A 104413-nucleotide genomic window follows, 5' to 3' on the forward strand; every position below is an offset into this window, starting at 1 on the left:
GGCCGTCGTGAAGATGGTCGACAGTTTGAAGACCGATCAGACCGGCTGGCTCGATTCGATCAACAAGTACACCGCGCTCGATAAGACCGTGGCTGTCGAATCGTTGAAGAATTCCTACCCCGACTACCACATGTATCGCACGCAGACGGTAGCGATCGCGAAGATGATGAAGGACCTGCATTACGTGTCGACCGACGTCGCGCCTGCCATCGACAAGAACATGAACTACACGTTCCTGAGCGAAGCGACCGGCCAGCCGAAGAGCGCGCTGGGTTACTAAGGAGCGCATTCATGTCACAAGCATCCGCCACGCCCGAGCAAGCCGATCACGGCGACACTGCATCCGCCAGCCGGAGGTCCCCATTGGCCCGCGTGCTCGCGAAGTCCGGCGCGCAGGCGCGTGCGGGCTTCATCAGATTTTTCGTGCCGGTCGCGCTGCTCGTCTTCTGGGAAGTGTTCGCGCGCTCGGGGATCATTCCGGCCTCGTTGCTGCCGGCGCCTTCGCGAGTCATCGCAACGTGGGCCGACTGGCTCTTCGCGATCGACGGTTCGTCGCAGGCCGATAGCGGCCGCTGGATCGTCGACGCCGCCGCGAGTCTCGCGCGGGTGTTGTCGGGCTACGCGATCGCGGCGCTGTCCGGCATTCTGCTGGGCGTGGCGATCGGCTGGTGGCGCTGGGTCGAACAGGCGATCGAGCCCACGCTGCAGATGTTGCGGCCGATTCCGCCGGTCTCGTGGATCCCGCTCGCCATCATCTGGTTCGGCATCGCCAACAAGCCGGCGATCTTCCTCGTGTTTCTAGGCGCGTTCTTTCCGATTCTGATGAACACGATTCATGGCGTGAAGAACGCCGATCGCAACCTGATTCGCGCGGCCGCGATGATGGGATCGACCCAGTTGCAATTGCTGCGCTTCATCATTCTGCCGTCCGCGCTGCCGAGTATTTTCGCGGGCTTGCGCATCGCCATCGGCTCCGCGTGGATGTTGACCGTGACCGCGGAAATGGTCGCGGTAAAGAGCGGGCTGGGCTACGTGCTGTGGGACTCGTATTACTTCCTGCGCTACGACCTCGTGATCGCGGCAATGGTGAGCATCGGGTTGCTCGGCTATCTGTCCGATCTGGGCATGAGGCGCCTGATGGCCTCGGTGCTCCACTGGCAACGCCGCGGCGCCGCCGCCGGCCGTCACTGAACGAACGTAATCGAAGGAGCCCATCATGTCCTATGTCGAATTCGACAATATCACCAAGGTTTTCGCCGATGCGAAACGCGGCACGAAACTGGTGACACTCGATCACGTTTCATTGAGTCTCGAGAAACAGGAGTTGCTGTGCCTGCTCGGCCCGTCCGGCTGTGGCAAGTCGACCTTGCTCAACATGATCGCCGGCTTCGAGAAGCCGACGAGCGGTACGGTACGCGTCGGCGGGCGCGCGGTGGATGCGCCGGGTGCCGATCGCGGCATGGTGTTCCAGCAGGCCACGCTGATGCCATGGCTGCCGGTATGGGAAAACGTCGCGTTCTATCACAAGCTTCAAGGCCGTTCGAAGAAGGAGCGGCGCGCGCTCGCGCAGCCGTATATCGATCTGGTCGGTCTGACGGGTTTCGAGCATCACTATCCGGCGGAATTGTCGGGCGGGATGAGCCAGCGCGTCGGTATCGCGCGCGCGTTGCTGCTCAACCCCGGCGTGATCCTGATGGACGAGCCGTTTGCCGCGCTCGATGCGCAAACCAAAACGGAGATCCAGGAAGAACTCGTGACGATCTGGCAGAAGTCGCGCTCGACCATCGTGTTCGTCACGCACAGCGTCGACGAGGCCTTGCTGCTCGGCACCCAGGTCGCCGTGATGACGCATCGGCCCGGTCGCATCCGCGAACTGATTCCGGTTGATCTGCCGCGCCCGCGCGATATCACGTCGCCGCGCTTCAACGATCTCAAGCGTCATGTGCTTGCGCTGATTCGCGAAGAAGCCGCGGCGGCCAAACGGCTCGTTTCGGAGGCCGCATGAAAGACGACGTGTGCCTCGATCTGGTCGTGCGCAACGCGCGCATTGCGACTGGCGCGGACGTCTATGAGGCCGACATCGGCATCGTCGGCGGCGTGATCGTCATGCTCGGCGCAAATCTGCCCTGCGGCGCGAGCGAGATCGACGCGGCCGGGCGTTGGGTGCTGCCAGGCGGCGTGGATGCGCACTGCCACCTCGACCAACCCACCGGCGACGACTCCGTGATGGCCGACGACTTCGAAAGCGGCACCCGCTCGGCTGCATGCGGCGGCACGACGACGGTGATTCCGTTCGCCTGCCAGCAGCGCGGTGGCACCTTGCAGCAAGCCGTCGACGATTACCATAGCCGCGCGGAAGGCCGCGCGCTGGTCGACTACGCGTTCCATCTGATCGTCACCGATCCGACGCCGGATGTGCTCGAACGCGAACTGCCCGATCTGATTGCGCGTGGTTATACGTCGTTCAAGATCTACATGACGTATGACGCGCTCAAGCTGAACGACCGGCAGATTCTCGATCTGCTGGCCGTCGCGCGGCGCGAGCAGGCCATGACGATGATTCATGCCGAGAACGCCGACTGTATCGCGTGGCTGACCGAGCGGATGCTGGAGCGCGGCTTCACCGCGCCGTCGTATCACGCGCTCTCGCGCGTGCCGGTGGTCGAGCGGGAGGCGACGCATCGCGCCATTTCATTATCGGAGCTGCTCGATACGCCGGTGCTGATCGTGCACGTATCCGGCCGCGAGGCGATCGAGCAGATTCAGCAGGCGCAGTGGCGCGGCGCGCCGATTTACGCCGAGACCTGCCCGCAATATCTTTTTCTAACCGAAGACGATCTCGCGCTCGAGGGTTTCGAAGGCGCGAAATGCATTTGCAGTCCGCCGCCGCGCGATGCCGCGAATCAGGACGCCGTCTGGCGCGCGCTGGATCACGGCGTGTTCAGCGTGTTTTCATCGGATCATGCGCCGTTTCGCTTCGATGGTCCGGATGGCAAGAAGGTGCACGGCGAGCACGCGTCGTTCAACGAGGTTCCCAACGGCATTCCAGGTCTGGAGACGCGGCTCGCGCTGCTGTTTTCCGAGGGCGTGCTGGGTGGGCGAATCGATGTCAATCGCTTTGTCGAGATGACCTCGACGGGGCCGGCGAAGCTCTACGGCCTGTATCCGCAGAAGGGGACCATTGCCATCGGTTCGGACGCCGATCTGGTGATCTGGGACACGTTCGAGCCTCGTCCGATTCGCAATGCGGACCTGCATCACAACGTCGATTACACGCCGTATGAGGGGCGCACGGTGCGCGCCTGGCCGGGCATCACGATCTCGCGCGGCGAGGTGGTGTGGGAGCGGGCCAGCGGCGCCGTCGCCGATGCCGTGGGACGCGGACGATTCCTGCCGTGTGAGAGACCGGTGGCGCTGCACCGGTCGCGCCATCAGCGCAAGACGGCAGGAAAAGTATTTCCGTGGCTCGAGGCGTTGGGAATGTAGGCCGTCTGGTTATTCGAGAACGGGAGCTCGCCAGTCAGTCTGGATGGACTATCGCAACAGCGGGCAGGTCGTGGCCGAAGTGCTGAACGCTACGGCCGCTTCCCCGCCGCCACCTCCCGAATCAGATTCCCCACCACCTCGACATCCTCGACCCCCGTCAAATCGCTTTTCGCTTCGCCCGTCTCGGCAATCTCTCTCAATAGCCGCCGCACGGTTTTCCCCGCGCGTGTCTTGGGCAGCGCCTTGCAGACAAACACCTGCTCCAGGCGCGCGATACTCCCGATCGCCTCGCTCACCGCCACGCAAATCCGCTCGACAGTCGCTTCGACCGGTGCCCCAGCCATCAAGGTCACGAACGCCACGGGCACCGTGCCCTTGAGCGGGTCGTTCACGCCGACCACCGCCGCGTCCGCAATCCCGGGCTGCGACGCGACCACCGATTCGATCTCCATCGTACTCAGCCGATGCGCGGCAACGTTGATGACATCGTCGCCGCGTCCGAGCACCCACAACTGCCCGGTGCTATCGACCACGGCCTCATCGGACGTGTTGTACACGCCGGGATAACGGCCGAAGTACGTCGTCAGATAGCGCTCATGGTTATCCCACACCGTGCGGGCGAGCGTAGGGAAAGGCGCCGTCAGCACCAGCGCGCCTTTAGCACCGACCGGGGCAATCGATCCATCCTCGAGCAACACCCGATACGCGTGTCCCGGCACGGGCGTGCCGCATGAACCCGCTTTCAACGGCTCGACGCCGAAGACGGGATACGTCCAGGTCGAGCCGGTCTCGGTCTGCCCGTATGCGTTGACGATCGGCAACTGATCGCCGAGCGTGTTCGAGGTCCAGTGATACGTTTCCGGATCGAGCGGTTCCCCTTGCGTGGTAATCAGCCGCAAGCCATCGATCCGATTAGCCTTCGCCACCTCGTCGCCGAGCGCGCGCAGCATACGCAACGCGGTCGGGGCGATCAGAATCTTGGTGACGTGATGCTTGTTGGCGATCTGATAGAAGCGATCTTTGCCCGGCGTATCGAGTGCGCCTTCGTAGCACACCAGACTCGCGCCATGCGCGAGACCGCCGATCACGGCCTGAATCGGAAACGTCAACCAGCCGACATCGGCCGCGCACCAATAGATGTCGTCTTCTGCGGGCCCAACCTGCCATTGGACATTCGCCCACGTGCCAAGCAGAAATCCGGCGACGCTATGCACCACGCCCTTGGGCTTCGATTCGGTGCCGCTCGTAAAAATCAGAAATGCCGGTGCGTTGGCCTCGAGCGGTACGCACGGACAATCGTCGGACTGCGCGTCGACCAGCTCCCGATAACCGGTCTCGCCATCCTGCAACGCGGGCGCCGCCCCGGTGCGATCGATCACGACGATGCGCTCCAACGCCGGCGCCGTGCGTCGCGCCTTGCGGGCGTTTTCGAGCAAGGGCACCTGCTTGCCGCGCCGATAGCTGGCGTTTGCGGTGACCAGTACTTTAGCCCGCGACGTTTGCAGTCTTAGCGCGGCGGCATCGGCCGAAAAACCGGCGAACAGCACCGTATAAATCGCGCCAATCCGATTGCACGCCTGAATCGCGACAAACGACTCCAGCATGTTCGGCAGATAGATCGCCACGACGTCGCCCTGGGCGACGCCGAGCGAGCGCAGCCCGTTCGCAAAGCGCGCGGTGGCGGTACGCAGTTGCGCATAGCTGAGCGTGGCGCTGTCGCCCGGCTCGCCTTCCCACGTGATGGCCGGCCGCGCTGCGTAATGCGGATCTTCTGCGTAGCGATCGACGCAGTTGTCGCACACGTTGAGCATACCGCCGGGGAAGTATTTGAATTCGGGGAAGTTGCCGTCGCGCACGCTGTTCCATGGGCGCATCCAGCGGAATTTCTTCGCCACCCACTCCCAGTAGGCGTCGGGACCGCCGACACGTTCGATTTCGCGCGCTTGCGCGAGCAAGGCGGCCTGTTGCGGGACGCGCCATTGTTCAGGCCACGGGAGAAGCGGCTCGGCAAGCAACGTGCTCAGCGTATCGGTGGAGCTCATGCGGTGTCTCCTGCATCTTTTTTCTGATTGCACGATTGCCGTTTGGCGTGTGAAAATCTACCTAACGTTTGTTAGATAGTCAAGCATCGGAGGCACGTGTGGGCGCAGAGGATTTCCCTGATCAGCAGCAACGTTCGCCCTATTTCAGCGAAGAGCACAGCATGTTGCGCGACGCGATACGCCGCTTTATCGCCAAAGAGGTGCTGCCCTTCGCGGATCAGTGGGAGATCGACGGCTATGTGCCGCGCGAGCTGCTGCGCAAGATGGGCGAGCAGGGTTTTCTCGGTATCCGGCAGTCCGAGGCATTTGGCGGTGCGGCAATGAATGTGCTCGGCACCGTGGTGCTTGCCGAGGAATTGGGCCGCTCCACCTTTGGCGGTTTTGCGATCACGGTGCTGGTTCATACGGACATGGCGTCGCCGCATCTTCAGCATGCGGGCAATCCCGCGCAACTCGAACGGCTGATGCCCGATCTCGTCGCGGGCCGCAAGATCGCCGCCGTCGCCATGACGGAAGCAGGCGCAGGTTCCGATCTGGCGTCGATGCGCACCACGGCACGCCTTGAGGGCGACCATTACGTGCTGAACGGCGCGAAGATGTTCATCACCAACGGCGTGCACGGCGATGTCTATTTTGTCGCGGCCAAAACCGGCGGCCCGGGCCGCAGTCACGGCGGCATTTCAATGTTCATCGTCGAGAAGGGCATGCCCGGATTCTCGGTCGCGCGGCCGCTGAAAAAGCAGGGCTGGTTGTCGTCGGATACCGCCGAACTGGTGTTCGACGAATGCCGCGTGCCCGTGCAAAACCTGCTTGGCGAAGAGAACAAGGGCTTCTATTCACTGGTCAGGAATCTGCAGAACGAGCGCATCACGCTGGGCGCCCAGGCGTTGGGCGAAGCATCGAAAGCAATCGAAATCACGCTCGCTTACGTCACCCAGCGCACGGCCTTCGGTCAAACGCTATGGGAAAAACAGGCGATCCGTCAGAAGATGGCGATGCTGCTCTCGCAGGTGGAAGCGGCGCGGCAACTGCTTTACAACACGGCATGGCGCGATGCGCAGGGGCAAACGGTTGTCGCGGAAGTCTCGATGCTCAAGGCACTGTGCGGAGAACTCGTCAACGAAGTGATGTACGCATGCCAGCAGTTTCACGGCGGTTTCGGCTACATGCGTGAAGCGCCGATCGAGCGCATGGTGCGCGATGCGCGTGTGCAGTCGATCGGCGGCGGCGCGACCGAGGTGATGCTCGAAGAAGTTGCGAAGCGGATGGTATGACGTCCATGGTCAGCACACCTGTTTCCGCCATGTCAGCCACGGCGGCCGCTTCGGAAGATAGCGGCGGCAGCACGTCGGCGGCGCCCACAACCGCAGCCAATGATTCGCGCCGCACGATTCTCGATACCGCCGCACGCCTGTTTCGTAAAGAAGGTTACGCGGCCGTGTCGTTGCGTGACATCTCGGCGGCTTGCGGGATGAAGGCCGGCAGTCTGTATTACCACTTCGCGTCGAAAGACGAGATCGTGTCCGAGGTCTTGAGGATCGGCGTCGAGCGCGTATTCGCCGAGGTGCGCGCGTCGATTGACGCATTGGGCCAAGACGCGGCGCCCGAGCAGGTATTTCGCACGGCGGTCCGCGCGCATTTGCGCGCGTTGCTCGAATCGCACGACTACACGTCGGCCAACATCCGCATTTTTGGCCACGTGCCCGCGCCGATCCGGGCGGCGCAATTGCCGTTGCGAGACGAATACGAAGCGGTGTGGGCCGACATCATTGCGCGACTGGCGCCGCGGCGGAAAAAGCGGAGTGACGAATTGCGTTTCGTGCGGTTCTTTTTGCTCGGCGCGATGAATGGCACGCTCGACTGGTTTCACGCAGGCCACGCTTCGGTCGATGAAGTTGCGCAACGGTATGCGTCATTGGCGCTGTCGGGCCTGCTGGGTGCAAGCCCGGGCTGACGCGCAGGCATAGTGCGAGAACAGGGATACGTCAAGGGATATGTCAGCCACCGTCACGGCGCACGACCCGATCCAGAAACGCCAGCAGCGCGTCGCCGAACACGTCGTTGCGGTCGCCGGCCACCATATGCCCGGCGTCCATCACGTTCACATATTCGCTTTGCGGACATAGCGCGCGAAACTCCCGCGCGCCTTCTTCGCTCAGCACGTCGGACAAGGCGCCGCGTACCAGCAGCGTCGGACACGTCAGATGGCGTGCGCAATTTTCGAGTCGCTGCTGCCGTAACGCGAAGTCCCACTCATGAGGCTTGAAGCGCGGGTCCCAATGCCATCGATATGTGCCGTCAGCGGCAAGCCGCACGTTTTTTGCGAGGCCATCGAGATTTTTCCGTCGCGCGCGTTGCGGCTGATAACTGGCGATCGCGTCGGCCACTTCGTCGAGCGACGCAAAGCCCTCGGGTTTCTGCGTCATGAAGCTGTGCACCCGGTCCGCGCCGTCCATCTCGACACGCGGCGCGATATCGACCAAGATCAGCGCGCTGGCCTCGACGCGGCCTTCACCCGCCGCGATCAGACTGGTTCCGCCGCCGAGCGATGCGCCGATCAGCGCGGCCCGCGGCCTGCCGAGCGCTGCGATCACGCACCTCAAATCCTCGACCATCACGTCTTCGCCGTACGCGCCGTCGGGCGCCCAGTCGGAATCGCCGTGGCCGCGCGCGTCGAACGCGACGGCCCAATAGCCCTGTGCGCCGAGCTTTTCCGCGGCGCCTTTCCACGCGTGCCGGGTCTGGCCGCCACCATGCTGCAGCAGGACCAGCGGGCCGCCGGGGTCGCCCCACGCGTCGCCCGTAATCGCGATGCCGCCCGCGCCGCGCCACGTGAACATCGGCTCGGGGGTGCCAGGAAGTCTTGTGCCTGCTGTCACGCGATGACTCCTTCAGAGAGAGGCGGGCGCACTGGCCTCACCGCGAACGGTTCACCAGGAATCGAAGGTCGGTGCGCGCTTCTCGGAAAAGGCCTGCATGCCCTCTTTCCATTCGTCGCCACCCACCAGCATCGACAAGGCCTCGATACCAAAGCGCCGCGCCGTGCGCAGATCGGCGTCTTCGCTGACGTAGATGCTGCGCTTCGATTGCGCGACCGAGCGCGGTCCGAGCTTGCGGATCTCCAGCGCGATATCGAGCGCGGCTTGCAGCAGCATGTCGCCCGGCACCACGGCCGACACGAGCCCATAGCGGTCCGCGGTGGCCGCGTCGAGATGGGTGGCCCGCAGAATCCAGTCGAGCGCCCGGCTGCGGCCGACGTGGCGAATCAATTTCTGCACGCCGCCGGCGCCTGCCACCGCGCCAAGTCTGGTTTCGGGCAAACCGATTTTAGCGTGCGACGCAATTACACGGAAATCGCACGACAGCGCCAGCTCGCATCCGCCGCCGAGCGCAAAGCCATTGATCGCGGCGATGGTCGGAAAGTGCAGTTCCTCGAGCCGGTCGAACAGCACGGCGATATCGGCCAGATAATGGTCGCGCGCCTCGAACGGTTGATGGATCGATGCTTCGGGTCCCGCAAAATAGCGCAAATGCGCGCCGCAGCAAAACGCGCGCTCCTGCCCCGTGACGATCAGCGCACGGGTGCTTTCCTTGTCGACGAGATCCAGTGCGTGATCGAACTCGGAGAGCAGTTCGAGCGACAGCGTATTCATCTGCGCCGGGCGCGTCAGCGTAATCAATGCAATGGCGCGCTCGATCCATTCGAGCCGTACCGCGCTGCCTTCGAAGGTCGGTCCTTCAAATGTTCCACTCATAAGGTCTCCGGGTTTTGTGCGCACGGCCACGCTGACGGCGCAGTGCCGGGCGTGCCGATTCCTTTGGAAAGGGTAGGGGGACGGCGGGCAGTCTGTCAAGAAAATGAACTGACCGTTGGGTTAGTTTGGATGATATGACACGGTTGAGTCGCCGGATATACGGGTGATCCAGCAGCGAAAAATCGAAAACTAACCGTCGGGTTAGGAGATTGACCGCCAAGATTCAGCCCGCTATGATGGGATCTGGAGACAACGCGTAAGCACGCCTTGCAGCCTTCGCCTTCCGTGGCGGGAGCAGGGCGGCCGTCACGGGCGCGTGGCTCGGGGAACAGCCTGCCAAGGGCTGGCCTCATCCGCGAAACGGAAAATAAAGGTCCAATATGGATGTCTATGTGATGGGAGTGGCGATTCATCCCGCCGCGGAGGCGATCGGCGATCTGCGGCTGGAGGAAATGGCCTACCGCACCGCGCGTGCCGCGCTCGACCATGCGGGTATCGAACGCCGCGAGATCGATCATCTGACGCTCGCCGCAAGCGATGAAATCGACGCGCGCGGCATCAGCAGCATGCTGCTCGCGGCGCCCTCGGGCGGTTATCTGAAAGACGAAATGCGTGTCACCGATTCGGGCCTCACCGGCCTGCACCTCGGCGCGATGCGCGCGGCGGCGGGCCACTTGCAGCTTGGCCTCGTGGTCAGCTCGAACCAGAGTTCGGTCGTGCCGCTCGAAGACATCGCGCGGATGCGCGGCGAGCCTTTTTTTCTACGGCCGGTGGGCCTGAACTTCGCGATCGCCGATGGCCTGTTCGCCGGCGCGGTGGCCCATCGGTACGCAATTTCCGCCGCGGCCGCAACCGAACGCGTGCTTGAGCGCATGCGCTCAGCGGCTCGCAATAGTCGCGCCGTGGCGCGTGCGTTGCCGCGGCATGACGACATCGCGGGCTCACCGTGCCTCGCTTATCCGCTGCGCGCCGGGCATCGCGCGCCGGTCACCGACGGCGCGGTCGCCATGGTGCTCGCGTCCGGTGAATGGCTGCGCGCGCATCCCGAACACCGGGCGCTCGCGCGCATTGCCGGTATGGCGTGGGGTGTCGACCGTTATCAGCTCGATGGCGAGCGTTTGGCTGGACTCGATATTTTCCGGCGTGGCCTGCGGGACGTGCTGTCGCGCGCGGGCCTCGATGGCGTCGACGAACTCGAAGTGATTGAACTCGAAGCGCAAAACGCGTGGGCCGACGTGGCCTTCAGCCACGCGCTCGGCGCCTCGGCGCGCGTGAGCGTCAGCCCGTCGGGCGGCGCATGGGCGCAAAACCCGTTCTTCTGCACCGGCTTGCTGAACGCAGCCGAAGCGGCGCTGCAAGTTGCCGGTGAGGCGGGCGCCCATCAGGTCGACGGCGCGCAGCGCGCGCTCGCTCACGGCGTATCCGGCTTTGCACAACAGACTCATGGCTTCGTCGTCATGGAAGGAATCGCGGCATGAAGGCGCACAACGTAGCGGTGATCGGCGTTGGCCAGACGGAATTCCGGTCGCGCTCCGACAACCAGACCTACCCCGAACTCGCCCAGGACGCGGTCGCGCTCGCGCTGGCCGATGCCAATCTGCAACCCGAGCAAATCGACGCAGTGGTGTTTTCCATGGCGCCGACCACCTTCATGGGTGTCGCGGACGCGGACAAATGGGCGGTCGATTACACCTGGGCGCGCGGCAAGCCGTTCATGCGCGTGCACACCGGCGGCGCGACCGGCGGCTCGGCGTTGCAGGCGGCGCACGCGCATGTCGCGTCCGGGCAATACGGCACCGTGCTGGTGGTGGGCGCCGACCGGATCACCGAAACGCCGGACGCGCAGTTCGTGCTGAACCTGATCTGGGACGCCTTCTACGAGCAGGACTTCGCACTGAACACGGTGACGATGACGGCGCTCGCGACACAGCGCTACATGCATAAGTACGGCACGACGGAGCGACAATACGCGAACGTCGTGGTGCGCGCGCGCCGCAACGCGTTGAACAATCCGTCCGCGCACCTGAAGGGCGCGATCGATATCGAGGCAGTGCTCGCGTCGCCGCGCATTTCGTGGCCCTACAAGCTGTTCGATATCTGTCCGCGTTCGGCGGGCGCGGCGGCGGTCGTACTCACGTCCGAGACGCTCGCGCGCGAACGCTGCACACGCCCCGCATTCATCACCGGCACCGCGGGCGTGTCGAACACCATCTTCATGGGCGACCGCATGGGTCCGCACGCCGATACCGACTTCGCCGATTTCGCGGAATTGCGCCAGGCGGCGCGCGAGTGTTACCGGCAAGCGGGCATCACGGATCCGATGCGCGAGTTGCAAACGGTCGAAATCTACGACCCGTTCAGTTCATTCCAGTTTCCGCAGCTCGAATCGCTCGGCTTCTGCAAGCCCGGCACCGCGCAGCAACTGAGCGACGATGGCGCATTCGACATGGATGGCGCCATCGCCGTGAATCCGTCCGGCGGCACGCTGTGCACGAATCCAATCGGCGTAACCGGCCTCGTGCGCGCGGCGGAAGCGGCGCGCCAGGTGATGGGCCGGTCCGCCGCGATGCAGGTCAAGAACGTACACAACGCGCTCGCCACCGCGATTGGCGGATCGACGCAATTTTTCACGGTCACGATGCTGAGCGACGAGCCGCGCCGTGCCCCCGCGGCCTGACAGGAGACCCTCTATGAGCAAGAGTCCAGCAACGCCCGATGCACACACCTTTCCGGGCGAATGGCATGTGCGCTACAACTATCCGGTAGGCGACGTGGGCGCGCATTTCTTCGACGGACTGAAGGAGAAACGGATCATCGCGACGCGCTGCAGTGCGTCGGACATGACGTATCTGCCGCCGCGCGCGTACTGCGAGCGCAGCTTTGAAAAATGCGACGGCTACGTGGACGCCGGCATGGAAGGCACGATCGAGGCGGCGACCATTGTCAGCGCCGCATTCGACAACCTGCCCACACCGCCGTATGCGATCGCCTACGTGCGGCTCGACGGCGTCAGTACCGCGATGGTCAACTTCGTACGCGGCATGGACCTGTCGGACGTACCCGCGGCGGCGGCCAGACTGCAGCCCGGCACGCGTGTGCGTGTCGAGTTCATTGATGCGCCGCAAGGCCGCGTGACCGACTTCCACTACGTGCTGGCCACCGCGTGAGTACCATCCTCTCCCGCATCGATCGCCAGTCCGAGGCGTTCAGGGACAACGAGGCGCACTACGACTCGCTGCTTGCCGAACTGCGCGAGCGCCACGCGCATGTACTCGCGGGGGGCGGCGAACGGCTGGTCGAACGGCATCACGCGCGCAACAAAATGCTCGCGCGCGAGCGGATCGACCTGCTGCTCGATCCGCTCTCGCCCTTTCTCGAACTGTCGCCGCTCGCGGCCTGGGGCATGTACGGCAACGCGGTGCCGTCGGCCGGCGTGATTACCGGTGTCGGCCTGATCGCGGGCACGCCATGCATGCTGATCGCCAACGACGCGACCGTGAAGGGCGGCTCGTTCTTCGCCGAGACCGTCAAGAAACATGTGCGCGCGCAGGACATTGCCGAGCATCACCGCTTACCGGTGATTTATCTGGTCGATTGCGGCGGCGCGTATCTGCCCGAACAGGATCGCGTGTTTCCCGACAAAGACCACTTCGGCAATACGTTCTACCGGCAATGCCAGATGTCGGCCGCGGGCATTCCGCAGATCGCCGCCGTATTCGGCGGCTGCACGGCAGGCGGTGCCTATATACCGGCGCTCGCCGATGAAGTCGTGATGGTGCGCGGCCAGGCACGCATTCATTTGGGCGGTCCGCAAATCGTCAAGGCGGCGATCAACGAAATCGTCGACGGCGAGACGCTCGGCGGCGCCGAGATGCATACGCGCGTGTCGGGCGTCTCCGATTATCTGGCGGAAAACGAAGCGCAGGCACTCCAGCGCGTGCGTGACATCATCGCCAATCTGAACCGGCCGCGGCCGCTTTCAGGCGCGGTGCGCGAAGTCTTGCCGCCGCGCTACGACATTGGCGAATTGCGCGGCATCCTGCCGCCGGGCTTGAAGGAATCGTATGAAGTGCGCGAAGTGATCGCGCGGCTCGTCGACGATTCCGCGTTCCAGGAATTCAAGCCCGAGTTCGGCAGCACGCTCGTGTGCGGTACCGCATACTGGTGCGGCTATCCGGTCGGCATTCTCGCGAACAACGGCGTGCTGTTTTCGGAGTCGGCCGTGAAGGGCGCGCATTTCATCGAACTGTGCAATCAGCGCAATATTCCGCTGCTGTTTCTGCAGAACATCACCGGCTTCATGGTCGGCACCGAAGCTGAACGCGGCGGCATCGCGCGGCATAGCGCGAAGCTGGTCTACGCCATGGCGACCGCGCGCGTGCCGCGGCTCACGGTGATCATCGGCGGCTCATTCGGCGCGGGCAACTACGGCATGTGCGGACGCGGCTTCGATCCGCGCTTCCTGTTCGCGTGGCCGAACTCGCGCATCGCGACGATGAGCGCGGACGTCGCGTCGACGGTGCTGACCGACCTGCGGCGCAGCAGCCTGAAAGCCGCCGCCGACGAAGCCGAGATCGCCGAAATCGAGCGCGTCACGCGCGAGCAGTTCACCACTCAAAGCGATCCGTACTATGCGACCGCGCGCCTATGGGACGACGGGCTGATCGAGCCGTCGGAAACGCGCGAAGTCATCGGCCTGTGTCTCGCCCTTGCGGCGGCCGACACGCCGGCGACAGGTCCTTCACCCGTCTTCCGGATGTAAGGGCGACTATGTTCGAATCCATTCTTATCGCGAACCGTGGCGAAATCGCCTGCCGGATCGCACGCACCAGCCGCCGGCTGGGCATTCGCGTGATCGCCGTCTATTCCGATGCGGACCGCAATGCGCGTCATGTTCGCGAGGCCGATGTCGCGGTGCGGATTGGCCCGGCGGACGCCACGCGCAGTTATCTCGACGCGGACGCGATCATTCGCGCGGCGCTCGAAACCGGCGCGAGCGCGATCCACCCGGGCTACGGGTTTTTGTCGGAGAGCACGCAGCTCGTCAAGCGCTGCGCCGAGCACGGCATTGCGTGGATCGGTCCGCGCGGCGACGTGATCGAGCGGATGGGCTCGAAGATCGAATCGAAGCGCATCGCTGCCGACGCGGGCGTGCCATGCGTGCCGGGTTACCACGGCGATAACCAGAAGCCTGAGCATCTGCTCGAACAGGCGCGCGCCATCGGCGCGCCGCTGCTGATCAAGGCGAGCGCCGGCGGTGGCGGCAAGGGCATGCGGCGCGTCGACGACCTCGACGATTTCGCCGCGCAATTGAGCATGGCGAAGCAGGAAGCGTTGCGCGCATTCGGCGATGAGCGCGTGCTGATCGAAAAGCTGATCCTGCGGCCGCGTCATCTGGAAGTGCAGCTCGCGGGCGACCGTCACGGCAACCTCGTGCATCTGTTCGAGCGCGAATGTTCGATCCAGCGCAACTACCAGAAGGTGTTCGAAGAGGCGCCGGCGCCGCGTCTCGCGCCGGCCGTGCGCGAAAAGCTGTTCGACGCCGCCATGAAGCTCGGCAACGCGATCGGCTACGACTCGCTCGGCACCGTCGAGTTCGTGCTCGCCGAGGACGCCGACACGCCGTACTTCCTGGAAATGAATACGCGCTTGCAGGTCGAGCATCCGGTGACCGAGATGGTCACGGGCCTCGATCTGGTCGAATTGCAGATCCGCATTGCCGCCGGCGAGCCACTGCCGATGCAGCAGGACGCGATCGGCGTCACAGGCTGGGCCATCGAGGCGCGCATCAATTGCGAAGACCCGGCGCATGGACATCGTCCGGAGTTCGGTACGGTCGCGCGCTATAGCGAGCCGACGCTGGCTGGCGTGCGCGTCGATAGCGGCATTGAAAGCGGCTCGGAAATCGCGCCACATTATGATTCGATGATCGCCAAGGTAATTGGCTATGGCGCGACCCGCGCGCAGGCTGTCGAGCGTTTGCGCGCCGGTCTGGGTGCGTTCGAGGCGGCCGGCATCGGCACCAATCAGAGCCTGTTGTGCGCGATCGCCGATCACTCGCTGTTCCGTGCGGGCCGGTTGACCACCGGCTTTCTCGCGGAAGCATTTCCGCACGGCTGGCAGGACGACCCCGCGGACTTCCGCCATGCGATGTGCGCCGCCGTGCTGCATACACTCGCAGCTCGCGCGGCGCCAGGTCCCGATTACTGGCAACGGCAGAGCGGACACCGCTTCATGGCCGCAGCGGGGCGGCGAGCTGCCGCACGCATGCGGGTCGCATTCGACGGCGACGAACATTCGGTCAGTGTCGAACGCGATGGCGAGCGTTGGCTCGTGAAAACCAGCGGCGACGCCGCGCTCGATCTCCAGATGCGGGTGCTCGCCGACGATCAGCTGCTGTTGACGCCGCGCCATGGCGTGCCGCGCCGCTACACGCTCACCGCCGACGGCACGTACCTGTTCGTCAATTATGTCGGCACACGCTGGCGTGTACAGGTCATCAGCGAAGTCGAAGCGTTAGCGCGCGTGGCCGCGCAAGCGGGCGTGCAGGGTAGCGAAGTGGCCTCGGAAATGCCGGGCGCGGTGACCGAAATTCGTGTCGCTGCGGGCGACAAGGTGACGGCAGGCGATGTGCTGGTCGTGATGGAAGCGATGAAGCTGATCTTTCCGCTGGTCGCGCCGCGCGACGGCACAATCGCCGCAGTCCGCTGCGCGCTCAACGAAATCGTGCCGCGCGGCCAGGTGCTCGTGCAGCTGGAGCCGCTGGCCGCGCCAACTGACGTATCGGCAGCAGCGGCCGAGTCCATCGACAAATAAAGGGCGATACGGATATGCGTGGGCTTTACTTCGAGGAATTCACGGTCGGGATGCGGTTCGATCATGCGCTGACGCGCACGGTCACGGAATGGGACAACATGCAGTTTTCCAACATGACGATGAACCCGCAGCCGCTGCACGTCGACGCGCATTTCGCGGCCTCGACCGAGTTCGGCAAGCCAATCGTCAACAGCCTTTTCACGCTGGGGCTGATGATCGGCATCTCGGTGTCCGAGACCACGCTGCGTACTACCATCGCGAATCTCGGCATGACCGACGTCGCTTTCCCCGCGCCGGTTTTTCATGGCGACTCGCTGCACGTGACGACCGAAGTCCTGTCGCTGCGCGCGAGCAAGTCGCGGCCAGGAGCGGGCATCGTCGAGTTCAGACATACGGCGTTCAATCAGAACAATGTCGAAGTCGCGCGCTGCACGCGTACGGCGTTCATGCATCGGTCACCGGCATGAGCGCGGCGCAATCGTGGCTGTTCGTGCCGGGCGATAGCGCGCGCAAAATCGAACGCGCGCTGCAAGGCGACGCGCACGCGCTGATTTTCGATTGGGAAGATGCGGTTGCGCCCGCGGAAAAACCGGCGGCGCGGCAAATCACAATGGCTGCGCTGGCTGCGGCGGGTGCACCGGTTGAGCGCTGCTGGATTCGCGTCAATGCCTTGTCGACACCGTTTTTCGACGATGACATCGGCGCGCTGCCAGGCGCTGCGATTGCCGGCGTCGTGTTGCCGAAAGCCTGCGGCGTGCGCGATATCGAGCGGCTGAGTGCAGCGCTCGAACAGCTCGAGCGTACTAGCGGTCTTGCGGCCGGCGCATTGCGGATCGTCGCGATCGTGACCGAGACTGCCGCTTCGGTGCTGGCTCTGTCGGAATTCCGCGCGCCCATGCCGAGATTGCACGCCATGCTGTGGGGCGGCGAAGATCTCGCCGCCGATCTCGGCGTAGCGAACAATCGCGAGAACCGCACCGACGCTCACCCGGCCTATCGTGCGCCGTTCCAGTTCGCGCGCAATTTGACGCTGTTTGCCGCGGCTGCCACGGAGTGCCTGGCGATCGATGCGGTCTTCACCGACGTGCGCGCGCAGGACGCACTGCTCGCCGAAAGCGCGGCAGCACGCGCCGACGGCTTCGGCGCGAAGGCCGCGATCCATCCGGATCAGGTGGCCGTCATCAATCGCACGTTCGCACCGACGGCGGAAGAGCGGCGGTGGGCGCAACAGGTCATCGAGGCACTGGGCCAGCAGCAGGGCGGGGTTGCCGTGCTCGACGGCAAGATGCTCGACGCGCCGCATCTGCGGCTCGCCAAACGCATCCTCTCGCGCTAACAGATCTAGATTCGATACCGCACAGCACGTCGCCGCGTTGGAACTGGCGACGTGCTACTAACCTGTCAATCAGCGGCGTACTTCGATCCCCTCGCGCTCACGATCCCAAAGCTGCGCGCGGCGTGCATCGGCATCAAGTTTCAGCTTGTATTTCTCGAGCTTTTCGCTGGCGGTCTTGGGCAGCTTGTCGATGAACTCGACAAAGCGCGGCACCATGAAATAGCTCATGTGCTCGGCGCTGAAATGCACCACGTCCGCATGCGTCATCGACTCACCCGGCTTCAGCACGACATACACCATCACGTCGTCTTCGCTCAGTTCGGAGGCCACCGGAATCGCGGCCACTTCATGAATCGCCGGATGGCGGCACAGAATCAGTTCCACCTCATACGCGGAAATATTTTCGCCGCGCCGGCGGATCGCTTCCTTCTTGCGGTCCATGAAGAACAGATAGCCGTCTTCGTCCAGATACCCACGGTCACCCGTCTTGAACCAGCCGTTGTCGAATTCGCGTGCCGTTTCCTTCGGCATCTTGTAGTAGCCCTTCATCATGCTGCCGGGTTTGAGCGGCAGCATGTAGATTTCGCCGACCTCGCCGGCGGGCAGGACGGTGCCGTCGTCGGCGACGATGCGCAGTTCGCATTCGCCGCGCGGCTTGCCGGCCGAGCCGGCTTTCTCCGCCGGGTCGGAGGGCGTGAAGCGCGTCATCGCGAAGTTTTCGGTCATCGCGAACACCGAAGTCAGCACCACGCCGAAGCGTTCCTGAAACTCCGAGTAGATCTCTTTGGGTACCGGCACCGCCATGCACAGGCGCAGCTTCGTGGCGCGTTCATGGGGACCGGGCGGCAGCTTCCAGATGATGTTGGTCATCGCCCCGAGCGTGTTGAACTGCGTTGCGCCGGTGTTGCGAATGTCGTCCCAGAAGCGTGTCGCCGAAAAGCGCGGCGCAAGCGCGATGGCCGCATCGGCCCACAGTGCCGCATAACACGAGTAATACGCGGCGTTGCCGTGAAAGAGCGGCAGGCATGTGTACAGCACGTCGTCTTCCCGATAGCCGAAGTCGAGCGTCAGCGCGCGACCCACCGCATGACCTTGCGAATGCGGGCATTGCACGCCTTTCGACGGTCCGGTCGTGCCGGACGTGAACATGATGAGCTGCGTGTCGTCGTAGGCGACGCGGTCGAGCGGCGGCTGGCTTGCGTCATCCGATTCGAGTTCGGACAGCGCATGCACCGTGCTTTCCGCGTTGTCCGCGAGCTTGGGCACACGGCCGCCGCCGTGGAAGAAATATTGCTTGATCTGCGGCACCTCGCCTCTGATCGCGGCGACCCGATCGCTCCATTCTTCATCGACGACGAAACCCACCGAATCCGATTTTTCGAGGAAATAGCGCAGCAGCTCGCCTTTCGCGGCGGTATTGATCGGCACCGCCACCGCGCCGATCTTGCTCAAACCCCACACGACCCAGAAAAACTCCGGGCAATTGGGTAGCATCACGGCGATGTGATCGCCGTGACCGACGCCGTGCTCGATAAAGCCGTTCGCGTACCGGTTGGTGATCGATTCCAGGTCTGCGTAGGTGTATCGGCGCTCTTGCCAGATCAGGAAAGTCCTGTCCGGAATACGCTGCGCCTTGTCGGCCAGGATACGGCCCATGGTTCGGTCTTTTAATTCGTAATCCCGCATCGTCGTCTCGCTCCTTCTACTCGCCCAGATAGGCCTTGGTTAGTTCAGGATGGGTCGACATCGCTTGCGCGGTGCCCTGCATTTCGACGCGCCCGTGCTTGAGCACGTACACCTGGTCGGCCAGCTTCAGCACCAGATGCGCGTTCTGCTCGACCACGAGGATGGTCATGCCGAGCTCGCGCAGCGTCTGCAAATGCGCAAAAACCTGCTTGGTGATGACGGGTGCAAGGCCGAGACTGATTTCGTCCGCGAGCAATAGCCGGGGGCGCGACATCAACGCGCGCGCGAGCGCGAGCATCTGCTGCTCGCCGCCACTGAGCGTGGAGCTGTCCTGCTTCTCGCGCCGTGCAAGCGACGGAAACATCGTGAGCATGCGCGCATAGTCGTCGGCGATCTCGCTGCGCGCGTGGCGCGTATGCGCGCCGGCCAGCAGGTTTTCGCGCACCGTGAGGTCGGGAAACATGCCGCGTCCTTCCGGCACATGCGCGATGCCGAGCCGCACGATGTGTTCGGGTTTGGTCCGGCCGATGTCGGCGCCGTCGAAACGGATCGTGCCGCTGCCCGCGCGCACCAGGCCGCTGATGGTGCGCAGCAGGCTCGTCTTGCCCGCGCCGTTCGCGCCGAGAATGCCGACGAGTTGCCCCGCGCCGACTTTCAGCGAGACGTTGCGCAACGCGTGGATCGCACCGTAACTGACACACAGGTCGTTGATTTCAAGCATCGGCCGGCACCTCGCCGAGATAGGCCAGCAGCACACGCGGGTCACGCAGCACCTCGTCTGCCGTGCCCTCGGCGATCACGCGGCCGGCGTCGAGTACCACGACGTGATTGCACAGCCGGCGCACGAGCCCCATGTTGTGCTCGACCAGTAGCACCGACAGTCCCTGTTCGCGCTGCAGTTCGAGCACGACATGGCCGAGATGTTCGATCTCGGCGTCGTTGAGGCCGGCGATCGGTTCGTCCAGCAGCAAATGGCGCGCGCCCATCAGGATCACGCGCGCCAGTTCGAGCAGCTTGCGATGCCCATAGGGCAGGCTGCCGGTCAGCATGCCGAGGCTTGGGCTCAGGCCCACGCGCGCGGCGACCTGCATGGCGGCGTGGCGTGCCTCGGCCTCCGCGCGCCGCACGCTGGGCAGGCCGATCATTTCGGCGAGCACCGAATAGCGGAGCGTGCGATGGTTGGCGACCATCAGATTGTCGAGCACACTGAGTTCGGGAATCAGCTGCGGATGCTGGAACACGCGGCCGAGCCCGAGGCCCGCGATCTGATCGGGACGGCGGCCGATCAGATTCGTCTCCCCAAGCCGGATGGCGCCCGCACCGGGCCGTGAGATGCCGGAGATGCAGTTGAGCAGCGTGCTCTTGCCGGCGCCGTTCGGGCCGATCAGGCCGACGATGCTGCCGGGTTTCAGCGTCAACGACACGTCCTGCAGCGCATGCACGCCACCGAAACTGACACTGATCGAATCGATCGATAACGTGGCGGACGGATTCATGATTGCGCCCGGCGCCTGGCGCGCAGCAGACTGGTGAGGCCGCCGGGCAGCAGGATCACCACCAGCATCAGCGAGATACCGAAGATCAGACCCGGTGCGTCCTTGAAACCGCGAAATGCTTCGGGCACTGCGACATAGAACGCCGCGCCGAGCAGGGCGCCGCGCACGCTGCCCATGCCGCCAATCACGATCATCGCGAGAAACATGATCGACATGTTGACGTCGAAGCTTTCGGGGTTCACATAGCGCACGACGTTCGCGTAGAGGCCGCCGCCTACCGCGGTATAGAACGCGCTCAACGCAAACGCGATGACCTTGTAGCGCGCGACACGAATGCCGATGCACGCGGCCGCCGTTTCGCTTTCTCGCAGCATCGACAGCGCGCGGCCGGTGCGGCTCGACGCGAGCCGGAAAGCGGCCCACGTGCCGGCCGCGAGCGTCGCGGCGATCACCCACGCCATGCGGCTGCCGTCCGCGACCGAGAGGCCGAACAGCGAGGGCAGCGGCACCTGCATGCCGCCACCGCCGCCGGTTACCGTGCGCCATTCGAAAATCACTTTCTGCGTGACGATGCCGAAACCGAGCGTGGCGATGGCCAGGTACAGGTCTTTCAGCCGCAGCGCCGGCAACGCGATCAGCGCGCCGATCACGGTCGCGACCGCGCCGGCGAGCGGGATCGCGAGCCAGAACGGCACGCCCCAGCGTTGCGCGAAAATGGCCGACGCGTACGCGCCGATGGCGAAGAATCCCGCATGGCCCAGGCTCGTCTGGCCGGAGAAGCCGGTGAGGATCGTCAGACCGATCGCGACCAGCGCGAAAATGCCGATCAGGTTCAGCAGGTAGACGAAATAGCCGCCGCTAAAGAGCGCGATGAGCGCATACAGGACGACGAAGCCGCCGAGAAACCACTGGTCGCGGTTGCGCTTTGCGCGTACGGGTAGCGCGGTCGTGGTGGTGTGGTTCAGCGTCGGCATGGTCAGACCTTGGTCGATTTGACGCGGCCGAAAATGCCGGCCGGCGCGACAATCAGGACGACGATGATCAGGATGAACGACAGCGCTTCGTTGAAGGTTCCCGACACATACGCGCCCAGCAGGTTCTCGACCACGCCCAGCAGCAGGCCGCCGACAAACACGCCCGGCAGGCTAGACAGGCCGCCGAGCACCGCACCCGCAAAACCCTTGATGAGCAGCGGCGCCATCAGGTTGACGTCGAGAAACAGGATCGGCGCGACGAGAATGCCCGCCACCAGCCCCGCGACGCTGCCCATCGCCCAGGCGAGCGCGAACGAGCGGCTCACCGAGATGCCCATCAGCTTCGCGACCGCCTGGTCCTGGCTCGCCGCGCGCAACGCGATACCGGCGCGCGTGTGACGCAGGATGAGCGTAAAGATGATGATCATCGCAACCGAAACCAGAATGGTCAGCGCACTGTCGGGCGACACGTTCACGCCGAACATTCTGAGCATCGGAAGGTCGGCGACGGGGCTCGTGAAGACGTTGGTCAGGTTGCCCCAGATCATCCCGGCGATGCTGTGCAGCGCCATGTTCAGCCCGAGCGTCGCGATCACCGCGTTGATGGTCGGCGAGCCCAGCAGCGGCCGGATGATCAGCTGCTGCACGACGATTCCCTGCAGCGCGGCGAACACGATCGCGGCCGGCAGCGCGATCCACCAGCTCAGCGAATAGGTGGTGAGCATCGTGTACGCGACGAAGGTCGAGAACATCGCCATTTCGCCCTGGGCGAAATTCGGCACGTCGGTCGCTTGCAGTACCAGCACGACGGCGATGCCGATCAGCGCATACAGGCTGCCCGATGCGAGACCTCCAATGATGAGTTCAGCGATCATGGGGCGGCGTCCTTTGCATGCGTCGCGTTCGGGATCGATGCGGCGGGCGTGGCGCCACCGGCGAGCGCTCTCAGACGCGTTTTGCGCGCCTTGCCGCTCAGCATTTCGAGGAACCGCAGTCCGCGCGGATCGACGAGCGTGTCGAGCAGGTGCAATTCGGCGGCGGCAGGGGGCGCCGATACGGCGACTTGCGCGTGCCAGTCGAGTTCGAAGCCGGTATTGCGCTGCACGTCGTCGCGCGTCACGCCGGGATGCAGATGCGTGACCTGCAGCCGCCCGGCCGGTCCGCTGGACATCACGCACAGGTTCGTCACGACGACGATCGTCATGTCCACGCCGTTGTCCTTGCCCGGATGTCCCGCGCCGCTGCAGAAATCAAGCGACGGTACGAACACCTGGCGCGTATGGCGCGGCGCATAGTAGTAGAAACGGCGTGCCGCGGTGGACGCGTCGGGAATGCCCGCCGAGCCGGGCAGCCGCAGCGTCGGCTGCGCGTGCGGGCCGATGCAGACATTGTTGGTCGCGCCCATCGGATCGATCTGCGCGGGGCGCATGAATTCGGTCCAGCGCAGTTTGCCGCCGAGAAAAATCGCCGGCATGTACAGCAGATTGATCTGCAGATAGTCGAGCCATACCGAGGCGCGCGGCACGGTGTCGAATTCGTCGTGGCCGAGCGTCAGCGCGCGCGTGCCTTCCATCAGCGTGTTGCCGTTCGGGCACAGGCTCGTGCAATTCGGCGCGTGCATGTGCTTGGCGAGCATGTAGGCGGAGGTCGACAGGAACGTGCCGATGCCTTCGGCCAGAAAGTCGCCGTCTTCGATCAGGCGGGCCATCGCTACGACCATCTGGTCGGTCTGCGCGCGTTGTTCGTCCGACAGCAAAAGATCGCCGGGCGCTGGGACGCGCGTTGTGTCGTCGTCGTTGCCGTTGCCGCTCGGGTTGGTCATGCTCGTCGTGCTCATGCCAGTGCTCCCGTTGCCGTTTCCAGCCACTGCTGCCAGGCGCCGCTATCGCCGGTACCGGCTGTGCTGGCGGCATCGGCATAATCGAGCACTGCCGCAATATCCAGCGGATGCCGCGGCAGACACGAAGTCGGCAGGCTGCCGCCCGGCACTTCGACGAGGTGCGTCACGAAAATCCCGGGCAATTGAACGCCGCCGTCCATCGCGCGGAGTTCGTCGGGCTCGACAATGGTTTCAGCGGTGACAATCGTGATATCGGCGATGGCCGGCAGATGGCGGTCGAGCGCGAGTTGGCCTTGCAAGTTGCAATTGCCGAAGCGGTCGGCGGCGCTCGCATGCAGAATCGCGACGTCCACGTGCAACGCCGGCACCGCGAACAACGTCACCCCGGTGAGTGGGCACGCAAACGCTTTCAGGTCGGGCCGCACCTTGATGAGATCGGTGCGGGCAATGTCGCCGCGCATCGGCAGGAACGGCACACGCATCGCGGCGGCCTGCACGCCGTAGCTCAGCGTATATTCGGTCTCTTCGATCAGTTCGAGCGTGCCGTCCTGTACGCCGCGTGTGAAATGCGGTGCGAAGCCGACTACCTCGAGGCCCGTATAACAACTGCGCAGACGCCGCACGCAGCCGGCGCCGATCAGCAGATCGGTTTCAATGCCACCCGTCAGCGTGACGATTTCCAGATTGCGCCGCCGTGCCGCGGCGAGCGCAAGCGCCGCGGCGACCGGCCGCCGGTACAGCGTCATGCCGCCGAGCGCGACCGTGTGGCCGTCGCGCACGGCGGACAGCGCGTCGTTGAGACCGGTCCGTTTGTCGGAATTCATTCGGCCTTCATCCAGTCGGTCTTGATGACCCACTTGCCGTCTTCAGCACGCATGAACGCGACAGCATTGCTGCCCGCGTGCTGGGTGGCGGTGAACGTGATCGGGCTCATCAGGCCAGTGTTGAAATTGTTCATTTGTTCGAGCGCAGCGACAATCTTGTCGCCGGTTGGCTCGCCCTGCACATGCTTCAACGCTTCGACGAAAATTTCCGCGGCGTTATAGCCATGCATGCTGTACGTGGTGGGCGGGCTCTTCGGCAGATACTTTTTCTGGCGCGCAATGAAGTCGAGCACCGCCGGCTTTTTCGAATCGAGCGGTTCCATCACCGCCACCGCGATTGCGCCGTTGACCAGCGCGGCGCCCGCCAGCGTAAACGTCTGCGGGTCGCCGAGCGCATTGTGGCCGCTGAATTGCGGCTTCCAACCCATCTTGTTCGCTTCGCGCATGATCAGCGCGCCGTCGCGCGGAATGCCGAAGAACACAACGTCTTCGGCGCCTGACTGGCGAGCTTGCGAGACCACGCCGCTGAAATTCGACGTGCCGCGATCGAACGGCAGCTTGGTGAACGGCACGTTGTCCGCTTTCATTCGTGCTTCAAAGCCCGCGACCGCGTCCTGGCCGAAATCGTCGTTCTGGTAGATGGCCGCGATTTTCGTGTGCTTGAGCGTCTTCACGAGATAGGTGGCCAGCACGTCGGCCTGCAGGCGCACCTCGGGAAGCGATGTGAATACGTAGCGTTGTGTCGGCGTGGTCAGTTTGTGGCTGAACGCATAGGGCGCGATGATCGGCAGCTTGCGTTCCTGCGCATAGGGCAGCATCGCGGTGACGCCCGGCGTGCCGGTGGGCGACACGATCGCGACCACGTTGTCCTGTTCGGCGAGCTTTTTCACGCCGGCGAGCGAGCGCATCGGCTCGTAACCGTCGTCTTCCGCAATCAGCTCGAGCTTGCGGCCGTTCACGCCGCCCTGGTCGTTGATGTAATCGACGTACACCTGAATGCCGTCGCGCACGCCCTGGCCGAGCAGCGACATGCCGCCGGAAGCAGGGCCCGTGAAGCCGATCTTGATCGGGTCGGCGGCAAACGCGGGCGCGGCGGCGCAAACGCATGCCGCGGTGGTGAACACGGCTAGCACAGCGCGAAATACCGACGAGCGAAATGCGGTCATTGCGGTCATGCGTGTCTCCTGATTCTGATTTTTGTCGGGCTTGGAACGAATCCTGCCTGGACAGCGGGTGCGCCGGCATGACACCGGTGCGGTCCGTTGAAACTCCGCTTGAGCACATGCCGCCCGCCAGCCCCGTGTTCCAATCCAGCTTAACGCCATGCTGACTATCATGTCAACCAACTAACCGAGCGGTCAGATAACTTACTTCAGGATATTTTTTGGCTTGGTCATCGTTCTGCAATAAGGGTTTCAAGCGGATATGCCGGATAGCGATGCGTGAGGGAGTGGCAGCTTGACTACAGGGAAACCCCAATCGCGAGATGCGACGAAATCTTCGGCGGCAACCCGTTGTACCTTCATCTGACCGATGGGTCGGTCTGATTGACACGTGGTATTCACACGGCTATCGTGGGTAGCGAATTCGGGCCGGTTGGCGGCTCCGGAAAGTGTCGGACCTCGTGGGAGAACCGGGCATGACCGAGCCATCCGTGGTTGCAGTGAGTCGCGCCGGCACCGTCGGCGTCATCGAGCTCGCGCGGCCTGAAAAATTCAATTGCCTGTCGCTTGCGGTGTTCGCGGCGATCGACGCGGCCGTGGACGCTTTCGAGAAGCCCGATTCGGGCGTCCGCTCCATCATGGTCTGCGCGCAAGGCAAGAACTTTTGCACGGGGGCGGATCTCGACGAAGTGCTTTCGTTGCGAAAGGATCTTGACGCAATGCGCCGCTTTATCAGCACTGCGCACCGAACCATGAAACGGCTGTCGATGAGTAGTCTGCCGGTTATTGCGGCATGCCAGGGTTTGTCGTTAGCTGGCGGCTTCGAATTGATGCTGGCCTGCGACATCGCGATCGCCGCACACGACGCGCGCTTCGGCGATCAGCACGCACAGTACGGCCTGCTGCCGGGCTTCGGCGCGAGTCAGCGGATTCCCCGGCTGATCGGATTGCGTCGCAGCATGGATCTGTTCTTCTCCGCGCGCTGGCTCGACGCGCAGACTGCGCGGGAATGGGGTCTCGTGAATCAGGTCGTCGAAGCGGGTGAATTGCGCCAGGCGGCGCTCGATTATTGTGACGTGCTGGCCACGCGTAGCCGCATCGGGCTTGAAACGATGAAGCGGCTGGCGCGCGAGGGGCTTGAAGGGTCGCTCGAGGCGGGGCTGAAGCTGGAGGAAGAGGTCGTGCCGGGCGGCTTGCTGGAAGACGACGTGACTGAAGGACTGGCGGCCTTCCAGGCGCGGCGTGCGCCGCAGTTCCGTTCTTAGGCCGCATGCCGCAACGCGCCACACCCCGCGCGGCCCGTTTTGATCAAACCGCCGAGATGCCACCCGTGATGCTGATGGCCTGACCGGTGATCTTCGCCGCGGCCGGAGACGCGAGAAACACGACCAGCCCTGCGAGTTCTTCTCTCGTGACCACGCCGAGTTTCGCCATTTTCTCCGCTTTGCCGAACAGTTTGCCCGCAAAAGGGTCCGCCATGATTTTGTCGTAATGGTCCGTGCCGCGCGTGATCGACGGCGTGACGACGTTGGCGCGCACGCCGGCGTGTTTGCCTTCGGTGGCGAGTCCGCGCGTGAACATGACAATGCCGGCCATCGCCGCGCCGATCACGCTTTCGCCGGGTGTCGGCAACTTGGCGGCATCTGACGCGATGTTGATGATCGAGCCGCGCCGCGCTTCGCGCATGTAACGCAATGCGGCGCGGCTGCAAAGAATCTGCGCAAACAGGCAGCGTTCGAGAATGCCGGGAATCTCCGCGACGGCGATTTCATGCAACAGCTTCGGGATGTCGTTGCCGCCGGTCGAATTGACCAGCACGTCGATGCGGCCGAGCAATGCCATGGCGTCCGCCATGATCTTTTCAGCAATCTGCGGCTGCGTGGCGTCGCCGATGGAAAGCGCAATGGTCGCGTTCGGAAAGCGCTTCTGCAACTCAGCTCGGGCGGTTTCGGCGCGCGCCGCATTGCGGCCGTTGATAAGCACACCTGGGGCGCCCGCATCGAGCAGCGCTTCGGCGCAGGCGCGGCCAAGACCGGCCGTGCCGCCGGTGATGACGGCAGTCGTCTGATTTAGCATGGAGTGGGTCTCGAGAAGAAATAAGAGGGGCGTCGCCCTAGTTTAACCACAAATTAACTGCAGGGGAAACAGACCGACCTATGAGTTAGAATGGCTTCCGATCGAATTTTTTAAATCAGATTTTTGAATCAATCACTGAAATGAAACAGAGAGACAGCTTGCTTCGCCTGGCGCGAGGCTTTTGCGGAGTGTGTGTATGAGCACCTGGAAGAATGCGGTATTGGGCGCGAGCGAGCAATTCGATCGCAAGCGCGAGGTGCTGTTGCGCGAGGCGGCGGCGTCGTTCAACCGCAGCGGCTATCACGGCACGTCGCTAGCGGAAATTGCGAAGAAGCTCGGCGTGACGAAAGCCGCGCTATATACGTATGTTCCGAGCAAGGAAGAGCTGCTTTATTTCTGTCACGATTCGGCGATGGACAGCGCCATGGAGATTCTCGTGCAGGCGCGCGCGGCAGCCGGAACCGGCCTGCAGAAACTCGCCGCTACGCTGCGCGGCTATCTGAACCTGATGCTCGGCGAAGACGGCAGCTATGTGGTGCTGCTCGAAGAGAATGCAATGAAGCCGGTGCACATGCGCGCGATCATCAAGCGGCGCGACAAGTTCGAACAGGGTTTGCGCGATCTGGTCGAGGAAGGCATCGCGGATGGCAGCATCGTGTCATGCAATCCAAAGCTCGCTATTTTCATGATCATGGGTGCGATGAACTGGAGCCGAAAGTGGTATCAGCCGAGCGGCAGCTGGTCGGGCGCGCAGATCGCGGTTGCGCTGACCGAGATCCTCGAACGTTCGCTAGCGGGTACGCCGGTCGCGGCGCTGATCGCAGACCCGGGGAGCATTGAAGTGGACGAACCGGCCGAAGAAGCGCCGGTTGCGAAGGCGCGGCGGCGGCCGGCGTAAAAGCGGGAGCGGGAAGCAGGAAGTCGGGCCGCTGCTCAGGCGCGCCCGCGTTATGTCAGGCTTTTAGTAGAAATCAACCGTACTGCCCTCTTTATCCGCGGAGCCCCCGGGTATATCCATCACGACGTGTGCCAGCGGCATTGCGCGTGTCATCAATCGCTGTCCATTCCACATCCGTTCTTTCCCGATAGAACAGCTTCTACGTCATTTGTTCCATTGACGCTACATTCTGGCGCTTCTATTGTCGGCGCCATGAACCTGATACGCCCCGGCGACATACCGCTTGACCGTTTCCGCATAAAACGCGAATAGCGTATGCATGCGATGACCGTATGCACACGCAGGGTCATCGGAAACGCTTCGGCTCAAGTCCCACTTTTCATTATCGAATTCCACTCAGGCTGATTTGCACTGGGTTGGAAACGTGCGCCCTGGCGCCGTGCGAGGCCATTTTTCGTCAACCACAAAAAAGCAACTGGACCTATGAAACCCAAGCTAAAAATCGGTTTGTGCGGTGGCCTCGTCGCCGCATGCGTGACACCTCATGTCTATGCACAGTCGAGTGTCACGTTATATGGACTTATCGAAAGCGCTCTCGTGTCCCAGAACCATGCCAGCCCTGGCGGCGGGCACGTGTACTCCCTGAATCAGGCTGGTGAGGGATTCCTGTCGGCGAGCCGGATCGGCTTTCTCGGCTCCGAGGAGCTCGGCGGCGGCATGAAAGCGCGCTTTGTGCTCGAAAACGGCTTCACGGTAAACAACGGCAAGTTCGATCAGCAAGGCCAATTGTTTGGCCGGCAAGCCTTTGTTGGGCTTGCGGGCAACTTCGGCGAGGTCGATTTCGGCCGTCAGTACAACGGCGCGGTCGTCGCGATCTCGATGGTCGATCCGCTTTTCATCGGCGCACCGCCGACCAATTCCTGGCTGGTGTTTCTGACCGGTCAGCGCGACGACAACACGATCAGCTATACGAAGAAATTCGGGCCGGTCGGCGTGAATTTCCATTACTCACCGGGTGGCATTGCCGGCTCATGGAATGCACGCTCGTCCACAGCGGGCGGCCTCTCGTATGAGGATCGCGGGATTGTCGCAACGGCCGAATTCCAGCAAACCCATGACTCGCAAAGCCGGAGCGCGAAAACCTGGTCGGTGGGCGGCAAGTATGATCTCGGCGCGGTGAAGCTTTACGGCGATTATCTGCAAAGCCAGCGCGATGCCGGTTTCGACGTGACGAACGGCGGCACCGATACGGGTTCGATCACCAACATGAGTACGGCGGCTACGCCGACCACCGTGGCTGCAATCGGCTCTGTCTTCAGTGCCGCGCGCCGGGACCAGTTCGCCACGCTTGGGGCAAGTTACAACTTCACGCCGGCCTTCCAGTTGTTGGGCGTGTTCATGTGGGACCTCACGTCGGCAAGCAATTTCAGCGGCTCACGCAAGACGGGCTACGCGGTCGCCGACTATTTGCTATCCAAACGCACCGACGTCTATTTCGCCGCCGCGTATGAGCGTGTAAACGGCGACTGGTCCGGCTTGTTCGGCACAACCACGACCAACTGGACAGGCGGCTCAGGCGTCAAATTGAACGGCGCGAGCAGCCAGACCAGTTACTACGTCGGCTTGCGGCATCGGTTCTAAAGACCTCGCGTGGGACGGTCTTGAGGTAGCGTCGCAGTCGGGCGTGTCTGCGTTTTCTTGCCGTATTCGAGAGGACATTTAGGTGTTTGCCATATAGAACAATTGATCGCGCATTTGTTCTATTGACCGGACATTATGACACTTCTACAGTGGTTACATGGAAACGACGCTACCACTGCCGAAGTACCACCAGATCTACCTGGTGCTACGCGAGCAATTGCAGGAAGGACGCTTCGACAATGAAGGCGTGCCTGGTGAGCATCTGCTTGCCGACCAGTTTGCGGTGGCACGCATCACGATTCGCAAGGCGATGGAAATGCTGGTCGCCGACGGGCTCGTGACACGCCGGCCCGGCGTGGGTACATGGCCGTTACGCGCGGAGGCGGGCAAGAAGCCGGGGGGCGCGAGTGGCAGGCCGGTGTCGCGCGAAAAGGCGCATCTCACCGGCCTGCTCGAAAACATCGTCAACATGGGCTTGCGCACCACCGTCGAGGTGATCGATAGCACGGTGGTGCTAGCGTCCGAGGCGGTTGCCGAGGCGTTGCACCTGGCGGTTGGCGACCCTGTCTACAAGAGCATTCGGGTGCGCAGCACGTCCACGGGACCGGTGTCCTTCATCACGACTCACGTGCCGCAAGCGGTTGCCGAAATCAATCGCAAGGACCTGAAGCGCAAACCGCTGTTGATGCTGCTCGAAGAGGCCGGGGTGGAGCTGGGCGGAGCCACGCAAACCATCTCTGCACGCCTCGCGGATGCGGTGGTGGCACGGCACCTCGACGTCGCGGTCGGCTCGGCGCTGCTGGCGGTCACGCGGCTCGTGCGCGATACCGGTGAGCGTCCTGTTCAGCTGTTGCAAGGCTTGTACCGGCCCGATCGCTACCAGTACCAACTGCAACTGTCCCGTATCGGCGATATCGACGCCAAGGTGTGGGTCAGCGAAGAGTTGTCAGCGTCATTCAATTGAAGCATTCCTACGGAGATCCCATGAGTTCGCGTCGCACCTTCCTGCGTCAGTCTACTGCTGCGGCCGCGCTGGTTGCGGCACCTTGGGCCGCTCGCGCGGCGAACGCCAGAACCATCAAGGTCGGCGTGCTGCATCCGGTGACCGGCGCGTTGGCGTATTCGGGGCAGCAATGCAGATTGGGCGCGCTGCTGGCGATCGAAGACATCAACAACGCCGGCGGCATCAAATCACAGGGCGGTGCGCTGATCGAAGCGGTGCTGGGTGACGCGCAGTCTCGTCCGGAAGCCGGCTCAGCTGAAATCGAACGCATGAATGAGGCCGGCGTTTCGGCGGTGGTGGGTGCGTTTGCTTCGGCGATCTGTCTCGCCACCACGCAAACCGCCGCGAAATACGGGCTGCCGCACGTGGTCGATGTCGGCGTGGCCGATCAGATCGTCGAGCGCGGTTTGACGAATACGTTCCGCTTTGGACCTGGCTACAAAATGTGCAGCGCACGCGCGGTCGAGAATCTCAACGCGCTGAACACCGCGGCTGGCAAGCCGGCCAAGACAGTGATGATCGTGCATGAAGAGTCGCTGTTCGGTACCGGCACTGCAACCTTGCTGGGCAATGAATTGCCGAAGTACGGCTTCGAGATCAAGGAAGTCATCAAGCATCCGAATCCGACGCGCGACTTCAACAACATCGTGCTGCGCATGCGCGCGGTGAATCCCGATATCGTGATTCCGGCCAACTACTACAACGAATACGCGCTGCTGCTGCGTGCGATGAAGCAGCAGAATATTCGCCCGAAAGCGATCTATTCGGTATTGGGCGGCGCGGCGTCGAGCTATAAATTTCTCAAGGAATTTCCGGACATCGCCGGCGGCATCATCGACTGCAACCATTGGTTCAATCCGAAAGACCCGCGTGTCGCGCCGTTGAAAAAACGTGTCGAAGCCAAGGGTGCGTATTTCTCGTACGAAGTGTTCATGACGTACACGGCAATGACGCTGCTCGCCGATGCGCTCGAACGTGCCCGATCGGCCGATCGCGCCGCGATCAACGCGGCACTTGCGGCAAGCACGTTCAAGGATCATCTGATGCCGTATGGCCCGACGCATTTCGTCAACGGCCAGAACACCGGGGCACAACCGCTGCTCACGCAAGTGGTGGACGGTGACATCAAGGTGGTGCTGCCGGAGGCCTACCGTCAGGTGGCGCCCGTGTTCCCGTTGAAAACCTGAGGCGCGGCATGTTCGATCCCGTCATCCTTTTATCGGCGTTGCTGAACGGCCTGACGACCGGCGCGGTCTATGCCCTCATCGCGCTCGGCCTGACATTGATCTACGGCGTGTTGCACATCATCAACTTCGCGCATGGCGCGGCGTTGATGGTGGCACTGTATGCGGTTTATCTGCTCAAGGAGCGTCTGGGCATCGACCCGTATCTGGCTTTGCCCATCGTCACGCTCGGCATGTTTGCGTTCGGCTATGCGCTGCAGCGTTTCGTGATCAATCGCGCGAGCCACGGCAAGGACGAGAACATTCTGCTAGTCACGCTCGGGATATCGATCGTGCTGGAGAACGTGGCATTGGTGTGGTTTCACTCCGACACGCGCAACATCGACACGACCTACGCGTTGTCGACGATCGGAATCGGTCCAGTGATGATCGCGCTGCCGAAAGTCATCGCTTTTTTCGGCGCCCTGGTCGTGGCGGCGTTGCTGTTCCTGATCATGCGTATGACGGATCTGGGCCGTGCGATTCGCGCGGTGTCCCGCGAGAAGCATGGCGCGAAGCTGATGGGCATCAATGTCGAGAAGGTCTACGCGCTGTCATTTGGCATCGGCATGGCGTGTGTGGGCGCCGCCGCCTGTTTCCTGCTCCCCACTTACTACGTCAATCCGCAGGTGGGCGGCGGCTTCGTGCTGGTGGCGTTCACCGTCGTCGTGCTGGGCGGCATGGGCAGTTTCGTGGGTGCGCTCGTCGGCGGTCTGCTGATCGGCGTGGTCGAGTCGCTCGGCGGTTTGTGGTTCGGCGATTCGCTGGGTCAGATGGGCATCTTCGCGATTTTCATCGTGGTGCTGCTGCTCCGCCCGCAAGGCCTCTTCGGCGCGAGGGTCTAGGCGATGCGTGATCTTCGTTCGATCCTGATCTTCGGCGTGCTGGTGGCCGCGGCCGCGACGCTGTTGCAGTCCGGCGTGCTGCTCACGTTCCTGATGATGTCGTTGTACGCAGCGCTGCTGGCGCAATCATGGAACATTCTGGGCGGCTACGGCGGGCAATTGTCGTTCGGGCATGCGCTGTTTTTTGGCGTCGGTGCTTACGCACAGGCCATCGCGCAATTGAGCTGGGGCTGGAATCCGTGGCTGGCTCTGCCGCTGGCGATTGTGTCCGGCGCCATCGTGGCGCTGGTCGTGGGAGCGTTGACTTTCCGCGGCGGCTTGAAAGGCTCTTACTTCGCGCTGGTGACGCTGGCCTTTGCGGAAGTGGCGCGCATTCTCGCGGTGTCCGTACCGTTCACCGGCGGTGGGGTGGGTTTGATGGTGCCGCTCCATGCGAGCGCCGCCAACCTCCAGTTCGGCTCGCGACGCGGCTATGTCTATTTGCTGCTGTTGTTCGTGATCGCCGCGCTGTGCGTGACCGCGTGGCTGCGTCATTCGCGTTTCGGCGCCTACCTGCAAGCCGTGCGCGATAACGAAAACGCGGCACGGGCGATCGGCGTCGATCCGGTGCGTGTGAAGCTGGGGGCGATCGCGATGTCCGCGGCAGTGATGAGCGCCGCAGGCGCCTGTTATGTGCAGATGTTCCAGTACATCGACCCAGGGATCGCATTCGGCTCGACGATTTCGATCGAAGCGCTGGTGGGCGTGATCGTGGGTGGCGCGGGCACGTTGTGGGGCCCGGTGCTAGGCGCCGTGTTGCTGTATGGCCTGGGCGAATTGACCCGCAACCTGTTCGGCGAATTGCCCGGTATCAGCATGGTTATCTATGGCGTCGTGCTGGTCGTGATCGTCATGTACCTGCCGCGCGGCATCACGGGTGCGGGCCTGTCGGCGCGGCGCATGATCGGCCGCTCGCCGGCGCAGCAGGACGCGCGCAAGCCGTCCGACGAGCGTAAGGAGGAAGCCCGTGTCTGAAGCGCTTTTGCAGGCCCGCGGCCTGTCCATCACGTTCGGTGGTCTGAAGGCCGTACAGGACGTCACGCTCGACGTCTTGCCGGATACGCTCACGGCGCTGGTCGGACCGAACGGCGCCGGCAAGACTACGTTATTCGCGTTGCTGTCGGGATTTCTGAAGCCGGGCGCGGGCCGGGTGCGTTATCTCGGCCGCGATATTACCGGCATGGCGCCTCACGAATCGGCAAGACTGGGTTTGACGCGCACGTTTCAGATCGTGCAGCCGTTCGGCGCGCAGACCGTGCGCGAGAACATCGCGGTGGGCGCGCATCTGCATGAGCCGAACCGGCGCGCAGCGCTGGCTGCGGCTGAGGACGTCGCGCTGCGCGTGAATCTGCAGGACAACCTCGACAGACCGGCGGCGGACCTGACCGTGGCCGGCCGCAAGCGCCTCGAACTCGCGCGTGCGCTCGCCGCCAAACCGCGTCTGCTGTTACTCGACGAAGTGCTCGCGGGTCTTAACCCGAGTGAGATCGACGAGATGATTCCTGTGATTCGCGGTCTCGTCGACGGCGGCGTCACCGTGTTGATGATCGAGCACGTGATGCGAGCCGTGATGAGCCTGGCTGAACACGTGTGGGTGCTCGCGCAGGGGCGCCTGATTGCGGGCGGCGCACCGCGCGAGGTGACAGCCGATCCGGCGGTGATCGAAGCGTATCTCGGTCACGGCACGGCCGAGCGGCTGGCGCGCGAAGCTGCGAGACAAAGCGCGAATCAAGGAGGCCGCCCGTGAGCGCATTGCTGGAAGTTGAAGCGCTGCGAACCGGCTATGGCCGCACCGAGGTGCTGCGCGGCGTGGACCTCGACGTCGGCGAAGGCGAGATCGTCGTGCTGCTGGGCAGCAACGGAGTGGGCAAATCCACGCTGAACAACACCGTATGCGGGATCAATCCGGTCTGGGCGGGCAGCGTGCGCTTCGACGGGCATGAACTGGCCGGTCGCCATTATCGGGACGTCGTGAAAGCGGGGTTGATTCAGGTACCCGAGGGCCGGCGGATTTTCCCGAACCTGAGCGTGCGCGAAAACCTTGAACTCGGCTCGTTCTCGCGAGGAACAGCGAATCGTCAACGCAATCTTGCTCGCATGCTGGACGTCTTTCCGCGCCTCGGCGAACGGATCGGCCAGGCGGCCGGCTCGATGTCCGGCGGCGAGCAACAGATGCTGGCGATCGGCCGCGGTTTGATGGCGGAGCCGCGTCTGCTGATTCTCGACGAACCGTCGTTGGGATTGTCGCCGCTGATGGTCGAGGAGATGTTTGCTCTGATCCGGCGCTTGCAGGGTGAGGGCCTTGCCATTCTGCTGGTCGAGCAGAACGTTGGGCAGTCGCTCGAAACCGGGCAGCGCGGTTACGTGCTGGAAAACGGGCAGATCCGCTACTCGGGCACGTGTGCGGAATTGATGGCGAGCGACGCATTGCGTCGCGCCTATCTGGGGATGTAGTTGATGGCAGTAACACAAACACAAACACAAACGCTTGCACAAAAACTGATTGCCGCGGCCTGCGGGCGGGCGGCAGTCGAAGTAGGTGAAATCGTCACCTGTCGCGTCGATCTGGCCATGTTTCACGATTCGAGCGGCCCGCGCCGTCTGCAACCGATGCTCGACGAGCTCGGTGCGTCTCTGTGGGACAAGTCGAAAGTCGTGCTGGTGATCGACCACTACGTTCCGGAAGGGGACGACGAATCGCGCCGCATCGTGCGCATCGCACGAGACTGGGCGAGCGCGCAGCGCTTGCCGAATGTCTACGACAGTGTCGGCATTTGCCACGTCGTGTTGCCCGAGCGCGGCCATCTGCGCCCCGGCATGTTCTGCGTGGGAGGCGATTCGCATTCGCCGACCGGCGGCGCGTTCGGCGCCTACATGTTCGGTATCGGCAGTACGGAGATGCTTGGCGTCTCCGTATCCGGGGAAATCTGGGTCAAGGTGCCGGAAACCGTGCGGATGAACTGGCGCCATCGCCTCGCGCACGGTGTCACCGCGAAGGACATGATGCTGCATATGATCGGCCGCTTCGGGATGAACGGCGGCCGTTATCAGGCAGTCGAATTTTGCGGCGAAGCGGTCACCGCGCTATCGATGCAGGAGCGCATGACCTTGTCGAACATGAGCGCGGAACTCGGCTCGCAAGTCGGGCTGGTCGCGCCGGACGCGGTCACGCTCGACTATCTGCGTGGCGTCGGCGTGCAGGACGAGATCGATGTGACGCGCTGGCAAGGCGATCCGGACGCGCAAGCCGAAACGCACGACTTCGACGCCGCATTACTCGCGCCTCAAGTGGCCGCGCCGCATAGCCCCGCGAATACGCGCGACGTGAGCGCGTTCAGCGATGTGCCTGTCGATGTCGCCTATATCGGCGCTTGCACCGGCGCCAAACTGGAGGACCTGCGGGCGGCGGCGAGCGTGCTGCGCGGCCAGCGCGTCGCCCGCGGCGTGCAACTCGTGGTTGCGCCCGCAAGCATGCGCGATCAGGCACAGGCCGCGAGCGAAGGCGTGATGGCCGTGCTGGAAGACGCGGGTGCTCAACTACTCGCCACCACCTGCGGCGCATGTGCCGGTTATGGCGGCTCGATCCCCGAGGGCAGCACGGTGATTTCGAGCACCGCGCGCAATTTCAAGGGGCGCATGGGCGCGGCGTCGGCGCAAGTGTACCTGGGGTCGCCTTATACCGTCGCGGCCTCGGCGCTGCGTGGGCGCATTACCGATCCCCGGGAGGTGCTGGCATGAGCGATAGCACCATGAGCCCGAAGCCGGCCACGGCTGAATTGCATCGTGTGTGGCGCGTCGGCGCGGACATCGATACGGATGCGCTGGCGCCCGGCGCCTATATGAAGTTCGGCATCGACGAGATCGCGCGGCACTGTCTGGAGAACCCGCGCCCGGATTTTGCGGCCGGTGTGCAAGCCGGCGACGTGCTGGTGGCGGGGCCGAACTTCGGGATCGGCTCGTCGCGCGAGCAGGCCGCTGCCGCGCTGGTGCACCTCGGCGTCCGGGCGGTGATCGCGCCGGCTTTTAACGGCCTGTATTTTCGCAATGCCTTCAACGTCGGTCTGTTGCTGCTGACATGCGCCGATGCTGAATCGATCGGCGAAGGCGAAACCATCGCGCTCCGTCCGCGTGACGGCCAGATTCTGGCGGCCGACGCTCGCGTGCTGCGCTGCGAGCCCGTACCGGCGTTTCTGCTCGATATGGTCGACGCCGGCGGTCTGCTCAATCTGCTCAAGCGGCGTTACCCCAAACCCAATGGAGTCACCTCATGCTAGATCCGGTCACACTGGCGGTCCTCAAAGGCCGGCTCGAACAGATCGCCGACGAAATGGACGCGACCCTGTACCGCAGTGCTTTCAATCCCATCATCGCCGAAGCGCACGACGCCTGTCACGGCATCTACGACGCCGTCTCGGGCGCGACCCTGGTGCAGGGCAAGTCGGGCCTGCCGGTGTTCGTCGGCGCGATGGCCTTCGCGGTGCAGGCGGCGATGCGGGTGGCCGCTGAACGCGGCGGCATGGTCGACGGTGACGTGTGGCTCTTCAACGATCCGTACGAAGGCGGCACGCACGCGAACGATTTCAAGCTGGTGCGCCCGGTGTTCCGCGACGGCAAGCTGTTCTGCTTTCTCGCCTCCGCCGCGCATTGGCACGACGTCGGCGGTGCGGTGCCGGGCAACTACAATCCCGCCGCCACCGAATGCTGGCAGGAAGCGGTGCAGATTCCGCCGGTGCGCATCATCCGGCGCGGCGAACTCGACCTGGACGTGCTCGCGATTCTCAAAGCCAATACGCGCCTGCCGGATAGCTTGTGGGGCGACCTCAACGGCCAGCTTGCGGCGCTCGAACTGGGTGCGCGCCGGCTGAACGATCTGCTCGACGACTATGGCGACGCCACCGTGCTCGAATCGCTTGCCTTGCTGCGTGAACGCGCGGTCAAGCTGATGCGCTCGCATGTGGCGTCGTTGCCCGACGGCGATTACCTCTTCGACGACATGCTGGACAACGACGGTGTGCGCGACGAGCCGTTGAAGATCGCGCTGCGCATGCGGGTAGCGGGTGACACATTGACGCTCGACTTCACCGGTACTTCGCCGGCCTGCGCGGGACCCGTGAACATCTCGCGCGCCACGGCGATTGCGGCGTGCTACGTCGCGCTCAAACACCTTTTCCCCGATGTGCCCGCCAATGCCGGAGTACTCGACGCCGTGTCGTTCGTCCTGCCGGACGGCCTGGTGATCACGGCCGACCGGCCGCGGCCCGTCGGCGGCTATACGGAAACGATCCTGCGGATGATCGACGTGATCTTCTGTGCGATGGCGCAGGCCGCGCCGCAGCTCGCCATGGCGCAGGCGTACGGCACGATCAACGCGCTCTCGATCGCCGGCCATCGCAGCGAGGGGGCGCGCAAAGGTCAACGCTGGGTGATGTTCAGTTTCTTCGGCGGTGGTCACGGCGGTCATTCACAAGGCGATGGTCTGAGTCACGGCAACGCACCGATTTCAACGGCGACCATTCCGCCTCTGGAGATTCTCGAAGCCGCCTATCCGGTGCGCTTCACGCAATGGGCGCTGCGCCCCGATTCCGGCGGCGACGGGAAGTATCGCGGTGGCCTTGGCGCGATCTATGAAATCGAATTGCTGGAAGACCAGGCCGAGGCGTTCATTTTCGGCGAGCGCGGGCGTTCGGCTCCGCAAGGGATCGCGGGCGGCGAGCCGTCCGTGCGCAATGTGTTCCGCTTTCAGCACGACGGTGAATGGCATACACCGCCGATGGCGTCGAAGATGCTCGGCATCACGCTCAAGCGCGGCGAACGGGTGCGGCTCGAAACGCCCGGCGGCGGCGGTTACGGCGCGCCGGCCGAGCGCGCGGACGCAGCGCGGCAACATGATCGCGCGATGGGTTATGTCACGGTAGGTCTGAAGGAGCAACAAGCATGAAGGCTGCTGCACACCGTTCACTCGTCGTCGGCGTCGACGTGGGTGGCACGTTTACCGATCTGTTCGTTCTCGACGAAATTGCCGGCACGGCGCGCGTCGTCAAGGTCCCTTCCACGCGCGGCGAGGAAGCGCGCGGCTTCATGAACGGCATCGAGCGGATCGGCGACGAAGGCCGGGATGGCGAGGAAGGCGAGGAAGGCGCAAGCGGCGGAGCCGGCGCGATTGCGACGATCGTACACGGCACGACCGTGGGGACGAATGCACTACTGGAGCGCAAGGTGGCGCGCACCGGCATCATTACCACGGCGGGCTTCCGTGATGTGCTCGAGATGCGCCGCCGCGACCGGCCGCGCACCTGGGGGCTGCGAGGCAGTTTCGAGCCGGTGGTGCCGCGCGATCTGCGCCTCGAAGTCAGCGAGCGGGTACTGGCCGACGGCACCTTGCATACGCCGGTGGATCTCGACCAGGTGAAGGCGGCGGCGCGCCGTCTGCTCGAACAAGGCTGCGAAGCGGTGTGCGTGTTCTTCGTCAATGCCTACGCGAATCCGCTCAACGAGGCGCAGGCCGTCGAGGCGGTACGCGCGATCTGGCCGAATTCACACGTGACGGCGGCGACCGAGGTGTTACCCGAGATTCGCGAATTCGAGCGCTGCTCCACGGCCACGCTGAACGCTGCCTTGCAGCCGGTGGTGGGGAGCTATCTGACGCGGCTGGAAAGCGATCTGAAGGCGCATGGCTTCGGCGGCGAACTGCTGGTGGTGCAGAGCAACGGCGGCATCATGTCGCGTCAGACTGCGTGCGACGTTCCGGTACGCACGGCGCTGTCGGGCCCGGCTGCGGGCGTGATCGCCTGTGCCGCGATCGGGCGTGCGGCGGGCTATCCGAACCTCGTGACGGGCGACATGGGCGGCACCTCGTTCGACGTGTCGCTGGTGGCCGATGGCGAAGCATCGTTGTCCGCGCAGACCTCGATCGACTTCGGCATGGTGGTGCGCGCGCCGATGATCCAGATCGAGACGATCGGTGCCGGCGGCGGTTCGATTGCCTCGGTCGACGCGGGTGGCTTGCTGCAAGTCGGTCCGGAATCGGCGGGCAGCGTGCCGGGGCCGGCCTGCTATGGACGCGGCAACACGCGTCCGACGGTGACCGACGCCAACGTGTTGCTTGGGCGGATCGCGGCGGATCGGCCGTTGGGCGGTGGCCTGCTGGCGCGCATGGATGCCGGCAAATCGCGCGAGGCGATCGACGTGCATGTCGCCGCGCCGCTCGGTCTCGATGCGTATGCGGCGGCTGAAGCCATCCTGACGGTGGCGAATGCGAAGATGGCCGGTGCGATCCGGCTGGTGTCGATCGAACGCGGGCATGATCCGCGCGAGTTTGCCTACATGCCGTTCGGCGGCGGCGGCGCGTTGCACGTGTGCGCGATGATGCGTGAAGTCGGGACCACGACCGGTATCGTGCCGCGTTTTCCCGGCGTGACGTCGGCGATCGGCTGTGTGATCGCCGACATGCGTCACGACGCGGTTCAAACGCTCAATCGCGCGCTGGCCGATCTCGACGTCGAAGACCTGCGTGCCCGCGTCGCGAGCATGGCCGCGGCATGCCAGCAGCGGCTGGACTCCGCCGGTGTGCTCTTCGAAGCGGTGCGCGAAAGTGTCGAGCTGGACATGCTGTACGTCGGACAGAGCCATACGGTGCGGGTGGAAGTAGCGCGCGAGGCGCTCGACCGTGAGTCGATCGGCAGCGCCTTCGAAGCGGCATACCGCGCGGCATTCGGGCGCGCGCTCGACGGCATCGCGGTGCGCATCATGAACCTGCGCTATGCGCGTATCGGCGTGCGGCCGAAGTTCGACCTCGCCGTGCTGGCGCCCAAAGCGGCGGCGATGCCGGAATCGCTCGGCACGCAAGCGGTCTTCCACGCCGGGAAATGGTGGGAAGCGGCGCGTTTCGCCCGTCTGGACTTACCGGTGGATGCAACGGTGGAGGGTCCGGCGATTCTCGAACAAGCGGATACCACGATCTGGCTCGAGCCGGGGTTCGGCGCTCGCGTGGATACGCTCGGCAATCTGCTGATCACGCGCCAGCCGGCCTAAGGAGGTGTCTGTGACGACCTCGGAAAAGTTACTCGACGCGAAGCACACCGCGCTCATCATGGTCGATCTGCAGAACGACTTTGTGAGCGACGGTGGCGCATACCATCGCGGCGGCGCGGCCTCGGATGCGGCGCGTGCGTTGCCGGCGCGCGTCGCGCCGGTGGCTCGCGCGCTGAAGCAGCGGGACGGCTTTGTCGCGGCGAGCCAGTTCACGTTGTGGCCGGATGCGCACGGCGAACCGATGATCTCGCCGCATCTGAAGCGACTGCGGCCATTTTTGCGGCGCGGGGATTTTGTCGCGGGCTCGCGCGGCCACGCGACCGTTCCCGCGCTCGAGTCTCTGGTCGACGTGTCGGTGTGGAAGGTCGCCTACTCGGCCTTCTTCAACACGCAGCTCGACTGGGTGTTACGCCGGGCGGGTATCGATACCGTGGCGGTCTGCGGCATCGTCACCAATGGCGGTGTCGCCAGCACGGCGCGCGATGCGCATATGCGCGACTATCGGGTGCTGGTGCTCGGTGACGGCTGCGCCGCGTCGACCGAAACGGCGCACGACGTAGCGCTTGCCGATCTGCGCACGGTAGGCGAGGTGATCACGTGCGACGATTTCGCGCGCCGTCTTGAAGAGGGGCAGGCATGAGCACGCCACTCGTCAGGACCGGAACGTTGCCCGTGAGTGATGCGCCCCATGTGCCGGTCGTCATTGTCGGTGCGGGCGCGTGCGGATTGACGGCTGCGCTGCGTCTCGCCGATGCCGGCATCGAGGTTGTCGTGCTCGAGCGCGATGCCGTGCCGAGCGGCTCGACGGCGTTGTCGTCCGGCTTCATTCCGGCGGCCGCGACAGCGGCTCAGTGTGCTGCTGGTATCGAAGACGACGTGGCGCGTTTTGCCGCCGACATCATGGACAAGACCGAAGGTACAGCGGCTGCGCATCTGGTCGACGCCTATGCCACAGCCTCGGGCGCGGCGATCGACAACCTCGCGCGCCACGGCCTCGAATTCGAAGTGCTCGATGGCTTCCTGTATCCAGGCCACAGCGTGCGCCGTATGCACAGTTTGCGTGAACGCACTGGCGCGGCGTTGGTGGCCGCGCTCGATCGCGCCGCTCAAAGCGCGGGCGCTTACCTGATGACTCACGCGCTCGTGCGCGAACTCTGGCTCGCGCCAGACGGCCGGATCGACGCGGTGGGTTTCGTTCGACCCGACGGCCAGACCGAATACTTGCGATGCGACGTCCTGCTGCTCGCGTGCAACGGCTTCGGCGGCAACCCGGCGATGCGTGCCGAGCTGTTACCGGAGATGGCGAGCGCGGTGTATGGCGGTCACGAAGGCAACGACGGCAGCGCGATCGCCTGGGGGCGCCAGCTTGGCGCACGACTCGCCGACCTCGGCGGCTACCAGGGGCATGGTTCCTGGGCCAGCCCACACGGCGTGCTGATTTCGTGGGCCGTGATGATGGACGGCGGCGTGCAGGTCAATCGCTCGGGGCAGCGCTTCCACGACGAAACGCATGGCTACTCCGAAGCGGCCGTGCACGTGCTGGCGCAGCCGGGCGGCATCGCCTGGAATGTGTTCGACGAGCCTACCTTGACGCTTGCGCGCGGCTTCCCCGATTTCCGCGAAGCCGAATCCGCCGGCGCGCTCAAGGCCTGCGCCGATGTGGCGGCACTCGCGGCGCTCATGGATTGCGACGCCGATGTGTTGCGCGCGACGCTCGAGAGCGTGAGTCCCGGCACGACGGACACCTTTGGCCGCACCTTCGCGCGCCGCCTGAGCGCGCCCTATTACGCCATCAAGGTCACGGGCGCGTTGTTTCATACGCAAGGCGGACTCGACATCGACGCGGACTGTCGCGTGCTGGACGGCGACGGCTCGCCCTTTCCCAACCTGTTGGCCGCGGGCGGCGCGGCACGCGGCGTATCCGGTAATGCGGTATGGGGCTACCTCTCGGGCAATGGGCTGCTGAGCGCGGTGGCGGGGGGACACATTGCCGCGCGAACAGCGGCTTTGCTGCTTGGCCGATCGCTGGACCGGCCTTCTGAATCGAAGGAATGAAATCCATGACAACCGAATCCAGACAACTGACAACATTGCTTGAAAAGGGTGCCGTGCTCGCGCCGGGCGTTTTCGATGCGCTGAGCGCGGTGGTCGCGGAGCAGGCTGGCTTCGAGGCGCTGTATTTGTCGGGCGCGTCGATTGCGTACACGCGGCTGGGACGATCGGACGTCGGTTTGACGACGTTCCCGGAAGTCGAGGATACGCTGGCGCGGATCACCGAACGTGTGGCTTTGCCCGTGATCGTGGACGCCGATACGGGTTTCGGCAACGCGTTGAACGTCAAGCGCACGGTGCGCGGCTTTGAGCGCGCGGGCGCCGCGATGATCCAGCTCGAGGATCAGACCTTCCCGAAACGCTGCGGGCATCTGAATGGCAAGTCCGTGATTGCCGCGGATGAAATGTGCGGCAAGCTGCGCGCAGCGCTCGACGCGCGGCGCAGCACCGATACGCTGCTGCTGGCGCGCACCGACGCAGCCGCGGTTGAAGGACTGGACGCCGCGTTCGAGCGCGCCGAGCGTTATCTGGAAACGGGCGTGGACGCGTTGTTCATCGAAGCGCTGCGCTCGCTCGAAGAGATGGACGTTGCGTGCAAGCGCTTTGCGGGACGCGTGCCGCTGCTTGCGAATATGGTCGAGGGCGGTAAGACTCCGGTGCAGAGTGCACAAACGCTCACGCAACTTGGTTTTCGTATCGTGATCTTCCCGGGCGGCACGGCGCGCGCCGTGACGCATACGCTGAAAGGGTATTACGGGAGCTTGCGCGCGCATGGGACAACGGCGCCCTGGCGGGATCGAATGCTCGATTTCGATGGAATCAATGAAGTGATCGGTACGGAGGCGCTGCTGGCGGAGGCCCAGTTGTACGAATAGAGGGTCCTATGCGTCACCCCTCGGCTTTCGATTCGTTCATTTCGCTCTTGCATAAGTTTCATCGCAATGCATTTTCGCGCTATGTCATCATAAGGAAACCTTGCTCGGCGCTATTCACTTATGGTACTTGACCGCAACTCCCACCCAGAGGCATCCGTCGTTGATGCGGTCATTCGCTCGCGCCGGGCGGTAAGGTGTTTCAGACCGGATCCTGTTCCGCGGCAAGTCATTGAAGAGATACTGGATGTCGCGAAGTTCGCACCCAGTAACTCGAATATTCAGCCCTGGCATGTTTACGTGCTGGCCGGCGAGGAGAAAGCCGCGCTTAGCGAGTTGCTGGGACGCGCCCACGTCGAGGACCGGCATCCTCCCTTGCGACACCTGCCGGACCCATTACCTGAAGCCATGCGGCTCAGGCAGGAGGCCTTCGGTGCGGTGTACTACGGAGCGCTCGGCGTGCCAAAGTGCGACGCTCAGCAGCGCGCGAAGGTCACGGGAAAGAACTTTGATTTCTTCGGTGCACCGGTCGGGCTGGTCTTCGCTATTGATCCCACGCTGACGAAGTTCAGTTGGCTCGACTACGGGCTGTTTCTCCAGACGGTCATGATCGCCGCGAGGGCCGTCGGTTTGGCTACGTGCCCGCAGGTATCTTTTGTGCGCTATCAGGACATCATCGCGGAGCACCTCCACTTTCCGCCGGGTTTTGAGGTGGTGTGTGGAATGAGCCTTGGATTGCCCGGCGAGGAGTCGATACTGAATCGCCTCGATATGACTCGGGAGCCGGTTGAGAATTTTTCCAGTTTCCTGGGTTTCGATTCCTGAACATGCATCTGAAGGTTGAGCTTCTGTGGCGCTTTAGTCCTCTCTTTCACGCCGGTCTTTTCGGAACGCTTGCTGTTGTCGGGCGCATGGTTTTCGCATACGGCGCGGGCCGGAACGCGTTGTCTTTCTCAAACTGCGGTGTCGCGTAATCCGATCTATCTCGGCATCAGCCTATCCTTATTCGGTCAGGTTCTGTTGGTTCAGACGTGGCCCGTTTTACTGTGTTTTATTGTGTGTGACATCCTCGCGCAACTTCAGGTTCGCTTCGAGGAGGCACACATGCGTGTTCTCGATCCCGCAGGTTATGCAGCTTATTGCGCGAGAGTTCGCCGCTGGCTTTGATTGAGCGCGAGTAAAATAAAGCCACCGCAATGCTGATCTATTAATAATATGAACCTCGGACGGATTGACCTTAATCTCCTGCGAGTATTCGACGCGGTGTTCGAGGATCGCAATCTGGTCCTCGCGGGAAAGCGGCTGAATCTTAGTCAGTCCGCCATTAGTCATGCGCTGGGGCGGCTGCGGGACGCACTTGAAGACGATCTGTTCGTGCGTACGGCGAAAGGAATGGAGCCAACTGCGCGGGCAGTCGCGATTGCAGCGCCGGTGCGCAACGCACTCCAACAGATTCAGGTGGCACTAGGCGACGAGCCGTTCCAGCCCCAGGTTGCCGAACGTGAGTTTGTCGTCGCGGCGAACGACTACATCACGATGCTGCTTCTCGGCCGTCTCAGTCAGCGGCTCGCCGCCGAAGCGCCCATGGTGAACCTTGTCATACGGCCTTCCACCCGGTTGGACCTGGCCGGGCAGATCGATATCGGCCGGATCGACATCGCCGTTGGAATTTTTGCGGAAGTGCCGCCGCGCTTTCAGTCGGTGATGATATGGCAACAGAGAGACGTGCTGGTGATGCGTCTGGATCATCCTATCGGCGACCGGGCCGTCACGCGCGACGATCTGCTGAATTACCCACTTGCTGCGGTCTCGCTCGGCGGTTCGGAAGAGGGCGCCGTTGGCGGCTTTATCGTTGAACGCGGTTTGGCGCGGCAATCGGAGATGTTCGATCGGCAAGCCCTGGAGGATGCCTTTGCAGACGAACCGGCGCGACCCCGGCTGCGCGTCGCTGTGGCCCATTCGCTGGCCATTCCCGCGCTGCTGCGTCACAGCGAAATGTTTGCCGTCGTGCCTTCTCCATTGGGGCGCGAGTTCGAGCGCTACGGCGAGTTGAAAACGCGGGCAACGCCGTATCCGTGTCCGGAGTCTTCGGTCAGAGCGGTGTGGCATGCGCGAAATGCGCACGATCCGGCGTTGCAGTGGTTGCGCTCGCAGATACTTGACGTCGGCCGGCAGGTTCGAAGCTAGGCAATCCTGTTTTCTTCAAGGTTGTCTTGAAGTCTTTTCACCGCGCGCGGTGTTCGGGCTGTGCCATCATGCAGACACTATGCAGATAGATATCCTTGAAGCCGCAGAGACCGGCCATCAAATGCATTCGGACGTTTACCTTATTGATTCGGTTATTCGATCCCGGAAAGCCGTTCGCGTTTTTCGTCCAGATGCAGTCTCCCAGAAAGACATCGCTGATATTCTCGATGTCGCTCGCACAGCCCCAAGCAACTCGAACATGCAGCCATGGCGGGTGCACGTCTTGAGCGGAACAACCAAGGAGTCGCTGAGTGAAGCGCTTGTGCGCGCTCATGAGGCGGATTTGCATCCGCCGCTCCAGCATATTCCCGATCCCATGCCGCAAGCGTATCGCCCCATGCAGGAGGCGTTCGGATCCCGATACTATGGTGCGCTCGGGATCGACAAGGCGGACCTCGCTGGCCGGGCTCTGGCCACTGGCCGCAACTTCGGTTTTTTTGGGGCACCGGTTGGCCTGATCTTCAGTGTCGACGCGAGACTGACGAAATACAGCTGGCTCGACTATGGCCTCTTTCTACAGACCGTCATGCTTGCCGCACGCGCGCGAGGTCTGGATACCTGCCCGCAGGTGTCGTTCGTACGTTATCAGGGAATCATCGCGGAGCATCTCTCACTCGACCCCGGCTTTGATGTGGTGTGCGGAATGTCGCTGGGTTATGCGGATCAAGCTTCGGTCGTCAACAAACTCGCTATTCCGCGCGAGAAGGTCGAAAGCTTTACGACGTTTGTCGGCTTCGATGCCATCTGAATACGCCACGCAGATCCGCTAGCGCGTGTTCAGTCAATTTGCCTCAACCCTTTCTTTGACCTGGTTACGTTCAGACTATGACTGTAAAAATCCTCGCCTTTTGTGGGAGTCCCCGCCGTGAATCCCTTAATCGAAAACTGCTGGAAATAGCCGCATCCGGCGCGACGGCGGATGGTGCGGAGGTGACGTTTATCGCCCTCGCAGACTATCCGCTGCCCATTTACGATGCGGATTTCGAACGCGAGAACGGCGTCCCTGAGCGGGTCCGTGCGCTCCAGGAATTGTTCGCCGCACATGACGCGCTGCTTGTCGCTTCGCCGGAGCATAACGGTGGCTACACGGCCGTGCTCAAGAACATGCTTGACTGGGTAAGTCGGCCGACCGCGGCTGGAAACCCGGGCTTAACACTTTTCGCGGGTAAGGTAGCAGCGGTTATTTCGGCGTCGCCGGGGCCAATGGGCGGAATTCGCGCAATGCTGGGCACGCGCGGGGTGCTTGAGAAGCTGGGTGCGATCCTGATCCCGCAGGTGTTCTCGCTGGGTTCTGCCCACCAGGCATTTGCAGGGAGTGGCAGGCTTGCCGACGAGAAAGCGGACGCGGAAGTTCGGCGCGTGGGTCTTGGTCTCGTCGGCGTGACGAAGCAACTGATCACTCGCTGATTGCGGTGCCCGGGCGCGATCCTATGCGCCCGGGGCATGCTGTTGATCAGTTTGCGTCGGGCGCTTTGATGTTGTACGCAATGCGCCCTGCGGGCAGAAAGAACAAAGCGATAATTGCACCGCCCTTGGTTTCCGGATAGTGATGACTGCCCGGCGCCGGCGCAGTCCAGCCGCCATAACACCAGCCGTTCGGGCCGGCGAGGGCCGCACCTTCGTTTAGCGCCACCACCATGTTGAATTCGCCGTAGGGATGGGCGTGGTAGTCACCCCGGAAGCTTCCCTCGGGGTTGTTCTGATCATTGCCGGTGCTATCCATATAGACAGCGGTAATGCTGAATCCAAAGGTGTCTTCAGAGGGGTCCACAAGACGTGCACGCCGGTACTTGCGTCCGGCTATCTCGACGTTGGCGGCCCAGCCTTCCTCTACCACACCAATCGTGATCAGGCGTTTCAGATCGCGATAGAACTCGCTCGACGGGCTGTATTTGTCGTTGAGCCATTGTTCGACCTCGTTACCGGTAGTCAGGTCTTTGACCTCTTCAAGAAAGGGCAGACATTTCGCTATCAGTTCGTCCTTACTGCCTGGAGTATTAGTTTGTGACATATCGTCCTCACTAGTCTTTTAAAGTTTGCCTGTGCGGCCCAGATTGACGGCGCCGCATCGGAGAGGGTCCGCACTGTCTGCCGACACACGACAATAAGGTGCTCACTTCCAGGATCACGATGCCACATCGTTGCTCAACGATGAAGGGACGAGTTTGCAATACCACATTGAATGGCATTCAAGTGCCAGCGCACAGGCTGTACACCGGTCGAGACGTCGTGGAGGCCACGCACGGGTTACTTTGTTCAATAGGGATATGAACACAATTCACTTCGACATTCGAGGTGGTAAGCGGTTCTCTCTCAAGGGTGAAGATTAAAAAAAGTCACTAATGATTGAGCGTAAAGCAGGAGAATTTTAGGCATTCTATGAATTCACTGGAATTTAATTTTTAAGGATTTGCTGACCAGACAGATGGAACTTCTGTCGCCCGGTGTTTCACCGTGTTGTTGCTTTTTATTTGCAACCCTAAGCTCAAAACCAATGATCCGTACCACATAAAGTATTTGGTACGCCGAAACGAATGAACATTCATTGGGAAGAATATGAAGCGTGGACTGGTTGCGGCGTTTGGTTTTGGAATGGTGAGTGCATCGGCTTTCGCACAAAGCAGCGTCACACTGTATGGTTTGATGGATACCGGTATCGAGTACGTGTCTCACGCAAACGCTGCGGGTGACCACGTCATCCGGATGCCGTCCATCAGCGGAGAACTCCCTTCCCGATGGGGGATTCGCGGCACCGAGGATCTTGGGGGCGGGTTGAAGGCCATCTTTACTCTGGAGAGTGGCTTCAATACGCGAGGCGGAGACTTGGGGCAAGGCGGGCGGCTTTTTGGGCGTCAGGCGTGGGTTGGCCTGGAGGGGCCGTGGGGCGCGCTGACTTTCGGGCGCCAGTACAACATGGTGTTCTGGGCGCTAGCTGACGCAGACATGCTTGGCCCCGACATTCATGGCATCGGCGCGCTGGATAACTATCTGCCCAATGCGCGAGCCGATAACAGCGTCGTCTACAAAGGAACCTATAAGGGGGTCACGCTCGGTGCCTCGTATTCGTTCGGGCGCGATTCGGCCGGTACCGGTAATTCGCCCGGGCAGGGTACATGCGCGGGTCAGGTTCCCGGCCAGTTCACCCAATGCCGGGAGTGGAGCGCAATGCTCAAGTACGACGGGCCCGGCTTTGGCGTGGCGACTGCATACGGCGAACAGCGAGGCGGTACCAATGCCGCCGCGAGCTTCTTTGACGGCGTCGGCACGTTTCCCATTGCTTCAGGCGCAGACAAGGACTCGCGTATCGAGGCCAACGGTTACGTGCATCTTGGCGGACTGAAACTCGGCGCGGGATGGCTGGGCAGGCACGTCGAGACAAACTCCACGGCGGCAACCGATGTACGGTCGAATCTGTACTACGTAGGCGCTCAGTATTTCGTCACGCCGACTTTTGTTATCGAGGGCGAAGGGTATCGGATGGTGGTGCGCGAACAGGATGCGCGGGCGACGATGACAACGGTTCGTGCGACTTATTTTCTGTCGAAAGCAACCGCTGTCTATGTGGACGGTACGTATTTGTGGAACAGCGCCAACGCGCATTTTTCCGCAAGCGCCGGTGGCGGAGGCACCACGCCGGCGGCAGGCATTGGCCAGCTTGCTGTGATGGCGGGCATCCGGCATTCGTTCTAGCGGGACATAGGGCGGAAGCGCGAGTTGACTGAATGAAGCGTCAAACCCCGCGCTCCGTCGATTCACACGGCAATGATTAACCACGGTACGTGGGCGGTGTTCCAGCGAACGCCCCACGTGCTTCATCACGGAGTTGGCATGAGCACAGCGGATATCGGCGAACAGAAAGTACTCAACGTCGAGCAGTTTGTCGACGAACGTAAATTCTCGCCTTACCAATGGCTGATCCTGTTTTTCTGCTTTTTGATCGTCGCGCTAGACGGATTCGATACCAGCGCAATCGGGTTCGTTGCGCCGGCGATCGCCAAAGAATGGGGTGTCACTAAAATCGCGCTTGGCCCCGTATTGAGCGCAGCGCTCATCGGTCTCGCGGTTGGCGCACTTCTCGCTGGCCCCCTTGCCGATCGGGTCGGGCGCCGTAAGGTTCTGATGGGATCGGTCTGCTTCTTCGGCGTATGGACGATCGCGTGCGTATTCGCCGGCGGTGTGTGGCAACTGTCGGTCTTTCGCTTCTTTACCGGCATTGGGCTGGGCGCCGCGCTCCCCAACTCGACGACGCTGTTGTCGGAGTATGTGCCTGCGAGATGTCGATCCTTGCTGCTGAACATCATGTTCTGCGGGTTCACTTTGGGCGCATCGGCAGGTGGTGTGGTGTCTGCCGCATTGATACCCGACTTCGGATGGCGCGCGATCTTCCTCGTGGGCGGGATTGCACCTGTGCTGCTTGCATGCGCTCTTGTTGCGCTGCCGGAGTCGGTGCGATTCATGGTGATCAAGGGTTGGCCGGATGAACAGATTCGCCGGGTGCTTCGAAGAATTGCACGTGGAGAGCCGGTGATTGCTTCAAGGTTCTCCGTGTCTGACCGGGTGGGCGAGAAGGATAGTGCACCGCTTGCTCTAATCCTTTCCACGCGCTACAGGTTCGGCACGTTGATGTTGTGGCTAGCGTACTTTATGGGCTTGCTGGTCTATTACATGCTGACGAGCTGGATGCCGACAATGATCCATGACGCGGGGTTCACACTGCGCCAGGCGTCGTTGGTGTCGGCGCTGTTTCCCGCAGGAGGCGTGATCGGTGCATTGGGTTGTGGCTGGTTGATGGACCGCTTTAATCCATGGCGGGTGGTCGCCCTCGCATTTCTGTTGCTGGGCGCTGCCGTCTGCGCGATGGGGCAAGGTGCTACTAATGTTCAATCGCTAGGGATCGCGACTTTTGTCGCAGGTGTCTGCATGACGGGCGCGCAGATGTCCATGCTGGCTCTCGCAGCGCTGTTCTATCCGACTCATGGTCGAGCATCCGGGGTTGCGTGGATGCTGGGCGTTGGGCGTTTGGGAGGGATTCTCGGGGCGCTCGGTGGTGGAGCGCTTTCGGCTGCGGGCTTTGGCATGCTCGCCATTTTGACGTCGATGGCCGCGCCCGCGGTTATCGCGGCCATGGCGTTGCTGGTCGCGGTATCGGTCGGTAACAGGCAGCGCAACGTGTTGGCATCAATTGCGGATTCGCGCCTGTGATGATTCGCGATTAATCAATCGTTCAGCGAGCCGCCCCCTGCGTGGCTCTTTCATTTCGTTCCGTCGAGCCCAGGTCTGTGATCGCGGTGAGAGCCTCAGCCGGAACATCCACCGCGCGTGCAAGCTTTTGTCCATGACGCCGCTCGACCCGCCGCTTCAGAAACAGCAGCGCGGCGCTCACCACGCCGTACATCATCGTGACAATGAACGCCGCCTGTAGCAGCGACTGCGGTGCGTAGCTCGACACATCTTGTGAACGATGCAGCAGTTCATCATAAGGAATCACATAGCCAAGCGACGTGTCCTGCACGATCGCGAGCACTGAACTGATCAACGCCGGCAACATGCTACGCAAGGCTTGCGGCAACACGACAAACAGCATTGCTTGATGCGGCCGCATGCCAAGCGCAAGCGCGGCTTCGTGCTGGCCGCGCGGCAGCGACAGAATCCCCGTGCGAATCACTTCAGCCGTCAGCGCGGAATGATGCAAGGCCATCGCGAAGACGAGAAACCCAAGCGCGGGCCAGTCGAAGCCGAGCGCGGGCAGCTCGATCACCATGAACAGAATCAGCAGCAACAACGGAATCGCGCGGAAGAACTCGATATAGGTGCTCGCTGCTTTGCGAATCCACGGCCGCATGGAGAGCCGGCCGAGCGCAAGCGGAAACGCCATTGCGAAAGCGACGATCGCTGAACAGGCCGCGGCTTCGAGCGTCGAAACGAGTCCGTCGAAAAGAAACTTCGCCGTGCCCCAGTGCAGGAAGATCGCCCACTTGTCGGCGTCGAACTGTCCACTGGCTTCGAGACGTATCGCGATCGCTGCCAGCAAGCCGCAGACGGCCAGTGCACTCACCACTGAAAATATGCGCTGCCGGAAGCGGCCGATCGGGCCAGGCGCTTCATAGAGGGTGCCCGGTCGACTCATCGCGTCACCGCCATTTTCTGTTCGAGCCGCCGCATTGCAAGACCCAGAGGAATCGTCAATACCATGTACGCGAACATGGCGCTCGCAAAAGTCGGCACGGCCTGCGCTGTTTCGAAGTTGATGCGTTGCGCGGTGTACGTGATGTCGAACACACCAATCGCGGCCGCGATCGACGAGGCCTTCAACTGGTTGACGAACAGGTTGCCAAGCGGCGGAATCACCGTCCGCATCGCCTGCGGAATGACGACGTTCGACAGCACCTGGCTAAACGTCATGCCCATGCTGCGGGCCGCCTCGACCTGACCCGCGGGCACGGCATTGACGCCGGCGCGCAGCACTTCGGCAATCCACGCGGCGGTGTAAAAGCCGAGCACCAGCACCGACGAAGTGACAAGCGAATACATGAACCCGAGCTTCGGCAAGCCGAACACGAACAGCAGCAGCAACGCGAGCAGCGGCGTCATGCGCATGATTTCGACGTAGACCGCGGCGAACCAGCGCAACGGTGCGAGCGGGCCGACGGCCATGACGGTCAGGGCAGTGCCGAGCACGAACGCCATCGCGAACGACAGCGCCGTGAGTTCGAGCGTGACGCCCATCCCTTCGATGAAGCGCCACGCAAACGGAAGCAGGGAGTTCATGGGGCCGTCGGGCTCAGCGTTCGATGGCGGGCACTTGCGGCTTGCCGAACGTGCCTTCCAGGTCCTTCGCGTAGAGCTTGTTCCAGGTGCCGTCCTTGATCGACTGTTCGAGCTGGGCGTTGATCCAGTCGCGGAATGCAGTGTCTTCCTTAGGCACGCCGATACCATAAGGCTCCTGGGTGAACGGCTTGCCGACAATACGGAATTTGTTCGGCTGACGCTGCGATTCGCCGGCGAGTGTCGCGCCGTCGTCGACATACGCGTCGAAACGGCCGTCGGCCACGCCTTCCACGCACGCCGCCGTATCGTTGAACGTGACGAATTTGGTCTGCGGCGCGAGTTTCTTCACATTGTCTTCAACGGTCGTGCCGTTCAGCACGCAGGCCGTCTTGCCGTTGAGATCGGTCACACCCTTGATCGACGTATCGGCGCGGCGCGTCAGGACGTCCTGACCCGCCACATAGTACGGGCCGGCAAAGCCGATCACCTTGCGACGCGCGTCGTTGATCGTCAGCGTGGCGATCACCACGTCGACGCGGCCGTTCTGCACGAACGGCAGGCGGTTCTCCGTGGTCGTCTTCACCCATTCGACGTTATCCGCCGAGCCGGTCAGCTTTTTGGCGAGCAGTCGTGCGAGGTCGCCTTCGAACCCTTCGGTTTGCCCCGTCATCGGATTACGTACCGAGAACATCAGCGTGTTGAGCGAGGTGCCCACCACCAGCTTGCCCTTCTTCTGGATTTTCGCCATCGTCGAATCGGCGGGGAAAGTGTCTGCGGCATAAGCCGGCGCCATCGCCGCGAAAAGCGTGCCGGCGACGCACGCCGTCATTACCGCAATCGATCTGAAACCCATGGTTTGCATCTCCTCTGTTATGAGACAGGTTCGTCCTGTCGAATGAATTCGAAACCCGAGAAATCAGTGCTCCAGAATTCTGGAGAGGAAATCGCGCGCGCGCTCCGAGCGCGGCGCTTTGAAAAACGACTGAGGGTCGGCGATCTCGACGATACGTCCGCCGTCCATGAAGACGATGCGGTCGGCGGCCTGGCGCGCAAAGCCCATCTCATGCGTCACGACCACCATCGTCATACCGCTGCGCGCGAGTTCGAGCATCACGGCGAGCACCTCGCTCACCATCTCGGGATCGAGCGCGGAGGTGGGTTCGTCGAACAGCATCACCTTCGGGTTCATCGCGAGCGCGCGGGCGAGAGCCACGCGTTGCTGCTGGCCGCCGGACAACTCGGCCGGCACGGCGTCGGCCTTGTGCGCGAGACCGACGCGGGCGAGCAGACGGCGTGCGGCAGCCTCGGCGTCCGCACGCGACTGACGCAACACCTTGCGCGGCCCCATCGCGACGTTCTGCAGCACCGTGCGGTGCGAAAACAGATTGAAGGACTGGAACACCATGCCGATTTGCGCGCGCATCGCGGCCAGTCCGCGGCCTTCTTCCGGCAGACGCTGACCGGCGAGCAGAATTTCGCCGGAGTCGATCGTTTCGAGCCGGTTGATGCAGCGGCATAGCGTGGATTTGCCGGAGCCCGACGGTCCGATCACCACGACGACTTCGCCGGGCGCGACGTCGAGATCGACATCGAACAGCACCTGCTGCGCACCGAACGACTTGTTGACCCCGCGCAGCGAGACGAGCGGCGCGGCGGCGCTCGCCGTGGCGACATGAGCGTGGTCGTTCACACCCATGTCAGTTGCACCGTCGCCTTGAGTTGACCGACGGCGGTGCCACGGACGTTGCGCAGCACCGGGTCGGCCCATTTCGCGAGCGGCGTGCCCTCGGTTTCGAGCGGCAGGCCAAGTTGTTTCAGCACGGCGAGGGTCGTCGCATAGACGGCACCAAAGTTGCCGTCGGCGATCCTGATCGCGACACCTACGCCGGTGCTTTTGATCCCGATAGTGTGCACGCCGTCGGCGCCGACCTTCGCGACCCAGTCCCCGCCCGATGCATTCGCCAGCGCGAGATCGCAGCGGCCGGTGCCGGACACCATCGCCGGATGCGCGGCCATCGCCGAAAAAATGCGCGCGAGCGCGGCGTCCGTTGCCGCGCTCTGACCCGATGTCCCGGTGGCAAGCCGCGCCCACATCAGCGCGAGGCGCGCTAGCGGCATGCCGAGGTTCGGCGCGCTGCAGCCATCGATGCCATACCAGAGTTCAGAGTCCGGCAAACCGGCCAGCGCCGCCACGCCGCGGGTGATTTCCTGCTGAAGTTCGTGATCGCGCTCCAGGTAGCCGGCGCGCGCATAGCCATGCATGCAGCAATAACCGAGGAAACCCGTGTGCTTGCCCGAACAGTTGTGATGCCGCTGGTCGAACACGCTGCCGCGCGGCGGCAGATTGTCCTCGCTGTAGTGATCCGGCATGTGCACGCCGCAGCGCAGGTCGGACTCCGCCATGCCGATCTTGGCGAGCATCTTCGTCACCGCGTCGACGTGCATATCCTCGCCGCCGTGGCTCGCGCAGGTGAGCGCCAGTTCGGCATCCGTAAAGCCGAAGTGATCCGGACCGCCGTCGCGCACGAACGGCAACGCCTGGAACGGCTTCAACGTGGAGCGGGAGAACATCCAGGCGTGCGGGTCGCCTGCATGCGCCAGCAATGCGCCGTCGGCGTCGACAACGGCCACTGAGCCCCAGTGAATCCGCTCCACGTGGCCGTGACGGGTCGTGACGACAAGCGGGACATGCGAAGGAAGTGTCATTGCGTGTTTTTCAGGATTGGACGATCAACGGCGAGTTTAATTATTGCAAAAAAGTGCGTTTACTCGTAATTTCGAAAACGGTTTTGCACTGGACGCAATGACAATATGACCCTGAAAAAAGCGAAGGACGTGAGCCTCGACCATCTGAGCGCGATGCGCGCACTCGTGCGGATCGTCGAACTCGGCAGTTTCTCGGCGGCGGCGCGTGAGCTGAAGATCGCCACCTCGACGATCGCGCGCAAGATTACCGCGCTGGAGGACATGCTCGGCGTGCCGCTGCTGCATCGCTCGACGCATCATGTGGCGCTGACCGAGGCGGGCGACCTGTACCACGGGCGCGCGGTCTCGATGATCGCCGACCTGGACGACACCTTGCGCGTCGTGGCCGAACTCGATTCGGCGCCGAGCGGACCATTGAAGTTGACGGCGCCGGTGGCATTCGGCCGCCGCTTTCTGGCCCCACTGGTCGCGCCGTTTCTTGAGCGCTATCCGGGCATCCAGCTCGATCTTCGCCTCACCGACAACCACAACGATATGGTGATGGGCGGTTTCGATCTCGACATTCACGAAGGCGAAAACTATCTCGACAACCTGATCGTGCAGCCGATTTCGCGCAACGACAGCATCCTGTGCGCGACGCCCGCCTATTTCGAGCGGCGGGGCCGCCCGCAAACCCCCGCCGACCTGGCGCAGCACAACTGCCTGCGTTACCTGCATCCGGAGGGCGATCCGCGCTGGCATCTGTCGAACGGCAAGACCGTGCAGTCGGTGCTGCCTGCGGGGAATTTGCAGTCGGATCATTCGGAGCTGCTGCTGGAAGCGACGTGCGCCGGTCTGGGCATCGCCGAGTTCGAAATCTGGCTGATCCGGGACCTGCTCGTGAGCGGTGCGCTGGAGATCGCGCTGCCGAAATACCGGCTCGAAAACGCGTTGACCGGGCGGCAGATTTACATGGCGTATTTGCCGAACCGGCGCTTTTCCACCAAGGTCCGCGTGTTGCGCGAGTTCATGGCGGAGCACCTGAAGGGGATCGGTGAATGGCCGGGCGAGGGCCAGCCGTCGGGCCTGGACGCACGGCCTATCCGTGCAGACCCCTAGCCCGGAAAAGCTTGACACCTAAATTATGTGGAAATATTCTGAATTCAGAATGTTGAATTTAGTTTGAGGCCAATGGCCGGTTTCCTCCTCGCGGACGATCCGGCCCAATCTGGAAAGGACCATCCGTGCCCGACACATTGCAGGCTGCGCGCATCGTGAAGCCGACGATCTCAGCGCTGGAAGATTCACCCATCATCGACGTGTGGCGCCTGGGCATCGGCCGCCCGGACGTGATCGGCCTGTGGGCCGGAGAGAGCGATCTGCCGACGCCGGCCTTCATCTGCGAAGCGGCGAGCGCCGCGCTCGCGCAAGGCAAGACGTTCTATTCGCAGAACCGTGGCATTCCGTCGTTGCGTCAGGCCATTCACGACTACTACGCGCGGTTGTGCGGCGTCGAAATCGACGACTGCCGCATTTCCGCGACGTCCTCCGGCATGAACGCGGTGATGCTCGTCGCTCAGGCGATCGTCGGCGCGGGCGACAACGTCGTCTGCGTGACGCCCTCGTGGCCGAATATCCTGCGGGCGATTTCGATTCTCGGTGGCGAGGTGCGCGAAGTGCCGCTCGGTCACGATGAAAACGGCTGGTCGCTCGATCTGGATGCGCTGTTCGCCGCCTGCGACGAGCACACGCGCGCGATCTATTTCGCGTCGCCGGGCAATCCCACCGGCTGGATGATGGAGCGCGACGAACAGCAGCGCCTGCTCGACTTTGCACGGGCGCGCGGGATTTCGCTGATCGCCGACGAGGTCTATCAGCGCATTGTCTACGACCGTGCCTACGCGCCTTCGATGGTCGAAATCGCACAAGCCGACGATCCCGTCTTTGTCGTCAACAGTTTTTCGAAAGCGTGGGCGATGACCGGCTGGCGCATGGGCTGGATGATTTTCCCTGAAAGCCTGACCGCCACCTTCGAAAAGCTGATCCAGTTCAATACGAGCGGCGGCCAGGCGTTTTCGCAGGAAGCCGCCGCGCTCGCGCTCGCTGAGGGCGAGCCATTCGTGCAGTCGTTCGTCGAGCGATGCAGGGGCGGACGCCAGATTGTTCTCGACCGTTTCGCTGCGATGCCCGGCGTGCGGGTCGTGCCGAACCTCGCGTCGTTTTACGTCATGTTCGAGATCGACGGTGTGACCGACACGCTCGAATTCTGCAAGCGCGCGGTGCTCGAAGCGGGCGTCGGTCTGGCGCCGGGCATCGCCTTCGGCGCCCAGTCCGCGCATCAGATCCGGCTTTGCTATGCCCGCAGCGACGCCAGCCTGAGCGAGGCGATGGACCGACTTGAACCGTTCATCGCGCGGATGGCACAGCCGGCAAGACAGCCAGTAAGACAAACCGGTTAGCGGCGCAGCCCGCTTTTCCCTCTGACGCACACCGATCGCAGGCGCCACGCGCGCCCGCGAGGGTGCAACACGCACGCAGTTTTACCGTACCGGGGTTTTCAGATGACACGCACTGCCGACGCCACACCGACACAAGCGACGATCGATTGCCTGAGCCAGTTGATCGGTTTCGACACGACCAGCCGCAATTCCAATCTCGCGCTGATCGAGTGGGCCGCCGACCGTCTGGCGTCCGCGGGTGCAACGCTGCGCTACGACTACAACGCGGAGCGCTCCAAAGCGAATCTGTTTGCGACATTCGGCGCGGGGCCTGGAGGCGTGGTGTTGTCGGGGCACACGGATGTGGTGCCGGTGGATGGCCAGGCATGGACCAGCGACCCGTTCACCGCGCAGATTCGCGATGGCCGTCTGTATGGCCGCGGCGCCTGCGACATGAAAGCGTTCATCGGCGTCGTGCTGGCTCACGCGGAGCGCTTCGGCGCCGCGAAACTGCGCGAGCCGCTGCACGTCGCGCTGAGCTATGACGAGGAAGTGGGCTGTCTCGGCGTGCCGGGGCTGATCGCCGACATGAAAGACGCGGGGCTCACGCCGTCGGGCTGCATTGTCGGCGAACCGACGGACATGCGCGTGATCGCCTCGCACAAGGGCGGGCGCATCTACCGCTGCAATGTGCGGGGCTGTGCCGCACATTCGTCGCTGACGCCGAAGGGGCTCAACGCGATCGAGTACGCGTCGCGGATCATTTCCCGCATCCAGGATCTGGCGGAAGAAGAAGAGGCGCATGGCGAGCGCATCGACGGATTCGACGTGCCGTTCTCGACCATCTCGACCAACACGATCGAAGGTGGCAACGGACGCAACATCATTCCCGCCGACTGCGAGTTTTACTTCGAATACCGCTTTTTGCCGGGCGTGTCGCCGGACCGTTTCATCGATGTGCTCAAGCAGTACGTGGACGGCACCGTGCTGCCGAAAATGCGCAAGCGCAACGCGCTGGCGGATGTGTCGTTTGAATGCGTGGGCAGTATTCCCGCGCTCGACGCCCAGGAGAGCGACGAGATTCACCGTCTCGCGATGGCCTTGCTCGGCGATGCGCATGGCCGCGGCGGCAAGGTGGCTTATGGCACCGAGGCGTCGTTTTTCCAGAACGCGGGCGTACCCGGCATCGTGTGCGGGCCCGGTTCGATCGATCAGGCGCATAAGGCCGACGAATACGTGTCGCTCGAACAGCTCTATCAGTGCGAGCGTTTTATTGGGCGCCTCGTCGAGCGTCTGAGCGTGTCCTGATTCGCGGACTGCTTGTCACTGCCTGCTGCGTCGATCCTCTCACCGTTCTCTCCAACGCCACGCGACACGAACCCATGCAAACCGCTCACGCTTCACAAGCCGCGCCTGACAGCAGCGAAACCGCGCAGGACGTCGCGCTGTTTCGCAAGGTGACCTGGCGGCTGATGCCGATCCTCTTCATCAGCTACATCGTTGCGTATATCGATCGCGTCAACATCGGCTTCGCCAAGCTGCAGATGCTCGACGATCTGCACTTTAGCGCCGCGGTATATGGCTTCGGTTCCGGGGTGTTCTTCGTCGGCTTTCTGCTGTTCGAGGTACCGAGCAATCTGATCCTGTATCGCGTCGGGGCGCGCAAGTGGATCGCGCGGATCATGCTCACATGGGGCCTGATTTCGATGCTGACGCTGTTCGTGAAGACGCCCATGGCGTTCTACACGATGCGTTTTCTGCTCGGCGCCGCCGAGGCGGGCTTTCTGCCGGGTGTCGTCTATTACCTGACGCAGTGGTATCCGAAACGCCGTCATGGCCGCGTGATTTCGCTGCTGATCACCGCGGCGGCAGCCGGCGGTGTCGTCGTCGGTCCGCTGTCGGGCTGGATGATGGAAGCGTTCACGAATGTCGGCTCGTTGCGCAACTGGCAATGGCTGTTTCTGCTGCAAGGCATTCCCGCGTTGATCGTCGGCGTGGTGGTTTTTGTCGGTCTCGCCGATTCGCCGCGCACGGCGAAGTGGCTGAACGAGGCGCAGCGGACCCGTCTGCTTGCGATTGTGGAAGCCGATCATAGCGGCACGCACCAGCGCGCACGGATTCGCGATGCATTCGGCGAGGGCAAGGTGTGGCTGCTCGGCGCGGTGCTCGTCGCGCTGAATCTCGGCATCTATGCGGTGGTGTTCTGGACCCCGACCATTATCAAGGCCGCCGGCTTCGCGGATTACCGCACCATTGGCCTGATTTCGGCGATTCCTTATCTCGCGTCCGGTGTGGCCATGCTGATGCTGGGGCGGAGTTCCGACCTGTTTGGCGAACGGCGCTGGCATATCGCCGGCGCATGTATCGCCGGGGCCGTCGGTCTCGTTCTGAGCGTGGTGTTCGCCGCGAAGCCGGTGCTCTCGATTGCGGGCGTCGTGCTCTCCACAGCGGCGTTCATCGGCGCCACGCCGCTCGTGTGGGCGCTTGCTTCCAACTTCATGAAAGACCGCGCCGCGGCAGCGGGGTTTGCGTTGATGAATGCGCTCGCCGCGTTGGGCGGTCTGTTCGGCCCTTATCTCATGGGCCTGGCGCAGGACCTCACCGGTAACACGGCGCTGTCGATGCTCGGTGTCGCCGGATGCGCGGTGGCCGGCAGCCTGATCGTGTTGCTGCTGCCTTCAGCTCAGCGCCTGGCACAAGCCGAAACGCAAGCCGAAACGCAAACCAACACGCAAACCAGCAAGCAAGCACATACGCAAGGGCCAACCCCCACTCTCAACACCGGCGCGAGCGGTTCGCGTCAGGTCCCGGATCACCGCACGACGCAGTAAGACGTTTCGTTTTGAAAAGCAACTGGCTTACCTGTCGACGCGCGGCACATTGCGCGTCCCCTTCAATTCGCCTTACGCATTCGTCTCATCCCAACCTGATCGCTATCGATGAAACCGACGCCTAAAAAAATCGCCGCTTCCACACTGCTCGCCGGTCTTTGCACCGGCACGTCGATGGCCGCGCACGCGCAAAGCACCCTCACGCTCTACGGCATTCTCGATGCCGGCATTACCTGGGCCAGTAATGAAGGAGGCCACTCCGCGACGTTTCTCGACACCGGGGTCATGCAAGGTAACCGGCTCGGCTTCAAAGGTGCCGAAGACCTGGGCGGCGGCACCAAGGCCGTCTTCGACCTCGAAAACGGCTATCAGCTGCAGAACGGCAAGCTGGGGCAGGGCGGCGCGCTGTTCGGCCGCCAGGCGTGGGTGGGTCTGTCGAGCAACCGCTGGGGCGTGCTGACCGCGGGGCATCAATACGACTTCATGTGCGACACGCTGGAGACGTACTACACGCCGACCTGGTCGGCGGGCGGCTATGCGAACAATCCGCTCGATAACGACCGGATGAGCGGCCAGCGGGTCGACAACTCGATCAAGTATGTGACGCCGACCTTCGCGGGTTTCAGCTTCGGCGCCATGTACGGCTTCTCGAATCTCGCCGGCGATCTGAACGGCAACGGCCGCACCTACAGCTTCACCGGCGTCTACTCGCGCGGCAATTTCAGCGCGGGCGCGGCCTACACTGAAATCAGCGGGACCTCGATCGATATTTCGCCACTGATAGGCTCTGCCACACCGGTGAATGCCGGCGGCAACAAGTTGAGAACGTGGGGCGCCGGCGCCGACTATCAGTTCACTAATGTGACCGTGTATGGCGTCTATTCGCAAGCACAATATGAAGCGGCCCAGGGCATGCCCTCCGCGATGTTCCGCAACTATCAGGGCGGCTTCTCCTACACGCACAACGCCGCGCAGGTCTACGGCATCGGCTACGGACTCACCACGCTCGGCGCGAACAAGTACCACCAGTTGAACCTGACCTACGACTACTTCCTGTCGAAGCGCACCGACGTCTACGTGCAGTCGATCATCATGCACGCGACCGGCGACTCGGCGACCGCCGCCGTGATCAGTATTCCGGCTTCATCGAGCGGCAATCAGGTGTTGTTGCGCGTCGGCATGCGCCACAAATTCTGAGCGCCGTATCCACAGTCAGTCCAAACGCGACGAATCACACACACGTACTCATGCAATCGAACACACCTCAAATACCCGGCAAGCACGACGGCTGGCTCATGTATCACTCGGTTGGGCTGTTCCCCGAACAGGAAGCGGCCGTGCGCGATGCGCTTGCCCAGTTCGCGTCGAGCTGGTGCGCGCCGGGCCTGAAGCGCTGGGATGAAGGACTCGCCGCGCGGCAGCGCGTACTCGACGACTGGGCGCGCCTCGTCAACGCGGACAGCCGCAATGTGTTCGCCGCCGAGAACGTCACCGAGGCGTTCGGCAAGTTCGTCGCGGCGCTCGGCCCGCGGCTCAAAGGCCGCAAGGTGCTGATCGCCGCCGACTGCTTTCCGAGCCTGCATTTCCTGCTGTCGGGTCTCGCCGGCACGTTCGGCTTCACGCTCGCGACGGTGCCGCTCGCAGCGGGCGCGTCATGGGTCACCGACGAGGCGTTCATCGACGCATGGCGCGACGACGTGGCGCTGGCGGTGATCACGTGGGTCACCTCGACCGCGTCCAAACGCGCCGATCTCGACCGCCTGGTCGCACACGGGCGCAAGCAGGGCAGCCTGATTGCAGTCGACGTCACGCAGGGCGCGGGCATTCTCGATTTCGACGTCACCGCCCCGGCGGTCGATTTCGTCGCGACGACCACGCTGAAATGGTTGTGCGGCGCGCCCGGCACAGGGCTTGGCTACGTGTGCCCGGCCTTGCTCGACAGCGATCTCGTGCCGCAGATGACTGGCTGGTTCAGTCAACCGGACCCGTTCAACTGGGACATCACGCGGTTTTCGCTGGCGGCCGAAGCGCGCCGTTTCGATACCGGCACGCCGTCGCTCCTGCCGTTCGTGGCGTCGGCGCCGGGCCTCGCATGGCGTCTGTCCGAGGCAGCCGTTGGCTTGCGCGACTACAACCTGCGTGTGTGCCGTGCATTGATCGAGACACTCGATGCCAAAGGTTATGCCCTGCATTCACCGCGCGCCGACGAAGCGCGAGGCGGCAGTGTGATGGCCACACTGCCCGCGCATGTGGACCCGAAAGCGCTGGAAGCGTCGCTCGTTGAAGCGGGTGTCGTGGTCGACACGCGTGGCCGCGTGATGCGTTTTTCGCCGGGCGTCCTGACCCACGATTCGATCGCGAGCCGGCTCGCCGCGCTCTTGCCCGATTGATCCGCGCGTCGTCATCGACACGTTCCGAACCTGTTCAAGGGAGTCTTCAGATGGAAGTCACACCCGCAACAAACCGCGAGGCCGGCCTCGAGAAAGCGCTGAGCCAGCGGCAGATCACGATGATCGGCATCGGCGGCGCGATCGGCACCGGCCTCTTCATGGGTAGCGGTATCGCCATTGGCTATGCCGGTCCCGCCGTGCTGATCAGTTACGCGATCGCGGCACTGGTCGCCGTGATCATGGTGTTCAGTCTCGCCGAGATGGCGGTCGCGCATCCGTCGGCGGGATCGTTCGGCACCTATGCCGAGATGTATCTGAACCCGTGGGCCGGGTTTGTCGTGCGCTACACCTACTGGGTCATCGAGGTGGTCGCCGTGGGCGGCGAAGCGATCGCGGTCGGCATCTACATGGGCTTCTGGTTTCCAGGCATACCGGTATGGTGGTGGTCGCTCGCATTCGGCGCCGTGCTCGTGTATGTGAACTGCCGTTCGGTGACGAACTTCGGTTCGTTCGAATACTGGTTCGCGCTGATCAAGGTCGTGGCGATCATCGCGTTCATTGTGTTCGGTCTTGCCGCGATCTTCGGCTTCGGCGGTCTCGGCATGTTCGGTGCCGGCGGCCATTCGGAGCCGGTGGGCATGCATAACCTGACCGGGTTGCCCGGCGGCTTCATGCCGCATGGTTTCAGCGGCGTCTGGATGGGCGTGCTGATGGCGATCTTCTCGTTCTACGGCGTCGAAGTGGTGGCGGTGACATCGGGCGAGGCACGCGATCCGCAGAAGGCGATTCCGCACGCATTGCGCTCGATGGTGCTGCGCCTCACGCTGTTTTATCTCCTCGCGCTCGGCATCATGATCACCTATTTGCCGTGGACCGAAGCCGGTGCAAAGATCGTGCAGCAAAGCCCGTTCGTCAGATTGTTCGAACATGCGGGTGTGCGTCACGCGGCAGGGCTGATGAACTTTGTGGTCGTCACGGCCGCGCTATCCAGCATGAACACGAATCTCTATCTGTCTTCGCGGATGATGTTCTCGCTGGCCCGCGGCGGCTTCGCGCCGCGCTGGCTGGGCAAGTTGACGGCACGTGGCACCCCGCTTGCCGCCACGCTGGTCTCCGGGCTTGGCGTACTGGTGGCCGCGCTCATCTCGTTCCTGAGTCCTTTGGCCTATAACTATCTGTTCGGTATCGCGTTATTTGGCGGGATCATGGTGTGGATGGTCATCCTCATTACGCACTTGCAGTTCCGCCGTGCATGGCGTGGGCGCGCGTTGCCGGTGCGTATGCCGTTCTTTCCCTATGCGCAGATTCTCGGCATTGGCCTACTCGCTGCGATCCTGATCACGATGGGCCTCGATACGAGCTTCTGGGACATTTCGTGGATCGTCGGCGTGCCGTGGCTCATCCTGGTATCGCTCGTGTACTTCCTGTTCCGCAAACGGCTTGCCGGACTTTCCGCGGTATCGCCCTGAGACGGTTGGTCTGAGACGAGGAGACAAATGTGAGTCCTGTTATCAATCCGATGCGCGGACCCAATGCCTTCAAGGTCGGCGTGTTCTCCGCGAACGCCGACGGCGGGCTGAGCTTCACCACCGTCCCGGAACGCTGGCGCGCGGGCTGGGACGAGGTGCAGCGCGCGGCGCAGATCGCTGACGAAGGCGGCCTCGACTTCTTCCTGCCGATTGCGCGCTGGCGAGGCTTCGGCGGCGCGACCGATGTGCGTCAGTGGTCGTTCGAAACCTTTACGTTTGCCGCCGCGCTCGCTGCCGTGACGAAACGGATCGCGCTGTTCACGACCGTTCACGTGCCGCTCGTGCATCCGTTGTACGCGGCGAAAGCGCTCGCCACCGTCGACCACATCAGCCACGGGCGCGCGGGCCTCAATATCGTCTGCGGCTGGAACCCCGACGAATTTGCGATGTTCGGCATGCAGCTGAATCCGGAAGGCTATGCGCAAGCCGCCGAATGGGCGGACATTCTGCAGCGGCTCTATACATCGGCGGAGCCGTTCGACTTCGACGGCCGTTTCTATCAATTGAAGGACGCCATTTCCCGGCCGGTGGCCGTGCAGACGCCGCGACCGGTCACGATGAACGCGGCCTTCGGACCCCCTGGACGTGACTTCGCCGCGCAGCATTGCGACTGCCTGTTTACGACGTTCTCGGAACTCGACGCGGGGCGCCAGCACATCGACGATATCCGCCAGCGCGCGCAGGCTGTGCAGCGCGACGTGCAGGTCTATACGGTAGGGCATGTGGTGTGCCGCGAAACCGAAGCGGAAGCGCGCGCCTATTACGACCATTACTCACGCGACCATGCGGACGAAGCCGCACTCGATTACCACATGCGCCAGAAGAAAGGCTTCAGCCAGAGCCACGACGCCGCCGCTTACCGGTTATACCGGCAGCGCTTTGCCGCCGGTACGGGTACCTTTCCGCTGGTCGGTACGCCGGAGCAGATCGTCGCAACCCTGACGCAAATGCATGAGGCCGGTTTTGCCGGCGCGGCGCTATCGTTCGTCAATTACGTCGATGAACTGCCGTTCTTCTGCGAGCGGGTAGTGCCGTTGATGCGCGAAGCGGGCCTGCGCGTCGCTTGATCGGACATCTACTGCTTGACTAACGTGTCCCTTCACCATAATCTGAATTCAGAATTCGTAAATCAGGAAAGGAATCATCTTGGCTCAGTCTGACGATAAGGTTGTCAAGCTTCCGCGGCGAACCGCACTCAAGGCGACTACGCTGAGCGAAAGCATTTATCAGGAAGTGCGGGGACGTCTGCAGCGGGGCGAGATCGGCGCGGAAGAACGTGTGCTCGACTACGAAATCGCCGAGGAATTCGACTGCACACGCATGCCGGTTCGTCAGGCATTGCTGCGGCTCGCCAACGAAGGCTATCTGGTCGGTACGACGCGCGGCTTCGTGGTGCCGACCATCACGAGCGACGACATTCACGAGATCTTCGAAGTGCGCCGGCTGCTGGAACCGGCGGCCGCAGCAAGTGCCGCGGCCGTGTTGACGGACAAGCAGGAAGCCGAACTCAAAAAGGCCTATCAGAAGGCGCGCCGCGCTTACGAAAAACAGGACGTCGACCAGATGATTTCCGCCAACGTCGAGTTTCGCGCGACGTGGCTGGAGGCCGTGCAGAACGCGCGCCTGCGTTCAACCATTCTGCGTTTCGTCGATCACGCGCAGCAGGTCCGTATCGGCACGCTCAACAACCGCGGGACGCAGAAGATCGTCATAGACGGCATGCGGGCGCTGCTGGAAGCGTTTGTCGAGCGTGACCCGAAGCTGATCAAGGTCGCGATGCTCGAATTCATGCTGAGCGCCGAACAACAGTATTTCGCCTTGCTGAATGCGAACGAAGCAGGCGAATGATCGCTGGCTCGGCAACGCTCGCGCCGCCAGCGCCGCAGGCCGTGCCGGGCTCGCATTTCCAGAACTAAAGCAGGAGACAGTGTGCACGACACCCCCATTCTTTCGATGCTGCATGACAAGCAACCGATCGACCTTATCTGGCTTTCACTGGGCAGTCCCGCGATAGCGGAAATCGCAGCACATACGCGGCCCGGCGCGATCGTCATCGACATGCAACACGGGCTGTGGGACAGGGCTTCGCTCGAAGCAGCAGTGGGGGTGGCGCGTCACAGCACGCGCGTCATCGTGCGATGCGCCGACGATTCGCCGACTTCAATCGCGCAGGCGCTCGATTCCGGCGCGCATTCGGTACTGATTCCGTTGATCGAGAGCGGCCGCGCGGCAACGGCTGCTGCATCCGCAAGCCGTTATCCGCCGCAAGGCACGCGCTCAGCGGGCGGTGTGCGTCCGCTGCTGCGTGGCGTCGAGACGTTGCTGGACGCCAATCGTGAAGTGGCGGTGGGCGTCATGATCGAGACGGTCGCGGGCGTCGAACAGGCCAGCGCGATTGCGCAGGCGAATGGGGTGGATTACGTATTCATCGGCACCGGTGATCTCGCGATGTCTCGTGGTGCGAGCCAGCCCGCCGACATCGAACGCGATTGCGAACAGGTTCGGCGTGCGGCGCTCGCAAGCGGCCTGCCTTGCGGCATTTTCACATCTAACGCGGCGGATGCGGCAAAGCGGCTGGAGGCCGGCTACGCGCTGGCAGTCGTTGCAAACGATATCGAACTGATCAGGCGTGGCGTGATCGATGCGCGGGCGATGCTGAACACGCGCCACGCTTAACAGAACAGGCCATAGCAGCAAGCTGGCGGCGACGCACCCCGCGTGCGCCGCGGCTTGAACACGTCAATACGATTTCAACCCGATTTAAAGCGCGGCGAAAAAGCTGGCATCGATCCGCGCTGCTCGCATTACGGCATTCGAACAGGAAAGCATCGACATGGCTGAACGATCGTTCAAGGCTGAAGTAGAGAAACTGCGCACGCCGGCAGGATCGGAGTTTCGCGGCGAAGGGATTCTTGGCGTCACCAAGGCGCTGCTGCAATCAGGCGTGTCATACGTCGCGGGCTATCAGGGCGCGCCGATTTCGCATCTGATGGATGTGCTCGCCGATGCAAACGACATTCTCGAAGAACTGGGCGTGCACTTCGAAAGCAGCGCCAGCGAGGCGACGGCCGCGGCAACCCTGGCCGCTTCCGTCAACTACCCGTTGCGCGGTGCGGTGACGTTCAAGGCGACAGTGGGCACGAACGTGGCTTCCGACGCGCTCGCCAATCTCGCGTCCGGTGGCGTGACCGGCGGCGCGTTGATCATTGTCGGCGAGGATTATGGCGAGGGCTCGAGCATCATGCAGGAGCGCTCGCATGCGTTCGCGATGAAGTCGCAAATCTGGCTGCTCGACCCGCGGCCGAATTTGCCTTCTATCGTCCATGCGGTCGAAAAGAGTTTCGAGCTTTCCGAAGCGAGCAATACGCCGGTCATGTTGCAGATGCGGATTCGCGCCTGTCACGTGCATGGCCGCTTCATCGCCAGGGAGAACGTCAGGCCGTCATTCACGCTCAAGGATGCGATCGAGCAACCCGTGCGCGACGTCAGCCGCATTGTGTTGCCGCCCGCGAGCTTTCTGCATGAAGAGGAAAAGATCCAGCGCCGTTGGCCGGCCGCGGTCGATTTCATCAAGCGTGAAAAGCTCAATGAATTCTTCGGCAGTGAAGAAGGCGATATCGGCATTGTGACTCAGGGGGGCATGTACAACACGCTGATGCGCGCGCTGCAACTGCTCGGGCTCGCGGATATTCACGGCAACACCGACGTGCCGCTCTATGTGATGAACGTCGCCTATCCGCTGATCGACGACGAAGTCCGCGGCTTCTGCGAGAACAAACGCGCGGTCCTGATGATCGAGGAAGGCCAGCCGGAGTTCGTCGAGCAATCCGTCAGTCTGATCCTGCGGCAGGCGGATTGTGCCGCGCGCCTGCACGGCAAGGACATGCTGCCGCGCGCCGGCGAGTACACGCCGGCTGTGGTGATGAAGGGGCTGCTCAAGTTCTTCGAACGTTACTGGCCCGATTGGGACGGCAGAGCCGGATTGTCCGACGGCGTGCTCGCGGCCATCGCGCCGCAGCGACCGGTGTTTGTGCCGGTTCGCGTGGCCGCGCCCGACAGTACACAACAGGAGGCACAGGTCGAAGAGACTGCTGCACAGGTTACCGAGACGCTCCCAGCGGTTCCTGAGTTGCATCCACGGCCACCGTCTTTCTGCACGGGTTGTCCCGAGCGCCCCATTTTCACCGCGATGAAACTGGTTGAGCGTGAACTCGGGCCGCATCATGTGAGTTGCGATATCGGCTGCCATCTGTTTTCGATCCTGCCGCCATTCAATCTCGGCGCCACCACGATGGGCTACGGCCTCGGCTGGGCCGGCTCGGCTGCGTTCAATACCCAGGAAACGCAACGCCGCACGATCAGCATGATGGGCGATGGCGGCTTCTGGCATAACGGCTTGACGAGCGGCGTCGGCAATGCGGTATTCAACAAGAACAATAACGTGCTGGTCATCGTCGATAACGGTTATTCGGCGGCCACGGGCGGCCAGGACATTCTGTCGTCGCGCGCGGCGAATTCGATTCGCGCGACCAACAACCCGATCGAAACAGCCGTGCGCGGCGTCGGCGTGAAATGGGTCAAGACGATTACGCACACGTATAACGTGGCGCAAATGCGTGACACGTTGCGCGATGCGCTCACCACGCGCGAGCTGGGGCCGAAGGTCATCATCGCGCAGTCCGAATGCATGTTGAACAAGCAGCGCCGCGTCAAACCGCTCGTGAGGAAGCTGGCCAGCGAGGGCAAGCGGGTCGTGCGCGAGCGCTTCGGTGTCGATTCCGATACCTGCACCGGCGATCATTCGTGTATCCGCCTGTCGGGTTGCCCGTCGTTGACGGTCGCCGACAACCCCGATCCGCTGAGGCGTGAGCCGGTTGCCGCGGTCCTGAACAGTTGCGTGGGCTGCGGCTTGTGTGGCGAGGTATCGCACGCGGCGGTGTTGTGCCCATCGTTCTATCGCGCGGAAGTCATTTCCAATCCGAACTGGTGGGACAGGTTGTCGACACGCGTGGCGAATGCCGTGATCGGTTGGCTGCAACGGCGGGTGGCCGCCCGGGAGGTCCGCTATGTCTGAGCGTCCTATCGGCATTGCGATTCTGGCGATGGGCGGCGAAGGCGGCGGCGTGCTCGCCGACTGGATCGTCGATCTGGCTGAACACGAAGGTTATCCGGCGCAGACCACATCGGTGCCCGGCGTCGCGCAGCGCACTGGCGCGACGATTTACTACGTTGAGTTCCATCCGCGCGCAGTGGATGTTTACGATCATGCGCACGAGCCGATTCTCTCGCTGGTGCCCACACCGGGTGACGTCGACATTGTGATTGCGTCCGAGTTGATGGAGATGGGCCGCGCAATCCAGCGCGGGTTGGTCACGCCGGACAGGACCGTCTTGCTCGCTTCCACTCATCGCGTGTATTCGATGACGGAGAAGACCTCGATGAGCGACGGCCGCGTCGATCCACGCCCGTTTATCACGCAAGCGGAGAAAGCGGCGAAGCATTTCGTTCACGCTGATTTTGCGCAGATCGCGGAGCAGAACGGCAGTGTCATCAGCGCGGCACTATTCGGTGCGCTGGCCGGCGCTGGTGCATTGCCGTTTTCGCGTGAGCAGTTCGAAGCGGCGATCCAACGCGCGGGCGTTGGTGTGCAAAGCAGCTTGAAAGCCTTTGCGGCCGGCTTCGAAACCGCGCTCGGGTCGTACAGGGAGACGCGGGACGCCTCCCACTCGAAAGACGAAAAAGCGCCGGAGGATGCGGCGAGCGCACGCGAGCATCGGCCGTTCGACATCGGAGCGACGCGCAATCCTGCCATTGCAGCGCTCGATCGACGCATCGAAAGCGAATTTCCCGCGCACGCCGCGGACATTCTGCATCGCGCGGTTCGTCGTCTGGCGGACTATCAGGACGTGAGCTATGCCCGCACGTATCTCGATCGACTGAAGCCGCTGTGTGCGATAGAGGATGCCGGCACGCGCGGCGCAGCATCGCTTCTCTGCGAAACGGCGCGGTATCTCGCGCTCTGGATGTCGTATGAAGACACCGTTCGGGTCGCCGAACTGAAGATCCGGGCCACGCGTTTCGCCCGTGTGCGCGACGAGGTCAAGGCAACGCCGGGGCAGCTTTTGCATATCAACGAATTTCTCCATCCGCGGGTGGACGAAATCGCCGATACGTTGCCGGCGGCGCTCGGCCGCTGGCTGCTGAAGCGGGGACCGCTGCGGTCGATGGTTGAACGCCTGACATCGCGCGGACGCATTGTGCGGACCACTTCCGTACGCGGCTTTCTGATGCTGTACGGCGTGGCGTCGCTGCGCGGCATACGGCGGCGTTCATTGCGCTTCCAGCGCGAGCACGCCGAAATCGATGCATGGCTTGCCACGACGCTTCGCCATGCCGCTTGCGATTACGCATTAGCGATCGAAGTTGCGCGCAGCCAGCGTCTCGTGAAGGGCTACGGCGATACGCACGCGCGCGGTATGCGCAACTACAAAAAGATCGAAGTGGTTTTGCCGCTCGTCGCTCGCCAGACGACGCCCGCTCATTGCCTGAACGCGCTCTGTGAAGCCGCATTGGCCGACGAAGAAGGCGCACGTCTGGACGCGATGCTCATTGATCTGACGCGCAATGGAGACTCGCACGGTACGCGCGCGAGTCATGACCGAATGGGCAATTTGTCCGCAGTAGCGAGCGCTGCGACGCATTGACTGACGGCATGTTGAGCGGAATGCGGATGCCATTGGCCAGGTCCGCGTCCGCCAGCATCGACCGGATTGAAATCGACACTCGACGGGATAAAGGAAACTTCTGATGCCAGGTATTCTGCAGCAACTCGCCACCGCACTCAAAGAAAGCGCTATTGAGGTGATCGATCTGAGCCAGGCGCTTCACCATCGCACGCCGATCATTTCACTGCCGCCGCAATACGGACAAAGCGCGCCGTTCCGCATGGAAGAGATATCGCGCTACGACGAGCGCGGGCCGGGCTGGTACTGGAATAACTTTTCCTGTGGCGAACATACCGGCACGCACTTCGACGCTCCGGTTCATTGGGTGACGGGCAAGGATTTTCCCGACAATACGACGGACGCCATTGCGGCAGGCAATTTCATCGCGCCGGCATGCGTGATCGACGTGTCTGCGCGTGTCGAGAAGGATAGCGACTATCTGCTGACAATCGCGGACGTCGAAGCATGGGAGGCCGAACATGGCCGCATTCCAGCGGGTTCGTGGGTGTTGATGCGAACCGACTGGTCGAAGCGCACGGACCCGGAGGCATTTTTGAATGCGCGCGAAGACGGCAGTCACACGCCAGGGCCTCATCCCGATCTACCGGAATTTCTGGCAAAGGAGCGCGACGTTCTGGGTTGGGGCGCCGAGGGCGTCGGAACCGATGCGGGTCAGGCTTATGCTTTCTCGAAGCCGTTCCCCTGTCACTCGACCATGCATGGCAACAATAAGTTTGGGCTTGCAAGCCTTGTCAACCTGGACAAGCTTCCGGCGAAAGGCGCGATGCTGATTACGCCGCCGCTCAAGATCGTAGGCGGCTCGGGAAGTCCTTGCCGGGTGCTTGCGCTGGTTGAGCGTTGAGCTGCCATTGAGTGATGCCCAGCCGCGCGCGGCTGGCGAGAATCGGCGCGAGGCGGCTGAGAGAACCGCGCTCGAAAAGCCGGCGCCAGGTCTTCACGACCGCGCCGTCGTCGCAATCGCGACACCCACGATCGCGACCGCCATGGCCCACCAGGCCGGCGCGGGCAATACTTCGCCGAGCATTGCGTACGACATCAACGCCGCGCCCGGCGGCACAAAGAAGAATAGCGACGCCACCTGCGAGACTTTGCCGGCGCGCGTCATCGCAAGAAGCAGCGTGATGGCAATCAGCGAGTTGCCGATCACCAGATACAGCAGCGCGGCGACGAACGTGCCGGTCCATTGAACATGCACCGTTTCGAACCAGACGGACAAAGGCGCGCACACCACGAAGCCAATCGCGTACTGAATCAGATTCGCGCTCAGCGGGTCCTGACGCGTACCGAAGCGCTTCTCATAGAGCATCGCTGCGGTCATGCCGCCGAGTGCGCCGACCGCCAACAGCAAGGCGCTCAGTGACTGCACTTCGACGCGGCCGCGCGCCACGATCACGCCCGCTGCGCCCAGCAGGCCGAGTATCAGCCCAACCCATTTACGGGCACTGACGCGTTCAGCAACCAGCGCGGGCGCGAGCACGCCGACAAGGATCGGCTGCAACGACACCACCAGTGCAAGAACGGTCGACGCGAGGCCCGCTGTCAACGACAGATAGCTCAGGCCGAAATACATCACCTGAACCAGAAAACCGGTCACGGCAAGATGCAACCAGGCTTGCGCGCCGCGCGGCCAGACGGGGCGCCGCCATACGCACAGCACGAGCAGTACGGCTACGCTCAACGCGAAGCGGATCGACAGGAGGGCGAGCGGCGTTGCATAACGAAGCCCGATTTTGGCGATCGGGAAACCGGCCGACCACAGGAGGAGAAAGAGTGCCGGCGCAGCGGCAATCAGCCAGCGGTGCTCCAACGGTGTGCGGACTGACGCCTGATCCATCGCGGTTGTTCTCCCGTAGTCATACGTACGATAAGCATGCTGCCCCTGATTGCAACTCAGGACAGCATGCATGACAAGCCTTGTTTGTCGTCATTTTCCTGGACGAATCAGGTTTACCCGCAAACCATGTGAACGTTCGCATGGCTGGGTTTACTTCCCTGCGCGGTTGCCTATATTGGATCATGTGAACGATCACATTGCGGGGAAAAATGAAATCTGACGAAACCCATCGCGCGCCGACGTTAAAGGATGTCGGCAAACAGGCTGGCGTGTCGTATCAGACTGTTTCCCGCGTGATGAACGGCTCGGAGCGAGTGAGTCCCGCGACGCGGGACCTCGTGGTCGCTGCGGCGCAACAACTCGGTTTCAGAATGAATCGGGTGGCGGGCAGCTTGCGCACGAATCGTTCACGCACGATCGGGCTCGTGATGTCCGATGTGGCGAACCTGTTCTTCGCGGAGGTCGTCGGCGGTGTCGAAGCCGAAGCGGCGCTGAACGATTACTCCGTGATTCTCGCGAACAGCGGCGAGGACCTCGAACGTGAGCGTACGGCCGTGATGGGGCTGATGGAGCGGCGCGTCGACGGCTTGATCGTTGCGCCGGCCGAGGGCGATCACGGCTATATGGAGCGCGATCTGCCGGAGCGGCTGCCGCTGGTCGCGATCAACCGCATGATCGAGGAATTCGTCTGCGGCGCGGTGCTGAGTGACAACGAGGGCGGAGCGCGCCTTGCGGTGCAATATCTGCTCGAACGCGGCCATACGCGAATCGGTGCGCTGTCCGGGTCCCGCGGACTCATGACGTCGCGTGAACGGGTTGCCGGCTTCAAGGCGGCGCTGAAGAGCGCGCATATTCCCGTGCGGCGCGACTGGATACGGTTCGGCGGCTTGCAGGCCAGTTCGGCCTACATCGCGGCGCTGGCCTTGCTCGACACTGAAGACCGGCCGAGCGCCTTGTTCGCCACCAGCAACACGATCGCCGAAGGCGCATTGCTGGCGATGCGCGAGCTGGGTCTGCAACGCAATCGCGATGTCGAGGTGATCTGTTTCGACGACGTGCCCTGGGCACGGCTCGTCGATCCGCCGATGCCCGTCATCGCGCAGGACACGCATCAGATCGGCCGGATCGCGGTGCGCATGCTGCTGGGACTGATCGGCCACGACGGCTCGCAGGCGGAAATCGTCAGATTGCCCACCCGCCTGATGACCAACGAGATCGTCTTGCCGGCGCGCGCCTCGAAACCGCCTGCCGCGCCGCGGCCCGTTGCAGGCGCAGCGCCGCTCAAACGTGAGAGAAAAGCGTCGGGCGCCAATCCGAAAATACGCAGCACCGGAGAAGTCTCATGAGTCACGCGACCTTGCGCTCGGGCCTGGCACTGAGTCCTGTGACCTTGGCGCCCTGTGCGTTCGAACAGGCCTTCGAGCACACCGCACGGGCGGGCTTCACGGGCATCGGCTTGCGTTACGACCAGTTCGAGCGCTATCTGGCGCAAGGCGGAACCGTCGACGAAGTACTCGGCTGGTTGAGCGCCTACGGTCTGCAGGTTGCCGAGGCTGCGTTTCTCGCGGAATGGCAATACCACGGCGGCGTGCCGCTCGTCAGCCGCCGCCAACGCAGCGGTGGCGTGGACGAAACGCGCGAACATTTGTTGGGCCGCTTGCATACGTTCCTGCAGCATTGCGAGCAGTTCGAATGCGCGAACGTGACGGCCGTTCCCGCGTTGCGCGAAACGGGCGAGCTCGCGCTCGCCGCCGAGGAATTCGCGTCGTTATGTGATCTCGCACGGCCCTATGGCGTGCGCCTGTGCCTCGAATTCATGGGGACGTCCCCGCAGATTTCGACGCTGGCGAGCGCCACGGAGCTGGTGAATCTGGCCAACCGCGCGAATGGCGGCGTGTTGATCGACACCTTCCTGTTCCACCAGGGTGGCTCGCTCGTCAGCGATATCGCGCGGATTCCGCTAGAGCGGATCTTCAACGTGCAACTCGCCGACGCCAAAGACAAGCCGCTCGCGCAACTGGACATGCTGGCCGACCGTCTCTTTCCGGGCGAGGGCGTGGCCCCGGTCCAGACGATCGTGGATGCACTTGTCGCGCATGGCTACGACGGCTGGTGGACTGTCGAGCTGTTCAATCCCGACTTTGCCCGCCTCGATCCCGCCTCGCTCGCGTCGCGCGCGGCAGCGTCGGCAGCGGCTTTATTCGAGCGCCCGCTTACCGACAGAAAAATCGCAGGAGCCAGCGCATGAATTTCGATCTGCAAGGCGTCATGGTGACAGGCAGTGCGGGCGGCCTTGGCCGCGCGGTTGCACTCGGCCTCGCCGCGCGCGGTGTGAGCACCATTTGCGTGGATGCGAATCAGGACGGTCTCGCGCAGACCGCGAGCGAAGTCGAAGCGCTGGGCGTGCGCTGCCTGCCGGTCGTTGCCGATCTGGCGTCGGAAGCGTCGATCGCCGGCGTGTTCCAGCAGGCCGGCGACAGCGGCATCGCGCTGGACGGCATCGTCACGTGCGCCGGCATCACGAGCAAGACACGCGTGCTCGATCTCACGGTGGCTGAATGGGACCGCGTGATGAACATCAATCTGCGCGGCACCTTCCTGTGCGTGCAGCAGGCGCTTCGCACGATGGTGCCACGCAAGCGCGGACGCATCGTGACGGTCGCCTCGGACACGGCCAAACGCGGCGCGGGCCGCCTCTCCACGGCAGCCTATGGCGCATCGAAAGGCGGCGTGGTCACGCTGACGCGCTCGCTCGCCCGCGAGCTCGCCGTTCATCGCGGCGCGATCCGCGTGAACTGCTTATGTCCCGGTCCGATCTGGACCGACATGCATCTTGGCATGACCGCGGAAGAGCGCCAGACCGTCGAGAACTCGGTACTGATGGGCCGCTTCGCCAGGCCCGAGGAAATTGCCGCGGGCGTGCTGTTCCTGCTATCCGACGAAGCGTCGTTCGTCTACGGCGAGACGTTGACGGTGGATGGCGGCGTGGTACTCGATTAATTGTCGCGCGTCAGGTCGACGGGCGTCAGCCTGGGCGCGCAGCCCTAACTGATCGTCAAGGAGAAGCAGCAGATGGACACGTTCAAAGGAAAAGTCGCCGTGGTCACAGGTGCGGGGCGGGGCATCGGCACCGTGATCGCCGGCTATCTGATCGCCGAGGGCGCCACCGTGTATGTCCCCGATCTGGACGGCGAACGCTCACGCCAGGCGGCGGAGCGGCTCGGCGAATCGGCGCGGCCGGCGACGCTGGACGTGACATCCGCCGATCAGGTGAAGACCTTCTTTCGCCACGTGGATAAAGAGGCGGGCGGCGTCGATCTACTGGTGAATTGCGCGGGCGGTTACGCGCCGCTCGTGCCGACGTTGAACATCACCGAGGCCGAGTACGACCTCGTGATGGATTCGAATCTGAAAGGCACCTTCCTCTGCTGTCAGGCGGCGATTGCTTCGATGATCAAACGCGGCGGCGGCGCGATCCTCAACTTCAGTTCACTCGCGGGCAGACAGACGAGTCCCGCGCTCGGCTCGCCCTACACGGCAGCGAAAGCGGGCGTGCTCGGACTCACGCGTCATCTGGCGAAAGAGTTCGGCGCGAACGGCGTGCGTGTCAATGCAGTCGCGCCCGGCACGACGGAAGGCGAGCGCGTCGCGGGATTGCTCACGCAGGACGACCGCGAGCGTCAATTGGCCGGCATTCCGCTCGGCCGCTTCACCACCGCGGAAGATCTCGCGGACGTCGCGGTCTTTCTGCTCTCGGAGCGTGCCCGCTACATCACGGGCGCGACCATCGACGTCAATGGCGGCGTGCTGACCATCTAGGCCGCTTCAACGAGACCGATTGCAGCGATTACGCGGGAGACATCATGCGCACGGTGTACGTTGCCGGAACCTGTGACACGAAGGGCGCCGAACTCGGCTTCGTACGGGAACGGCTGCTGTCGGCCGGCGTGCCCGCGCTGCTGGTGGACGTCGGTACGCTTGCTGGGCCGCGTGACCATGTACGGCCGGATATCGATGCCGGCACGGTCGCCGCATGCCATCCGGACGGCGCGGTGGCGATCAGCCACGCGGCCGATCGCGGCGCGGCCATCACGGCGATGGGTTGCGCGCTGGCACGGTTCCTCGCGGGCCGTCACGACGTCGGCGGCATGATCGGCCTGGGCGGTTCGGGCAATACCGCGCTCGTCACCGAGGCGATGCGTGCGCAGCCGGTGGGTCTGCCGAAGGTCATGGTGTCGACGGTGGCCTCGGGCAACGTGGCGCCGTATGTCGGCACGAGCGATCTCATGCTGATGTATTCCGTGGTCGATATCGCGGGGCTGAACCGCATCAGCCGCGTGATTCTCTCGAACGCGGCGTGTGCGATGGCCGGCATGATGAAGGCGGACGCGGCGCTAGAAAACACTGCGTGGGCCGCGCACGTCAAGCCGACGGTCGGCATTACGATGTTCGGCGTGACGACGCGTGGCGTCGATCTGTTGCGCGAGCGGCTGGACGAAGAATACGAGTGTCTGGTGTTTCATGCGACCGGCACCGGCGGCCAGGCGCTCGAAAAACTGATCGACAGCGGCATGATCGAAGGCGCAATCGATCTCACCACGACCGAAGTGGCGGACTTTCTCGCGGGCGGTGTGTTTCCCTGCCTCGCCGATCGCTTCGGCGCGATTGCGCGCACCAAAGTGCCGTATGTCGCTTCGTGCGGCGCGCTCGATATGGTCAATTTCGGCGCGCCGGATACGGTGCCCGCGCGCTATGCGGACCGGCTGTTCTATCACCACAATCCGCAAGTCACGTTGATGCGCACGTCGGTCGACGAGTGCCGCCGTATCGGCGAATGGATCGCGCAGCGCCTCAATCGTTGCGACGGGCCCGTGCGGTTCCTGATTCCCGAGCGTGGCGTGTCGGCCATCGACACCGAAGGTCTGCCCTTCCATGACCCCGACGCCGATCACGCGTTGTTCGATGCGATTGAAGCGACGTTCCAGCCGAGCTCGATGCGGCGTATCGAGCGCCTGCCGTTCCATATCAATGACGCCGCGTTCGCGGACGCGGTCGTGGCGGCGTATCGCGCGCTCGCTGACGGACAGTCCCAAGCCAACGTTATGACGAGGTGAGCACACCATGCCACGTTTCGAAAGAACCGCTCTGCTTGCACGCTATCGGGAGATGATCGCGCGGCGTGAGCCGATTGTCGGCGGCGGCGCGGGAACGGGTCTGTCGGCCAAATGCGAGGAAGCGGGTGGCATCGACCTGATCGTCATCTACAACTCGGGGCGCTACCGGATGGCGGGGCGCGGCTCGTTGGCGGGGCTGCTCGCGTATGGCAACGCGAACGACATCGTCAAGGACATGGCGCGCGAGGTCTTGCCGGTGGTCAAACATACGCCGGTGCTCGCCGGCGTGAACGGCACCGATCCGTTCGCCGATATGGACAGGTTGCTCGACGAACTCGGTCAGATGGGGTTTTCCGGCGTGCAGAATTTCCCGACCGTGGGTCTGATCGACGGCACGTTCCGGCAGAACCTCGAAGAAACCGGCATGAGTTACGCGCTCGAAGTGGAGATGATTCGCATGGCGCGGCGCAAGGATCTGCTGACCACGCCCTACGTGTTCAATGCGAACGAGGCCGCGGCCATGACCGAAGCCGGCGCCGACATCATCGTCGCGCATATGGGGCTCACGAGCGGCGGCGCGATCGGCGCGAAAACCGGCGTGGCGCTGGAGGAGTGTCCGGTCCTGATCGAGGCGTGGGCATGGGCCGCGAGGCAGGTGCGCAGCGACATCATCGTGCTGTGTCATGGCGGCCCGATCTCGACACCCGAGGATGCGGCGTACGTGTTGCGATCCTGCCCGTCGTGCCACGGCTTTTATGGGGCGAGTTCGATGGAGCGCTTGCCGACGGAGATTGCGTTGACGCAGCGCACGAAGGAGTTCAAGGCGATTTCGCGCGATGGGTCGGAAGGTGAGTGATTGACGAGGAGGGCCGTATGAGCGGTTTGCCAGGAATTGCGGTGGTTGGTTGCGGGCGCATTTCGCGTTCGCATCTCGCCGCGGTGTCGTCGCAGCCGGAGCTGGCGACGTTGATTGCAACGGTCGACAGCGACATCCGCCTCGCGCAGGAAGCTGCGGCACGCTACGGCGCTCAGGTCGCCCTCGATAGCGTGGAGGCGGCGCTCGCACGCAGCGATATCGACGCGGTCGTGGTGTGCCTGCCCAATCATCTGCACGGGCCGGTGGCGATCCAGGCCGCGCGCGCCGGCAAGCACATCCTGGTTGAAAAGCCGATGGCCGACACCGCGGAGGATGCCCGCGCGATGGCCGAAGCCGCGCGCGAGCATCGCGTGGTCCTTGCCGTTGCGCAATGCCGGCGTCATTTCCGGGCGATCCGCTATCTGGCAGAGCATCAGACGCAGTTCGGCGAACTCATTTCCGCGCAGGTCAGCCTCGGCGTGTATTGGCCCGACGCGCAGGCCGCATGGTGGCGTGAAGCCGATAAGGCGAGCGGCCTCGTGGTTGCGTTAAACGGCCCACATGTGCTCGATTTCGTGCAAATGGTGATGCGTGACGATCCGCTGCGCGTGCATGCCGAAGCCGTGCGCCGCAACGATTTCTGGGCTGGCGAAGACGAAGCGATGATGCTGCTCGCCTATCCGGGCAAGCGTCTCGCATCGCTGCATCTGTCGTTCAACCAGCGGCCCGTCGAGAATCGCAAAGTGCTTGTGTTCGAACGCGGCACGGCCGTAATCGAGAACGACACCCAACTGACTTTCAACGGCGATCTGCTGGTCGCGCAAGGCGATGACGAGAAGCGTCACTACCTCGACGAAGCGGTCGAATTCGAGCGGCAGTTCCGCGAATTCGCGCTCGCCATGACCGGGCAGCCGAACCACTCGGTGAGCGCGGCTGAAGGCATCCGGCTGATGCGCACGCTCGACGCGGTGCATCAGGCATTTCGCAGCGGACAGACCGTGGAGCTGCCGGGCGCGGTTGAAGATGCGCAACCGATGGACGCGGTACCGTAGCGTCGAGCCAGTCGCATCGGCGGAAAAGAACGGAGACATGCAGTACCAGCCGGACATGCCGGCGCAAGCATTCAAAGAGCAGTCAAAGAGCAGCTACAGAGCAGCTACAGAGCAGCTACAGAGCAGGTAAAGGGAGGGTGCGGATCATGAACAAGCCAGTTCGTCGTCTCGTATTGAAAAGCGGCGTTGCGCTGCTTGCCGCGCCGCTGGTGGCGCGCTTTGCGCACGCGGCCGAGTACCGGATCAAGATCGGCAGCGACACGCCGCCGGCCTACGCGATGAATGTGCGGGTCAAGGAGGCCTGCGAACGGATCAAGACGCGGACGAACGGGCGCGTTGAAATGAACCTGTTTCCGAATAGCCAGTTGGGCAGCGACATGCTCAATCAGGTGCACAGCGGCTCGCTGGATTTTTTCCTGTCGTCGTCGCAACTGGCGGTGCCGCTCGTGCCTGCCTGCGCATTGCCGGGGCTGGCTTATGGCCTCAAGGACACGCCCGACGCCTTCAAGGCGCTCGACGGCGACGTGGGTGCCTATCTGCGCGGCCAGATGGAAAAGGTCGGCCTGTTCGCCATTCCGGCGATGATGCAAGGCGGCTGGCGGCAGATCATCAGCAACAAGCCCATCAAGTCGCCGGACGACCTGCAAGGCTTCAAGATTCGCGTGCCGATCAGCCCGATGTGGGTATCGCAATTCAAGGCGCTGGGCGCGAGCCCGACGCCCATCAGCATCAACGAGCTCTACACGGCTTTGCAGACGAAGGTGGTGGATGGCGCGGAAAACTACCCCTCGTTGCTCTACGCGATGAAGCTGTACGAGATCCAGAAATACCTGAGCATGACCAACCACATGTGGGACGGTTATTGGATTCTCGGCAATCAGCGCATGTGGGCGGCCATGCCGAAAGATCTGCAGGGCATCGTCACCGAGGAATTCACGCGCTCGGTGCTCGCGCAACGCGACGACATGGTGAAAGTGGACGCGGTCATCCCGGACCAGATGACGAAGGCGGGCATCACGATTATCAATCCCGATCGTCAGCTGTTTCGCAACAAGCTCAAACAGGCGGGCTACTACACGGAATGGCGCGAGAAATTCGGCCCGCAAGCCTGGGCGTTGCTCGAAAAATATAGCGGTCCGCTGGGGTGAACCATGCGTATTGTTCTGACTGAGAACCGGCTCAAGCTGCAGCATCTGTTCGGCTCGCTGGAGCGCGGCCTCGTGCTGTTCACCGAAGGCACCGCGGGCTTGCTGGTGGCCGCGGAAATCGTGCTGCTTCTGATCGGCGTGGTGTCGCGCTACGTGTTTCGTCATTCTCTCGTGTGGTCCGATTCGCTCGCGTCGCTGCTGTTCCTCTGGCTGGCGATGATGGGCGCGGTGATCGCGTTCCAGCGCAACGAACATATGCGCATGGCCGCGTTCGTTCGCGCGGCGCCGCCGGCCTGGCAGGCTTTCTGGCGCGCCCTGGCGTTGATCGCGCCGCTGGCGTTCCTCGTCCTTGTCTGCGGAGCGGCGCTCGACTATGCGATCGACGAAGCCAATCTGACCGACCCGGCGCTCAACATTTCGAATGCCTGGCGAGCGGCGGCGATGCCCACGGGCATCTGCCTGATGATCGCGAGTTCATTGTTTCAGCTCGCCCGGCTGGAGCATTGGCGGCCGGTGCTAGCCGCTATCGCGCTGAGCGGCGCGGTCGGGCTGGGTCTTTATCTGCTGCAACCGGTGCTGCTCGGCATCGGCAGCTGGAATCTGGTGGTTTTCTTCGTCGGCGTGGTGGGGCTGTGCGTGTTTTCGGGCGTGCCGATTGCGTTCTCGTTCAGCCTTGCGTCGTTCGGCTATCTGGCGATTGCCACGCATCTGCCCTTGCTGGTGATGGCGAGCCGGATGGACCAGGGCATGTCGCAAATCGTGCTGCTCGCGGTGCCGCTCTTCGTGATCCTCGGCATGTTGATGGAAATGACCGGCATGGCGAAAGCGCTGGTGGCTTTTCTTGCCAACTTGCTGGGGCATATACCGGGCGGTCTCTCGTACGTGCTCGTCGGCGCGATGTATCTGGTGTCGGGTATCTCCGGCTCGAAGTCGGCGGACATGGCGGCGTTGGCGCCGGTGCTGTACCCGGAGATGAAGGCGCGCGGCACGCAACCCGGTGAATTCGTCGCGTTGCTCTCGGCGACCGCCGCGCAAACCGAAACGATTCCACCGAGCCTCGTGCTGATCATTCTCGGTTCGGTCACCAGCGTGTCGATCGGCGCGCTGTTCACGGGCGGTTTGCTGCCGGGCCTCGTGGTCGGCTTGATGCTGTGCGCGCTGGTGTGGTGGCGGCATCGTCACGTGACGCATGAAGCGGGGCAGGGCGGCGTGCGGCCCACGCCGCGCCAATTGTTGCGCAGTTTCTGGATCGCGCTGCCGGCGCTTGCATTGCCCTTCGTGATTCGCCTCGCCGTGGTCGAAGGCGTGGCGACCGCGACGGAAGTATCGACGATCGGCATTGTCTATACCGTGCTGGCGGGTCTGCTGATTTATCGCCGCTTCGACGTGCGGCGCGTCTGGCCGATCCTGGTGGGAACGGCCGCGCTGTCCGGCGCGATTCTGCTGATCATCGGCGCGGCGACCAGCATGGCGTGGTGCCTGACGCAGTCCGGCTTCTCCGACGATCTCGCCAGTCTCTTCGCGCAATTGCCAGGCGGCAAGGTGACCTTCGTGATTGCGTCGATGGCGCTGTTCATCGTGCTGGGCAGTTTGCTCGAAGGCATTCCCGCGATCGTGCTGTTCGGTCCGCTGTTGTTTCCGATCGCCGAAACGGTCGGCGTGCATCCCGTGCATTACGCGATGATCGCCATTCTCGCGATGGGCATGGGGCTCTTCGCGCCGCCGTTCGGCGTGGGGTATTACACGGCTTGCGCGATCAATCGCATCAATCCGGAAGAGGGGATGAAGCCGATGGTGGCTTATATGCTGGTACTGGGACTGGGCTTGGTTATCGTGGCGGCGGTACCGTGGATTTCGATTGGATTTCTTTAGTATTTCTTGGATGCTCAGCGCGCTAGCGGAATTCTCTGGCCACGCTCTGCAATTTCTCGAAGGCACGATATCGCGCCTCGTGCAGCGCTGCCATGTTGCCGGTGGCCGGCTCGTAGGTTTTGCTGATCCGCGACATGCTGGCCATCGCCGAACGAACGTCGTCGAAACTTCCGCCCGCTACGCCGCCTAGCATCGCGGCACCCAGCAACACAGGCTCTTCCGCCTGCGTGGCGAGCACCGGCTTGCCCGTCGCATCGGCGAGCAGTTGCCGAACAAGATCGAGTTGCCCCGCGCCGCCGCTGATCACCACCCGCTCGATCGGTGCACCGGCCGTCGCCTGCGCTTCGATGATCTGGCGCAGGCCGTAACCGATGCTGCAGATGCCGGCAATGTAGAGGGCGACCAGGCTGTTCAGGTCGTCCTCCATACCGAGACCCGCAATCACGGCTCTTGCGTGAGGGTCGGCGAAGGGGGCGCGGTTTCCCAGGAACTCCGGGACGACATGGAGGCCGTTGGCTAGTGTTGCCGCCGCCGATAGGCTGGCTGTTGGTTGTGCTGCCGGTGCAGGCTGAGTCGCGTGAGCCGCTTGACCCACTTGCACCCCCTGCGCCGCCTGCACAGCGAGGCCCGCGAGCATCACCGGCAGGGACTGGCCTTCGTGCCCGGCGCGGCGCCGGGCGTCGGGCGTGGCCGGGTGCATCGAAAGCAGTCGTTCGATCGCCGCACCCGCTACCGATTGGCCGCCCTCGATGAGCCATGCATCCGGCACCATCGCCGAAAAGTACGGCCCCCACACCCCCGGCACGAAGACCGGGCTGCGGGTCGTGGTCATCGTGCACGATGAGGTGCCGAAGACATAGGCGAGGCAGGACTCGGGTTCGTCGTTGGCGCCCACGGTGCCGATCCCACCGGCATGGGCATCGATCACGCCGGTTGCGACCGGCGTTCCGGCTCGCAGACCGAGCTCCGCCGCGGCGGTGGCCGTCAGTCCGCTTCCTGACGGCGTTCCTGGGTCGACCACGGTCTGGCCGATGCGCGCGAAGGCCTCGTCCGCCAGCACGCCGAGGCCGATGCTCCGGAAGTAACTCTCGTCCCAGCGCCGTTCATGCGCCAGGTAGGTCCATTTGCAGGTGACCGTGCAGGTGGATCGGGACAGATCGCCGGTCGCGCGCCAGGTCAGAAAGTCGGTCAGATCGAAGAACTGCCATGCCGCCGCGAAGACGTTCGGCCTGTTTTCGAGGAGCCACAGCAGCTTCGGCGTTTCCATTTCCGGCGAGATCTTGCCGCCGACAAACTTCAGCACCTCGTGGCCCGCGGCGTTGATGCGTTCCGCCTGCTCCACGGCGCGGTGGTCCATCCACACGATGATGTCGCGCTCCGCTTGCTCGGAGGGCCCCACGGGCAACGGCTGACCCCCTTCGCCCAGCACGACGAGCGAGCAGGTTGCATCGAAGCCGATGCCGTCGATCTGATCGGGCGACACCGTGGCCTGCGACAGCGCGTCTTGCACGGCATGGCAGACGGCGCTCCAGATCTCAGCGCTCGACTGCTCGACGATGGAGCCGCTCGCGTGGAACAGCGTGATGTCATGTTTCGCCGAGGCCACCATGCGGCCGGCAAGGTCGAAAATGCCGGCCCGGGCGCTGCCCGTGCCGACGTCCACGCCGATGACATAGCGCAGATCGCGCGTGCTGGGTGTTGCGCCGGAGGTCGGGTTTGCTGAGGTCATAGATCGACGTTGTTTGGAAGAATCACGAGATCGCGGATGGTCACGTTGCGCGGCCGCGTCAGCATGAAGAGCACTGCATCGGCGACTTCCTGGGCTTGCATCAGGCTGCCCGAGGCGAGTGCTTCGTCCATCTTCGCCTTCGGCCAGTCGTCGAGGAGCGCAGTGACGACCGGGCCCGGACACACCGCGCCGACCCGCACGCCATGCTTGGCGAGCTGGCGCCGTGTCGTGTGGACGAAAGCTTGCACTGCGAACTTGGAAGCGGTGTAGATCGGCTCCCACACGACCGGGACGATGCCCGCGATGGAACTCGTAAAGATGATGTCGCCCGATTGTTGCGCGACCATGTGTGGCAGCACCGTGTGGACCGAACGGAACGCGGCATTGACGTTCAGGTTGAGGACGCGGTCCCAGTCGTCCGGATTGCCGTCCACCACCTCGCCGCCGACGTAGGCGCCGGCATTGGCATGGAAGATGTCGAGGCCGCCGGCAACGCCGAGGATGCGTGGCAGCATCGCGGATACCTCTGTCGGCTGCAACAGGTCCACGACTAGCGGCAGCGCGTTCGGTCCTAGTTCTGCGCACAGTTGCTCGAGCTTGTCCTGCGCGCGATCGATCAGAACGACTTTTGCGCCTTCCTCGATCAGCGTGCGTGCGCACGCGAGGCCGATACCCGATGCCGCCCCTGTGATGGCGGCAACTTTTCCCTTGATGGATTCACTCATTGACTGCTCTCCTGTCGACCAGAGTTAGCGCTTCAGCGCTTACTCGGGTCCCATGCAACGCGGTCGACCAGAGTTAGCGCTTCAGCGCTTACTCGGGTCCCATGCAACGCGGTCGACCAGAGTTAGCGCTTCAGCGCTTACTTGGTCCCATGCAATTTTCTGCGGTCGACCAGAGTCAGCGCTTCAGCGCCGACTCCGATCTCACGTAATCTGCTTGCCGTCCTGATCCAACTACGCCCGACCATGCGAAACACGCGACTGCCGGGCGAGCGAGTCGACGATCACCGCGATCGCCAGCACCGCCCCAGTGATCATGAACCGCAGCGACGACGACAAGTTCAGCAGCGTCAGCCCACTAGCAATCGACTGAATCACGATGATGCCCAGCACCGCCGAATACGCGCTGCCGCGCCCCCCGAACAGACTGGTGCCCCCAATCACGGCCGCGGCAATCGCATTCAGGTTCACGTCGCCGGTACCGGCCTGCTGACTGGCCGAGGCGAGCCGCGCTGCGGTCAGCACGCCGCCGAGCGCGGCGAGGCTGGCGCACAACACGAACGCGCTGGTGTAGATCGCGCTCACATTGATCCCGGCCCGCCGCGCCGCCTCGTGATTGCCGCCGACCGCGTGCATCGACCGGCCCCAGCGCGTTCTCTTGAGTGCGTAGTCCATTGCAACCGCGAGGCCGAGGAAGATGCCGAACATCAGCGGCACGCCGCGTCCCCGATTAAGGTAAGCCACCACCACTTCCAACAGGATGGTGATGGCCAGTGCCCGCACGACAAGACTGCCCACCGAGGGCGCCGAGAGATTCGACGCGCGGCGGCGTTCACGCGTGCGCAACCCGATCACCAGCATCACGACACCCGGTACCAGCGCGAGGAGATACGCGACGACGGCGGGGATGATGATGAGTTGTCCGAGGTTCACCATCGCCGAGTCGTACGGCAGATTGATCGACCCGGTCGCGCCGAGCACATACAGCTGCATCCCGAGGATCGCGAGCAACCCGGCCAGTGTGGCGACGAAGCTCGGCATGCCGAGCCGGTTGAGCAGAAACGCGTAGATAGCACCGACCACCGCGCCGACGACGAGCGCCGTGACGATCGCCAGCAACACCGGCCAGCCGTGATTGACCCACAGCATGCCCAGCAGCGCGGAAGCAAAGCCGCTCATCGAACCCACCGACAGATCGATCTGCCCCACCATCAGCACGCAGACGATACCCAGCGAGATCACGCCGACCGTCGAACAGTCGAACAGCAGATTCACCAGATTGTCTGCCGAGAGGAACACCGGATTGAGACTGGTGAACACGGTCCAGATGATGACGAGGCCCGCGACGACCGGCAGCGATCCCAGATCGCCCGAGCGCACCCGTTCGACGAAGGCGGCCACGGTGCCGCTCACTCCAGTGGCGTGCTTGACGCGGCTATCGCTGCGGTCGAGCAGTGTGGACGGCTGCGGCGCGCCTTGCGCTTCAGGCTGCGGGGCACCTTGAATGTCGTTGCTCATGATGGTTCCCTGGTCGAGGTGCCCTGTTCGGCCTGTTCCGCCTGGCGTCGGCCGGCGCGGCGCGACACGGCGTTTTCGGTGGCGCCGGTGATCGCGGCCACCAGTTCCTGATTCGAGGAGTCCGGATAGAAGACGCCGTTGTTGCGGCCCAGGCGCAGCACCACGATCCGGTCCGCCACGGCGCGAACGTCCTCCATGTTGTGGCTGATCATGATCACCGCGTGACCGCGATCGCGTACCCGCTCGATCAGGTTCAGCACCTCGGCGGTCTGGGCCACGCCGAGGGCCGCGGTCGGCTCGTCGAGCATGATCAGCTTCGGGTCCAGCAGCAGCGAGCGCGCGATCGCCACGGTCTGGCGTTGTCCGCCCGATAGCGAGGCGACCACGTCGCGCACACTCGGAATGCGGGCGGACAATTCGTTCAGCAGCGTCCAGGCCTTCACTTCCATCGCGACCTCGTCGAGGCGCGCCGGATTCAGCTCACGCCCGAGGTAGATGTTCGCGACGACGTCGAGGTTTTCGCACAGCGCGAGGTCCTGGAACACCGTGGCGATGCCGAGATCGAGCGCTGCGCCCGGATTGGACAGCGTGACTTCCTTACCGCCGAAGGTGATGGTGCCGGCGCTGGGTTGGTGGACGCCGGCGAGAACCTTCACCAGGGTCGATTTGCCGGCGCCGTTGTCGCCCACGAGCGCGACGACCTCGCCGGCGTGCACGTCGAGCTCGATGTCGGTCAGGGCCGACACGGCCCCGAAGTGCTTCGAGACGCCGCGCAGGCTCAGTACCAGTTCGCCACGTCTGGACCGTGTTGTGGAGTTGTCAGTCATGGGACGGATACCTCATCGAGAGTAGAGAGACCCGGCATGCGCCGGGTCCGTCCGGGATTTCGCGGCGCGCTCGCACCGCATTGCGTCACATTTGGGCCGGCTTAGTACGTGATGCCCAGCTTCTTGCATCCTTCGGCATAGCGATCGGTACACAGCTCCTTGCCGCTCGCGAAGCCCTTGTCGACAACCTCGGCCTTGAGGTTCTTCGCCGTGATGACCGCCGGTTTGAAGAGTTGCGCCGGCGTGTTGAAGAGCGTTGTTTCACCCTTCGGGGTCTGGCCGGACAGGAAGCCGACGGCCACCTTCGCCGCTGCGGCGGCGACGATCTCGCTCGGCTTCAGAATCGTGTTGTACTCGTCACCGGCGATGATCAGCTGCAAGCCCGCGGTCGTCGCGTCGTTGCCGGTCACGGGCGGCACCGGATTGACGCCGGCTGCCTTGAACGCCGCGACGGCGCCGCCGCCCGTGCCGTCGTTAGCGGCCACAACACCGACAATCTGCGAGCCGAAGCGCGTGATCTGCCCGCTGACCCACTGCTGCGCCTTCGGCGGCGCCCAGTCGGGGGTGTCGTACTCGGCCAGCGTCTTGTAGCCGCTGCCCTGCAGTCCGGCGTGGATACCCTTCTTGATCAGTCCCGCTGCCGCGTCGGTCGGCGAACCATTCACTTCGAGCACGCCGCCCTTGCTGGTCGGCACGTTGGTTTCTTTCAGGTGCTGAACGAGCGATTGCGCGATTGCCTTGCCGATGCCTTCGTTGTCGAACGACACGTAGTAGTTGGCCGGCGTGGAGGGTACGGGCCGGTCATACGCGATCACCTTGATGCCCTGGTTCTGCGCCATGTGGACCAGCGACGCGGCGGCCGTCGAATCGACCGGGTCGAGGACGATCACCTTGGCGCCTTGCGCGATCACCGAATTGAACTGCTGCTGCTGCGTCGAGACGTCGGCATTGGCGTTCTGGTAGAGCACCTTGCAGTCGGGACAGAGCTTGCCCATTTCGGCTTTGAAGCCGGGGAAGTCGTGCTGTTCGTAGCGAGTCGACGCCTGGTCAGGCATCAGAAAAGCGACCGTGCCGCTGGGCGCGGCCCATGCCGCGGTGCTGATCAACAGGCTCAGCGCGCTGGCGCCCATGAGGTGGTTCGAACGTCTGGTCATCGAATGTCTCCATTTTTAGAAAAATTCCGGCGCGAGTGCTGCCGAGGTTGAGCCGCTGGTGAGGCTTCTTGTTGAAATTCGTGAGTGGTTCGTTGTTTGACGCGTAGTGTCCGGATCACGCTTTGCGGCATTCCTCGACGCCCTGCGCTAGCCCGACGCTTCCGGAGCACGCGCGGCGTCAGGCGGTTCAGTGGCGCTCGCCGCATTGAGCTGTTGATAGGCGCGCCATCGCGAAGGCGACATGTCCTTCAAGGCAAGGAACTGGCGATTAAAATTCGAGAGGTTATTAAAGCCGACCCGATAGCAGATATCGGTGATGTTCAATTCACCCGACATCAGCAATTGACACGCGAGATTGATGCGCAGCCGGTTCACGTACTGCACGAACGGCACGCCGGTGTGCCGGCGGAAATATCGCGAGAAGGCACTCACGCTTTGTCCCACGAGTTCGGCCAACTCCGTTTCGCGCAACTCCTGCGACAGGTTCTTGCCAATATAAGCCAGCACGTGATTGATGCGCGTCTCGGCATAGCGCGCCGGGTCCGCGCAATACGCGGCGCTGGCCAGCTTCACCGGCGCGACGCTTTGCACCAGCAAATCGAGCAACGCAAGAAACAACGTGATACGCCGCATGCCTTTCGCGCCCAGCATCTCGCGCATGATCGGTTCGGCGGCCACACCCGTTTCGGATGCGAACAGCACACCCCAGCGCGATGCATCGAGTAACGACTCGACGCGCCTGAACTCCGGGAAAACCTTGATCGCGTGCGTGACGAATGCGGCATCGAATTGCACAATCAGACAGCGTTCATCCACATGCTCACCATGCGGCACATTGCTGACCCAGTTGTGCGGCAGATTCGAGCCCACCATCACGAGATTGCCAGGCGTGAAATTGCCGATGTAATCGCCGACGAAGTATTTGCCCGTCGTCGACGTAATCAGCTGAATTTCGTATTCGGGATGGAAGTGCCAGCGCACCGTGCGATAGGGATACCCGTGCGACCAGACCTTGAAGGACTCGTCGCGCGGCACGGCGACCAGTTCCAGATCCGGCTGGGCGATGTTGGCGTGGCGCGCATCGATACGCGCCGTGGCAGCCAGCGTCGTGGGCATCTGTCTTCCTCCTGAGCCTGTTCGGCTTTCTGGCGGTTCGCAGCGTCCATATTGCGCCTCGCCATGGGAGAAAGTTAGTCTTGTCGCGGCTACCCCGCCACTGAAAATAAGACCGCGAACTAATACTTTATTGCATTCGGGTAAGTCCGTAGGGTATCAGGAGTCAATTTTTGTGCAGTGCGGGGGCTGGGCTTCGCGAGCGGAATGGATGCGTGACGAGAAGCGCCGCGGCGCTTCTCGAACTCACCTCGCACTCACCATGGCAGCGAGTAAGTCTTCGTATTGGTAAAGCTCTTCATGGCCTCCTGCACACCTTCCTTGTAGCCGAGTCCCGAGTCCTTCACGCCGCCGAACGGCGTGAGTTCGAGCCGGTACCCCGGCACTTCGCGCACATTCACGCTGCCCACTTCCAGTTCGGTGATGAACCGCGTGATGTAATCGAAGCGGTTCGTGCAGACCGACGACGACAATGCATAGTCCGTGCAGTTAGACATGCGGATCGCTTCGTCGATGTTCGCAAAGCGCATGATCGGCGACACCGGTCCGAACGTTTCGTACTTGACGAGCGGCATGTCGGGCGTGACACGGTCGACAACCGTCGGCGAGTAAAGCGCGCCGTCGCGAACGTTGCCCACCAGCAGACGGGCGCCGCGCGACAACGCGTCGTCGACCTGGCGTTCGCAGAACTGCGCGGCCGCTTCGTCGATGAGGGTTCCCATGTCGACTGAACTGTCCGCCGGATTGCCGTATTTCCATGCGCGTGTTTTCTCGACGACGAGTTCGGTGAAGCGGTCGGCGACCGCTTCGTGCACCAGCATGCGCTTGATGGCTGTGCAACGCTGGCCCGAATTCTTGTACGAGCCCGACACGGCGAGTGAACTGGCTTCGTCGAGATCGGCATCTTCCATCACGATGATCGGATCGTTGCCGCCGAGTTCGAGCACGGCGCGCCGATAGCCCATTCGCGAAGCGATCGATTTACCGATCGAGACGCCGCCGGTAAATGTGATGAGATCGATGGCAGGGTTCGTGATCAACTCGTCGGCAATTACACGCGGGTCGCCCGTCAACACTTGCAGCATCTGCACCGGCAAGCCCGCCTCATAGAGAATGTCGGCCAGCAGATAGCATGACAACGGCACCTTCTCCGACGGCTTCACGACGATGCGATTGTTCGTTGCAATCGACGGCACGATCTTGTGCGCGACCTGATTCATCGGATGGTTGAACGGCGTAATCGCGGAGATCACGCCCAGCAGCGGATCGCGTTGCGTATAGACGCGCCGTTTCTTGCCGTGAGGTGTGAGGTCACACGAGAAAATCTGGCCATCGTCTTTCAGAACCTCGCCGGCGCCGAACACCAGCACATCCGCGACGCGGCCGGCTTCATAGATCGAATCCTTCTTGCACAGACCGGCTTCGGCCGTGATGAGGGCGGCGATCTCTTCCGTGCGTGCTCGCACGGCATCGGCGGCGCGCCGCAGAATCGCAGCGCGCTCATAACGGGTCAGCGCCGGACGATACGCGCGCGCGAATTCGAACGCGCGGCGCACGTCCTCGAGTGTCGCTTTCGGCACCGTGCCGACGAGCGAGCCATCATAAGGGTTGCGGACTTCGATTACTTCATCGCGAAAGATTTTTTCACCGCCAATGCGCAGCGCTTCGTGACGCACCTGCCATTGAGCCTTCAATTCAGCCACAGCGTTCATTTCCGTTTCCCCGATCATTGAAGGTGGTTGAGTGCGATATCGATGATGTCGAAGTTGCGCAGCCGTGCCCGCTCGCCGACCGACTTCGCGACCGGCTGGTTGAACAGGAGCGGCACGATTTGCTCGGCAAGGCCGCCGTGCGAGCGCAACGGCACGTCGAGGCCGGACAGATCGTGTCTGATGCGCCGCGTGCCGAGCACCACATCGCGCGTTGAGATCACGATCAGGTCGCCCATGCGCGCGGGCGGCAGTTCGAAGCGCGCACAGCCTTCCGCGCCCGTCAGCACCAGTTCGATGCCGGGCTCCGCCGCGAGCCGTCGGCGCATGGCTTCGAGGTCGGCCGAAGCGGGTAGGTAGACCGTCGCGAACGAGCCCAGCGCGCCGTGATGCACGACATAGGGATCGGTGATCGGCAGGATCACGCGGGCAGCGCCCTCGCCGAGCCACTCGTCGAACCGCTCCTGCAGATAGATCACGTTGGGCTCGCCGTCTTCGTTGTGCTTCGCATTCATCCCGTGATCGGCGGTGACCGCGACGATCGCGCCCAACTCGTCGAGCCGCTGCAGATAGCCGTCCATCATTTGATAAAACGCGTTGGCGCCGGCGGTGCCGGGGGCGCACTTGTGCTGCACGTAGTCGGTCGTCGAGAGGTACATCAGGTCGATGTCGCGGGTTTCGAGCAGCCGCACGCCGGCCGCGAACACGAACTCCGACAGCTCCGCGCTATAGACGCTCGGCACCGGTTTGCCGACCAGTTCGAGCAGATTGTCGATGCCGTTCTCCTCGAGCGTCGCTTCGTCGGCTTTTTCCGCCGAAAAGCACACGCCTTTCAGACCTTTGCCGAGTAGCCGGCGCAGTTTGTCCTTGGCCGTGACCACCGCGACGTTCGCACCCTGTTCGGCGAAACCGGCGAGCACAGTGGGGGCGACCAGGTACTTCGGGTCGTTCATCAGCACCTCGGCGCCGCTGTCGCGATCGAAGAAATAGTTGCCGCTAATGCCATGCACAGCAGGCGGCACGCCCGTCACGATCGACAGGTTGTTCGGGTTCGTGAAGCTCGGCACCACGCATTCGCCCTTGAGCGACGTACCGGGACGCAGCAGCTTGCCCAGAAAGGGCGCGACCCCCGCCGCCGCCGCCATCTCCAGATATTCATACGCGCAGCCGTCCACGCAGACCACGACCACGGGTCTGCGCATCCAGTTGTAGCTGCGACCGTTCACTTCGATGGAAACCGGTGTTTCGCTCATGACATGTCCTCTGGGCTAGGGGTAAGTCGGGGTTGAGGGTGAGGCGTTATGTGGCAAAGTGTGGCAATACTTGACATTAAAATTGATGCTTTGTAGATTGTCAACAACAGACAACAAGATCAAATCGTCAAACACAGGTCGTCAGGAGGGTTGCAACACGCTGTGGTCCCGTAGCACCGGTCGTTTTCGTCGCTGGCCGCGACGCCACTTTCTCAAGGGGTCTGGAAATGAAGGAAAAGCAGGGGTTAAAAGCTGGCAGAGGTCGTCTGAACGTGGCGCTGCGTTGTCTGGTGGCTGCCGCCGTCACGCTCGGCGCCGTCCAGTTCGCGCACGCGAAAACGCAGTTGCTCGTCTATACGGCGCTCGAAGACGAAGCGATGAAGCCGTATAAAGACGCGTTCGAAAAGGCCAATCCGGACATTGAAATCCGCTGGGTGCGGGATTCGACGGGCGCGGTCACTGCCAAGCTGCTCGCCGAAAAGAACAATCCGCGGGCCGACGTGGTGCTCGGGCTCGCGGCATCCAGCCTGACGCTGCTCGATCTGCAGGGCATGCTGATGCCCTACGCGCCGAAGGGCTTCGACAGCCTGACGCGCAAGTACAGCGACGCGAACACGCCGCCGCACTGGGTCGGCATGGACGTGTGGGGCGCGACGGTTTGCTACAACCGCGTCGAAGCAGAGAAGCGCCACCTGCCTAAGCCGACGTCATGGGAAGACCTGACCAAGCCTGTCTATAAAGGCATGATCGTGATGCCGAGTCCGGTCTCGTCTGGCACGGGCTATCTGGATGTGACCTCGTGGTTGCAAACGTTCGGCCGCGACAAGGGGTGGACGTATATGGACGCGCTCGACCAGAACGTCGCGCAATACGTGCATTCGGGTTCCAAGCCCTGCACGCTGGCGGGCACCGGCGAATTTCCGATTGGTATTTCGTTCGAATTCCGTGGACACGAGTTGCAGGCGCAAGGCGCCCCCATCGACCTGATCTTCCCGAAGGAAGGGTTGGGCTGGGACATGGAAGCGACCGGCATCATGAAGACGACCAGGCAGCCGGAGGCGGCCAAAAAGCTCGCGGACTTCATGGCTAGCAAACAGGCCAATGAAATCACCGCGCAATGGTGGGCGATCGTTGCGTACCCCGGTGTCGCGAAGAAACTGTCGGGCATCCCCGATAACTATCCGGAACTGCTCGTGAAGAACGATTTCACATGGTCCGCAAAGAACCGCGAGACGATTCTCGACGACTGGCAAAAGCGCTACGGCAACAAGGAGCAGAAGTAAGAGCGGCTTCGGCCAGATCTTGACGAGCGCGGGGGCGCGCGCTGCGTGGCCCCCAACGGTGCGGTGACGCAGCGGCGGTGCGTCGCTGCCATGCGGGCAAGGAAGCGGAGGAGCAGATGACAGCGTATTTGAGCGTGCAGCGGGTCTATAAGCGGTTCAACGACACGCCGGTTCTGGAGGACATCAATCTTGGCGTGAAGAAAGGCGAGATGCTTTGCTTTCTCGGGCCGTCGGGATGTGGCAAGACCACTTTGTTGCGCATCATTGCCGGGCTGGAAACACAGAGCGCCGGCCAGATCACGCAGGATGGCCGCGATATTTCGCGGCTGCCGCCTCAGCTTCGCGATTACGGCATCGTGTTTCAGTCGTACGCGCTGTTTCCGAATCTGACCATCTTCGACAACGTGGCCTACGGTCTCGTGAATCGCAAGATGAAGCGCGCGGCGATTGCCGACCGCGTGAATGAACTGCTCGCCCTGGTAGGCTTGCCGGACGCGCAGCGCAAGCATCCGAACCAGTTGTCGGGTGGCCAGCAGCAACGTATCGCGCTGGCCCGTGCGCTTGCCACTTCGCCGGGGCTGCTTCTGCTCGACGAGCCGCTCTCGGCGCTGGATGCGCGTGTGCGTGTGCGGCTGCGCCAGGAAATCCGCCAGTTGCAGCAGCGGCTCGGCGTGACCACGATCATGGTGACGCACGACCAGGAAGAAGCGCTTTCGATGGCCGATCGGATCGTGGTGATGAATCAAGGCGTGATCGAACAGATCGGCACGCCGCACGAAATCTATCGCGAGCCGGCGTCGCCGTTCGTTGCCGATTTCATCGGCAAGGTCAATCTGATTCCGGCGGAGGTGACGCACGACGGCAATCTCAAGGCGGGCTCCATCGCATTGCGCTACGGGTGTGGCGCGGAGCACGCGGCCCTGGGCTCGAAAGTGTCGGCGTTCGTGCGCCCGGAAGATATTCACCTCAGCGCGCCGGGCAGCGAGGCGGACAACCTGTTGCCCGCTTCCGTCGAGAAACTGGAATTCCTCGGTGCGTTCTGCCGGGTCAGCTTCAAGGTGGATGGGCTCGGCGAGCAGGAGGTCGTCGCCGATCTGTCGTTTCATGAAATGCATCGCACCCGCCTTGAGCCGGGGTCGCGCTTCAATCTGGCCATCAACCGCGAAAACGTGTGCGTCTTTTCAGCCGCAAAGGAGCGTCTGCAATGAGCGCCGTTCTGATCGAGCGCCGTAGCGGCGAGGAAGCTCACGCCGAGGTGCGCCAGAAGAGCCATTGGCATGACCGGATCGCGCAGTTGGCGCTCGTGCTGATGTCCGCGTTTCTCGGCGTGTTTTTGCTGTTGCCACTTGCTTTGGTGATCGGCAAATGTTTCGTGGATGCGGATGGTCACTTCGTCGGGCTTGCCAACTTCACGGGCTATCTGGTGGATTCAGGCGTGTGGACCTCGACCCTGCATTCGGTCACGGTTGCCTGTCTCGTGACGGCGATCGTGATTCCGATGGCTTTTACGTTCGCGTACGCGTTGACCCGTTCATGTATGCCGATGAAAAACGCCGTGCGCACCGTCGCGCTGCTGCCGCTGCTCGCGCCGACGCTGCTGTCCGCGGTGTCGTTCATCTACTGGTTCGGCAACTCCGGTATTCTGAAACCCTGGCTTCACGGGCATTCGATCTATGGGCTGCCCGGCATTGTATGCAGTCTCGTCTACGCCGCATTTCCGCATGTGCTGATGATTCTCGTGACGGCGCTGTCGCTCTCCGATGGACGCTTATACGAAGCGGCAGAAGCGATGGGCACACGCCGCGCGCGCAAGTTTTTCACGATCACCCTGCCGGGCGCGAAGTACGGTCTGATCAGCGCGACGATGGTGTCGTTTACGATCTGCATCAACGACTTCGGTGTGCCGGTGGTGATCGGCGGACCTTATTCGGTGCTCTCCACCGATATTTATAAGCTGATCATCGGCTTGCAGGACTTCAACCGGAGTGCGGTGGTCAGCTTGCTGCTGCTCTGTCCGGCGCTGGTTGCATTCGCCGTCGACTTTTTTATTCGGCGCAAGCAGCAATCGCAACTCGGCGCGCGTTCGACGCCTTATCAACCGAAGCCCGCGCGTGGCTTCGACATGGCGATGCTCGGGTACTGCGCAATGGTCTGCCTGTTGCTGCTGGCTGTTGTCGGCATCTCGGTGTTCGCTTCGTTCGTGAAGTTCTGGCCGTATCAGATGAGTCTCGGCTTACAGCACTACAAGATGGGACTGATCGGCGCCGGGATTTTCGACGCGTACAAGAACAGTCTGAAAATGGCCGCGTGCGTGGCGATCGGCGGCACCGTCATCGTGTTCGGCGGTGCGTATCTCGTCGAAAAGACGCGTGGGCCGCGCTGGTTGCGCGGCTTTATCAATCTGTGCGCAATCCTGCCGATGGGTGTGCCGGGTCTCGTGCTCGGCATCAGCTATATCTTTCTGTTCAACTCGCCCGCCAACCCTTTGAACGGCCTTTACGGCACGCTCGCGCTGCTCGCGATCGTCACGGTGGTGCACTACTACTCGTCAAGCCATCTCACCGCGGTTACCGCCCTTCGTCAGATCGACAACGAATTCGAAGCGGTCTCGGCTTCGCTGAAAGTGCCTTTCTACAAGACGTTTTTGCGCGTCACGGTGCCTGTGTGCCTGCCCTCGATCCTGCAGATCGCGCGCTATCTGTTCGTCAACGGCATGACGACGGTGTCGGCGGTCGCGTTTCTCTATTCACCCGATACGCAGCCGGCCTCCGTCGCCATTCTCAATCTCGACGACGCGGGACAGATTGGACCGGCCGCGGCGATGGCCACCCTCGTGCTCGTCACGGCGGCGTTCGCCTGCGTGCTGTTTGCCTGCGTGTCCCATGGCGTATTGCGCAAAACCCAGGCATGGCGCACGTCGCGCCGTGGCTGAATCAAGTTCTTCGTCAAGATCTATAAGGAGCTACTGTGAACCTGCCCTCCCAGCCCATTCTGCTCACACCCGGTCCGCTCACGACCTCCGAGCGCACGCGTCAGGCGATGCTGCGCGACTGGGGATCGTGGGACGGCGACTTCAATCAGATCACCGCCCGTGTCCGCCAGCAGACGCTGCGCATCGTGCATGGCGAAGGCACGCATGAGTGCGTGCCGTTGCAGGGCAGCGGCACGTTTTCGGTCGAAGCTGCGCTCGGCACGCTCGTGCCCCGCGATGGACATGTACTCGTGCCGAATAACGGCGCGTATTGCCAGCGGATCGCGAAGATTTGCAGGGCGCTCGGCCGTCGTCATCAGACGCTCGACTATCCGGAAGACAGGCAGGTCAAAGCGGCCGACGTCGAGCGCGTGCTGGCCGCCGATCCGAGCATCACGCACGTCGCGCTCGTGCATTGCGAAACCGGTGCCGGGGTGCTCAATCCGCTGCATGAAATTGCCACGGTTGTCGCGAAGCATGGACGCAGTCTGATCATCGACGCGATGAGTTCATTCGGCGCAATCGATATCGACGCCCGCGAAACGCCATTCGACGCCGTCGTGGCCGCCTCCGGGAAATGCCTTGAAGGCGTGCCGGGCATGGGCTTCGTGATCATCCGCCGCAGCACGCTGGAACAGTGCGAGGGCAACAGCCCTTCGCTTGCGATGGATCTGTACGATCAGTGGGTCTACATGAACCGCACGACGCAGTGGCGCTTCACGCCGCCCACGCACGTCGTCGCGGCACTCGATCAGGCGATCGCGCAATACGTGGAAGAGGGCGGTCTCGAAGCGCGCGGCGCACGCTATGAAAGCAATTGCCGGGCACTGATCGAAGGCATGGCCGCCCTCGGTTTTCGAACCTTTCTCGACCCGGCGATCCAGGCGCCGATCATCGTCACGTTCCATGCCCCCGAGGACCCCAACTACGACTTCAAGACGTTCTATCAGGAAGTCAAAAAGCGTGGCTACATCCTGTATCCAGGCAAGCTGACCCAACTGGAAACGTTCCGTGTCGGCTGTATGGGCCACTTCGGCGAATCCGGCATTCCCGGCGCGCTCGCCGCGATTGCCGACACGTTGAAGGCAATGAGGATCACGCGGGTATCGGCGGGAGCATTGGCCTGAGTTGGACTGATCCTGTTCACGCGCGAAGGCTTCTTTCCGTTGGAGCGGGGAGAGGTCTTTCCTGTTTGCCGTGTTGAGTTAAACCGTTCTATTAGTGAGGGCCATTCATGCGTCCGTTCTGGATTGAACAAGCACTCTTTGCCGATGGTTCACTGGCACCCGCACTGCAAGGCGCGGCGACGGCCGATGTCTGCATTGTCGGTGGCGGTTTCACCGGATTGTGGACCGCCATTCAGGCAAAACAGAAGAAACCGGATCTCGACATCGTGATCATCGAGAGCGACCTGTGCGGCGCGGGCGCAAGCGGCCGCAACGGCGGTTGCCTGCTGACGTGGTCGACCAGGTTCTTCACACTGCGGCGCCTGTTTGGCGAGGCCGAAGCAATCCGGCTGGTGAAAGCATCCGAAGCTGCGGTGGGGCGGATTCGCGACTTCTGCGTCGAGCACGCTGTCGATGCCGAGCTTCGGCTCGACGGCACGCTCTACACCGCGACCTCGCGCGCGCAAATCGGCCTGCTCGACCCGGTGATTGCCGCACTGAGTGAGCATGGCATCAATTCGTATCAACATCTCGCACCGGACGAAGTGGCACGCCGTTCCGGTTCGGCGCGCAATCTTGGCGGCGTGTACTCGCCGGTTGCGGCAACGGTTCATCCAGGCAAGCTCGTGCGCGGGTTGCGGCGTGTCGCGATTGAAATGGGGATTCGAATTTACGAACGCACGCCGATGCTCGACTTCACTCCCGGCGAGCGCGTGAGCGTGCGCACGCCGGCCGGCACCGTCACGGCACCCAGGTTGGTGCTGGCGATCAATGCGTGGATGGCGAGCCGTTTCAAGCAGTTCGAGCGTACGCTTGCCGTCGTCTCGAGCGACATGATCGTCACCGAGAAATGCCCGGAACTGCTGCAACAGATCGGCTTGAAAGATGGCGTATCGGTGCTCGATTCACGCATCTTCGTCTACTACTATCGCAGCACGGCGGACGGCCGGCTGATGCTCGGCAAGGGCGGCAATACCTTCGCCTGGCGCGGCCGGATCGCGCCGGTGTTCGATCAGCGCTCGCCGTATGAAGCCGATCTGACGCGCGGCCTGCACGAGTTCTTCCCGGCGTTGCGCGACGTGCCGGTGACGGCGAGCTGGAACGGTCCGTCGGATCGCTCGGTCACGGGCTTTCCTTTTTTCGGCAGGCTCGACGACGCGCCGAACGTGCTCTATGGATTTGGTTATTCCGGAAACGGTGTTGGACCGACCTATATGGGCGGCCAGATCCTGTCTTCACTGCTGCTCGGACTGGACAACGAATGGACCCGCAGTCCATTGACGAATGGACCGTTGGGCTATTTCCCGCCTGAACCGATCCGGTTCGTGGGCTCGATTACCGTGCGCGACGCGATTCGGCGCAAGGAGCGCGCGGAAGACGAAGACAGGCAGCCGTGGCTGGTCGACCGGTTGCTCAGCAAGCTCGCCAATGCTGCCGGGAAGTCGGATAAAGCGTAGTGTGACGGGCGGCCCGGGGCCCTCGGCGCGGGTCACTGGGCAACGGGGCGCGTGCCCGACTCTGAGGCTCTATTTCAGTTGTTGTCGGTATTGCTTGTGGACGCGGCCCAGTGCTCGTGGGCGTGCCGCATTCTCGCGAGGCCGTGAGCGAGGTGTTCGCGCACGAGTGTGACAGCGCGCTCCGCATCGCCCTTGGCGAGCGCATTGACGATCTTCTCGTGTTCCGTGACCGACGTCGCCAGAGCGCTCTTTTCCGATTCGATTGCGGCCTGGCGGAGCAAGCCAAGCTGGCGAACGAGATGCCGATAGGTTTCGATCAGATGCTGATTGCCGACGCCCGCCACCATTGCATCGTGCAACTGGACGTTCAATGCCGTGTAGCGCGTGAGGTCGTGATCTTTCTTCGCGGCTTTCATCGCCGTGATGATGCCTTTGAGCGTGGCAAGTGTTTCGGGCGACATCCGGGCGGCGAGTGCGCGGGCGACCGACTCGTCCAGCATGGCACGGACTTCATAAATTTCCTCGGCCTCGCGTAGCGATAGCGCGCGCACCGTGACGCCGCGGTTTTTCTCCGTCTTGAGCAAGCCGGCTTGTTCCAATGCGCGGAATGCCTCGCGCAATGGTCCACGCGACACATTCAAGCGTGTGGCGACCTCAACTTCGTTCAATTTCTCGCCTGGGGCGAATTCTCCTGAGACGATGCTGTGCTCGAGCGTTTCCTGGACCAGCGTGGCGAGGGAATGCCGTTGCAGCAATTCGATGGCGCTAGACGTGCTTGGCGTGGTCATGATCGGCGATTGGACAGAGGATGGGATAACGGACGTCGGCTTCTTTGAACATAGCGCGGCAGCTTGTTTATTGTCAACAATCGTCAACTCTGTGGCGTCGAAAGTAGCACGCGCCGTGCGCGTTCCGTTTCGCGCCGGTGTGGCCGTCGTATAACGCAACAGGTTATTTGCAGGCGCGGCATGGCGCGCCTGCGGAGTTCAGACCGGGGCCGTCAGTTGCCTAGTCCGCCTCAGTCGGTGCCGCGCACGATTCGCAGATCGCGCTCGACGCCGTCGCCGAGAGCCTCGAGCGCTTTCTTGTAGGCGTCGCTATCGTATGCGGCAACGGCCTGTTCGTAAGTGGGGAATTCGATCACGACAGTGCGTTCCTTCAAGCCCTGCTCGCGAACCTCCTCGGCTGCTCCGCGCACGAGGAATTTGCCGCCGGCGGCTGCCACGGCAGCTGGTGCCAGCTGTGCGTAAGCGGCGAGTTTCGCCGGGTCTTTAGTTGCGCGGTATGCGGTTACCCAATATCCCTTGCTCATGTGAATCTCCTTGTTTGCGGCGTGAACGGAGTGGTTGCGTTGCAAGCAACGTCGAGGGAATTATGTCATCGATCGGACTTGCGCATTGACCGACGAAACGGCCGTCTTGTGCGTGGCCCGGTCATGAGGCCGCGAGCCAGCGCGCCGATCGTTCTATCGACGTACGGCGGTTATCGCGGGATATTCGCGGGCGCTAGGTCTGACTCGCCATGTGCACCTGAAGCATGGCGGGGAGGCTGCCGCCGAGCTCGGACATGCCGAACAGCAGCAACGCGCCGCAAAGCAACAGAAGCAACGGATTGATTCGAGTGCTGAGCAGCACCGCCACGGAAACGAGGGCAATCGCTATGGCCGGTAGGCCGCCGTCGAGCGACTTCAGCAGAACCCAGCCGGCAGCGAGGATCATGCCGGACGCCACGGGACGCAAACCGCGTTCGAGCGCCAGTTGCCACGCCGCACCCTGATAACGTGTCCAGATGTGCGTCACACCGTAGATCAGAATGCCGGTTGGGCCGAGCAACGCCAGCGTTGCCACGACAGCGCCCCAGAAACCCGCGATCTGCCAGCCGATCAAGGTGGCCAGCAGCGAGCCGGGGCCGGGCGCCATGCGCGAAATGGCAAAGTCGACGCCGAACTGGGCGTGGGTCAGCCACCCATGCACGTCCACGACCTGCCGTTGAATATCGGCAATGATGGCCTGGCCACCTCCGATGGTCACGAGCGAGAGCGGCGCGAAGATCCCCGCAAGCTGAAGAAGAATGCGATTCGACATGGCTAGGCTTTGCGCAGTTTGAGGTATTCGAACAGCACGCTCAGGCCGCCTGCGCCTATCACGACCCACACCAGCGGCAGCCGCAATATGCCGACCGCGACGAAGGTGCCCGCGAGAAAAAGCAGAGGCAGGAGTCTGCGCGGCACGCGGCGCGCGGTGGTTACACCCATTGACAGCGACAGGCCGGTAGCCGCGGCGGCGGCCCCTGCAAGCAGAACGTGAGCAAGTGGGAACTGCATCAAACGGCTGAGAACCGTGCCGAGAATGATGATGAAAATGGCGGGCGGGATAATGATGCCGGCCACCGCCAATAGCGCGCCGCGCCAGCCGAGCAGCCGGTGGCCGATCCAGATCGCCATGTTTTTGACGTTGATGCCCGGCAGGGCCTGCGAAATGGCGAGGCCGTTCAGAAAGTCTTCTTCGCTGATCCAGTCGCGATCCTGGACGAATTCGCGCAATAGCCACCCGCTCAGCCCGCCGCCGAAGCTGGTGAGCCCAATACGGCTGAATATGAAGAATAGCCCGGAGAGGGTGGGCGGTGGACTCGTGTTAGCAAGTTGTTTGGACATCGAATCTTCTAGTCAGATTGACGTATGGCGGGCGAAATGGTTGCCCCTGACGAGCGGGTCGGCTCATGTGTGGCTGGAAAATTATAACAACCGGAGGTTTGCTTCCGGACGCCGATTGCGGCTAGCGTGTCAGGCACTTTCTGTCGGACCTGGTCTTCTGGTGGCATGAAAAGAGCAAACCGCAAAGGCTACCCGACTGATGTGTCCGACGAAGAATGGGGCTTCGCGGCACCCTGTCTGACGCTAATGGACGTCAGCGCGCCGCAGCGCCCTGGCGGATGCTACCCAATGACTTTCCGCTGTGGGAGCTGGTGTACCAGCAGACCCCTGCCGTGAAATCGTTATAGCGTGTTTGTATTTCGTTATTTATGCCGATACGGCTAATTCGCTCAGTGCAGCAATGCCGCAGTGGATTTCTTTGTTGCACGGCCGGGCAGACATAATCAAATTAACCGAAATATATAGGTTAATGTTGTGCGCTTCTATCGTGTGAGTTTCATCGAGGTATCTCGGGCGATGGATTATCGCCAGCTCGCAAATATTGTGTCAATGATTGGTGTGGTAAAAAATTGTCTTTGATTGTCAATTTGTGTCTTTGGAAACTATTTTATGCTGCCATCTAAAGATATCTTGAGATGGTCTATTGCATTGATTTTAATAAAGATTGGCGATTCAGCAAGGTTGCCGTTATGACCGGGTTCGTCGTGGAATGATTGCTCTAAATATTTTATCTCATTAAAAATGCAGGGTGATCAAGATTAATATATATCTGCTTTAATGGGCGACCGGTTGTTCTTCGTGCTATTAAACATGTAATTTCCGATCCAACTCCATCGCCATCAGTTAATCGAATGCGAATAATCAGCCTGTTTGGATGCCGTATCCGGCGCAAGCGTGTATTGAGTCGACAAAGGAGTCGACAAAGTTGAAAGCAGCTGACTCGAGGGCTCCTGTCCGGTCGCGTGTCGGGGAATTGCTCAATGAGCGAATGGTCGATGACGGCTACGCAACGATGCACGGAGTTCAGGCGGATCTGGGCGGCGGTGGTGCGGTGTTCGGCCTGATTGGGCTGGGTCCATAACAGAGTTCCGGCAAGGCACGTTCACCCCGGAATTCTTCCCGTTTTCCGGCTAAGGCGTGCGCCCGGGTAGCACGGCCTGACTTTTTTCATCAAGGAATCCCCGCTTCATGATAGTGACGTTTCCGCTCGAAGACGATCCGTATTACAGCGCTCCCCCAGCGCAGTCCTT

The 104413-nt window shown here is 62.8% G+C and carries 93 protein-coding genes and 1 pseudogene (1 of these 94 only partly in view); 63 read left to right on the top strand and 31 right to left on the bottom strand.

What is annotated here, in order from left to right; translation table 11 throughout:
* The 4 genes in view from PQR53_RS18655 to hydA are tightly spaced (at most 25 nt apart) and all read left to right on the top strand, a layout consistent with a single transcriptional unit that may run on beyond the window.
* On the top strand, positions 1–280 hold the 3' end of the coding sequence (locus PQR53_RS18655) for an ABC transporter substrate-binding protein (protein ID WP_408456674.1). It extends 731 nt beyond the left edge of the window; the window shows 280 of its 1011 coding nt (coding positions 732–1011); its start codon lies beyond the left edge, outside the window; its stop codon occupies positions 278–280.
* 11 nt (positions 281–291) lie between these two features.
* Entirely contained in the window at positions 292–1191 is a 900-nt protein-coding gene (locus tag PQR53_RS18660; RefSeq protein WP_408456676.1) for an ABC transporter permease, read from the top strand.
* Between the two features lie 25 nt (positions 1192–1216).
* A complete protein-coding gene (locus PQR53_RS18665) occupies positions 1217–2005 on the top strand; it encodes an ABC transporter ATP-binding protein (RefSeq protein WP_408456679.1) in 789 nt (262 codons plus the stop codon).
* Positions 2002–3486, top strand: a complete 1485-nt coding sequence (hydA, locus tag PQR53_RS18670) for a dihydropyrimidinase (protein ID WP_408456682.1) — start codon at positions 2002–2004, stop codon at positions 3484–3486. The genes PQR53_RS18665 and hydA overlap by 4 nt, the downstream gene beginning before the upstream one ends.
* Positions 3487–3575: 89 nt before the next feature.
* Here hydA and PQR53_RS18675 read toward each other — a convergent pair whose 3' ends face one another.
* A complete protein-coding gene (locus tag PQR53_RS18675) occupies positions 3576–5528 on the bottom strand; it encodes an AMP-binding protein (RefSeq protein ID WP_408456684.1) in 1953 nt (650 codons plus the stop codon).
* Positions 5529–5626: 98 nt separating this feature from the next.
* On the opposite strand from PQR53_RS18675, the gene PQR53_RS18680 reads away from it, so the two are divergent.
* Both PQR53_RS18680 and PQR53_RS18685 read left to right on the top strand, forming a co-directional pair.
* Positions 5627–6802 carry a long-chain specific acyl-CoA dehydrogenase gene (locus PQR53_RS18680; protein ID WP_408456686.1) on the top strand — a complete coding sequence of 392 codons (1176 nt, stop codon included), beginning with the start codon at positions 5627–5629 and terminating at the stop codon, positions 6800–6802.
* Positions 6799–7482 carry a TetR/AcrR family transcriptional regulator gene (locus tag PQR53_RS18685; protein WP_408456689.1) on the top strand — a complete coding sequence of 228 codons (684 nt, stop codon included), beginning with the start codon at positions 6799–6801 and terminating at the stop codon, positions 7480–7482. The genes PQR53_RS18680 and PQR53_RS18685 overlap by 4 nt, the downstream gene beginning before the upstream one ends.
* 43 nt (positions 7483–7525) lie before the next feature.
* Here PQR53_RS18685 and PQR53_RS18690 read toward each other — a convergent pair whose 3' ends face one another.
* Together PQR53_RS18690 and PQR53_RS18695 are read right to left on the bottom strand one after the other, a co-directional pair.
* On the bottom strand, positions 7526–8407 hold the full coding sequence (locus PQR53_RS18690) for an alpha/beta fold hydrolase (protein WP_408456692.1): 882 nt from the start codon (positions 8405–8407) through the stop codon (positions 7526–7528).
* A gap of 51 nt (positions 8408–8458) precedes the next feature.
* Entirely contained in the window at positions 8459–9283 is an 825-nt protein-coding gene (locus tag PQR53_RS18695; RefSeq protein ID WP_408456695.1) for an enoyl-CoA hydratase/isomerase family protein, read from the bottom strand.
* 380 nt (positions 9284–9663) lie between these two features.
* Here PQR53_RS18695 and PQR53_RS18700 point away from each other — a divergent pair, with 380 nt between their 5' ends.
* The 7 genes from PQR53_RS18700 to PQR53_RS18730 are packed head-to-tail and all read left to right on the top strand — an operon-like array spanning position 9664 to position 17435.
* Positions 9664–10761 carry a thiolase family protein gene (locus PQR53_RS18700; protein ID WP_408456697.1) on the top strand — a complete coding sequence of 366 codons (1098 nt, stop codon included), beginning with the start codon at positions 9664–9666 and terminating at the stop codon, positions 10759–10761.
* Positions 10758–11960, top strand: a complete 1203-nt coding sequence (locus tag PQR53_RS18705) for a thiolase family protein (protein WP_408456700.1) — start codon at positions 10758–10760, stop codon at positions 11958–11960. Before PQR53_RS18700 ends, PQR53_RS18705 begins: the two co-directional genes overlap by 4 nt.
* A gap of 13 nt (positions 11961–11973) precedes the next feature.
* Positions 11974–12450, top strand: coding sequence for a Zn-ribbon domain-containing OB-fold protein (locus PQR53_RS18710; protein WP_408456703.1), 477 nt, complete (start codon positions 11974–11976; stop codon positions 12448–12450).
* Positions 12447–14045: an acyl-CoA carboxylase subunit beta gene (locus PQR53_RS18715; protein WP_408456706.1), complete on the top strand. Its 1599-nt coding sequence runs from the start codon at positions 12447–12449 to the stop codon at positions 14043–14045. The genes PQR53_RS18710 and PQR53_RS18715 overlap by 4 nt, the downstream gene beginning before the upstream one ends.
* Before the next feature lie 8 nt (positions 14046–14053).
* The gene (locus PQR53_RS18720) at positions 14054–16099 is read left to right on the top strand and encodes an acetyl/propionyl/methylcrotonyl-CoA carboxylase subunit alpha (RefSeq protein WP_408456709.1); all 2046 of its coding nucleotides are present in this window, start codon (positions 14054–14056) and stop codon (positions 16097–16099) included.
* A gap of 14 nt (positions 16100–16113) precedes the next feature.
* Positions 16114–16566, top strand: coding sequence for a MaoC family dehydratase (locus PQR53_RS18725; RefSeq protein WP_408456712.1), 453 nt, complete (start codon positions 16114–16116; stop codon positions 16564–16566).
* Positions 16563–17435 (top strand): HpcH/HpaI aldolase/citrate lyase family protein, encoded by an 873-nt coding sequence (locus PQR53_RS18730; RefSeq protein WP_408456714.1) that lies wholly within the window; start codon positions 16563–16565, stop codon positions 17433–17435. The genes PQR53_RS18725 and PQR53_RS18730 overlap by 4 nt, the downstream gene beginning before the upstream one ends.
* A gap of 69 nt (positions 17436–17504) precedes the next feature.
* Here PQR53_RS18730 and PQR53_RS18735 read toward each other — a convergent pair whose 3' ends face one another.
* From PQR53_RS18735 to PQR53_RS18770, 8 genes are read right to left on the bottom strand one after another with little or no spacing between them, the layout of a single operon-like run.
* Positions 17505–19091: an AMP-binding protein gene (locus tag PQR53_RS18735; RefSeq protein ID WP_408456717.1), complete on the bottom strand. Its 1587-nt coding sequence runs from the start codon at positions 19089–19091 to the stop codon at positions 17505–17507.
* A gap of 46 nt (positions 19092–19137) precedes the next feature.
* Positions 19138–19842, bottom strand: a complete 705-nt coding sequence (locus PQR53_RS18740) for an ABC transporter ATP-binding protein (protein WP_408456720.1) — start codon at positions 19840–19842, stop codon at positions 19138–19140.
* Positions 19835–20617, bottom strand: a complete 783-nt coding sequence (locus tag PQR53_RS18745; RefSeq protein ID WP_408456723.1) for an ABC transporter ATP-binding protein — start codon at positions 20615–20617, stop codon at positions 19835–19837. The genes PQR53_RS18740 and PQR53_RS18745 overlap by 8 nt, the downstream gene beginning before the upstream one ends.
* Positions 20614–21591 (bottom strand): branched-chain amino acid ABC transporter permease, encoded by a 978-nt coding sequence (locus tag PQR53_RS18750; RefSeq protein WP_408456726.1) that lies wholly within the window; start codon positions 21589–21591, stop codon positions 20614–20616. Before PQR53_RS18750 ends, PQR53_RS18745 begins: the two co-directional genes overlap by 4 nt.
* 2 nt (positions 21592–21593) lie before the next feature.
* Positions 21594–22466 (bottom strand): branched-chain amino acid ABC transporter permease, encoded by an 873-nt coding sequence (locus tag PQR53_RS18755; RefSeq protein ID WP_408456729.1) that lies wholly within the window; start codon positions 22464–22466, stop codon positions 21594–21596.
* A complete protein-coding gene (locus PQR53_RS18760) occupies positions 22463–23428 on the bottom strand; it encodes a CoA-transferase subunit beta (RefSeq protein ID WP_408456732.1) in 966 nt (321 codons plus the stop codon). The genes PQR53_RS18755 and PQR53_RS18760 overlap by 4 nt, the downstream gene beginning before the upstream one ends.
* Complete coding sequence (locus PQR53_RS18765; RefSeq protein ID WP_408456734.1) at positions 23425–24255, bottom strand: CoA transferase subunit A; 831 nt, start codon at positions 24253–24255, stop codon at positions 23425–23427. Before PQR53_RS18765 ends, PQR53_RS18760 begins: the two co-directional genes overlap by 4 nt.
* A complete protein-coding gene (locus PQR53_RS18770; RefSeq protein WP_408456737.1) occupies positions 24252–25430 on the bottom strand; it encodes an ABC transporter substrate-binding protein in 1179 nt (392 codons plus the stop codon). Before PQR53_RS18770 ends, PQR53_RS18765 begins: the two co-directional genes overlap by 4 nt.
* A 464-nt stretch (positions 25431–25894) precedes the next feature.
* Between PQR53_RS18770 and PQR53_RS18775 the strand changes: the two genes are divergently transcribed.
* Positions 25895–26683 (top strand): enoyl-CoA hydratase/isomerase family protein, encoded by a 789-nt coding sequence (locus PQR53_RS18775; RefSeq protein ID WP_408456740.1) that lies wholly within the window; start codon positions 25895–25897, stop codon positions 26681–26683.
* 43 nt (positions 26684–26726) lie between these two features.
* Here PQR53_RS18775 and PQR53_RS18780 read toward each other — a convergent pair whose 3' ends face one another.
* A complete protein-coding gene (locus tag PQR53_RS18780; protein WP_408456743.1) occupies positions 26727–27494 on the bottom strand; it encodes an SDR family NAD(P)-dependent oxidoreductase in 768 nt (255 codons plus the stop codon).
* A gap of 196 nt (positions 27495–27690) precedes the next feature.
* On the opposite strand from PQR53_RS18780, the gene PQR53_RS18785 reads away from it, so the two are divergent.
* The 19 genes from PQR53_RS18785 to PQR53_RS18880 all read left to right on the top strand — a co-directional run bounded on the left by PQR53_RS18785 (position 27691) and on the right by PQR53_RS18880 (position 47752).
* Entirely contained in the window at positions 27691–28392 is a 702-nt protein-coding gene (locus tag PQR53_RS18785; RefSeq protein WP_408456746.1) for a TetR-type transcription factor C-terminal domain-containing protein, read from the top strand.
* A 483-nt stretch (positions 28393–28875) separates the two neighbouring features.
* Positions 28876–30033 (top strand): porin, encoded by a 1158-nt coding sequence (locus PQR53_RS18790; RefSeq protein ID WP_408456748.1) that lies wholly within the window; start codon positions 28876–28878, stop codon positions 30031–30033.
* Positions 30034–30190: 157 nt separating this feature from the next.
* Positions 30191–30997, top strand: a complete 807-nt coding sequence (locus tag PQR53_RS18795) for a GntR family transcriptional regulator (RefSeq protein WP_408456751.1) — start codon at positions 30191–30193, stop codon at positions 30995–30997.
* 20 nt (positions 30998–31017) lie between these two features.
* The gene (locus PQR53_RS18800; protein ID WP_408456754.1) at positions 31018–32223 is read left to right on the top strand and encodes an ABC transporter substrate-binding protein; all 1206 of its coding nucleotides are present in this window, start codon (positions 31018–31020) and stop codon (positions 32221–32223) included.
* 8 nt (positions 32224–32231) lie between these two features.
* Positions 32232–33104, top strand: coding sequence for a branched-chain amino acid ABC transporter permease (locus PQR53_RS18805; protein ID WP_408456756.1), 873 nt, complete (start codon positions 32232–32234; stop codon positions 33102–33104).
* A gap of 3 nt (positions 33105–33107) precedes the next feature.
* The gene (locus PQR53_RS18810; RefSeq protein ID WP_408456759.1) at positions 33108–34118 is read left to right on the top strand and encodes a branched-chain amino acid ABC transporter permease; all 1011 of its coding nucleotides are present in this window, start codon (positions 33108–33110) and stop codon (positions 34116–34118) included.
* The gene (locus PQR53_RS18815) at positions 34111–34890 is read left to right on the top strand and encodes an ABC transporter ATP-binding protein (RefSeq protein WP_408456761.1); all 780 of its coding nucleotides are present in this window, start codon (positions 34111–34113) and stop codon (positions 34888–34890) included. Before PQR53_RS18810 ends, PQR53_RS18815 begins: the two co-directional genes overlap by 8 nt.
* Positions 34887–35597, top strand: coding sequence for an ABC transporter ATP-binding protein (locus tag PQR53_RS18820; protein WP_408456763.1), 711 nt, complete (start codon positions 34887–34889; stop codon positions 35595–35597). The genes PQR53_RS18815 and PQR53_RS18820 overlap by 4 nt, the downstream gene beginning before the upstream one ends.
* A 3-nt stretch (positions 35598–35600) precedes the next feature.
* The gene (locus PQR53_RS18825; RefSeq protein WP_408456765.1) at positions 35601–36881 is read left to right on the top strand and encodes a 3-isopropylmalate dehydratase large subunit; all 1281 of its coding nucleotides are present in this window, start codon (positions 35601–35603) and stop codon (positions 36879–36881) included.
* The gene (locus PQR53_RS18830) at positions 36878–37417 is read left to right on the top strand and encodes a LeuD/DmdB family oxidoreductase small subunit (RefSeq protein WP_408456768.1); all 540 of its coding nucleotides are present in this window, start codon (positions 36878–36880) and stop codon (positions 37415–37417) included. Before PQR53_RS18825 ends, PQR53_RS18830 begins: the two co-directional genes overlap by 4 nt.
* Positions 37411–39081: a hydantoinase B/oxoprolinase family protein gene (locus tag PQR53_RS18835; RefSeq protein WP_408456769.1), complete on the top strand. Its 1671-nt coding sequence runs from the start codon at positions 37411–37413 to the stop codon at positions 39079–39081. The genes PQR53_RS18830 and PQR53_RS18835 overlap by 7 nt, the downstream gene beginning before the upstream one ends.
* Entirely contained in the window at positions 39078–41174 is a 2097-nt protein-coding gene (locus PQR53_RS18840; protein WP_408456772.1) for a hydantoinase/oxoprolinase family protein, read from the top strand. The genes PQR53_RS18835 and PQR53_RS18840 overlap by 4 nt, the downstream gene beginning before the upstream one ends.
* 58 nt (positions 41175–41232) lie before the next feature.
* Positions 41233–41814, top strand: a complete 582-nt coding sequence (locus PQR53_RS18845) for a cysteine hydrolase family protein (RefSeq protein WP_408456943.1) — start codon at positions 41233–41235, stop codon at positions 41812–41814.
* Positions 41811–43229, top strand: a complete 1419-nt coding sequence (locus tag PQR53_RS18850; RefSeq protein ID WP_408456775.1) for an FAD-dependent oxidoreductase — start codon at positions 41811–41813, stop codon at positions 43227–43229. The genes PQR53_RS18845 and PQR53_RS18850 overlap by 4 nt, the downstream gene beginning before the upstream one ends.
* A gap of 5 nt (positions 43230–43234) precedes the next feature.
* On the top strand, positions 43235–44101 hold the full coding sequence (locus PQR53_RS18855; protein WP_408456777.1) for an isocitrate lyase/PEP mutase family protein: 867 nt from the start codon (positions 43235–43237) through the stop codon (positions 44099–44101).
* A 120-nt stretch (positions 44102–44221) separates the two neighbouring features.
* Positions 44222–44923, top strand: a complete 702-nt coding sequence (locus PQR53_RS18860; RefSeq protein ID WP_408456780.1) for a nitroreductase — start codon at positions 44222–44224, stop codon at positions 44921–44923.
* 390 nt (positions 44924–45313) lie between these two features.
* Positions 45314–46285: a LysR family transcriptional regulator gene (locus PQR53_RS18870; protein ID WP_408456782.1), complete on the top strand. Its 972-nt coding sequence runs from the start codon at positions 45314–45316 to the stop codon at positions 46283–46285.
* A 79-nt stretch (positions 46286–46364) separates the two neighbouring features.
* Positions 46365–47093 carry a nitroreductase gene (locus PQR53_RS18875; RefSeq protein ID WP_408456785.1) on the top strand — a complete coding sequence of 243 codons (729 nt, stop codon included), beginning with the start codon at positions 46365–46367 and terminating at the stop codon, positions 47091–47093.
* A gap of 77 nt (positions 47094–47170) precedes the next feature.
* Complete coding sequence (locus tag PQR53_RS18880; RefSeq protein WP_408456788.1) at positions 47171–47752, top strand: NADPH-dependent FMN reductase; 582 nt, start codon at positions 47171–47173, stop codon at positions 47750–47752.
* Between the two features lie 46 nt (positions 47753–47798).
* On the opposite strand, the gene PQR53_RS18885 is transcribed toward PQR53_RS18880, so the two are convergent.
* The gene (locus PQR53_RS18885; protein ID WP_408456791.1) at positions 47799–48356 is read right to left on the bottom strand and encodes a 4-hydroxylaminobenzoate lyase; all 558 of its coding nucleotides are present in this window, start codon (positions 48354–48356) and stop codon (positions 47799–47801) included.
* A gap of 545 nt (positions 48357–48901) precedes the next feature.
* Between PQR53_RS18885 and PQR53_RS18890 the strand changes: the two genes are divergently transcribed.
* Both PQR53_RS18890 and PQR53_RS18895 read left to right on the top strand, forming a co-directional pair.
* Positions 48902–50035, top strand: a complete 1134-nt coding sequence (locus tag PQR53_RS18890) for a porin (protein WP_408456794.1) — start codon at positions 48902–48904, stop codon at positions 50033–50035.
* 138 nt (positions 50036–50173) lie between these two features.
* Positions 50174–51547 (top strand): MFS transporter, encoded by a 1374-nt coding sequence (locus PQR53_RS18895; protein WP_408456796.1) that lies wholly within the window; start codon positions 50174–50176, stop codon positions 51545–51547.
* Between the two features lie 22 nt (positions 51548–51569).
* Here the strand turns inward: PQR53_RS18895 and PQR53_RS18900 are convergent, their stop codons facing one another.
* From PQR53_RS18900 to PQR53_RS18920, 5 genes are all read right to left on the bottom strand, one after another.
* Entirely contained in the window at positions 51570–52472 is a 903-nt protein-coding gene (locus tag PQR53_RS18900; RefSeq protein ID WP_408456799.1) for an amino acid ABC transporter permease, read from the bottom strand.
* Positions 52469–53113 (bottom strand): amino acid ABC transporter permease, encoded by a 645-nt coding sequence (locus PQR53_RS18905; RefSeq protein WP_408456801.1) that lies wholly within the window; start codon positions 53111–53113, stop codon positions 52469–52471. Before PQR53_RS18905 ends, PQR53_RS18900 begins: the two co-directional genes overlap by 4 nt.
* Positions 53114–53126: 13 nt before the next feature.
* Positions 53127–53966, bottom strand: coding sequence for a glutamate ABC transporter substrate-binding protein (locus PQR53_RS18910; protein WP_408456804.1), 840 nt, complete (start codon positions 53964–53966; stop codon positions 53127–53129).
* A gap of 63 nt (positions 53967–54029) precedes the next feature.
* Positions 54030–54809, bottom strand: a complete 780-nt coding sequence (locus PQR53_RS18915) for an amino acid ABC transporter ATP-binding protein (protein WP_408456807.1) — start codon at positions 54807–54809, stop codon at positions 54030–54032.
* Positions 54800–55819, bottom strand: coding sequence for an asparaginase (locus PQR53_RS18920; RefSeq protein ID WP_408456810.1), 1020 nt, complete (start codon positions 55817–55819; stop codon positions 54800–54802). The genes PQR53_RS18915 and PQR53_RS18920 overlap by 10 nt, the downstream gene beginning before the upstream one ends.
* A 105-nt stretch (positions 55820–55924) precedes the next feature.
* On the opposite strand from PQR53_RS18920, the gene PQR53_RS18925 reads away from it, so the two are divergent.
* From PQR53_RS18925 to PQR53_RS18985, 13 genes are all read left to right on the top strand, one after another.
* Positions 55925–56917 carry a LysR family transcriptional regulator gene (locus tag PQR53_RS18925; protein ID WP_408456813.1) on the top strand — a complete coding sequence of 331 codons (993 nt, stop codon included), beginning with the start codon at positions 55925–55927 and terminating at the stop codon, positions 56915–56917.
* 125 nt (positions 56918–57042) lie between these two features.
* Complete coding sequence (locus tag PQR53_RS18930) at positions 57043–58257, top strand: pyridoxal phosphate-dependent aminotransferase (RefSeq protein ID WP_408456816.1); 1215 nt, start codon at positions 57043–57045, stop codon at positions 58255–58257.
* Positions 58258–58359: 102 nt separating this feature from the next.
* Positions 58360–59544 (top strand): acetylornithine deacetylase, encoded by a 1185-nt coding sequence (argE, locus tag PQR53_RS18935; RefSeq protein ID WP_408456818.1) that lies wholly within the window; start codon positions 58360–58362, stop codon positions 59542–59544.
* A gap of 74 nt (positions 59545–59618) precedes the next feature.
* Positions 59619–61067 (top strand): MFS transporter, encoded by a 1449-nt coding sequence (locus tag PQR53_RS18940; protein ID WP_408456821.1) that lies wholly within the window; start codon positions 59619–59621, stop codon positions 61065–61067.
* A 108-nt stretch (positions 61068–61175) separates the two neighbouring features.
* Complete coding sequence (locus PQR53_RS18945; RefSeq protein WP_408456823.1) at positions 61176–62264, top strand: porin; 1089 nt, start codon at positions 61176–61178, stop codon at positions 62262–62264.
* A 50-nt stretch (positions 62265–62314) separates the two neighbouring features.
* A complete protein-coding gene (locus PQR53_RS18950) occupies positions 62315–63457 on the top strand; it encodes an aminotransferase class V-fold PLP-dependent enzyme (protein WP_408456826.1) in 1143 nt (380 codons plus the stop codon).
* A gap of 50 nt (positions 63458–63507) precedes the next feature.
* Entirely contained in the window at positions 63508–64926 is a 1419-nt protein-coding gene (locus PQR53_RS18955; RefSeq protein WP_408456829.1) for an amino acid permease, read from the top strand.
* A gap of 29 nt (positions 64927–64955) precedes the next feature.
* A complete protein-coding gene (locus tag PQR53_RS18960) occupies positions 64956–66053 on the top strand; it encodes an LLM class flavin-dependent oxidoreductase (protein ID WP_408456832.1) in 1098 nt (365 codons plus the stop codon).
* A 79-nt stretch (positions 66054–66132) separates the two neighbouring features.
* The gene (locus PQR53_RS18965; RefSeq protein WP_408456835.1) at positions 66133–66834 is read left to right on the top strand and encodes a GntR family transcriptional regulator; all 702 of its coding nucleotides are present in this window, start codon (positions 66133–66135) and stop codon (positions 66832–66834) included.
* Between the two features lie 81 nt (positions 66835–66915).
* Positions 66916–67662, top strand: coding sequence for an HpcH/HpaI aldolase family protein (locus PQR53_RS18970; protein WP_408456838.1), 747 nt, complete (start codon positions 66916–66918; stop codon positions 67660–67662).
* 157 nt (positions 67663–67819) lie between these two features.
* Positions 67820–70060, top strand: coding sequence for a thiamine pyrophosphate-dependent enzyme (locus PQR53_RS18975; protein ID WP_408456840.1), 2241 nt, complete (start codon positions 67820–67822; stop codon positions 70058–70060).
* A complete protein-coding gene (locus PQR53_RS18980; RefSeq protein ID WP_408456843.1) occupies positions 70053–71690 on the top strand; it encodes an indolepyruvate oxidoreductase subunit beta family protein in 1638 nt (545 codons plus the stop codon). The genes PQR53_RS18975 and PQR53_RS18980 overlap by 8 nt, the downstream gene beginning before the upstream one ends.
* Positions 71691–71793: 103 nt before the next feature.
* Positions 71794–72573 (top strand): cyclase family protein, encoded by a 780-nt coding sequence (locus PQR53_RS18985; RefSeq protein ID WP_408456846.1) that lies wholly within the window; start codon positions 71794–71796, stop codon positions 72571–72573.
* Between the two features lie 93 nt (positions 72574–72666).
* Here the strand turns inward: PQR53_RS18985 and PQR53_RS18990 are convergent, their stop codons facing one another.
* Positions 72667–73566: a DMT family transporter gene (locus PQR53_RS18990; RefSeq protein ID WP_408456849.1), complete on the bottom strand. Its 900-nt coding sequence runs from the start codon at positions 73564–73566 to the stop codon at positions 72667–72669.
* A gap of 209 nt (positions 73567–73775) precedes the next feature.
* Between PQR53_RS18990 and PQR53_RS18995 the strand changes: the two genes are divergently transcribed.
* From PQR53_RS18995 to PQR53_RS19035, 9 genes are all read left to right on the top strand, one after another.
* Positions 73776–74912 carry a LacI family DNA-binding transcriptional regulator gene (locus PQR53_RS18995; protein WP_408456852.1) on the top strand — a complete coding sequence of 379 codons (1137 nt, stop codon included), beginning with the start codon at positions 73776–73778 and terminating at the stop codon, positions 74910–74912.
* Positions 74909–75814 (top strand): sugar phosphate isomerase/epimerase family protein, encoded by a 906-nt coding sequence (locus tag PQR53_RS19000; RefSeq protein WP_408456855.1) that lies wholly within the window; start codon positions 74909–74911, stop codon positions 75812–75814. Before PQR53_RS18995 ends, PQR53_RS19000 begins: the two co-directional genes overlap by 4 nt.
* Positions 75811–76566, top strand: coding sequence for an SDR family NAD(P)-dependent oxidoreductase (locus PQR53_RS19005; protein ID WP_408456858.1), 756 nt, complete (start codon positions 75811–75813; stop codon positions 76564–76566). The genes PQR53_RS19000 and PQR53_RS19005 overlap by 4 nt, the downstream gene beginning before the upstream one ends.
* A 72-nt stretch (positions 76567–76638) precedes the next feature.
* Positions 76639–77385, top strand: coding sequence for an SDR family NAD(P)-dependent oxidoreductase (locus PQR53_RS19010; RefSeq protein WP_408456861.1), 747 nt, complete (start codon positions 76639–76641; stop codon positions 77383–77385).
* Between the two features lie 44 nt (positions 77386–77429).
* Positions 77430–78680 carry a Tm-1-like ATP-binding domain-containing protein gene (locus PQR53_RS19015; protein WP_408456864.1) on the top strand — a complete coding sequence of 417 codons (1251 nt, stop codon included), beginning with the start codon at positions 77430–77432 and terminating at the stop codon, positions 78678–78680.
* A gap of 7 nt (positions 78681–78687) precedes the next feature.
* Complete coding sequence (locus tag PQR53_RS19020; protein ID WP_408456867.1) at positions 78688–79536, top strand: phosphoenolpyruvate hydrolase family protein; 849 nt, start codon at positions 78688–78690, stop codon at positions 79534–79536.
* A gap of 17 nt (positions 79537–79553) precedes the next feature.
* Complete coding sequence (locus tag PQR53_RS19025) at positions 79554–80588, top strand: Gfo/Idh/MocA family protein (RefSeq protein ID WP_408456869.1); 1035 nt, start codon at positions 79554–79556, stop codon at positions 80586–80588.
* A gap of 146 nt (positions 80589–80734) precedes the next feature.
* Positions 80735–81736, top strand: a complete 1002-nt coding sequence (locus PQR53_RS19030) for a TRAP transporter substrate-binding protein (protein WP_408456871.1) — start codon at positions 80735–80737, stop codon at positions 81734–81736.
* 3 nt (positions 81737–81739) lie between these two features.
* Positions 81740–83608 carry a TRAP transporter large permease gene (locus tag PQR53_RS19035; RefSeq protein WP_408456874.1) on the top strand — a complete coding sequence of 623 codons (1869 nt, stop codon included), beginning with the start codon at positions 81740–81742 and terminating at the stop codon, positions 83606–83608.
* Between the two features lie 22 nt (positions 83609–83630).
* On the opposite strand, the gene PQR53_RS19040 is transcribed toward PQR53_RS19035, so the two are convergent.
* The 8 genes from PQR53_RS19040 to phnA all read right to left on the bottom strand — a co-directional run bounded on the left by PQR53_RS19040 (position 83631) and on the right by phnA (position 93633).
* Entirely contained in the window at positions 83631–85337 is a 1707-nt protein-coding gene (locus PQR53_RS19040) for an FGGY-family carbohydrate kinase (RefSeq protein WP_408456877.1), read from the bottom strand.
* Positions 85334–86062 (bottom strand): SDR family oxidoreductase, encoded by a 729-nt coding sequence (locus PQR53_RS19045; protein ID WP_408456880.1) that lies wholly within the window; start codon positions 86060–86062, stop codon positions 85334–85336. Before PQR53_RS19045 ends, PQR53_RS19040 begins: the two co-directional genes overlap by 4 nt.
* Before the next feature lie 231 nt (positions 86063–86293).
* Complete coding sequence (locus tag PQR53_RS19050) at positions 86294–87577, bottom strand: sugar ABC transporter permease (RefSeq protein WP_408456883.1); 1284 nt, start codon at positions 87575–87577, stop codon at positions 86294–86296.
* Entirely contained in the window at positions 87574–88404 is an 831-nt protein-coding gene (locus tag PQR53_RS19055; RefSeq protein WP_323044500.1) for an ATP-binding cassette domain-containing protein, read from the bottom strand. The genes PQR53_RS19050 and PQR53_RS19055 overlap by 4 nt, the downstream gene beginning before the upstream one ends.
* A gap of 101 nt (positions 88405–88505) precedes the next feature.
* Positions 88506–89558 (bottom strand): ABC transporter substrate-binding protein, encoded by a 1053-nt coding sequence (locus PQR53_RS19060; RefSeq protein WP_408456887.1) that lies wholly within the window; start codon positions 89556–89558, stop codon positions 88506–88508.
* Positions 89559–89705: 147 nt separating this feature from the next.
* Positions 89706–90674, bottom strand: a complete 969-nt coding sequence (locus tag PQR53_RS19065) for an AraC family transcriptional regulator (RefSeq protein WP_408456889.1) — start codon at positions 90672–90674, stop codon at positions 89706–89708.
* Positions 90675–90928: 254 nt separating this feature from the next.
* Positions 90929–92383: a phosphonoacetaldehyde dehydrogenase gene (gene phnY, locus PQR53_RS19070; protein WP_408456892.1), complete on the bottom strand. Its 1455-nt coding sequence runs from the start codon at positions 92381–92383 to the stop codon at positions 90929–90931.
* A 14-nt stretch (positions 92384–92397) separates the two neighbouring features.
* Entirely contained in the window at positions 92398–93633 is a 1236-nt protein-coding gene (gene phnA / locus PQR53_RS19075; protein WP_408456895.1) for a phosphonoacetate hydrolase, read from the bottom strand.
* A gap of 227 nt (positions 93634–93860) precedes the next feature.
* On the opposite strand from phnA, the gene PQR53_RS19080 reads away from it, so the two are divergent.
* The 5 genes from PQR53_RS19080 to PQR53_RS19100 all read left to right on the top strand — a co-directional run bounded on the left by PQR53_RS19080 (position 93861) and on the right by PQR53_RS19100 (position 100510).
* Positions 93861–94916, top strand: coding sequence for a putative 2-aminoethylphosphonate ABC transporter substrate-binding protein (locus PQR53_RS19080; RefSeq protein WP_408456898.1), 1056 nt, complete (start codon positions 93861–93863; stop codon positions 94914–94916).
* 116 nt (positions 94917–95032) lie between these two features.
* Positions 95033–96124, top strand: coding sequence for a putative 2-aminoethylphosphonate ABC transporter ATP-binding protein (locus PQR53_RS19085; RefSeq protein ID WP_408456901.1), 1092 nt, complete (start codon positions 95033–95035; stop codon positions 96122–96124).
* The gene (locus tag PQR53_RS19090) at positions 96121–97848 is read left to right on the top strand and encodes a putative 2-aminoethylphosphonate ABC transporter permease subunit (protein WP_408456904.1); all 1728 of its coding nucleotides are present in this window, start codon (positions 96121–96123) and stop codon (positions 97846–97848) included. The genes PQR53_RS19085 and PQR53_RS19090 overlap by 4 nt, the downstream gene beginning before the upstream one ends.
* Before the next feature lie 35 nt (positions 97849–97883).
* Positions 97884–99014: a 2-aminoethylphosphonate--pyruvate transaminase gene (locus tag PQR53_RS19095; protein WP_408456907.1), complete on the top strand. Its 1131-nt coding sequence runs from the start codon at positions 97884–97886 to the stop codon at positions 99012–99014.
* Positions 99015–99121: 107 nt separating this feature from the next.
* The gene (locus PQR53_RS19100; RefSeq protein ID WP_408456910.1) at positions 99122–100510 is read left to right on the top strand and encodes an FAD-dependent oxidoreductase; all 1389 of its coding nucleotides are present in this window, start codon (positions 99122–99124) and stop codon (positions 100508–100510) included.
* A gap of 74 nt (positions 100511–100584) precedes the next feature.
* Here the strand turns inward: PQR53_RS19100 and PQR53_RS19105 are convergent, their stop codons facing one another.
* The 4 genes from PQR53_RS19105 to PQR53_RS19120 form a co-directional block, all read right to left on the bottom strand.
* Positions 100585–101298 (bottom strand): phosphonate utilization associated transcriptional regulator, encoded by a 714-nt coding sequence (locus PQR53_RS19105; protein ID WP_408456913.1) that lies wholly within the window; start codon positions 101296–101298, stop codon positions 100585–100587.
* Positions 101299–101528: 230 nt separating this feature from the next.
* Positions 101529–101822 carry a DUF1330 domain-containing protein gene (locus tag PQR53_RS19110; protein ID WP_408456916.1) on the bottom strand — a complete coding sequence of 98 codons (294 nt, stop codon included), beginning with the start codon at positions 101820–101822 and terminating at the stop codon, positions 101529–101531.
* A gap of 193 nt (positions 101823–102015) precedes the next feature.
* Entirely contained in the window at positions 102016–102594 is a 579-nt protein-coding gene (locus PQR53_RS19115) for a chromate transporter (protein WP_408456919.1), read from the bottom strand.
* A gap of 2 nt (positions 102595–102596) precedes the next feature.
* Positions 102597–103163: a chromate transporter gene (locus PQR53_RS19120; protein ID WP_408456922.1), complete on the bottom strand. Its 567-nt coding sequence runs from the start codon at positions 103161–103163 to the stop codon at positions 102597–102599.
* A 165-nt stretch (positions 103164–103328) separates the two neighbouring features.
* On the opposite strand from PQR53_RS19120, the pseudogene PQR53_RS19125 reads away from it, so the two are divergent.
* Positions 103329–103486, top strand: a pseudogene (locus PQR53_RS19125) (transposase); the annotation flags it as partial.
* Positions 103487–104413 lie beyond the last annotated feature (927 nt).

The organism is Paraburkholderia fungorum (assembly GCF_046027605.1).
Lineage (GTDB): Bacteria > Pseudomonadota > Gammaproteobacteria > Burkholderiales > Burkholderiaceae > Paraburkholderia > Paraburkholderia fungorum_F.

Excerpts from the sequence above, each read along its gene's own strand:
- PQR53_RS18660 (WP_408456676.1), top strand. The coding sequence starts at position 292 with ATGTCACAAGCATCCGCCACGCCCGAGCAAGCCGATCACGGCGACACT.
- PQR53_RS18665 (WP_408456679.1), top strand. The coding sequence starts at position 1,217 with ATGTCCTATGTCGAATTCGACAATATCACCAAGGTTTTCGCCGATGCG.
- hydA (WP_408456682.1), top strand. The coding sequence starts at position 2,002 with ATGAAAGACGACGTGTGCCTCGATCTGGTCGTGCGCAACGCGCGCATT.
- PQR53_RS18675 (WP_408456684.1), bottom strand. The coding sequence starts at position 5,528 with ATGAGCTCCACCGATACGCTGAGCACGTTGCTTGCCGAGCCGCTTCTC.
- PQR53_RS18685 (WP_408456689.1), top strand. The coding sequence starts at position 6,799 with ATGACGTCCATGGTCAGCACACCTGTTTCCGCCATGTCAGCCACGGCG.
- PQR53_RS18695 (WP_408456695.1), bottom strand. The coding sequence starts at position 9,283 with ATGAGTGGAACATTTGAAGGACCGACCTTCGAAGGCAGCGCGGTACGG.
- PQR53_RS18700 (WP_408456697.1), top strand. The coding sequence starts at position 9,664 with ATGGATGTCTATGTGATGGGAGTGGCGATTCATCCCGCCGCGGAGGCG.
- PQR53_RS18705 (WP_408456700.1), top strand. The coding sequence starts at position 10,758 with ATGAAGGCGCACAACGTAGCGGTGATCGGCGTTGGCCAGACGGAATTC.
- PQR53_RS18710 (WP_408456703.1), top strand. The coding sequence starts at position 11,974 with ATGAGCAAGAGTCCAGCAACGCCCGATGCACACACCTTTCCGGGCGAA.
- PQR53_RS18720 (WP_408456709.1), top strand. The coding sequence starts at position 14,054 with ATGTTCGAATCCATTCTTATCGCGAACCGTGGCGAAATCGCCTGCCGG.
- PQR53_RS18725 (WP_408456712.1), top strand. The coding sequence starts at position 16,114 with ATGCGTGGGCTTTACTTCGAGGAATTCACGGTCGGGATGCGGTTCGAT.
- PQR53_RS18730 (WP_408456714.1), top strand. The coding sequence starts at position 16,563 with ATGAGCGCGGCGCAATCGTGGCTGTTCGTGCCGGGCGATAGCGCGCGC.
- PQR53_RS18735 (WP_408456717.1), bottom strand. The coding sequence starts at position 19,091 with ATGGGCCGTATCCTGGCCGACAAGGCGCAGCGTATTCCGGACAGGACT.
- PQR53_RS18740 (WP_408456720.1), bottom strand. The coding sequence starts at position 19,842 with ATGCTTGAAATCAACGACCTGTGTGTCAGTTACGGTGCGATCCACGCG.
- PQR53_RS18745 (WP_408456723.1), bottom strand. The coding sequence starts at position 20,617 with ATGAATCCGTCCGCCACGTTATCGATCGATTCGATCAGTGTCAGTTTC.
- PQR53_RS18750 (WP_408456726.1), bottom strand. The coding sequence starts at position 21,591 with ATGCCGACGCTGAACCACACCACCACGACCGCGCTACCCGTACGCGCA.
- PQR53_RS18755 (WP_408456729.1), bottom strand. The coding sequence starts at position 22,466 with ATGATCGCTGAACTCATCATTGGAGGTCTCGCATCGGGCAGCCTGTAT.
- PQR53_RS18760 (WP_408456732.1), bottom strand. The coding sequence starts at position 23,428 with ATGAGCACGACGAGCATGACCAACCCGAGCGGCAACGGCAACGACGAC.
- PQR53_RS18765 (WP_408456734.1), bottom strand. The coding sequence starts at position 24,255 with ATGAATTCCGACAAACGGACCGGTCTCAACGACGCGCTGTCCGCCGTG.
- PQR53_RS18770 (WP_408456737.1), bottom strand. The coding sequence starts at position 25,430 with ATGACCGCAATGACCGCATTTCGCTCGTCGGTATTTCGCGCTGTGCTA.
- PQR53_RS18775 (WP_408456740.1), top strand. The coding sequence starts at position 25,895 with ATGACCGAGCCATCCGTGGTTGCAGTGAGTCGCGCCGGCACCGTCGGC.
- PQR53_RS18780 (WP_408456743.1), bottom strand. The coding sequence starts at position 27,494 with ATGCTAAATCAGACGACTGCCGTCATCACCGGCGGCACGGCCGGTCTT.
- PQR53_RS18785 (WP_408456746.1), top strand. The coding sequence starts at position 27,691 with ATGAGCACCTGGAAGAATGCGGTATTGGGCGCGAGCGAGCAATTCGAT.
- PQR53_RS18790 (WP_408456748.1), top strand. The coding sequence starts at position 28,876 with ATGAAACCCAAGCTAAAAATCGGTTTGTGCGGTGGCCTCGTCGCCGCA.
- PQR53_RS18795 (WP_408456751.1), top strand. The coding sequence starts at position 30,191 with ATGGAAACGACGCTACCACTGCCGAAGTACCACCAGATCTACCTGGTG.
- PQR53_RS18800 (WP_408456754.1), top strand. The coding sequence starts at position 31,018 with ATGAGTTCGCGTCGCACCTTCCTGCGTCAGTCTACTGCTGCGGCCGCG.
- PQR53_RS18805 (WP_408456756.1), top strand. The coding sequence starts at position 32,232 with ATGTTCGATCCCGTCATCCTTTTATCGGCGTTGCTGAACGGCCTGACG.
- PQR53_RS18810 (WP_408456759.1), top strand. The coding sequence starts at position 33,108 with ATGCGTGATCTTCGTTCGATCCTGATCTTCGGCGTGCTGGTGGCCGCG.
- PQR53_RS18825 (WP_408456765.1), top strand. The coding sequence starts at position 35,601 with ATGGCAGTAACACAAACACAAACACAAACGCTTGCACAAAAACTGATT.
- PQR53_RS18830 (WP_408456768.1), top strand. The coding sequence starts at position 36,878 with ATGAGCGATAGCACCATGAGCCCGAAGCCGGCCACGGCTGAATTGCAT.
- PQR53_RS18835 (WP_408456769.1), top strand. The coding sequence starts at position 37,411 with ATGCTAGATCCGGTCACACTGGCGGTCCTCAAAGGCCGGCTCGAACAG.
- PQR53_RS18840 (WP_408456772.1), top strand. The coding sequence starts at position 39,078 with ATGAAGGCTGCTGCACACCGTTCACTCGTCGTCGGCGTCGACGTGGGT.
- PQR53_RS18845 (WP_408456943.1), top strand. The coding sequence starts at position 41,233 with ATGGTCGATCTGCAGAACGACTTTGTGAGCGACGGTGGCGCATACCAT.
- PQR53_RS18850 (WP_408456775.1), top strand. The coding sequence starts at position 41,811 with ATGAGCACGCCACTCGTCAGGACCGGAACGTTGCCCGTGAGTGATGCG.
- PQR53_RS18855 (WP_408456777.1), top strand. The coding sequence starts at position 43,235 with ATGACAACCGAATCCAGACAACTGACAACATTGCTTGAAAAGGGTGCC.
- PQR53_RS18860 (WP_408456780.1), top strand. The coding sequence starts at position 44,222 with ATGGTACTTGACCGCAACTCCCACCCAGAGGCATCCGTCGTTGATGCG.
- PQR53_RS18870 (WP_408456782.1), top strand. The coding sequence starts at position 45,314 with ATGAACCTCGGACGGATTGACCTTAATCTCCTGCGAGTATTCGACGCG.
- PQR53_RS18875 (WP_408456785.1), top strand. The coding sequence starts at position 46,365 with ATGCAGATAGATATCCTTGAAGCCGCAGAGACCGGCCATCAAATGCAT.
- PQR53_RS18880 (WP_408456788.1), top strand. The coding sequence starts at position 47,171 with ATGACTGTAAAAATCCTCGCCTTTTGTGGGAGTCCCCGCCGTGAATCC.
- PQR53_RS18885 (WP_408456791.1), bottom strand. The coding sequence starts at position 48,356 with ATGTCACAAACTAATACTCCAGGCAGTAAGGACGAACTGATAGCGAAA.
- PQR53_RS18890 (WP_408456794.1), top strand. The coding sequence starts at position 48,902 with ATGAAGCGTGGACTGGTTGCGGCGTTTGGTTTTGGAATGGTGAGTGCA.
- PQR53_RS18895 (WP_408456796.1), top strand. The coding sequence starts at position 50,174 with ATGAGCACAGCGGATATCGGCGAACAGAAAGTACTCAACGTCGAGCAG.
- PQR53_RS18900 (WP_408456799.1), bottom strand. The coding sequence starts at position 52,472 with ATGAGTCGACCGGGCACCCTCTATGAAGCGCCTGGCCCGATCGGCCGC.
- PQR53_RS18905 (WP_408456801.1), bottom strand. The coding sequence starts at position 53,113 with ATGAACTCCCTGCTTCCGTTTGCGTGGCGCTTCATCGAAGGGATGGGC.
- PQR53_RS18910 (WP_408456804.1), bottom strand. The coding sequence starts at position 53,966 with ATGGGTTTCAGATCGATTGCGGTAATGACGGCGTGCGTCGCCGGCACG.
- PQR53_RS18915 (WP_408456807.1), bottom strand. The coding sequence starts at position 54,809 with ATGGGTGTGAACGACCACGCTCATGTCGCCACGGCGAGCGCCGCCGCG.
- PQR53_RS18920 (WP_408456810.1), bottom strand. The coding sequence starts at position 55,819 with ATGACACTTCCTTCGCATGTCCCGCTTGTCGTCACGACCCGTCACGGC.
- PQR53_RS18925 (WP_408456813.1), top strand. The coding sequence starts at position 55,925 with ATGACCCTGAAAAAAGCGAAGGACGTGAGCCTCGACCATCTGAGCGCG.
- argE (WP_408456818.1), top strand. The coding sequence starts at position 58,360 with ATGACACGCACTGCCGACGCCACACCGACACAAGCGACGATCGATTGC.
- PQR53_RS18940 (WP_408456821.1), top strand. The coding sequence starts at position 59,619 with ATGCAAACCGCTCACGCTTCACAAGCCGCGCCTGACAGCAGCGAAACC.
- PQR53_RS18945 (WP_408456823.1), top strand. The coding sequence starts at position 61,176 with ATGAAACCGACGCCTAAAAAAATCGCCGCTTCCACACTGCTCGCCGGT.
- PQR53_RS18950 (WP_408456826.1), top strand. The coding sequence starts at position 62,315 with ATGCAATCGAACACACCTCAAATACCCGGCAAGCACGACGGCTGGCTC.
- PQR53_RS18955 (WP_408456829.1), top strand. The coding sequence starts at position 63,508 with ATGGAAGTCACACCCGCAACAAACCGCGAGGCCGGCCTCGAGAAAGCG.
- PQR53_RS18975 (WP_408456840.1), top strand. The coding sequence starts at position 67,820 with ATGGCTGAACGATCGTTCAAGGCTGAAGTAGAGAAACTGCGCACGCCG.
- PQR53_RS18980 (WP_408456843.1), top strand. The coding sequence starts at position 70,053 with ATGTCTGAGCGTCCTATCGGCATTGCGATTCTGGCGATGGGCGGCGAA.
- PQR53_RS18985 (WP_408456846.1), top strand. The coding sequence starts at position 71,794 with ATGCCAGGTATTCTGCAGCAACTCGCCACCGCACTCAAAGAAAGCGCT.
- PQR53_RS18990 (WP_408456849.1), bottom strand. The coding sequence starts at position 73,566 with ATGGATCAGGCGTCAGTCCGCACACCGTTGGAGCACCGCTGGCTGATT.
- PQR53_RS18995 (WP_408456852.1), top strand. The coding sequence starts at position 73,776 with ATGAAATCTGACGAAACCCATCGCGCGCCGACGTTAAAGGATGTCGGC.
- PQR53_RS19000 (WP_408456855.1), top strand. The coding sequence starts at position 74,909 with ATGAGTCACGCGACCTTGCGCTCGGGCCTGGCACTGAGTCCTGTGACC.
- PQR53_RS19005 (WP_408456858.1), top strand. The coding sequence starts at position 75,811 with ATGAATTTCGATCTGCAAGGCGTCATGGTGACAGGCAGTGCGGGCGGC.
- PQR53_RS19010 (WP_408456861.1), top strand. The coding sequence starts at position 76,639 with ATGGACACGTTCAAAGGAAAAGTCGCCGTGGTCACAGGTGCGGGGCGG.
- PQR53_RS19015 (WP_408456864.1), top strand. The coding sequence starts at position 77,430 with ATGCGCACGGTGTACGTTGCCGGAACCTGTGACACGAAGGGCGCCGAA.
- PQR53_RS19020 (WP_408456867.1), top strand. The coding sequence starts at position 78,688 with ATGCCACGTTTCGAAAGAACCGCTCTGCTTGCACGCTATCGGGAGATG.
- PQR53_RS19025 (WP_408456869.1), top strand. The coding sequence starts at position 79,554 with ATGAGCGGTTTGCCAGGAATTGCGGTGGTTGGTTGCGGGCGCATTTCG.
- PQR53_RS19030 (WP_408456871.1), top strand. The coding sequence starts at position 80,735 with ATGAACAAGCCAGTTCGTCGTCTCGTATTGAAAAGCGGCGTTGCGCTG.
- PQR53_RS19035 (WP_408456874.1), top strand. The coding sequence starts at position 81,740 with ATGCGTATTGTTCTGACTGAGAACCGGCTCAAGCTGCAGCATCTGTTC.
- PQR53_RS19040 (WP_408456877.1), bottom strand. The coding sequence starts at position 85,337 with ATGACCTCAGCAAACCCGACCTCCGGCGCAACACCCAGCACGCGCGAT.
- PQR53_RS19045 (WP_408456880.1), bottom strand. The coding sequence starts at position 86,062 with ATGAGTGAATCCATCAAGGGAAAAGTTGCCGCCATCACAGGGGCGGCA.
- PQR53_RS19050 (WP_408456883.1), bottom strand. The coding sequence starts at position 87,577 with ATGAGCAACGACATTCAAGGTGCCCCGCAGCCTGAAGCGCAAGGCGCG.
- PQR53_RS19055 (WP_323044500.1), bottom strand. The coding sequence starts at position 88,404 with ATGACTGACAACTCCACAACACGGTCCAGACGTGGCGAACTGGTACTG.
- PQR53_RS19060 (WP_408456887.1), bottom strand. The coding sequence starts at position 89,558 with ATGACCAGACGTTCGAACCACCTCATGGGCGCCAGCGCGCTGAGCCTG.
- PQR53_RS19065 (WP_408456889.1), bottom strand. The coding sequence starts at position 90,674 with ATGCCCACGACGCTGGCTGCCACGGCGCGTATCGATGCGCGCCACGCC.
- phnY (WP_408456892.1), bottom strand. The coding sequence starts at position 92,383 with ATGAACGCTGTGGCTGAATTGAAGGCTCAATGGCAGGTGCGTCACGAA.
- phnA (WP_408456895.1), bottom strand. The coding sequence starts at position 93,633 with ATGAGCGAAACACCGGTTTCCATCGAAGTGAACGGTCGCAGCTACAAC.
- PQR53_RS19080 (WP_408456898.1), top strand. The coding sequence starts at position 93,861 with ATGAAGGAAAAGCAGGGGTTAAAAGCTGGCAGAGGTCGTCTGAACGTG.
- PQR53_RS19085 (WP_408456901.1), top strand. The coding sequence starts at position 95,033 with ATGACAGCGTATTTGAGCGTGCAGCGGGTCTATAAGCGGTTCAACGAC.
- PQR53_RS19090 (WP_408456904.1), top strand. The coding sequence starts at position 96,121 with ATGAGCGCCGTTCTGATCGAGCGCCGTAGCGGCGAGGAAGCTCACGCC.
- PQR53_RS19100 (WP_408456910.1), top strand. The coding sequence starts at position 99,122 with ATGCGTCCGTTCTGGATTGAACAAGCACTCTTTGCCGATGGTTCACTG.
- PQR53_RS19105 (WP_408456913.1), bottom strand. The coding sequence starts at position 101,298 with ATGACCACGCCAAGCACGTCTAGCGCCATCGAATTGCTGCAACGGCAT.
- PQR53_RS19110 (WP_408456916.1), bottom strand. The coding sequence starts at position 101,822 with ATGAGCAAGGGATATTGGGTAACCGCATACCGCGCAACTAAAGACCCG.
- PQR53_RS19115 (WP_408456919.1), bottom strand. The coding sequence starts at position 102,594 with ATGTCGAATCGCATTCTTCTTCAGCTTGCGGGGATCTTCGCGCCGCTC.
- PQR53_RS19120 (WP_408456922.1), bottom strand. The coding sequence starts at position 103,163 with ATGTCCAAACAACTTGCTAACACGAGTCCACCGCCCACCCTCTCCGGG.